This window comes from Polyangium sp. 15x6, assembly GCF_029960785.1.
In the GTDB taxonomy this organism is placed as follows: Bacteria; Myxococcota_A; Polyangia; order Polyangiales; family Polyangiaceae; genus Polyangium.
Genome location: NZ_JASBQE010000049.1, coordinates 1 through 89349, shown reverse-complemented (window position 1 = coordinate 89349; position 89349 = coordinate 1). Strand labels below are relative to the sequence as shown.

Genomic DNA, 89349 nt, shown 5'->3' with positions numbered 1-89349 from the left:
GGTGCGGGCGCAGGCGCGGGCGCGGGATCGGCCGCGGGCGCGGCGGCCGCAACGGCTGCGGGCTCGGCCGCGGGCGCGGGCTCGGCCACGACGGCGGGCGCGGGCGCGGACTTCCACGCGACGGGGATCATCGCGCCGATGTCCCTCGCCTTGCCGGCGAGCAGGACGGTCGCGAACGCCATCGCCGCGGCGAGCGCGGCAAACCCCGCGGTCCTGCGGCGACGGCGCGCGCGCACGGGGGCGCCGAGGGCCAGCATCGCGGCCTCGCGCATCTCGGCGGCGCTCTGGAAACGCAGGCCGGGGTGGCGCGAGAGGGCGCGCATGACGAGCTCGTCGACGGCCTCGGGTAAGCGCTTGCCGGGCGCGCGATCCCGCGGCCGCTCGGGGCTGCCCTTCATCTTCGCGTCGACGATCGCGGCGGCGCTCGCGCCCGTGAAGGGCAGCGAGCCGGTGAGCATCTCGTAGAGCACGCAACCGAGCGCGTAGAGGTCGGCGCGGCCGTCGACGCGGCCGCCCGCGGCCTGCTCGGGCGCCATGTACTCGGGCGTGCCGAAGAGCGTGAAGCCGGCCGCGACCGCGTTGTCGCCGCCCGGCGCGCCGAGGACGGCCTCGCCGATGTCCTCGGGCGTGTGCGCGAGGCCAAAGTCGAGGACCTTCACGGTGCCGCTCTGGGTCAAGAAGACGTTCGCGGGTTTGACGTCGCGGTGGACGATGCCCGCGGTATGCGCGACCTCGAGCGCGCCGAGCGCGCGGATCACGATGCGGAGCGAGCGCTGCCAGTCGACCTCGCGCTCGCGGGAGATCAGGGCTTCGAGCGTCTCGCCTTCGAGGAGCTCCATCACGCAGAAGAGGCGGCCGTCGGCGGCGCGGCCGAAGTCGTAGAGGTCGACGAGCCCCTCGTGCGAGAGGCGCGACATGGCGCGGGCCTCGTGGCGGAAGCGCGCGGCAAACTCGGGCGAGGCGCCGTGCTCGGGGGCGAGGATCTTCACGGCGACGCGGCGGCCGAGATCCACGTGCTCGGCCTCGTGCACGACGCTCGTGGCGCCGCCGCCGAGCTCGCGCACGAGCCTTAGGCGCGTGCCGGGCAAGAGGCCCTCTTCCTCGGGGGGAAGAGCCTGCGGCGCCGCGGGGCGGGCCTTCTCCTCGATCGTGGCCTCGAAGGTCGCGCGCGCGGAGATGACGAGGCGCGCGAACTCGCGGCGGCTCTTCGCGGGCTCGCTCGGGAAGAGCGACTGCATGAGGTACTGCGTCCGCGCGCGCACGCCGCGCTCGCCGCCGGGCAAGGGAGGCGCGGCCCCGAGGAGCTTGGCGAGATCCCGCGCGGCCACGCGCGCGAGGCCGTAGCGCACTTCGCGATCGAAGGCCGTGAGCTTGGCGAGGATCGTGTCGAGCTCGGGCGGCGCGCCGATCTGCGCGGCGATGGGCGGGAGGTTCTGCGCGTTCCGCGCGACGGCGGCCATGTGCACGGCCGCGTCGCCCTGCAAGAAGCGCCGGCCCGCGCAGAGCTCCCAGAGCATCACGCCGAGCGCGTAGACGTCCACGCGCGCGTCGCCGGTGTCGCCGTTCGCGACCTCGGGCGCGACGTAGCCGGGTTTGGCGAAGACGACGCCGCTCACCGTGCGGCAGCGGCGGTTCATGCCGCGCGCGGTGCCGAAGTCGATGATCTTCACGTCGCCGGCGTAGCTGACCATCACGTTCTGCGGGGAGAGATCGCGGTGCACGATCGCGAGCGCGCGGCCCGCGGGATCCTTGCGCTCGTGCACGTGCGCGAGGGCCTCGGCGATCATGGTGGCGACCGCGACGGCCTCGGCCCAGCCGACGCGATATCCAAGCGCATGCGCGCGGCCGCGCACGTCGCCGAGGCTCTTGCCCTCGACGTGCTCGACGACCGCGTACGGCTCGCCGGTCTCGTCGTCGAGCGAGGCCTCGAGGACCTGCGCGACGCCGGAGTGCTGGAGCTGCGCCTGCACGCGGGCCTCGTCGAGGAAGCGCGCGATGAAGCTCGGATCACTCGCGTGATCGCGGCGAATGACCTTCACGACGACGGGCCGCTCGGCGCCCTCGATGCCCATGGTCGACGCGAGATAGACCTCGCCCATGCCCCCGCGCGCGATGCGACGGAGCAAGAGGTACCGGCCAAGGACCCGCGGGAGCTCCTCGCCAGGCCCCGCGCCGGCGCGCTCGTCGTCGTGCGGAGCGGCGAGGTCCGAAGCTCGCGTCGCCTGCGCCGCGCCGTCCACGCCGGCGCGATCCATGTCGAGGGGGGCAGTCGCCATGCCCACACGCTAGGAATGTAAGACAAGGTGGGCCAATAATTCGGCATCTGGAAGGCGCGACGTGCGTGGAGGGCCACAGACAATTGCCGCGAGCCCTCCGGTCGGCTATGGATAGGTCGAATGTTGCGGTTCGCGGTTCTTCGTGCGCTGGCCGTCGCGGCGGTATTCGCCGTGGCGTGGCTCGTGCCGCTCCGCGCATACGCAGCGATCGTACCGGCTTGCGAAGACGATGCGTCGTCGTCGCTCGGGCCTGCGCCGCGTGCAGCGCAGCCGGAGAGCGAGGACGTCGTGGACTGCACCGCGCCCCCCACGTCCATGGTGCCGAGCGACGAGGTCGATCCTCAGATCGCGGCGATGTGTGACGAGCGCGGCGCCACGGCGGTCGCGCCGGGGCGGATCCACCCGATGACCGACGCGCGTATCGACGCGGGGGTCTCGTGTGACGGGACAGACTTCGGTCCGGCCCTCGGTCCCTCCCACGGCGAGCAGAACCCGATCGCGTCGTTCGTCGCGACCGTACCGGACGCCATGCTTTCGGCGTCCTTCGATCTCCGACCGGCGTTCGCCGTCGAGCTCCCGGCGTACCCGCCGGTGGAGGGCGCCCCGCTCCGGGGCGTTCGCCGAGAGATCGATCGGCCTCCTCGCGCCTGACACTTGTCGTCCGTTCATCCCGCGCGGGATCGTGCGCGTGAGGACGGACGAACACCCGAGTGATCCAGCGCGAAGAGGAAAAACTCGCGTATCGGCTTTGCGCCCTTTCCGGTTGAAGGCGGGGGGGCGCCGCCGATCCGCACGTGTCACGGCAGCGTCGATCGAAAGACGACGCTCGAGATCGTGGGTTTTCGCCCCGAAGAACGTTCGTCGGGGCGATCAGGGTGTCGGCTCTCGCAGCGTGATGAGATGCGCCGCGCGGGCAGCACCGTCTCGTAAAGGAAGAGAAGAAACATGAACAAAGGAACCGCCATCGTCGGCTTCCTTCTCTGCTTCATGGCAGGGATGGCGCTGATGTGGGGCATCGATCGCGGCGCCGGCGGCGGCCACACGGCCAGCGCCGAGGCGACGCAGGAGTACGCCGCCGGCGCGACGTGGGATCACAGCGACGCGTCGGTCCCCGTCTCGTCGAAGGATCCGACGTGGGGCAGCCCGAACGCGCCCGTCACGCTGGTGCTCTTCAGCGACTTCGAGTGCCCCTTCTGCAGCAAGGTCGAGACGACGCTGACGCAGCTCCGCGAGCAGTACGGCCCGCAGAAGCTCCGCATCATCTGGAAGTCGAACCCCCTGCCCTTCCACAAGAACGCGCGTCCCGCGTCCGTCGCGGCCGAGACCGTGTTCCGCATCAAGGGGCCCGAGGCCTTCTGGAAGTTCCACGAGCTCGCGTTCCAGAACCAGCGCGCCCTCACGCCCGAGAACTTCGAGCAGTGGGCCGCGCAGGCGGGCGTGGACAAGGCCAAGTACAAGGCCTCCTACGACAAGCAGGAGTTCGCCGCGAAGGTGGACGCCGACCTCGCCGCCGGCAAGGCCGCGGGCGTCTCCGGTACGCCGGCGTCGTTCATCAACGGCATCCTGCTCAGCGGCGCGCAGCCGATCGACAAGTTCAAGCAGGTGATCGACGAGCAGCTCAAGGCCGCCGACGCCGCGATCAAGGCCGGTACGAAGCCGGAGAAGGTCTACGCCAAGCTCTCGCAGGAGAACAAGGCGAAGGCTCCCCCGCCGGCGAACCGCGAGCAGGCGCAGCAAGAGGACAAGACCGTCTGGAAGGTGCCCGTCGGCACGTCGCCCGCGAAGGGCCCCGAGACGGCGCTCGTGACGATCGTCGAGTGGTCCGATTTCCAGTGCCCCTTCTGCAGCCGCGTGGTCCCGACGCTCGACGAGGTCGTCAAGACCTACGGCGACAAGGTCCGCATCGTCTGGAAGGACAACCCGCTGCCGATGCACCCGCGCGCCGAGCCGGCCGCGGAGCTCGCGCGTGAGGCCCGCGCCCAGAAGGGCGAGGCGGGCTTCTGGGCCGCCTACGATCTGCTCTGGAAGAACCAGCAGAAGCTCACCGACGACGATCTCCTCGGCTACGCCAAGGAGCTCGGCCTGAACGTCGACAAGGTGAAGACCGCGATCCTCGACAAGAAGTACGGCGCCGAGATCACGGCCGATCAAGACCTCGCCGACGAGCTCCAAGCGAGCGGCACGCCGCACTTCTTCATCAACGGTCGCCGCCTCGTCGGCGCCCAGCCGATCGAGAAGTTCAAGACGGTCATCGACGAGGAGATCAAGAAGGCGCAGGACCTTCTCGCGAAGGGCGTGGCCGCGAAGGATCTCTACAACGAGATCATCAAGGACGGGAAGACGCCGCCCCCGCCCGAGAAGAAGACGGTCGACGTGGCCCCCGCCGACTCTGCCTGGAAGGGCAGCGACAAGGCGAAGGTCGTGATGCAGATCTTCAGCGACTTCGAGTGCCCCTTCTGCAAGCGCGCAGAGGACACGGTCGCCCAGGTCGAGAAGGCCTACGGCGACAAGGTGAAGATCGTTTGGCGTCACAAGCCGCTGCCGTTCCACAAGAACGCGATGCCCGCAGCTCTCGCGGCCGAGGAGGCCAAGAAGCAGAAGGGCAACGAGGGCTTCTGGAAGATGCACACCGCGCTCTTCAAGGGCGCCGGTACGCCCGACGCGTTCGCCCGTACGACGCTCGAGAAGTACGCGGAAGAGCAGGGCCTCGACCTCGGGAAGTTCAAGTCCGCCCTCGACAGCGAGGCGCACAAGAAGTTCATCGAGAGCGAGAGCGCCGTGGCGGACAAGGCGGGCATCAGCGGCACGCCTGGCTTCCACATCGCAGCCGCGGGCAAGACGGAGGGCTACTTCATCAGCGGTGCCCAGCCGTTCCCGAAGTTCAAGAAGATGATCGATCTCGTCATCAAGGAGTCCGGCGCCGCGAAGAAGTGAGCGACGCTCGTTCCTGACGATCGATGAAACACACCACGAGGGGGCCTCGAGCCCCCTCGTGGCTTTTTGTGGTCTCATCCAGGAGCCGCTTCGCTGGGGCGTTGCCCCAGGCCCCACCGGGGCTATCCGCCCCTGGACCCGGACCAGCGCAAGCGCTGGACCCGGGGTCGATGAACTGCGCTTCGCGCAGTTCATCGAACAGGCCGAGGCAAGACTGCCAAGCACCCTGCCAACCAAGACGGCCGCGCTGCCTTTTCAACTGGCAACGCGGTCCAACCGGCCCGTTGGAAGAACTGCGCGGAGCGCAGTTCTTCCACCAGAGGTCCAGGGCTTGCCCTGGTTCGGGTCGAGGGGCGAACAGCCCCCGCGGGGTCCGGGGCAGCGCCCCGGCGCGGCGGCCCCAGGCGCTCAACCGCGCTTCTTGTGGCGGCCTTCCTGCTCCCACCAGAGGACGTAACGGACCTGCGCGGCTTCGCGTTCGTCCTCGGGGAGATCGTCGTAGTAGCCGAGATCCCTTCCGACGAGCGGCGCGAGCTCCTCTGCGGCGGCGCGGCGGAGCGTCGGTGAGTCCGAGAGGAGCGCGTCGATGAGCCACTCGACGCGGCCTCGCGCGCCGTTCGTGGTCCAGAAGGCGTTCCACTTGCGTACGTCGCGGCCGAAGTCGTGCCGCGTGACGTGCACGAGCGCGCGATGCGCCGCATCCACGAGCTCCGCGGTCGTCTCGCCGAGCGTCGCGATGAGCACCGGGACGGACCTCGGGACAGCAAGCTCGCCGAGGGTCTCGATTGCGAGCAGGCGCCGGCCGACACGCTCGGTCGAGGTCCGCGCGAGACGCTCGAGCGTCGGGAGGATCGGCGCCTCGGTCACGGGGCCTGCTTGGATGAGCATCGCGGCGGCGCGACGCGCGACACGACGAACTGGAGCGGCGTCGTCGAAGAGGCGCACGAAGATGGCGTGCGCGCTCTCCGGATACACGAGCTCGCCGAGCAGGTGCGTCGCCCAGAACCGGACGTCGGGATCGCCGGCGGTGCTGCGCACGGCGAGGAACGGCACGGCAGCACGGCCCATCGCGACGATGAGGCCGAGCAGAGGGCCGCTGCGCGAGGCGAGCGGGAGCTCGGCGCCGCGCGAAAGGACACGCGGGTCGATGCGGAGCGGGCCGGGGAAGCGGGCCATGATGGCCTGCATCGCGGCCTCGCCGAGGCGGACGAGCTCCTTCTGGGCCTCGCCGTCCTCGGCGCCGGATTCGAGGAAGCGCTGCACGAGGGTGATGGGATCGGAGCCAGCGGCGCGAGCGCGGCTCGGGAGCGTGCTGCCCACGGGCGAGACGTTCCAGTCGGCGACGGGCGCGGCGCTGGGTTCGTCCCTGACCGCGCGGTGGACCCGGGCCTCCACCGGCGGGCCGGGGAGCGTCTCCGGCGGCAAGGGCGAGTTCGTCTCCCCGCCCGGGGGCGGGACCCGCACCGGCGGCGCGGGCGCGGCCGGGGTCGCGGGGACCTCGGGCGGGGGCACGAAGGCGTCGGGTGGGGGCGCGGGCGCTGTAGGCACGACGGGGCGCACGGGAGGCACGGGAGGCGTCGGCGGCGCGGCGATGGCGTTGGGCGGCGGCTCGGGGGGCAAGGGCTGGGCGCCGAGGCCCAGGGAGGCCTTGCTGCGGCCGCCGAAGCTCGGCGCGATGGCCCGGCGCGCGGCGCGCGGGGGCTGGGCCGGGACGGGCGCGGGGCCGGCCTCTGGCAGCCGGGAGACGGCCGTGATGGGGGGAGGCGGGGGCGTGGTGGGTCCGAGGCGCACGCGGCCCGTGGCGACGACGCCGAGAGGCGTCCGGCGGCGACGGGACAGGGGACCTCCGCGGCGGCCGGTGAGCTCCCAGGTGCTATCGGAGTCGGGGGAGCGCGGCGCGAGGGGCTCGGCGCGCGGGACGACGGAGTCCGGCGCGGGCGTGGGGCTCTGGAGCGTCTCCGTGACCGCAGGGGCCGAGGGCGGCGGGGCCGCGGGCGCGGGGGCCGGAGGGGCCGTGCGCGGCGGCTCGGGGGCCGGCCGGGGCGCATGGCTCGGCTGGCTCGAGGCGATGCCTGCGAAGGAGATCTCGTCCGCAGGCGGCGCGGCCGGCTTGGAGCTCGCCTGGAGCATGGCCGGCGCCATCGCGGACGCGGACGGCAAGGTGACGGCGATCGACGAGATGGCCGCCGGCGGGGATTTCGGTTCGGCCGCAGGCAGCGCAGGCTCGGCGCCGTCCGCGGGGCGCGCAGGCAACTCGAAGGCGCGCGCGAGCGCGACGAGCCCGACCTGGCGGGCCGCGCCCTGGGCCTGCGGCGGATGCGCGGGCTTTGGGGGGCGCTTCGCCGGGGCAGCGTCGCCCGCAGCGCCGCCGCGCTTCTTGCGCAAGATGGCACGCTCGAGCGCCTCGGCCGTGAGGCCCGCGATGGCGATGACGTCGCCGAGCGCGGAGAGCTCCACATCGGCAGCGCCGTCGTCGCCGTAGAGCAGCGCGACGGTCCGGTTTCGCACGACGATCGGCAGCACGAGCACGGCAGCGGCGCGCGTCCCTGCCTCGGTGCGGCCCGATCGGCCGAGCTCGGAGGCGATCTCGACGTCGAGATCGCCCACGGCGGGCGGCATGATCACGGGCGCCCTGCGCTCGCGGGCGAGAGCGAGCACGCTCGGGCGGCCGAGGGGCACCGAGAACGACATGAGCCGCGCCGCGCCTGCGCCGGGGCCCGAGGCGTCGCGTCCATCCGCGACATCGCCGTGCACGACGAAGAGCGCCGTGTACTCGAAGAACTGGTGGGCGAACGCGAAGAAGATGTCGAGGACCGCGTCGGTCGTCGTCGCCTCGCCGAGCTCCTCTTCCGCCATCGCCGCGGTGAACGGACCCTTCCGGCGCGGACGCGCGGCGCGGCGATCCGGAGCCTCGACGACGCGTGTCTTGCGATCGCCCGTGACCGCGCGGCGCAGCACGCTGGTGCTCGTGCGCGTGCGCGTCGACTCACGTCGCACGGGTCGCTCCGGCCTTCGCGAGACGGGCGCCTCTTCCTCGTCGGCCGCGTCCGCGATCGATGCGGACCCCGGCGGCGCGGCGACGGTCTCGGGCATCTCGTCGCTGGTGAGCGGGCGCCGCGGAGGTGCAGGGACCGCGACGGGCACAGGCACAGGCTTCGGCTCCACGACCGCGACCGTCGGCACGGGTTTGGGGTGGTCCGAGCGAGCCGCGCGCGCCGCGACGGGCGTGGCCGAGAGCCTCGTGCGTGTCGGTGCGATCGGCGGCGCCGCGCCCGCGACGAGCGTGTCCGGCGTCTGCGTCGGCGGCGTCTGCGTCGGCGGCATCGCGACGGGAAGCTCCGGAAGACGCGCGGGCGGCGGACGTGACTCGACGCTCCGCGGCGGCGGCACGACGGTCGGGCTCGGATCGGGGCGGCTCTCGAGCTTGGCGATGAGCCGGAGGAAGCGACGATCGAGCGGGATCTGGTACGCCTCGGCGATCGCCTGACGGATGCGCACGAGCGGCGCGACGCTCTGCCGGATCTCGACGGCGAGCGCGAACGCGAGATCGCCTTCGACGGCCGGCGAGAGCGGCTCGGCGGTGGCGATCGTGAGGACGCGCCGCGTGAGCGCGAGCGGGAAGATGCCGTGTCTGATCGCGAGATCCCCGGGCACGAGGCGCAGCACCGGCGCGGTCGGCAGCGGGAGCTTGCCCGAGGGCGCCTCTTCGAGGCCGAGCACCTCGGCGAGCAGAGGCACGAGCATCTCCTCGCGGGCGCCGCCGACCTCGAGCAGGTTCGTCACGAGATCACCGCCGTGCACGACCTGCCGCGCGATCGCCTCTTCGAGGGAACGCATCGACACGCCACGCTCGGCGAGCGCGGAGCTCAACATCGATGAAGGGGCTCGGTCAGCCAAGGCGTTTCCATCGATGGTAAACGAAGTTCGCCCAGGAGGCACAAGGGCGAAAGGGGATTCGGAGGCGAGAGCTCGGCCCGTCCGAACGAAGCCCCTCCACGCTTCCCGACGCTCTATGGCAACGGCAAGAGCGACACGGGCGGAAGGCGCTCGGGCGCGAGGGTGCCGACCTCACGTCCCGTCACGCGCTCGAAGATGTGGATCGCAGGCGCGCCGTGCGCTTTGTCGCCGAGGAGCACGTGGCGGCCGACCACCGCGAGGCCCCAGTAGTCGTAGTTACCGCCCTGGCCACCTTCCCGCGTATCGGCCAGGACGATCGGCGCGGTTTTTCCGGATGGATCGAACCGCACGAGGCGCGTCGCGTTCTCGAGCCCGGTGCCCGCGACGATCGCGTACGCCTCGTCCGGCGCCGCGAGCTCGACCTCCGCGAGCGAGCCGTCGAACGCACTCTCCTCGGCGATGCCCGTCACCGCGAGGGTGTCGAGATTCACGATCGCGGCCGCGTGGCCCTCGTCGATCGCATAGAAGTCGCCCGGCATCGCGAGCACCACGGTCTTGCCCGCAGGATCCCCGGGCACTGGCTTCATGCGGCCGAAGGGGTTTTTCCCGCCGAGGTCGACGGAGCCGACGATGCTGCGCGAGGCGAGGTCGATCGCCACGAGCGCGCCGTTCTCCGCGGCCTTCCACGTGCGGCGATCGAGGCGCTGCACGGTCGCGAAGACGCGATCGCCGACGACACGCACCGCCTCGACCTCGGGCAGGCCGTCGACGTCCGCGAACATCGAGAGATCGACCGTGCCGCCGAAGCTCCCGTCGGGCTCGATCACCGCGATACCTGGCTGCTCGTACCGTGCGACCCAGAGCCTGCCTTCTGCATCGAGATCCGCGTCGTGCGGGTTGTGCGGCCCGCCCGCTTTGCCGCCCGTCGCGAGCTCGAACGTCGTCTCCGACTCGCCGAACGCGACCCACGTGCGCGTGAGCGCGAGCGAATCCGGATCGACGGCGCGCACGAGCCCCTGATCACGCACGCACACGAACGGTCCGCCGAAGCCGGAAGAGAGCAGCGGATCGACGCCGAGCGCGATATCCGGGATCTCGGTCAGACAGCCGGCCTCGTCGATGAGGCCGAGGCCGCTCGCCTGCAGGTTCGTGGCGAGCATCAAGAGCGCTCCGTCGAGCGCGACGCCGCTGCACGTACGTGCGGCGCCGGCCGGCTCGGAGCAGCCCCCGAGGAGCGTGATCGCAACACCCAGGAAGACGATGTTCACGCGTGCCATGGAAGGCGAGCGGAGCATGCCCGCCCGGTCGTCGCAAGCGGCCGGCTAACCAGACGCGGCGCGCGCCTTCTCGGGCTCGGGCGGGATCTCGGAGGCCTTGCGCAAGGAGATCACGCCCCGGAGCGTGAGCCCCGCGTCGCTCGACTCCACGACGAGCGAGCCGCCGTGCGCTTCGAAGATCGCCCGCGCGATCGGCAGGCCGATCCCGAGCCTGAGCTTGCGCCGGCCGTGCGTCTCGCGCGGCACGATCTCCCGCTCGACGAAGGGCTCGAAGAGGCGCGCGAGCACGTCCTTGGGCACGGCGTCGCCCTCGTCCCGCACCCGCACGATCGGCGCGCCCTCCCGGGTCTCGGCCGTGACGTGCACCGTGCCCGAAGGCGCGCGCAAGGTGGCGAGATCGACGATCGAGGTGAGCGCCGTGGCGAGTATATCCACGTCGCCGACGAGCTCGGCCGCCGCGTCGGCGTCGGTCTGCTCGAGGATGAGACGCACGCCGCGCGTCTTCACCGTGGGCTCGATGCGCGTCATCACCTCGTCGAGCAGATCACCGAAGCGAAGGGGCGCGAGCACGAGCGGCTTTTTGGTGTCGAGCAGCCACACGGCGTCGTCGAACTCCGCGAGCATGCGCGTGAGCCGCTCGCCCGCGCCGCTCACCCGTTCGAGCATCTCGCGCGTCGGAGGCGCGAGATCCCGGCCGAACCGGAGCAAGTAGTGGACGCCGGCGAGCATCGTCGAGAGCTCGCCACGCAGGTCGTGGGCCACTCGGTCGAAGAAAACCTCGTCGACACTCATGAGGCACACCCTAGAGCCCGAAAAGGGGCGCGGTAAGCGTTGAACGAGCACACGACGCACACTGCGTAGCACGCAGGAAACGCCGAGGATCGCGGAGATCGTGAACAGAGCCGCCGGACGGATCCGGCGTCTCGCGAGGACGAAGTTCGCAGAGACCGCGCCGCCGCATTGCGCATCGCGCGCGCTGGTCCAAGACATGGGGAAGCGAAACGTCGCGCCGCGCGCGTTCTCGCGCGAACGGCGATCGGCACGCAATCGGAGGGGGCGGGATGGCGGAGACGATGGGCGGAGCGGGCGAGATGGAGCAGACGAGCGTGTTCCGCCCGCGCGTGCTCATCGTCGACGACGATCCCGACTTCCTCGCGATCGCCGAGGCCTCGCTCGAAGCGCACGGCTTCCAGGTCGAGCGCGCGAAAGGCGGCCTGCGCGGCGTCTTCCTCGCCACGCAGGACGTGCCGGACGCCGTCCTGTGTGATCTGCGCATGCCCGGCATCGACGGGTTCGTCGTCGCCGAAGCGCTGCGCTCCGATCCCGCGACGCAACGGATGGCGCTCTTCGCGTGCACGGGGCGGCGCGATCTCTCCGCGCGCGCCAAGCTCGCGAACAGCGCGTTCGATGCGGTCCTGGTCAAGCCCGTCGACTGGGACGAAGCTGCCCGCCTCCTGCGTGACGCCATCCGCGCGCACGCCCACCCGTGAGCCCACGGACGCTCTCATGTTCCCCCCCCTCTGCGATGAATGTCGTCGGTGCGCGGGCTATCGAGCTCGCGCGCCGAGGACCCGCTTGATCTCGGTCACCAGCGCGTCGGGCAGGCACGGCTTCGTCAGGAACGAGTCGCAGCCTGCCTCCTTGGCGTCCTTCGAGTGACCCGCGAGCGCGTGTCCCGTCAGCGCCACGATCGGGATGCGCTTGGTCCGCTCGTCGTTCTTCAGGCATCGCGTCGCTTCGAGCCCGTCGAGCTCGGGCAGCGATAGATCCATGAGGATCAGATCGGGCAAGAGGGAGAACGCCTGATCCAGCGCCTCTTTCCCGGTTGCAGCCTGCGCCACGCGGAACCCGGAGAACGAAAGAAACTCCGTGAACATCTCGCGGTTGTCGTCGAAGTCGTCGACCACGAGGACGAGCGGCGAGAGGCCGCCGTGTTGTTGCCCGAGCCCAGTTTCGTCTGTCGTCTTCACGACGTAAAACCCCCGGTCATCGATGGAGCGCGCGTCCCCGCCTACCCCTCACCCGCGGCGCAGCGTGCGTCGCGAGCGAGGGTCGATGATAGCCGCAGGCGAGGAACCTCAGGCACGGATTCGTGCCCTTCTTGGGCGGTGGAGACGCGCCTGAGCGGCCTATCGGGAGAAACCCGACGCGGGCTCTTCCGGACATCGCGGCACGGATGGCCGAGTGAGGCGATCTCCGACTGCATCCGCAGCACGATGTCGCGTTACCCTGCGGATCAAAGAGGGCGATCGTGGCCGAAGCGAGGAAACGCAAACAAGCAAGCAAGCCGGCAAATGGGCCGTCGCGAAGCACGACGCGCCCCGCGACGAAGCGCGCTCGCATGCCAGCCGTGCAAACGAAAGACGCGCGTTACGTGGCAGAGCTCGAGCGGCGATGTCGAGAGCTCGAGCGGCGCGCGAAAGCCGCCGAAGCGCAGCGCGCGGAGCTGCTCACCATCGTCTCGCACGACCTGCGCAACCCGCTCGGCGTCGTGATGGTGACGACGACGCTGCTCGCGCGCGAGCTCGGCGGGGATCCAGCGCACGATCGTCAACTCCAGACGATCAAGCGCTCCGCGCTGGAGATGAACCAGATCGTCGAGGACCTCGTCGACGCAGCACACATCGACGCGGGGAAGCTGCCGATCGGACAGGAGGTGCACGACGCGGCGTCGATCGTGGAGGCCGCCGCGCTGGCCGCGGCCCTCTCCACGGCGCAGCGGCCGATCGCGGTCGTGAAAGAGGTCTCGCCGCACCTGCCCGCGCTCTACGTCGATCGTGCCCGCGTGCTGCAGGTCCTCTCGCGGCTCGTCAACAACGCCGCGCGCTTCATGCAGAAGGGCGGATCGATCACGATCCGCGCCGAGCCCGCACCCGCGGGCGCGCGCTTCTCCGTGACCGACACGGGGCCCGGCATCGCCGAGCTCGATCGGGCGATGCTGTTCTCGCGTAGGCCGCCCGAGGGGCGTCGCGCGTGCCAGGGCATGGGCCTCGGCGTCTACGTCGCCAAGGGCATCGTCGAGGCGCACGGCGGGCGCATCGGCGCGCAGAGCGAGGTGGGGCGTGGGAGCACGATCCACTTCACGCTGCCCGCGGCCGACGGCGCAGCGCTCTCGAATCATCACGATCGAAGGGATTGAGCGATCCGCGAGGGGCGCGCGCACGGCGCGCCTTCGCGAGGGACGAGGGGACATCGGGCGGGCGCCGAGAGAGGCGCCCGCTCGATGCGTTTTGTCAGCCGGGGTTCTGCGAGAAGCAGCAGCGGAAGCCGAGGTCGAAGAGCTTGAACGTCTGATCGACCGTGTAGAACTGGAACGAGCACGTCGCGCCGCCGGGGTCGCCGGTGTTGAACGCGCCGCCCATCAGCGGATACGTGTTCGCCGCGCTCTTCGTGATCTCACGGAGGTTGCCCGTGATGTCGTAGAGCTTGCCCGTCGTGGCGTTGTTGCCCTGCAGGTTCAACCAGTCCGCCCAGCAGTTCTGCAGGCTGCTCGAGCCCGTGAAGAGCAGGCCGTCCTGATCCCCCGCGATCGACGAGCTGAAGTCGAACGAGGGTCCGATGTTGCAGAACTTCGTGGCGTCGTAGTTCGACGTGCACGCCGCGCCGCGCGGGTTGTAGCCCCAGGAGCAGCCGAGCGTCGCCTGGCACGAGGTCGTCCAGTCGGCCGTCGAGCAGATGAACCCGCCCATCGCGTTGCACGTCTGCTCGACCTCGGCCGGCGTGACGTTGAACCACGGCAGCTTGTTCGGCACCGAGCACGCGAGCGTCTTGTCGAGCGTCGTGCCCGCAGGCGCGGTCGTGTGGTAGCCGTTGCCGTTGCCGGGCGTGATGACGTTGTTCGGGATATCCGTGACGGCGTTCGGCCGACTCGCCTCGTAGCTGTAGATCCAGAGGCTCGTCGCGATGCGCGTGACCGCGGGTTTGACGTAGTTCGTCGCGTTCGAGCCCTTCGAGACGTACGTCTCGTCGACGAGCCCGTCGCAGTCGTTGTCCACGCCGTCGCACAGCTCGGTGCAGCCGCCGGGCAAGGTCGCGCAGTCGGCCTTGACCGCATTGCACGTCGTCGCGTTCGCGCCGCTGCACACGAACGTGCCGGTCTTGCGGCAGGCGCCGTGTCCGGGCGCCGGCAGGCCGTCGTCGCTCGCGCAGGCCTTGCCGTAGTTCGGCACGTTCTCGTTGAGGATGCCGTCGCAGTCGTTGTCGAGGTTGTCGCAGACCTCGGTGGCGCCCGAGCAGTAGTTCGGGGCCGCGCCGTTGCACACGCCCGCCGGGAACGTGCACTTCCACGCGCCCTGCGTGCATGCGACCGTCACCTGCGACGTGCACTCCGGCCGCGTGGCCGTGACGCTCACGCCGCAGACCTGCACCGGCGTCGGGGCCACGACGCCCTCGTCGATCTGCCCGTCGCAGTCGTCATCCTCGCCGTTGCAGATCTCCTGCGCCTGCTTGTACTGGCAGCTGTACTCGCAGGTCTTGTCGCCGTTGAGATCGTAGTAGCCGTTCTCGCAGCCCTGGAAGGCGCACATGCCCGACGTGCACGACCAGATCGCGTGCACCGCGTTCGCGTAGCAGTTGTTGCCGCACGCGCCGCAGTTCGCGACGTCGGTCTGCAGGTTCGGCTGACCGGTCAGCGTGCCGTCGCAGTTCGAGTCCACGCCGCAGCTATCGACGCTGCTCGACGGTCCGACCGAATTCTGGCACGTCAGCACGCCGCCCACGCACGTCGACGTGCCCGCCTTGCACGGCGACGTCGCGCCCGCGGGGGGCGCAGGCGGCACGTTGCAAGCGCCGAGGTTCAGGTTGTTGTCGACGATGCCGTCGCAGTCGTCGTCGAGGCTGTTGCACGTCTCCGCGCTCGGCCCGATGTAGCCCGTGCACGCGCCGCCGCACGTCTGCGTGCCCTTCACGCACTTGCTCAGGCCGCCGTACACGAGGTTCGGCGGCGCGCCGACGGGCACGCATTGCTGGGTCGGGATGCCCTCGTCGACCTGCCCGTCGCAGTCGTCGTCGATCGAGTTGCAGGTCTCGGCCTTCGGGTCGATGTTCCCGACGCACGTGAGCGCCTGCCCCACGCACTGCAGCGTGCCGAGCTTGCAGGGCGCCGTGCTGCTCTGGCCGCACGCCGAGCCCGTGCCCGCGACGTCGTCGACGAGCCCATTGCAGTCGTCGTCCTGGCCGTTGCACGTCTCGGTCTTCGGCGCGATCTCACCGACGCACGTCTTCTGGCCGCCGGGCTGGCATTGCTCCACGCCCTTCTGGCAGGGACCGACGTCGGTCAAACCGCACGTCGCGCCCACGTCGACGGGCATGTCGTCGATCGCGCCGTTGCAGTTGTCGTCCTGGCCGTTGCAGAGCTCGGCCGAGGGGTTCACCGCGCCGACGCAGACGAGCTGACCGTTCTGGCACTGCTGCTTGCCGAACTGACACGGGAAGATGTTGCTCTGGCCGCAGGAGTTGCCGGCGTCCGTGGGATTGTCGTCGACCTGGCCATCACAATCGTCGTCGAGGCCGTTGCAGATCTCCTGGATCTGCCCCTCGACGACGACGTTCGGCCCGGCGCAGACGACCTTGTTCCCGACGCACGCCGTCTTGCCGGCGGCGGCGAGCAGACCGCAGATGCCGTCCGGATCGCCGAAGCAGTTCTTGCCGATCTGCGGATCCATCGAGAGGTCGTCGGCCTCGTCGATCTTGCCGTCGCAGTCGTTGTCGACGCTGTCACCGCACTTCTCGACGCCGCCGTTCGACGGGGTGCACTGGTACTCGCAGCCCGTCGCGACGGAATTGTCGAGGTCGTAGAAGCCCGGATCGCACTGCTTGATCTTGCACTGCGTGTTCGCCGGGGTGCACGCCTCGCCGGCGCCCGCGGTCGTCGCGCACTCGGACGTACCGTTGACGACGACGCAGTTGTTCCCGCACTTGCCGCAGTCCGTCGTGCTCTTGCAGAGGTCGACGTCCTCGTCCTTCACGCCGTCGCAGTCGTCGTCCTTGTTGTTGCACGACGTGTCGTCCGGCGTGTTCTTGATGCAGTAGTACTCGCAGGCCTTGTCGCCATCGAGGTCGTAGTAGCCCGACACGCACGTGCCCGTGCACTCGCCCGGCACCGTGCCCGGGTTCGGGCTCGGCACGCAGGTGATGCTCGCGGGATCGTTGTTGAGCAGCTTCGTGAAGCAGTTGTTGTTACACGTGCCGCACGTCGTCTTGCTCTCGAGGTTGATGTTCGGGCCGTCGTCGACCGCGCCGTTGCAGTCGTTGTCGAGGCCGTCGCACTTCTCGATGCCGCCGTTCGTCGGGACGCACGGGCCGCCGCCGCCGGCGCCGCCCCCGCCCGGACCGCCGTCGGTGCCGCAGAACGGGAAGCAGTTGTCGCCGCCTTCGCCGCCCTGACCGCCCGATCCGCCGGAGCCCGAGCCGGAGCCCGAGCCCGAGGGTGAGTCGCCGGCGCATTTGTCGAAGCAGAACGCGTCCGTCGTGCACCCCGCGGCCCCGAGCGCGAGCGCCGAGACCACGAGGGCCGAGAGAACCACCTCGAAGGGGTTGGGGGCGTAGCTCGGCTTGGCCGAGCGCAGCCCCAAGCGTCGAAACGCCTTGCCGAGCGAGCTCATCGCGACACCTCCGTAACGCCGCGGCGCCCGGAAGACCGCCTGCGTGCGATGCCAAGCGCGAGCGCAGCGAGCGCCAGCGCAAAGCCACTGTTCCGATCCTGCGCGCCGACGTCGCATGCGCATCCGCCGCCGCCCGTTGCGAGGCCCCAGACGCTGTCGTCCGGAGGCGCGCCGCCCGTGCCCGTGCCCGTCGTCGTCGTCGGGCTGCCACCGCCCGCGGCGCCGCCGCCGCCCGCGCCGCCCGCGCCGCCAGCGCCGCCGCTGCCGCCCTGACCCTGCAAGCAATCGCCGTTCTGGCAGACCTGGCCCATCGGGCAGAGCACGCCTTCGCACGGATCGTTGCCGCAGCTGCCCGTCACCGGGTTGCAGTACGAGCCGTCGGGGCAGTTCGGCGAGGTGCACTTGCTGTCCACGCACGCCGGAGGCGTTTGCGACAGATCGCAGACCTGCGCCCCGACGCACGCCGGATCGCAGCCCGCGATGCACTGGCCGTCCTTGCACACCTCACCCGCGCCGCAGGTCTTGTCCGCGCAGGAGTCGACGCACGTGGTGCCGGTGAACGTATCGTTCGGCTTGCAGACCTGGCCCGTCGGGCAGCTGTCGGGCTTGCAGGGGTTGTCCACGCAAGAGCCGCCGTTGCAGACCTTGCCGCAGCCCACGCAGGGCACGTTGTAGCAGTTGTTCTGCACGCACTTGCCGGCGTTCGGGCCGTAGTTCGTGCAGACCTCGCCCGCGCCGCAGGTCACGCCGTCGCAAGGCTCCTTGCAGCCGGCGATGCCCTTGCAAACGCAGACCGGAGGCACGACGCAGTTCGCGTCCGCAGGCGTGCCCGCGGGCGCGCAGAGCACCGCGCCCGTCGCGTCCTTCACGGTCTTCGTCGTGCAGTCACCGCAGTTGTTCGCGATGCAGAAGTTGCCGAGCGGCTGGCCGGTCTCGCTGGAGATGACCTCCTCGCAAGCCTGGCCCGGCGGGCACGGGAACTCACCGCCCTGGCAGGGCGTCGCGCAGGTGCACGCGCTGCCGCTCTTCACGCACGAGTTGCCGGGCGCGCAGATCGCGGCGCCGTTCGGGTCCTGCTCGTCGATCACGCCGTCGCAATCGTTGTCCTCGCAGTCGCACGCCTCGTCCGTCTGCCCCTGACCGCCGAGGCAAGCGAACATGCCGTTGAGGCACGCCCACTGGCCCAGCTGGCAAGCGCCGGTGTCGACGCCGCAAGCGCCGCCGATCACCTGCGTCGCATCGACCGGGTTCGCCGTGCCGTCGATGCCGTCCGGCGCGGGACCCGTCTCGTCGATCGAGCCGTCGCAGTCGTTGTCCACGCCGTCGCAGATCTCGGGCTGCGGGCCGGTGCCGTTGATGCATGTCTCGCCGCCCATGCCGTCGCACTGCAGGGTGCCCGGCTGGCAGGCGCCCTTGTCGCGCGGGCCCGGGTAGAGCGTCGTGTCGTAGGGCGGCGTGCACGAGCCGCCGACGACGATGCCGTTGTCGACCGTGCCGTCGCAGTCGTCGTCGAGGCCGTTGCACACCTCGGACGACGGGGGCACGTCGCCCACGCAGTCGAGGATGCCGCCGGAGCAGTCGATGACGCCCGGCGAGCACTGGCCCGTGTCGGTGCCGCAGGGGGCGCCTTCACCCATGAACGTGCCGTCGTCGATCGTGCCGTCGCAGTTGTTGTCGAGGCCGTCGCACGCCTCGGCCTGCGGGCCCTTCGCGTTCACGCAGACCCAGCCGAGCGCGCCCTGGCACGAGAGCGAGCCCTTGTTGCAGGGCGGCGCGAGCATGCCGTTGTCGGAGCAGGAAGCGCCGGGCGGCGGGCACCACTGCAGATTCCCGTGCTGGCAGCAGTTGCCCGGCAGAGCCCAGCAGCCGTTCTGTCCGGCGTTGGGCGCGTCGAAGAGCGGCGCGTCGTCGATCGCGCCGTCGCAGTCGTTGTCCACGCCGTCGCAGGTCTCGGGCTGCGCCTGGATGCCGCCCTGGCAAACGATCGCGCCGTTCACGCACGCCGTTTGTCCGAGCGAGCAGGGCGGCTGGTTGACGCCGCAGGGCTTGCCGAGGCCGCCGACGTTGTCGTCGATGAGGCCGTCGCAGTCGTTGTCCTTGCCGTCGCAGATCTCGGTCGAGGGACCGACCTGGCCGATGCACTGCACGCCGTTCACGCCGCACTGCTGCACGCCCGCGACGCACTCGCCCACGTCCGAGCCGCAGGGCCCGCCCGTGCCGGGCACGTCGTCGATCATGCCGTCGCAGTCGTTGTCCGCGCTGTCGCACTGCTCGGTCGAGGGACCGACCGGGCCCTGGCAGGCCCAGGCGCCGTTCGTGCAGACGAGCGTGCCCTTGTTGCACGGCGTCGTCAGCGTGCCGTTGCCGTTGCAGGTGGCGCCGGGGGGCGGGCACCACTGCAGGTTCTTGAAGGCGCAGCAGTTGCCGACGTTCTGCCAGCAGCCGTTCGCCCCGGCGGCTGGGCCGTCGGAGAGCGGCGCCTCGTCCACGATGCCGTTGCAGTTGTTGTCGACGTTGTCGCAGACCTCGGGCTGCGGCCCCGTTCCGCCCTGGCAAACCAGCGCGCCGTTCACGCAGGCGAGCGTGCCGGGCGTGCACGGCGGCAGCGCCTGGCCGCACGAGGTGCCCACGCCCGCCGCTTGCTCGTCCACCTGCCCGTCGCAGTCGTTGTCGATGCCGTCGCAGACCTCGGCCGACGGACCGACGAAGCCCGTGCACGTGCTGCTGCCGCACGGCTTCTGGCCCTGCTTGCACTGGCTCGTGCCGCCGTAGACGAGGCCGCCCGGCGTCCCTGCGGGCACGCACGCGGTCGCCGGCACCGAGTCGTCCACGATGCCGTCGCAGTCGTTGTCGATGCCGTCGCAGGTCTCCGCGATCGGGTTGTTCTGGCAGGCCGCGAGGCCGCCGCCGGCCACGCACTGGCCCGGCTGCGGCACGGGCTGCGCGGGCTTGCATGCCTGCGTGCCCTGGCAGTTCGTCGGGGTCGACTGGCCGCACGGCACGGCGGGGATGTTGTCGTCCGCGATGCCGTCGCAGTCGTTGTCGCAGCCGTCGCAGACCTCGGGCGAGGGCACGCAGTTCGGGCAAACGCCCTCGTCGGTCACGCCGTCGCAATCGTTGTCCTGCCCGTCACAGGTCTCCGTCGCGGGGCACTTCGCGGGGCTGCCGCACTTGTTGAAGCCCTCGTCGACGAGGTTCGTCTTGCCCGGCCCGTTGCCGTCGCAGTTGTTATCGGCCTCGTCGCAGACTTCCTTCGGGTCGTAGCAGAGCCAGTTCGCCGGGGTCGCCTGCTGCGCGTCGGTCGTACACGGCAGGAGCGTCTCGTTGCCGTCGGGATCCCCCGCGGTGATCGACGCGAGGTAGTTGTTGAGGCAGGTCGTGCGCTGCGCGGCAGTCGACCAGGCGCAACACGTCTTGCTCGCCCCCTTGTTGCAGTAGTGCTTGTACCCCTCGTCGGTGCAGCCGTTGCAGTTGTCGTCGCTGTTGTTGCAGACCTCGGGTTTGGCCGCGGAGCCGACGATCTGCGCGAGCGCCTTGGCGAGCGTGACCTCGTCGTTCGCCGAGTACGACGACACGGTGCCGCCGGCGGCCGCGATCGCGTCCGTGTTCGCCTTCGACCCGCCCGCGAAGTTGACGACGTAGACCGGCACCTTCCAGGTCTTGCCGCCGATCGTGACGCCGTTCTGCCAGAGATCCTGCGCGGCCGTCACCGCGGCGGCTTGCGAGTCACAGGTCTCGTCGCCGTCGGTCAAGAGGATGACGTTCACGCTGCGGCAGAGCCGATCCATGGCGTCGAGCGGCGTCGTCCGCGTGTAGGCCAGGCCGGTCTGGCAGTAGTTCGAGTTGCTCCAGTTCAGGTTCCAGCCCGCGCGGAGGTACTGCGTGACCGTGCGGATCGAGCCCGCGATCGGCGTCGCGCCGTCCGCGAAGAGCTCCTTGTTGTCGTTGCAGAGCCCGTCGAACCACTGGAGCAGCTCCGGCACGTTCGACGCGGGCGCGGCGGGCCCCCACCAGGGATCCTGCGGCAGGGGCACGACGACGTTGCCGCCGTTTCGCCACGTACCTTCGGCGAGGTTCGGTAGCGCGGGACCGGTCCCGTTGCCGGTCGTGCAGTTCGGGTTGTTCCCGCAGCGATCCCCGGCGCCGTTCGTGAAGTCCGTGATCGTGCACCCGTAGTTGTCCGGGTTGCAGGTGCCCCCGTTCGGCACGCCGCAGTCGCTCACGCACACGCCGCCCGCGCCGAACGTGCAGTTCGACATGACGCCCGCGTACGTCGACAGACCGAAGTTCACTTCGCCGCCGAACGCCTGCACGGTTTGCCGGAGCGCGCACTTGGCGTCGTTCAGCCGGCTCGGAATCATGCCGCAGGAGTTCAGTTTGTACCCCGCCGCGGCCGAGTTGCACTCGACCGTCGTGGCCGTGGGCGGCGTCGTACACGTCGTCATCGAGCCCGACGTGTCGGCGATCAACATGAAGTACGGCCGCGAGGGCGCGGGCCAATCCGCGGGGTTTTGGGAGAGGCACGCGGCCGCCTCCTGCGCGTCGGCCGGCGCAGCGAATGCAGCGGCCGCCGCGACCCCTGTGAGCGCGGCAAACGAGGTAAGGATCCCTTTCGAGGGCTGCCGGAACAAAGCCATGGGTAGCTCCGAGAGGCGCACCGACGTGCACCCGTTCCACACACGCCTTCCCGCCGAAGATTTCGACGTAGGCGTGCATTGTCGATCAGGATCTCAGAGCGCTCGCCGCACCACAAGCCCCGGAGAAGCCCCCGGCGCGCCCGCAACCTGCCCTCTGCGCCAAGGACTCGGCGCGTCGCACGTGTCGGACGGTCGGCAGCAGCCTCGTTGCCGCGACGTGTCACACGAACGCACCCCGGAAATCAGCCCCGGGGCGCGCGTGAGCCTCGTTTCAGGGCTTGACAGCGAAGAGGAAAGCGTCGTCACCAGCCGCGGACACCGGGCCGAGGCCGAAATCGACCGTGCCCCCGAAGCTGCCGGTGAGCACCACGTTGCCAGACACCGGATCGAAGACGAGCGACTGCGGCGACTGCACGAGCGGCCCGCCATAGCCGCGGCCCCACTCGAGGCAGCCGTCCTTCGCGGCGAAGCGGCCGAGGAACATGTCGAACCCTTCCGCGCTCGGGATGGCCCCGCCGCCGAGATCGATCGAGCCCGTGAACGCGCCCGCGAGGAGCACGTCCCCGTTCGGCGCGAACGCCACGCCGTCGGCGCGCTGGAACGTCTCGTCGCCAAGCCTGAGCGTGTACGTCTGCGCGCCGGCCGCGGTGAGCACCGCGACAAACGCGTCGTCGAGGTCGGGGTTCGCCATGGGCTTGCCGCCGAAATCGAACGTGCCCTGGAACTGCCCGGCCACGGCCACTGCGCCCGTGGGCGAGACCGCGACGGCGTTCGCCGAAGCCTTGCCCGCGCCCGCGCTGAGCTTCGCCCAGATCGGCGCGCCTTGCGGATCGAGCTTCGCGACGAACGCGCTCGGGTTGCCCGCGGCCGTGAGCGCCCCTGTGCCGAAATCGATCGAGCCCGACGCCTCGCCCGCGACGTACACGTTGCCCGAGCCGTCGACGGCGAGGCTCTTCGCCGATTGATCCGCCTCGTTGCCGTACTTCCGACTCCAGAGGTGTTGCCCCGTCGCGTTGAACTTGGCGAGGAACACGTCGAAAGCTGATCCCGCCGCGGTGAGGACGCCGCCGCCGAAATCGACCTGCTGCTGGAAGTAGCCCGAGATGACGACGTTGCCGATGCCGTCGACCGCGAGCGCGCGCGCGTACTGGATGTTCGAATCGCCGAACTTCTTGCTCCACTGGTGGGTGCCGTCCGGCGCGAACTTCACGAGGAAGACGTCCTGGAAGAAGTTCGTGTCGCTCGTGAGGTTCTGGCCGCCGAAGTTGACCGTGCCGATGAAGATGCCCGTGACGTAGACGTTGCCCTCGGCATCGGCGCCGATACCCGTCGCGCTCTGGTTCTGCCCGTCGCCGAAGCGCTTCGCCCAGAGCACCTGGCCATTCGGGGAGAGCTTCGCGATGAACGCGTCCTCCTTGCCGCCGCTCGTGAGCATGGTCCCGCCGAGGTTCATCGCGCCCTGGAAGGCGCCGGCGAGCAAGATGTTGCCCATCTTGTCGGTCGAGACCGACACGCCGCTCTGGGTCTGCGAATCGCCGTAGGCGGCGGCGAACACGGACGTGCCTCCCACGGGGTTCGGCGGGTCGCACGTCGGCCCGGCGTCTCCCGTGTTCCCGCCGGTCCCGGAGGAGCTCGACGAGCTCGACGCGCTCGTCACGAAGTCCTGGAGCCCGTCGCCGCCCTGGCCGCCCGTCGCGCCTGCGCCGCCCGTGCCGGCGCCGGCGCCCCCCGAACCATCGCCGCTCCCGTCCCCGCACGCCGACGCGAGCGCCACGAGGGCGCCTGCGCAGACGAACGAGGCGAGCACGGTGCCCGTGCCGAGGAGCCTACCGGCGCCCGTGGACGCCTTGGGGGTCTTGGGGTGCGCGCGACGTGTCCGCATGAAGCCATTCCTCCCGCGAAAGGAAAATTGCCGAGCTCACGTTGATATCAACGGTCGGCGCGCGCGTGTAGAGGGCGCGAGAGGAAAAGGCGGAGATGTGGGGCTAGCCCCCGAAGAGCTGCTTCGCGATCACGATGCGCTGGATCTGGCTCGTGCCTTCGTAAATCTGCAGGACCTTCGCGTCGCGCATGAGCTTCTCGACGGGGTACTCCTTCACGTACCCGTTGCCGCCGAAGACCTGCACGGCGTCGACGGCCGTCTGCATCGCGCTGTCCGCGCCGTAGGCCTTGGCGAAGCTCGACACGATCGGATCCCGCACGCCGTGGTCGAGGTTCCACGCGGCCTTCTGATAAAGCAGGCGCGTCGCCTCCACGCGGATGGCCATCTCCGCGATCATCCACTGCACGAGCTGGTGGTTCGCGATCGGCGTCCCGAAGGTCTTTCGCTCCTTCGCGTAGGCCACGCACTCGTCGAGGCAGCGGCGCATCAGGCCCGTCGCGCCCGCGCCGATGTCGGGGCGCGTCTGGTTGAACGTCTCCATCGCGAGCTTGAAGCCCTTGCCCTCGGGCGCGAGCAGGTTCGCCTTCGGCACGACCACGTCCTCGAGGAAGATCTGCGCCGTGTCGCTCGCGCGTTGCCCGAGTTTGTCCTCCTTCTTGCCCACGCGGAGCCCGGGCGTGTCGCGATCGACGATGAACGCCGCGATGCCCTTGTGCCGGAGCTCGGGATTGCTCGTCGCGAAGATCACGTAGAACCGCGCGTAGCTCGCGTTCGTGATCCAGCACTTCTGCCCGTTCAACACGTAGTCGTCGCCGTGCTGCGCGAAGCGCGTCTTGATGCCGGCCACGTCGCTTCCCGCGTCGGGCTCGCTCGTCGCGTAGCTCGCCATCACCGGCTCGCTCGTCAGCAGGCCGAGGTATTTTTTCTTTTGCTCCTCGCTCCCGCCAAGCTTGATCGGCGTCAGCGCGAGGCCGTTCGCGAGCAGGCTCGTCTGGATGCCCGTGCACCCGTACGCGAGCTCCTCCGTGATGATCGCGTTCTCGAGCTCGCCCATGCCCGACCCGCCGTACTCGGCCGGGACCGTCGGGTTGACGAGGCCGATCTCCCACGCCTCCTTGAAGACCTCCATCGGGAAGCGGGACTCGTGATCACACGCGGCCGCGATCGGAATGATCCGCTCCTTCGTGAAGCGGCGGGCGGTCTCGATGAGACCCTTGTGCTCTTCGGACAGCGAGAAATCCACCACGGGCTCCTACTCCTTCATCCTGCGCTTGCGCTTCTCGAGCTCCGCGCGCACGGCGCGCGCGCCCAGGGTGTATCCGACCACGAGCCCGAGGAGAAGAACGCTCGGGATGTAGATCACGTGCTGGGGCGTGATCTGACCGAAGTCCGGCACGTCAGTCGCCCCCGCTCTTCGCGCGCGCCTTCTGGAGCGCCGCCTCCAGCGTCTCGACCCGCCGATCGAGCCGACGTTGCCGCCGGAACATCGACGCGACGAACACGAGGACCACGATCCAGATGAACGCGTACGCCTCGACGAGCAGCTTCTCGCCGCTCTGCATCTGGTTGCCGCCCTCGACCGCGCGGAACGTCGTCGAGCGATCGTCGGCCGTCCCCTGCCCCGCCGCGCCGGGCGCTTGCTGTGCTGCTTGATTCGCCGACATCGTCTACTCCTCGCCCACGCCGAGCTCGAGCGCCTCTTCCTCGGCCTCGCTCAGCCGCGACGCCGCGAGCTCGATCCGCACGCGGGTCCAAATCAACACCACCGCGAGCAACGTGAACGTCAAGAACCCGAGCATGAGCGCGAGCTTCATGTCCGGGTGCTTGAGCCCGCCGCCGCCCGACGTGATCACCTTCGGGTGGTTGCCGCCCCACTTCTGCACCGAGTAGTGGATGATCGGCAGGTTTGCCGCGCCGAGCACCCCGAGCGCCGCCGCGAACTTCCGCTCCGAGTCCCCGTCGCCCGCGAACGCCCGCAGGACCACGTACGCCACGTAAATCAGCACCGAGAGCAGCGCCGTCGTGAGCCGCGGATCCCAGGTCCAGTACACGCCCCACGCCTTCGCGCCCCAGAGCGCTCCGGTCACGAGCACGAGCACGCCCATCGCCACGGCGCACTCCGCGCCCGCGCGCGCGAGTGCGTCCCAGCCGCGCGTCCCGCGCGCGAGGTAGCCCGCCGAACCCACGAAACACACCGCGGCCCCGACGTACATCGAGTACGCGATGGGCACGTGGAAGTAGAAGATCTTCTGGACGATGCCCATCGTCGACTCGACGGGCGCCTTGAAGAAGATCACGTGGAGCGTGATCAGGAACGCAGCGGCGCAGAGAGCGAGCACCGTGTAGAAGACAACGTCCCCGCGGGAGCGGGAGCCTGCCGTCTCGACTTTCGTTCCGGCTGCCAGAGCCTCGCTCGTCGCCATGGTGAGCGGCCACGGTAGTGCCAAGGTCGTGGGTGTTCAAGGACCCAAGCCGCCGCGTCGCTTCTCCCCCTCTTGGAAAGTATCCCTCGGCGACGAGCTGATCTAGACTCGCCTCCGAACCACGATCCCCATGGCCCCCATTCGCCCCGAGCAAGCTCCGGCAGATGCACAGGCCGACGTCCCCGCGTTCCGTCCCGGTACCATCGTCGACGGTCGCTACCGCGTCCTCCGGCTCATCGGAGGCGGCGGCAACGGCCTCGTCCACGAGGTCGAGCACGTCCGCACCGGCCAGCGCCTGGCCCTGAAGTCCCTGCTCGATCCGACGACGTACCAGCGCCTCGAACAGGAGGCGCGCGCGACGAGCCTCTTGAAGAGCCCGCGCGCGGTGAAGATCGTCGACATGGGCATGAGCCAGACCGAGGGCCCGTACCTCGTGATGGAGCTGCTCGCCGGCCAGAGCCTGCGCGAGCTCTTGCACGAGGCAGGGCAGCTCCCGCTCGAGCTCACGGTGAACGTCGCGCTGCAGGTCGGCGAGTGCCTCGCCGAGGCACACACGCACGGCATCGTCCACCGCGATCTCAAGCCTGACAACATTCACCTCGGCCCGGGCCCGAGCCCCGGCGTCTACGACGTCAAGCTCCTCGACTTCGGCATCGTCAAGATCGCGAGCGACGCGCCCGTCCCCGGCGGCTCGCTCACGCGCACCGGCTCCACGGTCGGCACGCCGTACTACATGAGCCTCGAGCAGCTCCGGAACCCCTCGGGCGTCGACGGGCGCAGCGATCTCTACTCGCTCGGCGTCGTGCTCTACGAGTGCTTGACCGGCCGCAAGCCGTACGACGCGGACACCATCGGCGACCTCGTCTTCGCGCTCTGCTCGGGCCCGCCGACGGACATCGCGCGCCTCCGTCCCGACCTGCCGCAGCCCGTGTGCAAGGCGATCATGCGCGCGCTCGCGCCGGATCGCGACGATCGGCAAGGCAGCGTGCTCGAGCTCTGCCGCGAGCTCGCGCCCTTCGGCGATCGTTCCCTCTCCGCGTGGATGAACGAGCCACAGCGACCCGCCGCGCCCGAGCCGCCGCGGCCCTCGCATGCGGGTCCTTTCCAGGGCGCGCCGACGCCCTCGGGCGTTCGACCGATCCACAACAGCGAGGCGACGCAAGCGTTCCCGCTTCCCGAAGGCCACGTGCTGCCGCCGATCGACGAGCTCACGCCGTCCTTGCCGTCGAGCCCGGGCCACGCGCCCGACGACGACGCTCCCGGCGAACGGCGCGACACGCCCACGACGTTCTACGTCAAACCCGAGCTGCCCGAGCGCGCGCCCGACAGCGAGAAGACGCGCATGCTCGAGCCGAGCCGCGGGCAGCACCAGTACGCGATTCCGTCGGCAAACCTCGACGATCCGCCGACCGCGCCGGTCAAACCGGAAGACCTCGCGGCCGCGCAGGGCATGTTCGGCCCGGGCAACAAGTACACGAAGACGACGCCGCTCGACACGAGCCAGTTCCCCGAGCTGCAGAACCTGCCGGGTCAGTTTGGCCCTCCAAACCCGGGCGGCTTCGGGGCGCCCCCGGCGCCGCCTCCCGGCATGATGGGCCAGCCTGGGATGCCGCCGGGCATGTTCCGCCCGCCGCCGATGCCGGGCCAGCTCATGACCTCGCAGAGCAACCTGCCGGCCGTGAACATCCCGGGCACGACGGGCCCCTTGCCGATGGGCCCCGGCATGCCTCCCGCGTGGATGGCGCGGCCCGGTCAGCCCACGCAGGCGCCTCCGCCCGCGGGCGGCGGCGGCCTCGCGGCGCTCGCGAACTTCTGGCAAAACGCCCCGCCGCGCACACAGCTCGCCATTGCGGTGGGCAGCGCGAGCGGCCTCGTCGCGCTCCTGCTCATCCTGCTCTGGATCGTCGTGCGATAGACGGGCTCAAAGCCCGTCCGGCGCGATCGCGTCCCAGCCGGTGGCTTTCGCGAGCCGGCTCATCGCGAGATCGAGCTCCATCGTCGCGTTCATCAGGCTGAAGCGGTTCGTCGCGAACGCCTTCGCCGGGTCGAGGACGTCTTTGTCCTCGCGCGTCCCCACGTCGATCCCCTGCTGCACCGTGACCAGCCACTTCCGGGCGTACGACACGGCCTTCGAATACGCGTCCACGCGCTTCTGCCAGTCGACGACCTCGGCGTAGGCCGTCTCCACCTCGACCCCCGCGCCGCCGAGCGCGTACTTTTCCGTCGCGCGCATTTCTTCGAGCTGCGCCTCGGCGAACTGGATGCGGGACGATTGCGGCAGGAAATCGAGCTTCCAGTTGAACACGACGGCCGCGCCGTACCAGAAGAAGTTCGCCGTATCCCCGCCGAACGGGTTGATCTGGTTCGCCACCTCGGGCGCTCGCGCATACCCCGCGTTGAGGCCGAGGCCGATGTCGGGGAAGAGCTGCGCCCGCGCGACCTCGACCTGCGCGCGCCGCGCCTGCACCCCGGCCCGCGCCATCGCGAGCTCCGGCCGGTGCAGCCGCGCCGCCGTCAGGTACCGCGACACGTGCCCGAGCTTGTGCTTCGGCGGCTTGAGCGGCGCGTCGGGGATGTCGAGATCCGCGATCCCCGTGAAGAACCGGAGCCCCGCGAGCGCCACCGTCATGTACCGCGCGGACTCGGACTCGCGCACCTCGAGCTCGGCGGTGTACGTCTGCAGCTTGAAGAGCTCGACCGGATCGCCCTCGTCCTCCTCGATCGACTCCTTCATCTTGCCGATCGCCTTGTCGATCGCGCCGCGCACGTCCTTGAGGAGCAGCGCGCCGTCCCGCGCGAGCTGCAGACCGAAATAGGCCCGGCGCACGTCGAGGCGCACGGCGTCGCGCTCTTTCTCGACGTTCGCCTTGTTCACCTCGACGTTCGCCTCGGCCGCCTCCCACAGGTTCGTGATCTTGCCGAAGGTCCAGAGCGGCACGACCCCGTCGACGCTGGCCCTCCAGGCGAGCCCGAGGCTGCTCGTCAGCGACACGTCCGTGTTCGGGCTGAACACGTTGTTGCCGAGCACGGTCGGCGCGAGGCCGATGCCGCCGCTCATGCGGAATTGGCTGAACGGCGCGCGGTGGGCCTCGTCGAGCTGCGCCCGCACCTGCGCGAGCCGCGCCCGGGCCGCGAGCACGTTCGGGTGGTTTCGCTCGGCGATCTCCAGGATCTGCCCGAGGTCGTAGACGACCCTTTCTTTGGCCTCCGCGGGCGCCGGCAAGGCGGCGACGCCCAGGGAAAGGGCCGCCCCGAGGAGCCATCGCCGGATCGACCGCTGCGCCATGTCCGCGCTCTTTTTCACAGGGGCCCGCTCGCTGCAACCGTGTTCGCGGACATCACCCGTCGTCATCCTCGCCCGCGCCGTCGTCCGAGGCCGCGCGGACCTTTTTCATGAGTCGCCGGAAATTCGAGCGATCCATCCCCGCTTGCCGCGCCGCCTCGCTCACGTTGTTGCCCGTTCGCTTGAGCAGCCGCTCCACGTAGGCGCGCTCGAACGCGAGCGCCGCCTTCTCCTTCGCCTGCGTGAACGGCAGCTCCGACAGCGTATCGCCCAAGAGAACCCGCTGATCCCCCGCCGCCCCATCCTCTTCCACGTGCGCCTCGTCCCGCCCGAACGGCAGATCCGTCGGCAGGATCGAGTCCCCGCGCGCCATCACCACCGCGTGCTCGATCGCGTTCTCGAGCTGCCGCACGTTCCCCGGCCAGGGCTGCTCGCGCAGGAGCCTGAGCGCCTCCACGCCGATCCGCTTGATGTCGCGCCCGCTCCGCCGCGCGTACTTGTGCAAGAAGTGGTACGCGAGCAGCGGGATGTCCTCTTTTCGCTGCCGGAGCGGCGGCAAATGCACGGGGATCACGGCGAGCCGGTAATAGAGGTCCTCCCGGAAACGCCCCGACGCGATCCGCTCCTTCAGGTCCACGTTCGTCGCGGCGATCACGCGCACGTCGACCGTCTTCGGCTGCGTCGCGCCCACGCGCTTGATCTCGCCCTCGGCGAGCGCGCGGAGCAGCTTCGCCTGCGCGCTCAGCGGCAGATCGCCGATCTCGTCGAGGAACACGGTCCCCTTGTCGGCGAGCTCGAAGAGCCCCGGCCGATCCTGCGCGCCGGTGAACGCGCCGCGCACGCTGCCGAAGAGCTCGGTCTCCACGAGCGTCTCGGGGATCGCGCCGCAGTTGATCGCGCGGAGCGGCCTGTCGCTGCGCAGGCTGTGCTGGTGGATCGCGCGCGCGACGAGCTCCTTGCCCGTCCCGTTCTCCCCGAGGATCAGCACCGTCGACGTGGTCGGCGCCGCGCCGAGCGCGATCCGGTAGACGTCCTGCATCCGCGACGAACGGCCGATCAGCTCGCCGAACCGCTCGTGTTCAACGAGGCGTTGCTCGAGCACGCGCGTCCGATCGACGAGCCGCTTGTGCTCCGCGGCCTGCATGAGCGCGAGCGCCACGGTCTCCGTGGGGCCGAACGGCTTCGTCAGGAAGTTGTAGGCGCCTTGCCGCACCGCCGCGACGGCCGTGTCGATGTCGCCGAACGCCGTCATCATGACGACCTCGACCTCGGGGTGCTGCTCCTTGATCCGCGCGAGCACCTCCATGCCGCTCGGACCGGGCATCATCACGTCGAGCAGCACCACGTCGACCGCGCGCGCCGTCGAGAGCAGCGTGAGCGCGGCGGCGCCGTCCTCGGCCGTCATCACGTCGAAGCCCTCGGCGAGCAGCACGCGTGCCAGGCTGCGACGCAGCGCCGGCTCGTCGTCGACCACCATCACGTGCGCCTTCGGCGCCTTGGTCGCCCCTTGCGTCGTCTCGCTCGGCACGTCGCTGCCATGGTCGCGCCCGAATCCCCCGAGTGCAAGTCAGCGCGGCGCGACGCGCGACGGCAGCGGGGGAACGAGGTCGACCGAAACCCAGACGTCCGTGCCCGGCCGCCCCGCGCGACGACTCCCGCCGACCTCGAACGCCACGCACCCGTCCGGATGCCGATACGCGAGCTCGCCGCCCATGCCGAGGAGGGCCCTCGTCCACACATCGGCGTCGGCGCGGATGTTCCCGGTGACGCCGGCGAAAAGCGGCCTCGCATAACCCAGGCCCAGAACGAGCCCGCGCTCGGCCACGACCCCGATCGTGTCGCCGAGCAGGAGCCCGCCGCCGAGCGAACGCGCGAGCGCGCCCGTCCCCGCCGCGCGCCCGTACACGTCGAAGAGGACCGTGGTCTTGTCCTCCAGGGTCACGCGTAGCTCCGCGAGCGCGGACACTCCATCGCCCGCTTCGTCCGGGAGCTCCACGCTCCCCTTGCTCGCGATCGCCTCGACCCGCGCGCTCACGACCCCGTGCGTGCCCTCCGCGCTCGCCCACCCGACCGCGCTCGTGCCCGAGTTCGTCGCGACGAACCCGCCCTTGACCTCGGCCTCGATCGAGCTGCCTAACGCGCTCCCGAGCGAGCTCGACACGGAGAGCGCCGCGAGCCCGAGCACGGGCCCGAGATCCGGCCGTATCGCCTGGAAAAACGCCCCTGCGCCCTGCGCGACCGCGCCGCGCGCTTCGAGCCGCGGCGTGATGCGGTGCACGAGCGGCGCTCGGTCCTTCGCCCCGCCGAACGACCGTTCCAGAGAGACGAACGCCTCGCCCCGCGCCTCGGCCACCGCGTCCCAGGCCATCGGCGCGCCCTCGGGCCCCGCGAACCTCGCCCGCGTCCCGAGCCGCGCCCGCGTGACGAGCGGCCCGAGCCGCGGCGCGACCTCGATCCCCGCCTCGGCGCGCGCATAGGGCGTATTCGTTTGCCCTGAAAGCATCGCCAGCGCCGCGTTCGCCTCCCAGCTCCCGCGTCGCCCCACCGCGCCCGAGGCCCCGGCGAACGCCGTTGGACCCCAAACGATCGGCCCTTCCCCGCGCCGCGCCCTCGCCGTGAGCCCGGTCCCGAGGGTCGCGCCCACGCCGCGCCCCGGCGAGACTTGCATCGTCACGCCGGCCGTCCCCACGTCGAACGGCTGCGCCGCCGCCGTGAGCGAGGGCGTCGCCACGAGCCCACGCGCGCCTCGGATCGCATCCAGATCCCAGGCGATCCGCACGTCCGGCCGCGCGTCCGTCCGGACGAACCCGTGTGTATCCGCGACGAACCGATCCTGCCGGAGCCGATCCCACGTGAACCGCCCCGTCATCGTGGGCCCCTCGATCCGCGCGCCGAGCTCCACGCCTCCCTGCACGTACCCCGACGCGTAGAGCTCGACCGCGCGCAGCTTCCCGTCCGCGCCTCGCCAGGGAAACCGCGCCCCCGCGCCGAGGAGCGCGCCGTCGTCGCCGCGCATCGCGAACCGCGGCGGCAAGAGCCCCACGCGATCGGCGGGCCGAACGAGGAGCCACGGCAGAATGAACACCGGTATGGGCCCCAAGTAGAGCCGCGGCCATCGAAGCTCGAGGTCCCCCTGCCCCGTCGCCCGCGCCCCCGAAATCTCCAGCGAAACGGGCGGATCCTTGCAGGGGCAATGCAAGAGCTTCGCCGTCCCGCGCATCTCGACCGCGTTCGGGCCGAGCGTGATCGCGAGCTTGCGGCTCGTGAGCCGGTAGCGGTCGTACGTCACGACCACGCCGCCTTCGAGCTCGACCTCGCCGCGCTCGGGATCCGCGCGCGCCTCGTCGGCGCGGAACTGGACCTCGCCCTGGACGCCGGGTTTGTCTTGCCCGCGCGCCGGCACCCCAGACATCCACGCGGCGAGCCCGAGCGCCGCGGCGACCACGTGTCGGTTCAGCGCATCGCCCCTTCGGCGGGAGGCTTCTTCGACGCAACGGACGCCGGGAAATCGACCTGCAGCGTCACGCCGCCTTCCGTCTCGACGAGCTTGTAGCTCGGCGTGCTCGGCTGCTTCAGCTCGATCACGAGGTCCACGTCGCCATCGTCGAGCTCGGCGAGCAGCACACGCCCCACGGGCGTCTGGAAAAACATCGTCTCGAGCGGCAGGCGGTTCGTCCGCGTGGGCACCACGACGCCCTTCATGCGGTACGCGATCCGCCCCTCGGCCTTGTGCTCGGTGACGTCGACTTTCTGGCTGATCTCGACCCACACGCGGCTCACACCGCCCGCGAGGATCTGAAAGCTCGGCGAGCTCGCGACGGGCGCCTTCGGATCACGCTTCTTCGCCTTCTTCGTCTTCCGGATCTTCTTCGCGGGCGCGGATGCGCCTGCGGAAGGCGGCGTCTTCGAGGGCGACTCCTCGGCCGAGGCGAACGAGCCGATCAAAAGACCGGCGAGCGCAAGCGGGAGCGAGCGGCGCATCCCACGATTGGAACACGGTCCCGCCGAGGGAGCTAGTTTCCCGTCGGACCGGCGGAAGAGCGAAGCCTGCCAAGCGCACCGTCCCGTGGGTCGACGTCTCTCGCTGCACGGGCGTCATTTTCATTGGTGCACCAACGATGTCGGCTCACCCCCCGAGCATCTCGACTTTTCGCGCCGTGGCGATGCCGCCTCCGGCCTCCGCGCGGGGCGCGGGCCCGGTTCCCTCTGGCGGTGCGCGCCGCGTCCGAATCGAAACTTTACGCTTGAGGGAAAGGCCTCTTGTTTGGTCCAATGCGCGCCGGAAGCAAGGAGCCGAGGGTCGATGACGATGCGACGAGGGCGATGGTGGGTAGCCGGCCTGCTCGTGACGGGCGTTTGGACCAGCACGCCGACCGCGTGGGCGCAGGGCGCTCCGGGCAAGCCGGCGACGCCGGACAAAGGCGCCGCGGCGCCCGCGACCCCGACGCCGGCTCCGTCGCCGGCGGACGCCGACAAGGAGTCCACGCGCCTGTTCGAGGACGCGAAGAAGGCGCACAAGGCCTTCCAGTGGGACAAGGCGCGCGACGCGGCGCTCGCCGCGTTCAAGCTGAAGCCCGATCCGGCCTACGGCCTGATCCTCGGCCAGTCGGAGCTGCAGACGGGCAAGCCGCGTGACGCGGCCGAGCACCTCGAGCTCTACGTGCGCGAGGCGAAGTCGGCGACGGCGATCGAGAAGCAGGCGGCGCAGAAGCTGCTCGACGAGGCGAAGCTCAAGCTCGGGACGCTCGTCATCAACGTGAACGTCGAGGGCGCGGACGTGGTCGTCGACGGGCGCGCGGTGGGTCGCTCGCCGCTCGCGGCGCCGATCTTCGTCGATCCGGGCAGCCACGAGATCGAGGTGAAGAAGTTCGGCTTCGACCCGGGCAAGGAGCTGCTCGCGGTGGCGCCGGCGACCGAGAGCGAGATGGAGTTCGCGCTGGCGCCGCTCGCCGCGGAGCCGAAGGCGGAGCCGGAGAAGAAGCAGAAAGAGGAGCCGAAGCCGCCGCCGCTGCCCTCGCCGAAGTGGCGCACGTACGGGATGATCGGCGGCGCAGGGCTCACGGTGCTCGGGCTCGGGCTCGGCGTGGGCCTGACGGTGATGGCGAACGGCAAGAGCGACGAGGCGGATCAGCAGCTCGACGTCCTGCGTCAGACGACGCCGACGACCTCGGGGCTGTGCGGTTCGGGCGGGTTCGCGCCGAACGCGGCGGCGTGCGCGAAGCTCAAGGACACGCTGTCGTCGCAGGACGCGGCCGCGAACGGCGCGATGGCGGGGTACATCATTGGCGGCGTGGCGGCGATCGGCACGCTGGGATTGTTTTTGCTGCCGCGCACGCCGTTCGGCCGGAAGCTCATGGGCGTGAACGTCGTCCCGGTTTTCGGCGCGGGCCAGACGGGCGGCATGGTGGTCGGCTCGTTCTGAGCGACTGGAGGACCGGGACATGCGGCGAACGAATCGCGCGACGTGGATCTTGCTCTTGCCGATGGCGATGATCGGCCTTCTGCAGGGCCCTGGCTGCTCGAACGAGGCGGAGGACATCGACCGCAACGGCGAGAACACGGCGCTGAAGGGCGAATGCAAGCTCGCGGCGGACGACGGCGACCCGTGCACGGTGGAGGGCTGCGAAGGCCAGCCGAACGCGCACGTGAAGGTGGCGGGCCTGCCGTGCGGCGTGAACAACGCGCTGAAATGCAACGCGAACGGCCAATGCACGGGCTGCACGAGCCCGGAGCAATGCGGGGAACCGTCGGACTGCGCGCCGTTCGCCTGCAACAGCGGCGTCTGCACCCTGACCTTCACACCGTCCGGCACGCCGGTTCCCGCGCAGGTCCCGGGGGATTGCAAGGAGATCCAGTGCGACGGCAACGGCGAGGAGACGACGGCGAACGACGATAGCGATGTGCCGTCGACGCAATGTCAGCTCTCGTCGTGCGTGGGCGGGACGCCGATGAGCATGCCTGCGGCGCAGGGGACGCCTTGCAGCCTGGGGGGTGGGAAGAGCTGCGACGGCGAGGGGAATTGCGTCGAGTGTAATACGGATGCGGATTGTGGGCCGAGTGGGCTCTTCTGCGATCCGATCTCGAATACTTGCTTCAGTTGCACCGATGGCGTTCAGAACGGGGACGAGTCGGATCTGGATTGCGGGGGAGAACGATGCCTCCCGTGCAAGCAAGGGCAGAAGTGCAATACGCTGAAAGATTGCACTGGGGCTTTCGTTTGTGCCGATGGTGTTTGTTGTGACAATGCATGCGATTCGGCATGCGAGGCATGCAACCTTCCCAACTCTGTCGGCACCTGTAACTTCGTCGAGAAATACGGTGATGACCAGAGCTACGGCAATGGGCAAAGCTGCCTCAACGCAAACAACTTGGCGTGCACGGGCGGTGGCGGCTGCAAGGGCGCGCTAGGCACCTCTTGCACGGGGCCGACGAATTGCGCGAGCGGCCAATGCGCGGATCCTGACGGCAACGGCCAGAAGACGTGCGTAAAAGCGCTCGGCGACGCATGCAATCAGCCCGCGGAATGCGCGAGCAACAACTGCTCGAACGGGCTCTGCGCGCCGTGAAATAACGACTCCCTGAGAGGAGCATTCCATGCGCGGTATCCGACTTTCGCTGGCACTTCTCCTCGCCGGCACGATTGTCGGATGTGGTCTCGCCCTCGGACTCGACGACTACCAACCCGACTGCGAAGCCTCGAACTGCATCCAGTGCACGGATCCCACCACTTGCGGCGCCCCTGATCCTTGCGCGCCCTGGACCTGCGAAACCGGCTATTGCAAGAAGGCCCCGGTTCCAGCACGAACCCCCTGCTCCCCGGGTATATGTGATGGGGAAGGGCGATGCGTGGACTGCGTCGTCACGGAAGATTGCCCCTTCTGGGAGTTTTGCGGCACCTGGGCGTGCGAGAGCAAGACCTGCGTCCTCCATCCTGACCCCGCAGGCACCGTCCCTCCCCAGATCGAAGGCGACTGCAAGGCCACGCAGTGTGATGGGAGTGGTCAGTTCCTTACCACCATTGATGATACGGATGCTCCGCCAACGACTGATTGTCAGATCGGTACATGCCTAAACGGCAAACCGAACCTGCAGCCGGTCCCTCAAAGCACGTTATGCAACGAGGACGGCGGCAAAGTCTGCAACGGTAAGGGAGAGTGCGTCGAATGCACGATGCATAGCCAATGCGGCAAGTACCCGAACTTCTGTGATGTGCCGACTGGTAAGTGCTTCAACTGCTTTGATGGCGTCAAAAACGGCGACGAGACGGATGTCGACTGCGGCGGGAATCACTGTCAGAAATGCTTGAACGGCAAGACGTGCCTCATCCAGTGGGACTGCGCCACCTCCAATTGCGCCGATGGGTTTTGCTGCGACGAGCCTTGCGATGGTCTCTGCTGGGCATGCAACATTGCCCCTGACATTGGCAACTGTAGGCCCGTGACTAAATATGAAGAAGATGTAACTCCCGACGGCTCTCAATCCTGCCTCCACGCTGACGGCAAAACCTGCAACGCTGGTGCAGTCTGTGACGGTGCCCTCGGCTCACCTTGCACAGCGTCCGTCGAGTGTGCGAGCAACAAATGCCGCGACAACAACGGCGACGGTCAGATGGAATGCGTCAAAGACGCCGGCGACCCCTGCACCATCGCCGCCGAGTGTTACAGCTTCATCTGCTCGAATGGCCTCTGCGCCCCCTGATCACTCCGGATCACACGCCCCCTCGCAGTACGCCTTGATCACCCCTGTCCGGAAAAACTCGTTGCTCTGCGAATAAGCCGCATCGAGCGCCCTCACCTTCCCGTGCGGGTCATCCTCCCCCTTCGGCGGCGTATTCGTCTTCGGCGCCTCGGGCAAACCGAACTCGTACTCCACGATCGCCGCCCCTGACAGCGGCGCCGGCGCCTCGTCCACGCCCCAGATCGTCCGGTTCACCGGCGCCAGGTTCTTCGCGCCCACCGTACGCGCCAGAATGTGCGCTCCGAGCGGCGACACCTGGTAGTCCCCGATCGCCACGTGAATCAAAAGATCATGCGCCGGCGTCCCCGGCAGCATGTTCTCCCGGATGTACGGCGCGTAGCCGTTCGGCTCCGTTCGATCCCACAACATCTGCATCAGCCCTTCCACGAGCTGGATGTTCCGGCCCGTCCCGTACGCGCCCTTCAGGAACAGGAAAAACGGCCCGAAATCGGTGCTCCGATCCAGGAGCATCGTGTAGGGCATTCCCGGCACGCTCACGAGCCCGCGCGTCACGTCCGTCGAGAGCGCCATGTACGTCGTCCCGAAGATCCCGCCCTGGCTATCGCCCCGGTAGAATCGCTGCGTCGGGTCGATCACGCTCTCGCCGTTCACCTGCAAGAGCGGCTCCTTCACGAAGCGGCCCGACATCATGCGCATCGCCAAAAGGCTGTTCAGAATGCCCTGGTGCTGCCGGTCCACGCTCTTCCGGAACGCCCCCGCGTCCGTCACCAGCGCGTCCGTGATGCTCGGGACGTCCTCGCTCGCCATGCCCACGAGATCCACCGAGAAGGCCACGTATCCATGACGATTCGCGAGCTCCCCGAGGTACCCGTCGCCCCCCTCGAACTTCGAGCCGAGCAGCCCGTGACCATTCTGGATGAGCGCGAGTTTCTGCCCCTGCTTCGCCGCGTGCGGCACGTGCACCACGAACTCGTATTCGGCGAAGCCGTTCTGCTTCGGCAAACCATCGTCCCCGAACACGAGCGAAGACCCCGGCCCCGGCGCGTCCAGGTATAGCGGCACATTCATCTTCCCGACGAGCCGCCGCCAGATCCGCGGGTTTTCCTCCTCCGTGAACTCCTCCATGCTCAGCGTGTACTCCGGCCCCTCCGCGCCCACCTTCATGAGCGCGTCGTCCCGCATCGCCACGAGCGCCGCCGTGTTGTTTTCGCGGCTCGCCGTGGTGAAATCCCACGCAATCTGAAGATCCTTCCGCGGGATCCCCGCTTTCTCCAGCCGCGCGAAGATATCGCCGTAAAGCTCGCGCCGCCTCTCGACCGAAGCATCACACGACGCCGTCCCGTCCCGCAGCGCCAGAAACGCCGGCGACGGCGTTATGGGTTTGCCGCCCGCGTCCACCACGTTCCGGATCGCCACGATGTACCGCCGCGCGTCCGCGAGACGCACGACCGGCCGCACGAGCAGCGCTCGCTCCTCGTCCGCCTCCGTCCCGACGCTCTGATCGAGCTCCGAGAAATGCGGCACCCGCTCGCCCGTCTCCGCATCCAGAATCACGGTCGGCGACGTATCCGACAGCGAAAGCTCGATCGAATCCTGCGTCGGCAATCCCGTGATCGTCGCGCCCGGCAGGTGCGTCAGCGCCGGCTGCCCCGGGGAAAACCCGTCGCTCGGCGCCCACCACTCCGGATCCAGCGGCCCGTGGCCCGCCGCGACCGGGAGGGTCGTCGCGCCGAACGCCACGCGTTTCCCCGTCGGCTTGCTCGTGTCGTCCTCGAGCCACACGTTCGAGGGAAACGGATAGCCGCATTGCGTCGGAACCAGCGGATCACAATCGGCCCCGAGCAGCTTCGGCGCGCCTGCGGGAGGCGCGATCGTCGGACAATCGAGCGGATCCTCGGCGTTCGAGGAACATGCGGCCGAGCCGAGCCCGAGGCACGACACGATCGCGGCCCGGACGAGGAGGGAGAGCGAGCGCTTCATCGGCCCTACTCTATCAGGAAATCAGGGCGTCCTTCCATTTCCTCGCCGCCCGCCCCGCGGAGCGGCCGTGCTTTCCGTGCGCTCATCCTGTAGAATTGTCGTCGTATGAAGGAAAAGGAGCCGCCCGTACCCAAGGAGCGCGCCGAGACCACGCGGCAGGCGCTGCTCGAAGCATTGCGGTCCGGCCGATCCACGGCGCGCGCGCTCGCCATCACGCTCGGGCTCCGCGAGAAGGACGTGCTCGCCCACCTCGAACACGTGGCCCGCTCGCTCGCCGGGCAAGGCGGCGCCCTCGGCGTGAGCCCCGCGACCTGCCTCGGCTGCGGATACGTCTTCGAGGATCGCCGCGCGTTCGGCCGCCCGAGCCGCTGCCCGCGCTGCAAAGGCGAGCGGATCGAAGCGCCCAAATTCTTCGTCGAGCCCTGAATCAGACGATCACGCCGTCGAGCTTCGCGCCCGGGAAACGCGCGCCCACGAGCTTCGCGCCCGTGAAATCCGCGCCTCGCAGATCACAGCTCTCGAAATCGGCGCGCGACAGATCCGCGTCGCGGAAGCTCGCGCCCGTGAAGTCCGTGCGCGAGAAATCCGAGCCGACGAGCGTCGCGCCGTCGAAACGCGCGCCGGCCATGAACGAGTCGGTGTAATTGCCGTGCGAGAGATCCGCGCCGGAGAAATCGACCTTCTCCGCGATCATGCTGCAGCCGCTCGCCCAGGGCAGGTGCGCTTTTTTGGCGTCGAAATCGGGCGGGAGCCGATGGCGTTGCAAGCTCGCCTGGTCCTCCCGCTTCCCTCCCGACCCGCCGGAATACACGGCCATGACCAGGCCACTCGCCTCCAGCGAATGGAACACGCCGCCCGCGCCGCCGGCATCCAGGAATTTCTTGTGCTTGGCGACGATCTTCTTCCATTGTGGCGGCGTCATCGGCGAGCTCGACTCCGCGAGGCTCCGCATGAGGCCACGCTCGAGGTTTTCCGCGAGCGCGCCGGGCTGGTCGGAGAGCGCGAACAGCCGCGCAAGATCGGCCGCTTCCCTGCGCGGCGGAGCCTTCGCCGGCTTCGCTTCTTTTGCCTCGGCCTTCGCGGCCGGCGCCGCCTTCCCCTGTTTCAATGCGACGAGCGCGTCCTCCCCGAGCACCTTCACGCCGAGCTGCTCGGCCTTCGCCAGCTTGCTCCCGGCCTTGGCCCCCGCAATCAGGTAATCGGTCTTCTTCCCGACCGAATCCGAAAGCACCGCCCCGTGCGCCGCGAGCAGCTTCTCCGCCTCCGCGCGCATCATCGTCCCCAGCGTGCCCGTGAGCACGACGGTCTTGCCCTGGAAATCGACGACCTCCCCGCCCGACGCCTCGCCGCTCCCCGGCTGCAGCCGGACCGGCTCGATATGGGCGAAATGCGGTAGATCCGCATTGAGCGGCGTCGTCTGCGTCGCCGCGGCGAGGTCCTCGGCCCGCGCGATCGAGAGCCCCATCGCCGTCGCGACGAACACGTCCCCCTCGTGGGAAAGACACACGTAGGGGTGCCACATCTTCTCCTCGCGGAGCGCCTCGCAGGTATTCTCGAAAACGAAGCAACGAGGCGGCGCGCCCTCCTCGATCCGGAGGACGTGCGCCGACTTCGTGACGAGGACCGCAGCGCCGTTTTTCGTGACAATCCCCTCCCAAACCCCCTCGGGGGCCAGGTTTTGCGCGATCGGGCAAGGCGTCGCGCTCGGGGTGGTCGCGGCGACGCGGACGACGGGCCCGAGCGTGGGAATGACCCAGGCAGAGCCGTCCGGGAGCGGAATCACATGCGTGATGCTGCCAATGCCCTGCCGGCCGCCCATCTTGTCGAGGGTTCCATCCGGACGAACCCTCCACACGTATCGGATGCTCGTCGCCCATATCGTGCCATCCTCACCGGCATGCACGGTTCGGATATCCGCGTCCTCGAGGTCCGGATGGACGAGCGACCACGAACCTCCCGCCTCCGCGCGGACGAAAAGCCCGTCCTTTCCTCCGGCGAAGACCCGCCCATCCGGCCCGATCGCCACGCCCACCGCGCTCTTGATCCCGTGCTTGGCGCCGAAACGTGTCACCTCGCCCGAGCGCTCGCGCAGGAGCAATCCCTTGGCCGTGCCGATCCACACGTTTCCCGCGCCATCCAAGGCGATCGATTTCGCGACGGCGCCCCCGCTCACCGCGCCGACCTCGAACACCGGCGTGACCTCGCCGTTCCGCGAAACCGCGGCGAGGAGCAGCGGGGTCAGCACGTACACGCCTCCCTCAGCGCGGGGCACGATGCCGATCGCGGACTCCAGCGACGTTCCCAGCACGAACGAGCGGCGAACCGGGAACACCTGCGCGAGCCGCGGCCGTTTCGTCCTCGGATCGTCTTCGCATTCCCTCCAGGTCGGCCCTCCCCACGCGCGCGACGCGAAATAACCGAGCTTCGAGATGTTCGGCGCATACCGTTTCGGCAAGAACGCGACGAACTCCGCCGTATCCCCCATCGGATTGCGATTGCGCCCGGCGCCGCGCTGCTTCACCAGCACGTCCATGACGAGGACGGGGAGCTTCTTCTTCTTGTCGAACTCGAACTTCATCGTCCAGACGGTCTTGTTCTCGCGGGTGATAGGCGTGTCCTGGTAGCCGAAGCTATCGCCGGCAGGCGCATCACATTGCAGGACAGCCTCGTCGAAGAGCCGGACCACGAAGCCATGATCCCACGAGATCGGCGCATCCGGATGGATGCTCTTCACATGAAATCGCGCCTCGACGAAGGGCCCCTCCTCGTCGAAGAAGCGCGCCGCCGTCTCGATGTTCGGCCCGAGCGCGAGGGCGCGCCGCTCGGCCTCGTCGCGCGTCCACTCCCGGTACGATCGAATGCTCACATCGTAGAGATCGCTGCCCACGAAAATCCGTTCGCCCGGCGCGCGCGCGGCGTCAAGCTGTATACTCGGCCCATCGTGCGACGCTCCTTCCTCCTCGCCGCGATCACGACCGCCGCCACGGCCTGCGCCACGCCCACTCCCCCCGAGCCACGCGTGGCGGCGCCGGCGGCGGCCACGAACGCCTCCGCTGATCCCGGCCCCGAGACCACACCTGCGCCCGAAGCTGCGGACGCCGCCTGCCCGCCCGGCAAGGCCGAGGACGAGCCCGCCTGCGTGTACGCCGCGATCGTGAAGAGAATCCCCCGGCGGCTCGATATCGATCGGGCGATCGAGCCCTACGCCGGCAACATCATGGAGGTCAAGAAGGCGTACGACGACGATTACGCGGTCATCCACGCGCTCGGCGGCGAATTCGAATCCCTCGCCGCGCGCGCCGAGCCCCGCGTGGTTTCGATCCGCGCGCGCATCCAGCAAGCCGCCCTCCACGACGTCCTGCGGCAGCGCCTTGCGGGCGCCGAGCCGCCCCGCGTAAAACTCTACACCGACAAGGAGGAAGCTTTGCTCGACAAGGCCGCGGCGAGCGGAAACCCGAACCTCGTCGCCACGTCGCAGGAGCTCCGCCAAAGACGCGAGGAGATGTTCCAATCCGCGCGGGAAAACTGGCTCCAGGCGGCCGAGGGCCCCCTGGTTCGCCATTACGCCGACGCTTTGCTCCGGGCGCGGGCGTGGAACATCCAAGCACCCGAGGTCGACCGCGCCCGGTCGCGGTTCCGCCACTGGTCCGAGCTCCTCGGCGACGCCAAAGTCAAGGCGTACACCGAGGGGCTCGTCGATCCCGCGAACGGAAAACCGTTCGTGTACACGCCCGGGGCCCTCGAAAACCCCTGACGCATGTTCACATCTCGAGCGTGAAGCCCACGGTCCAGGTCGAGGTGCCGACCTTCATTTGATTCCCGCCGAGGCCGAGGTTCTGGTTCGTCCACTCGCCGAAGAGGTGCACGTGGTTGACGCCCGACTCCTGATCGAGCGCGGCCATCGATCGGCGGCCGAGCCAGTCGAGCGCGAGCATGCCGCCGAGCGCCCAGTGCACGCCGTAGCTCAATCCGCGGCCCTTGACCGCGTCGTCGCCGGTCCCGACCTCGGCCGTTTGATCCCCGACGTCGACCCACCAGAGGCCCGCGCCGAAGCCGATCTTGCCATAAGGAATGATCGGAAACCCGGTGCGGCGGAAGAGCTCGTCGAAGCGGAGCACGGCCGAGACGTGCATCGGGAGAATGGTGAGCGAAGTCTCGCCGACGCGCTGCTCGTCGTAGGGCATCCCAGCGGGCGCATCGTACGTCCCCTCGCGGAAGGCCCTGCCCGACGCCGAGGTGTATCCCAGGCCGAAGCCCGGTCCGAACGATCCGACCCAGGGAATGCGCAGCGCTTGCCAGTCGAACTCGGCGCCGAAGTGGAACCGGCCCTTGTCGCCGAAGAACTTGCTGTACGGGCCATTCCCGCCGAACTCGTCGTCGACGGCCGGATAATAAGGGCCGAAGCGGAGCTCGAGCGCGAACCGCTGGGGGCTGCCCTGCTGCACGCTCGCGCGCTCGCTTTGCCGCCAGTTCGAGTCGCGGATCCGCCTCGTCGTTTGCGCCTCCGCGCCTTCGGCGGCGAGCAGCGCGGCGATGGCGACGAGCGCCGAAGCGACGATCTTCGTCCGCATCACGACGCCCCCTCGCTGCCCGCGCCACGCCCGCCTCTTTGCGTTCTTTTGCGCCGCCGCAACCCGAACGCGACCGCGGAGAGGGCAAGCGTCCCCCCGAAGAACCCCGCGGCCGGGGAGCTGGGCAAAGCCGAGACGGAGCAGAAGCCGCCGCCCTTGCCACCGAGCTCATTGTAGATCTCGAAGAAATCGTCGACCGGGACGGGCGCGATGCATCGCGTCTCGGACAGCGGTCCCACATTGCCGCGGGTATCCGTGGCCGCCACGGCGACGGCATACGTGACGCCGTTCTCCAGACCCGAAACGGTATTCGTGATGCCGCAAGGCTCCCAGTCGACATCGGGGCGCTGACCCGCCACGAACGGGCTCACGCACGTCTCGCCGCCGCTGCCTCCGGCGCCGCCGCCTCCGCCCGCGCCTCCGCTCCCGCCCGCGCCTCCGCTCCCGCCGGTGCCGTTCACGGTCTCCCCGCCGGGAAAGAGGGTGTTTCCCTTGGCGCAATACACCGCGATGCCCGCGTAATCGGTGTCCGAGGGACGCGTGTAGCTGAGCTCGAAGCCCGCGTCCCCTTGCGTGAGCTCGAGGTCTATCGGCGCGCCGGGCCCCCAGAGGTCGATCTTCGCGCTCGACCATTGCACTTGGCTGACCACGGATCCGCTGCCGAAGAGCATGAAAAACAGGGTCAGCGTCTTCTCCGCGCCCGAGACGTTCGTCTCCGCGCAGGCCTGCATGTCGGGGTCCTTGTCGACGGCCACCATCTCCTGCGCCGTCAGCACGACCTCCCCGTATCCATTCGGGGGGTTCGCCTGCGGGAGATTCGGCGGCTTCAACTGAAAACATTGCGCCGTCGGGCCCGTTCGTTGCATCGGGTCCGTGCAATCGATCCCGGCCGTCGTCGAGCCCCAGAGCTCGAACGAATACGCGCTCGTGAACCCCGTGAACTGGAGCCGGAACGTGAACGTCTCCTCGGGGTTCAGGCACTCCTTTCGGTTGATGTCCCACTGCATCGTGGGGCGCGTCGACGCAGGGCTCCGGATGACGGGCTGCGTCGACTGGAGCGCCACCGTCTGCGCCTCCGCCGCTCCGCTCGTGAGCCACCCCGCCGCGACCAAGAGCGCCGCCCACGCCGAGCGAAACACGCGCCGCCTCCCGTCCAAAAGACCCGACGAAGCTGTATCCATCCTGCGTGTTTGAGCACAGCTCGTGCCACGGAGCAAACCCTGCCGCGCGCAGGCGATTCCATCCGGACGTAGCCCTCCGCGTGACGAGTTGGCCGGACGGATGCGCCGCGCGTGACAAGTTGACAACGCGCGCGAGCGCCTGTGGCGGATGCCGCGGGGGACGTGTAGGGTCGCGGCCGCGAGGAGGCTCGATTCCATGACCGTCTCAGCGATCTTCGATCCCGCGCGCTGGCGCGAGGTGCCGGGTTTTTCGTTCACGGACATCACCTACCACCGCGCCGTGGACCAGGGCACCGTTCGTATCGCTTTCCACCGGCCCGAGGTGCGCAACGCGTTTCGGCCGAAGACGGTGGACGAGCTCTACACGGCGCTCGAGCACGCGCGAACTACGTCGGACGTGGGCTGCGTGCTCATCACGGGCAACGGCCCCTCGCCGAAGGACGGCGGCTGGGCCTTCTGCTCGGGCGGCGATCAGCGAATTCGCGGCAAGGACGGGTACAAATACGAGGGGAGCGACGCCGGCGAGGTGGACGCGGCGCGCCTCGGGCGGCTGCACATCCTGGAGGTGCAGCGTCTCATTCGTTTCATGCCGAAGGTCGTGATCGCCGTCGTGCCGGGCTGGGCCGTGGGCGGCGGGCACAGCCTGCACGTCGTCTGCGACATGACGCTCGCGAGCCGAGAGCACGCGCGGTTCAAGCAGACGGATCCCGACGTGGCGAGCTTCGACAGCGGCTACGGATCGGCGCTGCTCGCGCGTCAGGTCGGGCAGAAGAAGGCGCGGGAGATCTTCTTCCTCGGCCTCGATTACACGGCGGAAGAGGCCGCGGCGATGGGGATGGTGAACGCCGTCGTGCCGCACGAGGATCTGGAGAAGGTGGCGCTCGAATGGGGCGCGCTCATCAACGGCAAGAGCCCGACCGCGATGCGAATGCTGAAATACGGCTTCAACCTCCCGGACGAGGGCCTCGTAGGCCAGCAACTCTTCGCCGGCGAGGCAACGCGGCTCGCCTACGGCACCGAGGAAGCCGAAGAGGGCCGCGACGCGTTCCTGGAAAAACGCAAACCCGATTACAAGAAATTCCCCTGGCATTATTGACGGCGCGCGTCACGGCGCGTTCGTCCTGAAAAACACGTCCGTGGTGGTCGAGGTCGCGCTCGCCCGGCCGCCCTGAACACGAACGGCCGGGCTCGGGCATCCCCCGACATCGGGAGCCGGGCGCCCACCATGGCCTACCAAGGCGACCGTCTCGTTACGGTATACTACCCTTTCACGCCACGTGGCCGAACCCCCCGCCCCGACCGCATCCCCGTCCTTGCCGCACGAAGGCCCGAGCCAGGGGCCGATGGCGACGAACCGGGACAAAGCGCGCCACGCCGCCGCGTCGTCGCTCCTCGGCATCGCCCTCAGCCGGGCCGAGGTCGAGCGCGTCGCGCTTCTGTCTACGCTGCTCTTCCTGTCCGCGCTCTTGCTCGTCGTCGGCCGCACCGCGCGCGACGCGCTCTTTTTGACGCGTTTTCCCGTCACGTGGATCGCGCCGATGTGGATGGCGTACGGCGTGGTCTCGGCCGTCGTGGCCTTCGGCTACGAGCGCGGCCTCCGGAAGCTGCCGCGCGCGCGCTTCGGCGCGGTGTTCGCGCTCGGCGCGGCCGCGAGTTACGTCCTGCTCCGCGTGCTCATCGGCGAGGACATCGGGCCCGCGTACCTGATCTTCGCGATCTGGGCCGATGTCATCGCGAACCTGACCGGCATGCTCGCCTGGAGCATCGCGCAGGACCTCTACGACGCGCGCAGCGCCCGGCGCATCTTCGGGCTGATCGGCGCGGGGCACATCGCAGGCACGGTGGTCTCGGGCCTCGGCGCGGGCGCGATCGCGCCCATCATCGGCGCGGAGAACCTCATCTTCGTGCTCGTCGCGGCCCTGCTCGGCGTGGCCCTCCTCTGCCGCATCGTCGCGCGCCGGCACGGCACGGCCTCGCGGAGCCGCGCCGACGATCGACCGAACGCGCAAAAGCAAGAGCAGACGCCGCTCTTCAACTCGCGGTACGTCGGCGCCCTGGCCGTGACGATCCTGGTCGTCTACACGATCCTCACGGTCGGCGATTACCAGTTCAAGGCGATCGCCCGCACGTCGTACCCGGATCGCGACTCGCTCGCGCGGTTCATGGGCACGTTTTACGGCGCGATCGGGATCGTCGGGCTCTTCGTCCAGCTCGTGGTCACGCCGCGAATGCTCGATCGCGCGGGCGTGCTCGGCGGCGCGGTCACGATGCCCATCGCGTTCCTCGCGAGCACGGCGCTGCTCCTCGCCTTCCCCTCGATGCCGATCGCGGCGGTGCTCAAGGCGAGCGACAACGCGCTGCAGTTCTCGATCTTCGACGTGACGCTGCAGATCCTGTTCTTCCCGTTCCCCGCGGCGCTCCGGGATCGGGTGCGAACGCTCGCGTCCGCGATCATGAAGCCTCTCGGCTGCGGCGTCGGCGCGGCGCTGCTGCTCGCGTTCAGCCCCTCGGCGAGCGAAGCGCAGCCGGGAGCTTCGCTCATCACGGCCGCGTCGAAGCTCGGCTACGTGACGTTGCCGCTGGGCCTCACGATCCTGCCGCTCCTGCTCGTCGTGCGGCGCGGCTACGTGGAGGCGATGCAGGGGACGCTCCTCCGCGGCAAGCTCACGCCGGAGATGCCCCAGCGCGGCGGCAGGGCCGTGGCCGCGCTCGCGGGGGCGCTGTCGAGCCTCGATGCGCCGCAGGTGCTCTTCGCCCTCGATCGGCTGCGGCAGCTCGATCCGGCGCGCGTCCGCGAGGCGCTGCCCGCACTCACGCGTCACGTCTCGTCGCGCGTGCGGGCCGCGGCGCTCCGCACATCACGCGCCGTGGGGCACCCCGACGCCGCGACGCTGGCCCGCGAGCGGCTCGAAGATACCGATCCCGAGGTCCGAGGCATCGCGGTCGAGCTCTTGGCGAACGCGCTCGGCGAGGACGCACACGAGGAGCTTTGCGCGCTCGCGGCGCGCGGGGGCGACGAGGCCGTGCGGGCCGCGTCGATCGCGGCGCTGCTCCGGCACGGCGGGCTCGGCGGGATGCTGGAAGGCGCGCCGAGGCTGCGAGATTTGCTCGACAGCGAGGACCCCGCCGAGCGCGTGACGGCCGCGCGGGTGCTTGGTTTGGTAGGACAACCGCAGCTCGAACGCGCGGTCGCGCGGCTGCTCGCCGACACGGATCCGGCCGTCCGGAAGGCTGCGCTCTCGGCCTCCGCGACGGTGGCCGCGCCGAAGCTCTTGCCGATCCTCTGCGAAGCGCTCGCCGATCACACGCTCGGAAAGGCCGCGTCGAACGCCATCGTGGCGCTCGGCGATCGCGCGATCCCGCGGCTCGTGTCGACGCTCTCGGATCCGCATGCGGACGCGACCGTGCGCCTCGCGATCCCACGGCTCCTGTCGCGGATCGGCACGAGCGCCACGCTCGCCGCGCTGCTCGATCGGGTGGACGAACCGGACGACCGGGTAAGGCAGAAGGTGCTCGCCTCTGCCTCGCGGCTGCGCCTCGCCCTCGGCGCGCCGCCTGCGCCGCTCGAGCCCATCCGCGAGCGCATCGAGCGCGAAGCACAAGCACACGAGCGCGAGCGGGACGCCTACCTCCTCGTGCGCCCTCGCCTCGCGCGCCCGCTGCTCGACGCGCACGTCGAGCGCCGCCTGCGCAAGGGCCTCATCCGCATCCTGCGCCTCTGCGAGCTCGTCTACCCGCGCGACGTCGTGGCCGGCGTGCGAACGCACGTCTTCGGCAAGGACCGCTCGCTCCGGGCGAACGCCTTCGAGGTGCTCGAATCGCTGCTCGATCGCCGGCGCGGCGCGCGGCTCGTCGCGCTGTTCGAGCGGTACCTGGAGCTCGCCGAGGGCCTGCCACGCGGCGCCGCGGCACCGAGCACGGACGACGTCGTGACCTTCGTGCGCTCCGAGCTCCAGTCGAACGACCCGTACCGCGCCGCGCTCGTGCTCGACGCGGTCGCGGCGCACCGGATCGAGGCGTGCGCGAAGGACGCGCTCGTCGCGCTCGACGCGCCCGATCCGCTCGTGCGCGAGGCCGCGGCGATCGCGGTGGTCGAGACGCGCGCCGAGGGCGCGGAGGAAAAACTCCGGGCCCTCTCGACGGATCCGGATCGCGTGGTCGCGCGGTGGGCTGCGTACTTCGCGAGGACGGGGCGGAGCGGGATCGACGCGGGAGACGGCATGTACACGACGATCGAGAAAGTTCTCTTTTTGCAGCGTGTCCCGATCCTCTCGAAGATCTCGGGCGAGGAGCTCGTGGGCCTCGCGCGGACCTCGGAGGTGCTCGGCCTGCCGCGCGGCGAGGTGATCTTCCGGCAAGGCGATTCGGGCGCCGCGCTCTACTTCATCATCTCGGGCTCGGTGAGCCTGCGCGTCGAGGGCAAGGAGGTCGTGCGGCTCGGGGCGAACGAGGTCTTCGGCGAGACATCGATCATCGATCGCGAGCCCCGCGCGGCGACGGCGGTGAGCCTCGAACCCGTGGAGCTCCTGCGCGTGTCGGGCGAGGACTTCAGCGCCGCGGTGCACGACACGGCCGAGATCGCGATGGGCGTCTTGCGCGTGGTGAGCGGCCGGCTGCGCGAGGCGGATCGCCGGCTCTCGATGGCGGAAGCCGAGCTCGCGCGGCTGCGCAGGAGCTCGAGCCCGACGGGAGAAAAAGCGCCTCCGGAAGGCGACACGGCGGCGGCGCGTCGGAGCTGGGACGACGACGAGTGAAACGTCAGGGGCGCTGCGGAGTTCGCAGATCCCCCTCGATTTGACGGAGCAGCGCGGCCTCGCGGGCGCGGTTCGGGTGGCGCTCGACGAACGGCGCGAGGCTCGCCCGTGCCTCTTCGAGCCGCCCTTGCCGGCCGAGGAAAACCGCGAGGTTGAAGACGGCCTTCGTCGAGTCCGGATCGAGCTCCACGGCCTTGCGGAAGTGCTCTTCGGCCTCGCGCACGCGCCCCGCGTCGAGCATCGCCACCCCGAGCTGCGCGTGCGGCTCGGACCACGTCGGCAGGATCTCGGAGGCGCGCTCGAACGACGCGATCGACGCGGCCGACTTGCCCTCGTTGAGCAGCGCGGAGCCGTAGTTGTGATGCGCCCGCGCCGACCTCGGCACGACCTCGATCGCCGACGCGAACAACGTGCGATCGTTCTTCCAGTCCCCGGCGCGGCTCCATGCGAGCGCCAGATTGCCGAGCATCACGGGCGCGAGCACGAGCACGAACGAGCGCACCTGCGCCGGCTCCGCCTTCGGCTGCTTCTGCGCTGCGCGCTTCTTCCCCTTCCCCGCGGATGCTGCGGGGAGAGCGAGCCCCCCCGGCGTTCGCTCCAGCATCCACTCGCCGATCCGCGCGATCACGAGCGCGAAGCCCGCGGCCGGCAGATAAAGCAGACGCTCGGCGAAGATCGTCGGGAGCACGAAGGGGAGCTGGCTCATGACGATCCACGGCACGAGTACCATCACGGCCGCGAGCGCGAGGAGCGGCTCTCGCCGGCGCAGGCGGATCGCCAGCACGACGATGCCCACGAGCGCGAGCGCCCCGACGAGGACAGGCAGCGCGAACGGGCTGTGCTCGGGCAGGATCGCTGCGTACGAGTAGTCCGCCGACAAACCGACGGGCAGGACGATCTTGCCGAGCGCCAGGGCAAACAGCCGCAGCGAGGTCCAGATCCGCGGCCCCCATCCCTCGGCGAGCAGCGGGTTTGCCTGGAGGTCGCGAGAAACCTCGGCGAGCGGCGACCCGAAGGCCACGGAGCGCAAGGCGATCACGAGGACCGCCGCAGCGACGAGGGAGCCGTAGCGCGCCGAAAGGATCCGCGGCGCGCGCCCCGGCGGTGAGAGGAGCCGATCGGCGAGAAAGAGGAACAGCGGAAAGACGATCGCGGACTCCTTGGAGGCGAGCGCTCCCGCGAACGCGAGGGCCGCCCACATCGCGCTTCGAGGCTCCTCTGCTTCGTCCGCGCGCCCCGCGACGAACCACGCGAGCCATGAAAGTCCTGCCGCCATCACGTCCGCGCGCCCCACGAGCCCCACCACGGCCTCCGTGTGGATCCCGAGCACGCCGAACACCATCGCAGCGACGACGGCGAACGTGGTCCGCCCCGTGTGCCTCGCAAGCGCGAGCGCGAGCACGACCGACGTCGCCGCGTGCAAGAGGAGGTTCGTCTCGTGAAACCAGCCCGTGATGTGCTTGTTCAGCCAGAACGAGAGCACGACGAGCGGCCGCCACGTCCCCGGCCCCTCGCCCGGCGGGCGCCCCCAGAAATCCGAGCCGAGCAGCGCCCCGAGATCGAGGTCGCCCTGCACGACCGGGTTCTCCAGGATCGCCCCGCGATCATCGAAGACGAAGCCCGCGCCGAGCGCGCGTGCATGCCCGAAGAAAGCAGCCGCCGCGACGAGCGCGAGCGCGCCGCGGGAGAGAACAGCCTTCGCTCGGGCCATGGTCCTACTTGATGATGCGCGCCTGGACCGTGCCCGCACGAAGATCGTCACGCAGGACGAGCTCGTAGCGGTTCGAGTCGAGGCTGCCCGACCGCAGCACGAAGATGATCGCCTGCGCACGCCGATCGCTCAGATCCGTGCTCACGCCCTTCGTGCCGAGCGAGACGCTGACCTGCTCGATCTTCGGGTTCGCGCGCATCGTCGCCGCGATCTCCTCGAGCGCCGCCTGCCCCTCGGGCGTGAGCTGATCGCCCGTGCTGAACTTGATCGGCGGTTTGATCTCGAACGACTCACCCTTGAGCCGCGCGTACTTGGGGCAGCCCTCGGGCGCGGGGCCCGGCTCGGTCGGGCACTTGTCCACGGGCTCCGGGAGCTGATCGTTGTCGACGTCCGGACAACCGTTCGCCTCTGCGCTCGCGTGCTTGACGCCCGGGCTCTGCGGGCAAGCGTCCTCTTCGTCGCGAACGCCGTCGCCGTCCTTGTCGGTCGACGGGCAACCACGCTCCTTCGGATCCGCGTTGTCGGGCCCGGCCTCGTCCGGGCAGGCGTCTTCGGCGTCGGTGATCTTGTCGAGGTCGCGATCCGGCGGTGGCTTGGGCGGGATCGGCGCCGGCCGGCCGCCGCCGACGTACGCGAGGCTCAAGACGCCGCGAAAGCCCGGCGCGCCCGCGGCGCCTCCGAACCCGGGCCCGCCGCTCACGCCGATCTGCATCCCGCCGAACGCCATGCGCACCGACGCGAGCGGCTCGATCTGCAGATCGATCGAGCTCGGAGGATCCTTGCCCGCGGCCACGGACGCGTGGGTCTGGTTGAACATCGCGAAGCTCGGCTCGAGCCCGACCCACAGGAACGACGCGGCGCGGAACTGCGCGGCGCACGCGAGCGCGATCCGCTCGCCGTCGGAGCCAGCCACGTCGATGAAAAACAGGGGCGACACGAACGCCGTGCAGCCCCACCGCAGCCGGTCCTTCTCGCTCGCGATACCGAGATCCACCTCTGCGCGAAGCCGCTTGTCCGAGAGGAACGACGCGGTCGATCCGACCGGCGCCCAGAACCTCCCGCCCGCGACGAACGTGAACGCCTTCTTATCGACCGGACGGAAATGGAGACCTGCGCGGAGATCCCCGACGCCGAACGTCTCGGACTGACGGATGAGGACGCCGTACTTGTCGAACGGCTCGTCGCCGTCGACGAAGAGCCCGACGGGGAGCGCGAGGTCGACCGTGAGCCAGGGCAGCGGCGTGATCGAGCCGCCGACGTGCGCGAGCAGCGCGTTTTTGACCGGCGTCGCCGCGACGGTCTCGCCGCCCTGACCGTCGACGGTGACGGCCTTGAGCACTCCCATGCCGTAGTCGAACGACAGGCCGAACGCGAACTCGATGGTGTTCGGGCCCTTCTCGTGAGGCCCGAGCGCACGAAGGAAGGGGCTCTCCGGCGAGGCCGGCTGGAGCTGGTCGATGCGGATGCCCTCGTCGAGACGAGCCTTGTTTTCCTGGGCCGATGAGGAGCCCGCGAGGGAAAAGCCCATCGCGAACGCGAAGAGCCCTGCCCATCCTTGCCGTGCACGCACGGGGCCACCTTACATGCACTGCAGGGCCCGTTGGAACTGGGACCTGCATCGGAACGAAGATCCTGCGCAAGCACGTTCGCGCCCCGACTTCCGAGCGCCCTGCATGCCGGGATCACGAGGCGCAGAAACGATCCCGCCCCTCGCCCGTCCAAGGGATCACGAGACGGAACGACGTTTGCAAGACCGTAGCGACGAGCGCTTCCGCTCTGGCAACTGCTTCGACGAGGTCCCATCATCATGAACGCCATGCGCTTTGCCGAGACGTCGCCCCGCAACGATCGCCCCGCGCCCCGGCCCGCCTTGCCAGGGCGTCGCTTCACTTCCATCGCACTGTCGCTCCTCGCGGCAGCACTTTCGTTCACACCTCTGGCAGTCCACGCGGATACACCCGCGGGCCTGCCCCAGGGCTGGACGAGCGACGCGCCCGAGGAGACCGCCGCCGCCCCGAACGCCGCTGGCTTCCAGCCCACGCAAGCCGTGGACGCGCAGGTCAGCGTGACGGTGTCGGCCGACGAATACGTCGACACGGATCCGGCCGCGCTGAGCGATTTCCGCGAGCCGCTCGCGGGCTACGGCACGTGGGTCGACGATTCGACGTACGGCACGGTCTGGGTGCCGAGCGCGAGCGTCGTCGGCGCGGACTTCGCGCCGTATCAGACGGCGGGCCACTGGGAGCTCGACGCCGACAGCAACTGGATGTGGGTCAGCGATTACGACTGGGGCTACATCCCGTTCCATTACGGTCGCTGGACCTGGATCGGCGGCCGCGGCTGGGGCTGGATCCCGGGCCGCGTGTATGCGCCCGCGTGGGTCACGTGGCGCATGACGGATTATGGCTACGTCGGCTGGGCTCCCATGGCGCCGACCTGGTACTGGTTCGGCGGCTCCGCGGTGAACGTGTGGGTGACGCCGTCGTCGGCGTTCGTGTTCTGCCCGTCGAGCTACGTCTTCCACCGCCACGTGCACACGTACGTCGTGCGGGATCGCGACGTCGTTCGCCGCATCGGCGCGCATTCGCGCCCGTATCGCCCGGCCCAACCCTCGGCGGGCGGCGGCGGCGGCGCGAACGCGCGTTCGTCGTATCGACCGGCCTCGCCCTCGCTCGCCGAGGCGAAGATCCCCTCCGGGGCTGCCCCGGAAAAACGCTCGGCCCCCGACGCGCGCGCGGTCGCTTATTCGCGCCGCAGCACGACGGCGCAGGCGAAGACGATGCCGGCGCCGTCGCGCGGGCTCGTCGCTGCGCCGTCCGTTTCCAGGGCTCACGGCGCGCATGCCGAGGGTCGCGGCGTGCAGGTCGATCGCAGCCCGCGCGGCGAGGTCAGCCCGCGTGAGGTGCGCGGCGGCCGCGCCGAGGTGTCCACGCCGAGCGCCTCGCCCTCGCGCCCCGCGGTCTCGCCGTCGCGGCCGTCCGTCTCCTCGCCGAAGCCCTCGCGACCCGCGACCGAGTCGCGCCCGTCGACCGAGTCGCGTCCCTCGGCCTCGCCCTCGCGGCCTTCGGTCTCGCCGTCGCGTCCCTCGGTCTCGCCGTCGCGGCCTTCGGCCTCGCCGTCGCGGCCCTCGATCTCGCCGTCGCGTTCGTCGTCGCCGTCGCGCTCGTCGTCGCCGTCGCGTTCGGTCTCGCCGTCGCCGCGACGCGGGCGCTAACCCCGCGGATTTTGGCCCGTCTCTTGCGAAACCGCCGAACAGGAGCAAGCCCGATGCCTTCTTTTCTACGTAACGTGAAGCTTGGTTCACTGACGGTGTGGCCGGCCGTTCTCGGCCTCGCCGCCTGCGTCGGCCTGGGAAGCACCACGACGGGATGCATCATCGTCGACGACGACGACGACGATACGGTGATCGTCGACAACGGCCCGCGACCTTCGGAGGTGCCGATGGAGATGAGCATCGAGACCGATGTCCAGCTCGACGCGATCCCGGGCGACGGCGTGGGGGTGTTCGTCGAGTACTACTCGAGCGGCGTGTACCGGGTCTGGACGACCTGCGACACGAGCTTCTCCGGCGCGGTTTGCCCGATCGACATCTTCATGTCGGTCGACACGAGCTCGACGATCGACGCCATCACGACGGACGATCTCGAAGGCGCCGATCACGTGAACATCAATGAAGCCGCGGGGACGGTCGACATGCACGTCGATACGGGCGTGGACTACGACGCGATCGAGATCAGCACGACGCCCGGCGCGATCCTCCGCCTCGAGGTCCTCATCGACGGCGTGCCGCAGCCGCGCTTCGTGTACTGGTTCGGCAACGGCGTCCTGCACGACGGCGCCCCGACGAGCCCGGTCGACTTCGTCCCGACCGTGCCGTGAACGAAAAAGGCCCGGCCGACACCACGTCGACCGGGCCTCTCCTTTCCCCGCCCCGCGCCTTCTACTTGCCCTTCTTCGGCGCCGGCTTGTCCGTAGCCTTCGCGGCCGGTTGGTCCGCGGGCTTCGCCGCCGCGTTCGCCGGCTTGCCCTCCGGATCCCAGAGCTCGGGCTCGCCGAGGCCGAGCGTCGCGAGCTGCGGGCCGACCGCCTCGCGCGGGCCCACCACGATCACCGTCGCTGCCCCCGGATCCACGTGCGTCTTCGCGAGCGCCGTGACGTCCGTGAGCGTCGCGCTCTGCCGCGCGCGGGTCGCCTCGCTGTCGTGCGCCGGCGAGAGCCCGAGCCGCGCCAACGTCGCGAGCCTGCGCGCCGTGCCGCTCACAGTCTCGTAGGTCTGCATGAGGTCGGCGCGATCCTGCGCCTTCGCCTTCTCCAGCTCCTCCGCCGTCGGCCCAGAAGCCGCCATCTTCGACAGCTCGCTCAGCATCTCCTTCAGCGCGACGCCCGTCGCGGGCGTCTCGACCGAGGCGATGGCCCAGAACCCGCCCTTGTTGCGGCTCTCCTGGAACGTCGAGCCCGCGCCGTATGCCCAGTGATGCTCCTCGCGCAGGTTCATGTTGAGCCGCGACGTGAACGAGCCGCCGAGCGCCGTGTTGATGAGCTCGAGCCGCGGGAGCGCGGGATCGTTCGCGGCCACGCCGTCGCGCACGACCGCGATGACGGACTGCGGCGCGCCGGGCCGATCGACGAGCACGAGCTTCGGGCGCGCCGAGGCCGGGCGCGGGCCCGGCAAGTCCGCCTGCTTCGGTGCGGCCTTCGCAGGCGGCGCTTTCCACGCGCCAAGCTGCGCGTCGACGATGTCCGTGACCTCCTTGCGGGAGATGTCGCCTGCCACGACGAGCACCGCGCGATCCGGGCGGAAGCTCTCCGTGTAGAAGCGCTTCACGGTGGGCAGATCGAGCTTCGTCGCCGCTTCGAGCGAGCCGTCTGCGGGGTGCCCATAGGGCGTGTCCGGGCCGAAGAGCACCGCGGCGTTGAGCACGCGCGAGACGCTCATCGGCTCGTCGGACCGCTTCTTCAGGTTGTTCTGCCAGAGCTCCGAGACGCGCTTCCACTCCTTCGCGTCGAAGTGCGGACGCGCGACGACATCGGAGAAGATGCCGAACGCCGCGTTGAAGTTGTTCTTCAGCACGGTGAGGGAGAGGATGCTCGCGTCGGCGCTCGTACCGAGCGCGAGCGTCGCGCCGAGGTCGTTGATGCCGCTCGACACCTCGACGGCGCTGCGCTTGCCGGCGCCCTCGTCGAGCATGTCGGTCGTGATGTGCATCAGGCCGGGCAGCTTCGCCGGATCGGCCGAGGACCCGCCGCGCACGACGAGCACCGCCGACACGAGCGGCAAGCCGTGCTTCTCCACGAGCCAGACGGAGAGGCCGTTCTTGGTCGTGAACGTCTCGACGGTGGGAGGTGTGAACGGACGGCTTGGCGGGAGCTCCGGCTTCGGGCCGAGCAGGTCCACCGCGGGCGCCGCGGGCTTCGTCTCGGCGACGGGCGGGGTCGTTTCCTTCGTCGTCGGATCGGCCGGCTGGACCTGCGGCTCGGCGCCGCACGCGGCGAGCGCCGCCACCGCGGCGAGCGAAAGGAAGGCCGACTTCTTGGCAAACCTCACGGGGCACCTCCGGCGCCATTCGTCTTCTTTTCGGGCTCCACGTGGATGATCACGCGGCCGTTCGGGTCGAGGTGGCCCTTCACGATCCGCTGGAGCGACTCCGGCGTGACGCCGCGGTAGCGGGCGAGATCCTTCTCGGCGAAGCCCGGATCCCCGACGTACGTCTCGTACTGGTTCAGCATGGAAGCGCGCGCGGTGACCGACTGCAGCCGCGAGACGAAGCCCGTCTCGAACTGGTTTTTTGCGCGCGCGATCTCCGCCGCGCTCACGGCCTCGTTCGCGATCTTCTTCATCTCCTCGTCGATCGCGGCTTCGAGCTGGGCGAGGGTCACGCCGGGGCGCGCGATGGCCTCGACGAGGAAGTACGAGCCGAGATCTCCGGACGCCTGGTAGGCAGAGACCTCCTGCGCGATCGCCTTGTCGTAGACGAGCGCCTTGTAGAGCCGGCTCGCCTTGCCGTCGGTGAGGATCACGCTGAGCAGGTCGAGCTCCGCGTCGCCGGGCGCGTAACGCGCGGGGCTGTGCCACGCCATCACGACCTTACCGAGCTCCACCTTGTCCGTGAGCGTGTCGCGCACGACCTTGTCGAGCTTCACGGGCTTCGCCGGCGGCGCCGCGGGCAAGGGCGAGGACGGGATCGAGCCGAACCACTTCTCGATGAGCGGCTTGATCTCGGCCGGCGAGAAGTCCCCCGCGACCACGAGCGAGGCGTTGTTCGGGACGTACCAGCGCTTGAAGAAGCCCTTCACGTCGTTCACGGTCGCGGCCTGCAGGTCCTCGTGCGAGCCGATCACCGGGTGGTGGTAGGGATGATCCGCGGGGAAGAGCAGCTCGGGGAGCCGCAGATCGACCTTGCCGTACGGCTCGTTCTCCGTGCGCTGGCGTCGCTCGTTGCGCACGACCTCGCGCTGGACGTCGAGTTTTTCCTTCGTCATCTCGTCGGCGAGCGAGGAGAAGCGATCGGCCTCGAGCCAGAGCAAGAGCTTCAGCGTGTGCGCGGGGCCGACGTCGAAGTAGTCCGTGCGGTCCTCGCTGGTCCACGCGTTGTTCCAGCCGCCCTCGGACTCCATCCACGTGTCGAACATCTTGGGCGGCGCGCGGCGCGTGCCCATGAACATGAGGTGCTCGAAGAGGTGCGCGAAGCCCGTGCGCTTCGGCTCCTCGAAGCGCGAGCCCACCTTCACCATCGTGTTCACCACGACGAGCGGCAGCGCGTGATCCTCGTGCAGGATCACCGTGAGGCCGTTCGGCAGCGTGTACTTCTCGAACGGGACATTGATCTCGGCCTTCTGCTCGGCGCGAGCGGTCGCGACGAACGAGGGCGCGGCGAGCGGCGCGGCGAACGCGAGCGCAGAGGCGAGGAGCACCGCGGCTCGCGCGCGGCGCCTTCGAAGGGGAGGACGGATCGATCGCATGGCCGCAGAGCGTGCCCCGTCGGCCCGCGATTGCAAGCGGCGAGCGCAGCCGGAGGTGCGGAGAGAAGAACCTAGCGACGGCTCCGCGAGGGGGCCTTCGCGGGCGAAGTCGCCGGCGTGCGCTCGTCCGACGACGAGGAGCGGTCCGCGTTTCGATTCGCGACGACCGCGATGCTCACGACGAGGGCGACCAGGAAGAGGACGAAGAAGAAGATCTTCCAGAACGAATACGGCGCCTTGCCGATCACCTCGCCGGTCTGTCCGTTCACGAGGAACTGGTAGGGCTTGTCCTGGTACCGATAGGCCGCGATCCACACCGGCAAGAGCACGTGCTTGAAGGTCACGTGCGAGAAGTGGTTGTCGACCTGCAGGTTGCGCTGCTCGTCCCCCGGGACGTCACTCCTGCAGCGGCTCCGCTGGGTGGAGGCCATGATGGTTTGCCCCGTGTCCCACGCGGGCATGAGATCGATCGCGTAGGACTCGGCGCGCCAGCCGGCGAGGAACTCGGGCCGATAGGGCGTGAGCTCGCTGGTGTTGAACGTGCGGAAGCTATCCCCGAGGTTCTCGGGCAGGCCCTTCGAGGCGCACACGATCACGTCGTCGAAGGCGTCGGTGCGACGGCCACGCGCGGGCTCCCAGCGGGTCTTCTGCACCTGCCGCGTCTGCCGGTTGCCCTGCTCGTCGGTGTACGTTTCGGTTTCGTAATAATGGTAGCCGGCCTCGGCGGTCCACGACGAGTCGACGCGCGCGTCGAACGTCCAGTAAGGGACGTACACGCCGGCAAACCCCTCGACCTTGGCCATCTTCTTGAGGTCGTTCGGGCGGAACCAGAGCGAGCCGAGCCACTCCTCGAAGCGATGGTTCGCGTTGTTCTTGTCGATCTTGAAAGGGACGACGGACTCGGGCCGGATCGCCGTGCCCGCGGACTCCTGCGCGAGGACCTGGTGGGATCGGCAAAACGTGCACGTCGCGGTCTGCTCGCCCGGCGGGACGTTGACCGTCGCGCCGCACTCGCGACAGCTCACCTGCGCGACCGGCGTGCCGTAGCCACGCGCGGCGAGGCGCATGCCCTCTTCGATCGGGATCTCGCGGACGAGGCCCCCGGGCGCCTGGGGGATGGCCTGCTGAAAGCCGCAATAAGGGCACTTCATGGCCTGCGCGCCGGCGTCGTAGCCGAGCCTCGCGCCGCACTGGCCGCACGGGAACGTGTCGCCGGAAGGCCCCGGATCGAATGCGCTCGTCACCTATCGTCCTCCGGCTTCGATGTTACAGGGAAGCGCGAGGCGAAGGCCACGCGCGCGAGCTTCACGTCACGTGGCCTCGACGTCGGCCTCGGGCGTGGGGGCGTGCGAGGGCAGATCGAGGAGGCTTGCTTCACGCTTCTTGCCGATCTCACCCGCGCGCGCGAGGGCCATGCGGAAGAGGACGGGGCCGACCATCTCGTTGATGACGATCGTGCCGAGGATGAGCGTCGATGCGGCCGGGCCCCACGGCTTGAACGAGGTCGCGACGAGGTTCGCGAGGCCGATCGCGACGCCGGCCTGCGGGAACATGCCGAAGGGGATGCGGCCCGCGACCTCGGGATCGACCTTCGCGACGCGAGCGCCGAAGCGCGCGCCGGCGTAGATGCCCGCCGCGCGGGTGAGCGCCGCCATGGCCGCGTAGGGCGCGACCGTGAAGAAGGCGTGCAGGTGCACTTCGGCGCCGACGACCGCGAAGAAGACGGCGAAGGTGGGCATCGCCGCGACCTCGGTCTCGTGGATGACCTCGTGGCCGCTGACGGGGCTGATGTTCTCGAGGAAGAGGCCCGCGGAGAGGCCGACGAGCAGGGGGTCGAGGTGAAGCGCGCCGCCAATCTCGGCGACGACGAAGAGGACGGCGAAGACGAAGAGGCCGACGCGCTGGTTGACACGGCGAATGTAGAGCGCCGAGACGAGGCCGACGGCGATGCCGGTCGCGATGGAGCCGAAGATGTGCACCGCGAGGGCGCCGAAGATCGAGTGCCCGCCCGCGCCGCTCGCCGCGGCCTCGGGCGGGAACACGGCGCGCGCCACGGACTCGGTGAAGGAGAAGGCGACGACGACCGCGAGATCCGCGAGCACCACGATCGAGAGGCACATCTCGCTGAGCGGGCCGACCGCGCGCGTCTCCTTGAGGATGCCCATCACGACGGCCGGCGAGAGCGCGCAAAGAACGGTGGCGCAGATGAGCGCGACCGCGAGGCGCTGCGCCGAGGTCATGTCCGCGGTGAACTCGATGCGCCCGAGGACGAACGAGAACAAGCCGAAGAGCAGGACGAACTCGGTGAGGAGGCCGAAGATCGAGACGAGGCCGATGCTGCGGATCTTCGGGCGGAGGCGCGCGAAGTTGAGCTCGCATCCGGCGTTCAGCGCGATGAGCCCGACCGCGACCTTCTTCACGAGCGTGAGGTCGCCGAGCATGGACGGCGTGATGAGGCGGAGCACCTCGGGGCCGAAGAGCGCGCCGCAGAGGATGAAGCCCGTGAGGTGCGGGAGGCGCAGATCGTGGAAGATGTGCCCCGTCTGCATCGCCGCGATCAACAAGAAGCCGAACGCGAGCGCCGCGCCCGAGCCCGTGATCGTGGCGTCGGCGGGCAAGAAGGAGCGCGCGGCGAAGGAGATGCCGGCGACGAGCGCGAGGACGAGCGCCGCGCGGATCACGCGTTGCCCTCCGGGGTCGTCGTGACGACCGGAGCTTCGTCGATCTGGGGCCTCGGCGCCTCCGGGGCCGGCACGCGGGTGGGCGGGATCGGGGTGAGATCCACGCCGATGCGCCGGCGCCGCCACTCGAGGATCCGCACCACGACCTCGGTGAGCACGCCGCCGATGATGACGGCGTCGATCGCCCAGCGGACGCGCTCGGGTCCGTAGCCGTGATACAGCGTCGCCGCGCTGACCATGAGGACGATGGAGCTCGGGCTCTGCGGCGCGAGCGCGAGCGCGAGCATGCCCGCGCTCGGCAGCTCCTTCGGGCCCACGCGCTTCGACCAGATCGCGCCGAGGCGTTTGCCCGCGACGCGCGCGAGGACGAACGCGGTCGCGAGGAGCCAGCCCTGCCACTCGAGCGGCCGCCACGTCGCGCCGACGACGAGGAGGAAGATCAGGTAGATCGGGCGCTCGACGTCGAGCAGCGTCTTCTTCAAGCCTTCGAGGTCGCGGATCGGGAGGTTCGCGAGCAAGGCGCCCGCGATCGCGCAGACGACGGGGACGCTGAGCGCGAGGTAGCCAGCGACGCCCGCCGAGAGCGCGACCGCGCCGAGCAGGAGCGCGAGTTCCTCGGCCGCGTTGCGCGCGCCGCGCAAGAGTACGTACGTGAGGATGCCGAGCACGCCGCCGAGGCCGAGCGTCACGAGGAGCCACGCCGACGGCGGCAGGGACCAGCGCGTCGTGTCGTTCTCCGGGCGGAAGAGGATCGCGACGACACCGAGGAGCGCGAGGCCCGTGACCTCGTCGAGGCTCGTGACCTCGTCGATCATGCGCGCGGCCTTGCGACCGACGCGGCGCTCCCAGAGCTCCATGCTGATCGGCGCGCTCGGCGCGGCGCAGGCCGCGAGCACGAGGGCGTCACGCGCGAAGGCGTTTCGCTCCCACGGCACGCCCATGCCGAGCAGCGCCATGGCGCAGAGGCCCGCGGTCGTGAGCATCGGGACGACCGACTCGAGCACGATGACGGGGCCGAGCGACGCAGGCAGCGCGTCGAGCTTGCGCACGTCGAAGTGCAAGCCCACGACGAACCCGACCCAGCCGAGGCCAAACTCGAACGCGGGCTTGAGGTCGAGGAGAACCTGCGGCGTCAAGATGCCCACGCTGTCGAGCGAGAAGACCGCGCCCATCACGAGGAACGGCACGCCCGCGGAGATGAGGACGGTGACGCCGAAGCGCTGCTCGAGCGCCTTCACCTTCGGCTGCGCGAGGAGCACGGCCAGCGCGAGCGCGCTCGCGAGGCCGATGACGATTCGCAGCCGATCGGGGTGCATTCCACCGCCGAGTATCAGCCGAGATCAGCCGCGATGCCTGCGGAAAGCGCGCCCGCGCCCCCGAATCGTGCGCGGTCGCGCGCCGCGCCTCACGACCACGCACGCCTTTCCGGTCGTGCGTGATCCTCCGTCAGGAGCGCGTGGTGCGCGGCGCCGGCGTTCGTGATCGACCGCGGCTCGTCGAAGGCGCGCGGGACGGCGCCTCTTGGCTCGAAGGCATCGGCGTGACGGAGCGCGCGCGCAGAAGATTGCCGTCGCACTCGACCTCGACGCCGAGCGCGCGACAGCGGCGAACGACACGCTCGAGATCGACGTCGGGCGCGAGAAGCAAGCCAGACGGCGGGGACGGATCGATGAAGAGCTCGGAGGCCGGGCGCCGCGTGCGCAAGAGCTCGCGGATCTCCGCGTCCTCGACCCACAAGAAGCCCGCGGCCGGGACGAAGCTCGCGCGGCCGATCACCACGCTCGCCTGGATGAGCATCTGCGAGATGCCCTCGGGGAGCTTCGCGACGGCCTCGATGCGCGCGCGCAGCGCGTCGCTCTCGAGCCCCGCGGAGAGGGCGCGCGCGATCGACGAGGGCGCGAGGAGGAGGTCGACCTTGTCGCCGATGCGCGTGATCTCGGCGAACGGGACGAGCGCGAGCACGTGCGCGACGCGCGCCGAGGGGGCGATCTGGAGGATCTGCGTCTCGACGAAATGGCTCGGGGACGGATCGAAGCTCGGCGAGGTGCCCGCGAGCATGGCGCGGCCGCGCGGCGTGAGGCGCAAGGCGGGGCCGTCGTCGAGATCGTCGCCGCCGAGGTCGATGATGCCGAGCGCCGGCAAGGACTCGAGCGCGATGCGGCGGGTGATCTCGAGGACCTCGGGCGCCTCGTTCGAGGTGCGATCGCCCCAGCGGCGCAGGAGCCGCTCGACGCCGCCGATACGATCGTCCGCGGCGAGGTAGCCGCGGAGCGAGGCCCACGGCACCCAGCGTCCTTCGCCGAGCTCTTGCAGCGCGTCGATGACCATCTCGCGCAGCGCGCCGATCGGGCTCGATTCGCGGCCCTCCGAGGCCGCGCGTAACACCTCGCGCTCGGGGCGCGCTTCGTCCCACGCGCCGCCGCGGCGCCACGTATCGAAGAGGACGCGGCCGAGCTCGTGCACGGCGAGGGATCCCGGCGGCGTGGCCGCGGAGGCAGCGGACGGCTCCCACAAACCGATGGCGCGCGAGACCGCGGCCGAGAGCGCGACCATCTCCACGTCGCGGCCGAAGCGCTGGGCGAGACGAACGAGGAGCGAGCGAGGCGTGCCCACGCCGGGACGAACGTCGCTGCCCGGCTCGCGCACGGCGTACGCCAGGCCGAGCGCGAGCATGCCCGGATCGGGGGCGAAGCGGGCGCGGCGCGGGGCGTGATCTTCTTCGAGGACGAACGATCGGATCTGCGCGCGGCGCGCCTCGCGGGCCTTGCGGCGCTCGGCGCCGACGATGTTCGCGATCTCGGTCGGAATGACGTGGCGGTTCGGGTGGATCGGGATCAGGAAGGCGCGGCGCTCGAGCGCGAAGCCCGCGCCTCGCCGGCTGGCGGTGATGCCCGTGGCGCCGCGCAGGCGCATGGGCTCACGCTCGAGATCGAGCAGCTCCTGCGTGTCGACCTCACCGCCGACGGCCTCGATCGCTTCGAGCAAGCGGCGCTCGACCGGCGCGAGCCGCTCGACCTCCGACTGCAAGCGCGACGTGTCGCAGAGCGTCTCCCACGCGGCTTCGAGCGAGAGCGCGATCGGCGGCGTGGCCGGGCGGCCGAGATAGTGCGCGGCCACGGCGCTGACCGTTTCGAACGACGCCTGCGAGAGGAGCGCGCGGAGGGCGCGCGGGTCCTCGCTCTCCCAGGACTTGAGCTGCACGAGGAACGCGGTTGGCAGGACGAGCTCGATGCCTTCGTCGATCTTGCGCGCGTACACCACGCCACGCGCGACGAGCGGCTCGAGCCCCGAGGGCAGCGTCGGCACGACGAGCGCGCCGCCGGCCTCGGCGATCCGGTGCAAGAGCTCCCGGCTCGATGCCTGCAGGCGCGACGGATCACGCACGTCGGGGATGCCGACGAGCGCGCGGGCGACCTGCGACGGAGCGTCGATGCGCTTCTGCGTATCGATGCGTATGCCGAGGCGCCGGATGAGAGCCGCGAGCTCGGAGTCGGGGAGCGCGCGGAGGATGTGATCGAGCCGGCGGGGCGATCCGCTTCCGGTCTCGTCGGACGCGGGCTCGGGGTCCAAGGCGCGCGAGGCGCGTTGTCCCTTCGAGGCACCACGTTCAGGTTCCAGAGCGGCTTCGCCGTGTCGTCCGCCGATGGAGGTCATGACATCACCGACATGGGAGGAGGGTTTTCGGATGCATCGACTCGCTTCACGTCCAACGAACGACACTACACGACGAAGTGAACACCGACACCCCCCAATCGGCGCATTTCTGCGTGTCTTCGCGCCGTTTTCGTGCGCATCTCGCGCCGACCTGCATGGGCTCCGCTGCTACCACGACTGGATTTCGACATGGGTTTTTCCGGGAATTTTTCGAGCGTGATCGAAGGCGTCGGGGAACTCCCGACGCGCGCAGGAGATGCCGGACAAGCGATGCGGGACTACGATGGATTCCTGGAGGACAAGCGTGATCCTGCGTGACCCGGTGCATGGGCTCGTCGCGTTCGAAAGTGAAGAAGACTCGATCGTGCCGCGACTCCTCGGCGCACGAGAGATGCAACGGCTCCGGCGCATCCGCCAGCTCGGGCTCACCTCGCTCGCGTATCCGGGCGCGGAGCACACGCGCTTCTCGCACGCGATCGGCGCCGCGCACGTGATGAAGCTCCTGCTCGTGCGGCTCAGGCAGATCGATCGAGAGCTGCCGTTCTGGCAACGCGTGACGAGCGAACGCGCGCGCGATGCCATCGCGGCGGCGCTGCTCCACGACGTCGGGCACGGACCGCTCTCGCATCTCTTCGAGGCTGCGATGCCAGGCGCCGTCGAGCACGAGACCTGGACCGCCCGAATCCTGCTCGACCCGGCATGCGAGCTGCACCAGATCCTCGCCGAGGACGACCCGAGCCTGCCGCGACGCGTGGCCGATCTCGTCGCGGGCAAGCACGAGCTGCCCTATCTCGCGCGCGCGGTCAGCGGCACCTTCGACGTCGATCGCTGCGACTATCTCTTGCGCGACGCACACGCGACAGGCGTGCGCTACGGCGACTACGACCTGCCATGGCTGCTCCGCAGCCTCCGCTTCAGCGAGCCGAGCGGCCCACCCGGCCACCACGCGCCCTCGCTCGCCATCGACGGGCAGAAGGGCATCGTCGCGATCGAGTCGTTCCTGCTCGCGCGCTACTTCATGTTCCAGCAGGTCTACTTTCACAAAGCCACGCGCGCGGCGGAGTGGATGATCGGCGCGATCCTCCGTCGTGCCCTCGCGCTCGTCGTGGATGGCACGCGCTTGCCCGTCCTGCCACCCGCGATCGCCGCCGTCGCCGCCGGGGACGTACCCACGCTCGAGCAGTACCTCGATCTCGACGACCAGGTCCTGCTCGGCGCCATCCACGCGTGGGAGGAGGCGAAGGACCCGACGCTGAGTGATCTCTGCCGGAGGCTCCGCGCGCGCTCGCTCTTCAAGACGATCGAGCTCTCGCCGGAGGCGCACGGGGAGGACGAGGGATCCACGAGCCACGCGTTCGGCGCGATCGACGACGAGGCGCGAACGAAGGCGCTCGCCACCGCGCGCGCGATCGCCGAGGAACGGGGGCTCGATCCGGACCTCTACGTGGGCCTCGACGTCGCGACGGACACGCCGTATGCCGAGGACGACTCGCTGCACGTGGTCTTCCCCAAAGGCAGACCCCGTCCCCCGTCGGAGGTTTCGTTCTTGCTCGATCGTCTGCGCAACGAGACGCTCACCCGCTGCCGGTTGATCTTCGCCCCGGAGCTGCGCGACGCGATGCGGGAGGCGTTCGTCCGTTGAACCGCGCGCGCGTCTCTTCGGCGCGCGGCGCGGGCCTCGCCGCGCTGCTCATGCTCGCATGCTCGGCCGCGCCCGCGCGCGCCGAGGACGACGGGCCCGACGGCGTGTACGGGCGCCTCGACGGCGACCTCGACATGCGCATCGGCGCCGGCGCTGCCTTCGCCCGCGGAGGCCCCGCGCTCGCCGCGCACGCGTCCCTTCTGTACCTCTCGTCGGCGGGCCTGTACGTGCACTACACGGACGCCCTCGGCACGGACGGCCCAGCGGTCACGCGATCGATCGCGGCTGGCGTGGTGCTCGAGCCGCTCTACCTCGGCCGCTTCGCGACGAACCTGGAGCACGGGCCCGCGCGCCTCGACCTCATCCTCGACTCGTTCGCCCTCGGCATGGGCGCCTTCTGGGAAGCGCCGCGCGGAGGCACGTTCGGCTCCGAGCCGGGGTTCGAGTTCTCCATGGGGATCGGCATCCCGTTTTTCGCCACCGCGACGGGGCCGGTGCTCGGCGTGCGGGGCGCGCTCCGCGTCCGGCCAACCGCGTTCGCCGACGCGGGGCCTTTCCGCCTGATCGACCAGGGCGCGCAGCTCTCGGTCACGCTCGCCTGGCGGCACATCGTGCCCGTTCACCTCGTGGACGCGGCCGATCGGCTCGCGCGATGAGCGCCGCCGAGGAGGCCCTGCGGCGCATCCTCGCCGAGGTCTTCCTCGAAAGCCTGGCCGCGCTCGACCCCGCGCGCCTCGTCGCCGAGGCCTTGCCCCCGCGGCCTCCCGAGGGCGCGCGAGTACGGCTCTTCGCCGCGGGCAAAGCGGCCGGCGCGATGGCGCGGGGCGCCCTTTCCCGCTGGGGCGATTGCATCGAAGCCTCGCTCGTCGTGACCGTCGACGGCGCGCCCATCGACTTTCGTGGGCTCGAGCTCCGCGGCTCGCCCGTCGTCCTCCACGCCGCGCACCCTGTCCCCGACGAACGCAGCGTCGCAGCCGCCCACGCGGCCCTCGCGCACGTCGATGGCCTCGGCCCCGACGATCGCGTCCTCGCGTTGATCTCGGGCGGCAGCTCCGCGCTCCTCGTGTTGCCTCCGCCCGGGCTCGACCTCGAGGACGAACGCCGCGTCGTCCGCGCGCTCCTCGAAGGCGGCGCGCCCATCCACGACGTGAACCTCGTCCGCCGCCACCTCTCGCGCATCAAGGGCGGACGCCTCGCCGCCGCGGCCGCGCCCGCGCTCGTGGAGACGCTCGCCCTCTCCGACGTCGTCGGCGGAGCGCTCCACGACATCGGCTCCGGCCCCACGGTCCCCGATCCCACGACCGCGACCGAAGCGCGCGCCGCGCTCGCCCGATACGCGCCGGCGGAGCTCGCCGCGCGCCTCGCGCCCTACCTCGACGACACCACGGAAAAACCCTTTCCCACGCGCACCGAAGCCCGCTTGCTCGCCGGCCCCGAGGACTTCGCCCGCGCGGCCGCCGCGAACCTCTCCGCTCGGGGTTTTTCCGTCCGGATCGAGCCACCCGAAGGCGGGGACGCGCGTGACGTCGTGGAGAAGCGCCTCGCGCAGGCCGCGGCCCTCGCCCCGGGCAACGCGATCGTCGTCGCCTGCGAGCCGACGCTCGCCTTACCAGCCGTGCGTGGACGCGGCGGACGCGCGGGCTGGGTCGCGCTGGCCGCTCTGAAAAAACTCCCGCCGGGCGTCGCGCTCCTCTGCGGCGCCTCGGACGGCACCGACGGAAGCTCGTCGGCCGCGGGCGCGGTCGTGAGCTCCGGCGCGGCGGGTGACTTCGATGCAGCGCGAATCGACGCCGCCCTCGCCGGCTACGACGATGCAGCGATCCACCGCGCCCTCGGCACGGCGATCGAAACGGGCCCGACGGGGCAGAACCTCACGGATCTGCACATCCTGGCGCGGGGTTTTTCGGAAAGCTGAGAGAGCGCGTTTTACGGCTCGGGCGGGACGACACCCGCCTGGGTATCGCCCATCGCGTCGCGGACGGCATTCGCGAGCGCGCAGCTCAAGGCCTGGCGCTTCTGGGCGTTCACGACACGCTCGTCGAGCTGCGCGCCGGCCATCTTGAGCTCCACCTCGGGCGAACGGCGGATGCGGAGGACCAGCTTGTTGTCCGAAAGCCGCCAGATGCCGACGCGCGACGCGTGGGGCACGGCGCGCAGGGCCTCGGACTTCGACATGCCCGCGGGGACCTGAAAGTTCGGCGGCGTCTCGTCGAGGACGACGGCGAAGTACTGCGCGCGGGTGAGCAGATCGACCGCGATCGGAATGTCGTCGCGGACCGCGTCCTCGAAAAAGCTCGTGAGCGCGCGCAACTTCAGCTCACCCGATGCTTCCTGCGCCTCCCGCACCCAGTCCTCGGAGAGGATACGCATCGCTCGGTACGCGACGCGCAGGTTGTACGGTTGCGCGGGCGGCGCGCAGCGATCGAGCTCGTTGCAGATCTCGCCGAAGGCGCAGTCGCGGGTGAGCTTGCACTCCTTGCCGGAGAGCTGGTTCTTGTTGTCCGCCGTGAACAGGCAGGCGGTGAACCCATCCCGCAACGAATCGTTCGCGGCTTTGCGGATGGCCTCGGCGCTCGTGGCCTGGTCGGCGTCGAGGCGGAGGTAGATGCCGGGTTTGTCGCGGAAGTTCCAGGCCTTGAGGATCTCCGTCTCGACGACGTCCGAGGACGGCTCCTTCGCGAGGTCGACCGTCCAGCGCTCGATCCGGTCACGCAGGGGAAACCAGCGAGGGCCGAGCTCGGCGACGACGGCGCGTTGTTTGGCGAGGATGCCGCTTCGTTCGCTCTCGAGGCGGCCTTGGGCCCACTTCCACTGGAAGATGACCGTGACGGCCATCACGAGGCCGATCCAGGCCCAGACTTTGGGGGCGGGCCACCGCATACGGCCCGCCCCGCGATCCTGCTTGGACTGGTTCAGCGAGGGCAGGCCGCGGGGTCGTTCATCCGCGCTGGGCGGCATGGGGGTAGCTTTCAGCCGCTCTTGGGGAGCTTGGCGACCATGAAGCTGACGTTCGGGTAACCGGCGAACGCAGCGGTCTGGAAGACGCTCTTCACGACGATCGCGGGCACGTTCGAGTCGACCTGGAGGATGCAGACGCCGGGGAACGGCTTGTTCGGCTGCACCTGCTTCCAGAGCTCGCGCTTGTTCTTCAGGAGGTTGAAGAGCTCGTCGATCTTCTGCATACGGCCGAGCTCCTCGATCGCGCGCGTCGAGCCGGCGAGCGTGCCGTCGACGAGGATCTGGTTGCCGTTCACGGCGACCATCGGCGCGTCGATGATGTCCTCGACGTTCTCGGCCTTCGGCAGCTTGACGTTCTTGTCGACCGTGATCTCACCGGACGCCGAGAAGGACATCAGGAGGAAGATGACGGTGGTGATCAAGAAGTCGATGAAGCTGACCAGGTTCAGCGCGGCGTTGCCGCTCCGCCTGCCGTGTCCCGCTACCTTGTTCCACACGAACTTCAGCGGGATGTGGTGCATCAACCGCCGGCCAGGCTGGTGGATGACGTGCGCGTGCGGGTTGTGATGTTTCGCCGGAGGTTTGGCGTGGCCACCCATCTCAGGTCTCCCTTGCTCAGCGGACGGAGAACGTCATGTTGAAGACCGGCAGATCCTTGTCCCCCTCGGGGAGCTTCACCTTGCGCTTCGTCGCGTAAAGCGCGTCGAGCACCGCGACGACCTCCTTGAAGGGCGTGCGGTTGTCGGTGTGCATGATCGCCTGATCGAGCTTCTTGTCGCTCGGATCGCGATGGCTGCCGTTGCTGTTCCACTCGGCCTCGATCTTCTTCGCGAGGTCCGAATACCGGATCACGGCGCTGTCACTCGGCGGCGGCTTGGGGACACGCACCTCGCTCACGACGGTCGCGCCCTGCTTCCACACGAGCGCGAAATCGCTCTCGCCGATGTGCAGATTCAGCACCTTCTCGGGCGTCTGCGGCGTGAGTTCCTTGTCGGGGTTCGGCGGCCCAGGCACCTGCGCGTCCGCGTTCATGCGCGAGTTCGTGACCCACACAGCCGTGATCAAGAGGAACGCGATCGTGCACATCAACAGGTCGATGAACGGGACCATGTTGATTTCCGCGTTCGTCGCTTTCTTTTTGCCGCCCTCGCTGCCTACGTCTACGCCACCCATGGGCTGCCTCCTGCGATGCTCGCTCTCGCGAGCGTACTGCGATGGGGACGCATGACGCGCCCCCTACACGCTACCGTTGCCCGCCCTCGTGGGCAGGGTATTGCCCTTTGTACGACAACGGATCTGGGTGAAAGTTTCTCCCGAGATCACGGCGGGGGCGGCGCGGGCGCAGGCGCCGCCCCGGAGGTGGATTTCAGGCAGCCGCCTGGCCCACGGCCGCGACGTTCACCTTCTGGCGGTTCGTCACGACGAGGTTCAGCACCATGACCGACGCCTCGTTGATGTCGTCCTCGAGGTGCTGCGTCTTGCCGTTGAGAATGGCGAAGCCGATGAGGGCGATGATCGCGACGGCGAGGCCGAACGCCGTGCAGTTCATGGCCTCCGAGATGCCTGCCGCGAGAACGCGCGCCTTCTGGCTCGGATCGATCGACTCACCGGAGACGGAGCCGAATGCCATGATGAGACCCGTCACGGTGCCGAGGAGGCCCGAGAGCATCGCGAGGTTCGCGAGGAGGCCGAGGTACGCGGTGTTCTTGCTGAGGCGCGGAAGCTCGCGGAGCGCGGCCTCGTCCATCGCAGCCTGAACTTCCTCGTCCGGACGGTTCACCTTCACGAGGCCAGCCTGCACGATGCGGGCGAGCGGCGCGTTGGCGGCGGAGCACATCTTGACGGCCTTGGCCACGTCACCCGCGAGGATGCACTTCTGCATCGTGGCGAGGAAGACGTCCTTGTTGATCGACGCGCCGAACAGATAGATGGAGCGCTCCACGATGATGCCGATCGTGAGGATCGACCAGAACAAGATGGGCCACATGCCCCATCCACCTTCTTTGAAGTGCTCGTACGCTGCGTGCATTTGTCAGGTCCTCCAGCTTGCCTCGCGTCCGCTCGGGCCGAGGTGTCGCACTCTACATGAAAGCCATTCCGGATCGAATGCGGCAGTTACTGCGACGGTCTTCGTGCGATCGCGCTGGCCGTCGCGGCCTCGCGCCCCGCGCCCCGCTCGTTGCTCTCCGCGTGAATTCCGCTTCGTTGCATCGCTGGGGGGGTACGACTTCGGCCAAGCATCCAAGCGAACCAGGACGCTAGCCGAGCCGCACGCCCCAACGCAAGTAGGGTGTTTGGCTTCGTTCCGTCTCGGGTGTCTTCGTCAGCGGCGATCCCGGATGGAGCACGAGATCCCGTGATCGCGCACGAGCTCGCGTGTTCCGGGGCCAGTCTACCCGCCCGCATCCGAACGGGGCAAATGGCCGGTATCCGAGGATCATCGTCTCCGTCGACCCAGCGCGATTCGGCCCTCGTTGAAGCTTCATCGCCCAGGCGACCGGCATCTTCGCGATTCAGACCCTCTCTCGTCAAGCAACATTTGGTCGAGATCGCGCGAGCTACACGGTAAACACTGCACGTTCGCCACGAACTTGGAAGGATCCAGCCTCATCGGACGAAGCCCAACCAGCACACGTCACCGTTCCGCGGGGGCACCGCTCACACGCGCCGTCTGTCGCTTGCCTGAGAGATCGAGCGACGGCTATAGTCGCGCCCCAACGCGACTTTTGCGCGTGGGGCATAACCACGGCGCGTGGCGCTCTTGGTGACTTGGTAGGGAGAGAAAGGGACTGCGAGGATGCGTCACCTGTTCATGTTGGCGTCCGAAGGAGGAGAGGTCGGGATGTGGGGGGCCATCAAGGAGAACCCCACCTTCCTCGTGATGAACCTCGTCGTCTCGGCGATCGTGGTGACGGTCATCATCGAGCGCGCCTACTTCCAGCTCGATCGCTACCGCGTGAACTCCAAGGAGTTCTTCGCCCAGATCAAGAAGCTCGTGGTCGCAGGCAACATCGACCGCGCCATCAAGCTCTGCGACGCCGGCGATTACCCGATCCTGCAGCTCGTCAAGGCCGGCCTCACCCAGGCGAGCAAGGGCGCCGACGAGATCGACGCCGCCCTCAGCGAGAAGCTCTCCGAGCTCAAGCCCGCCGTCGAGAAGCGCGTCGCGCTCCTCTGGTCCCTCGCGAACATCGCCACCCTGATCGGCCTCATCGGCACCGTCAGCGGTCTCATCAAGACCTTCGCCTCGATCTCGGCCCCCGGCCTCTCCGCCGCCGTCAAGCAGCAGATGCTCTCGAACGGCATCGCCGAGGCCATGTACAACACCGCGTTCGGCCTCGGCATCGCCGTGCTCTGCATGATCGCGCACGTCCTGCTCCACACGCGGTCGAAGAACATCCAGCACGATCTGGAGTCGACCACCGAGCGCGTCTTCAACCTGCTGACGATCGCCAAGCCGAACTTCTAGAGCGTCGCCCATGGCCGAGACCCACGACGCTCCGCTCAGCGCCTCGCAAAAATCGCGCATCCGGCGGCTTTCCCAGCCGAAAGATCCGGAGCCGGGCGAGGAGGCGGGTGAGCTCAACATCGTGCCCTTCCTCGACATCATCACGAACGTGATGATGTTCGTGCTCGCCAGCGTCTCGGTCACCTTCATCGCCTCGATCGACACGACCCCACCCGCGATCGGCGGCAAAGGTCGGAGCGACGTGGCGACGAAGGCGCTGAACCTCTCGGCGTTCATCACGACGCAGGGCATCTCGCTCAAGACCTCGAGCGGCAACGTCGCCCCGGGCTGCCAGGGCATCGGCGCCGGCATCACGATCCCGATGCGCGAGGCCAGCGTGCACGACTTCGCCGCCGTCACGAGCTGCGCGAAGCGGCTCAAGAACGCGGCCCCCGAGTTCAAGGAGGAGACCCAGGTGACGATCACCGCGAACCCGGGCGTCGAGTACGGGACGATCATCGACACGATGGACGCGCTCCGAAAAGACGGCGAAGAGGAGCTCTTCTCGGACGTGCACTTCGGGGTGGCGCGATGAACACCGAAGAGACCTTCGAGCCCGAGCCCGGGCAAGACAGCGGCCCGAACGCGCCCCGTCCCGCCCCGCGCCCGCGTCCCGCGCAGGCCCAGAAGGGCAGCATCGTCAAGTACAAGGCAGCCCTTCGGAAGGCGAAGCGCAAGAACGCGCGCGAGCCCGAGATCGACTTCCTCAACATCACGGCGATGCTCGACCTGATGACCATCATCCTGGTCTTCTTGCTGAAGAGCCTCGCCTCGTCGGCCGGCGCGATCCCGCAGTCCGACGACCTGCGCCTGCCGCAGTCCGTGATGGTCGGCGAGCCGAGCGACGAGGGCGTGCTCGTGGTCGTCTCGAAGACGCAGATCCTGGTCGGCGAAGAGTCCACGCCCGTCGTGACGCTGCCGAGCCGCGAGCAGCTCGCGCAGTCGGGCATCGAAGCCAAGCACAAGCGCAGCGGCCCGAACGACCTCTACATCGTGCCGCTCGCGAACTCGCTGCAGCACGCGCGCGAGATCGACAAGGCCGTCCGCGCGGCGAAGGGCCTCGACCCGTCCACGTCCGAGGCGCGCATCGTCGCCGACAAGACCACGCCCTACCGGCTGCTCATCGAGGTGCTCTACACCCTCGGCCAGAGCGAGTTCGGCAAGTACCACCTCATGATCCTGAGCGGGAAGAAGTAAGGCCCGCGGCCGCAAGACGCGGCGCGGGCCCCTTCCCTGCCCTCCCCCGAGGGCCGCGTTCAATCCACCGCGAAGAGCTCCTCCACGTCGGCCTTCGTGAGCTTCTTCGCGCCGCCCTGATCCTCGCTGAGGACCGAGGCCACGAGCTCGCGCTTCTTCGCCTTGAGCTGCAGGATCTTCTCCTCGATCGTCCCCTCCGCGACGAGGCGGTATGCCGTCACGACGCGGGTTTGTCCGATGCGGTGGGCGCGATCCGTCGCCTGCTGCTCCACGGCCGGGTTCCACCACGGATCGAAGTGGATGACCGTGTCCGCCGCCGTCAGGTTGAGGCCCGTCCCGCCGGCCTTCAGGCTGATCAGGAAGACCGGCACCGTCGGATCGTTCTGGAAGCGCTCCACGCGCTCCGCGCGGTCCTTCGTCGAGCCGTCGAGGTACTCGTAGGGCACGCCGTCCTCCTTCATCGCTCGCTCGATGATCTTCAGCATCATCACGAACTGGCTGAAGACGAGCACCTTGTGGCCGCCCTCGACTGCGTTCGCGATGAGCTCGCGCAAGGCCACGAGCTTGCCCGAGTCCTCGTCCGAGAACTCGCGCGGCAGGCCGAGCAGCCGCGGATCGCAGGCCGCCTGGCGCAGCCGCGTGAGGCCCGCGAGGATCTGCAGCTGGCTCTTGGCGATGCCGACGCGCTCCACCTCGCCGAGCACCTGGGCTCGCACCTCGCGCGCCACCTGCATGTAGATCGACCGCTGATCGCCCGTGAGATCGCAGATCTGATCCGTCTCGATCTTCTCGGGCAGGTCTTTGGCGACCTCCTGCTTCGTGCGGCGCAGGATGAACGGGTGGATGATCGAGCGCAGGCGCTGGGCGGTCTTGTAGTCGCCGGCCTCGATCGGGCGCGCCAGGCGCGCCTCGAACTTGTCGAGCGAGCCGAGCAGGCCCGGCGAGACGAAGTCGAAGATCGACCAGATCTCGGAGAGCCGGTTCTCGATCGGCGTACCCGTGAGCGCGAGCCTCCGACGCGCCTTGAGGCGCTTCGCGGCGGCCGCGGTCGCGGAGAGCGGGTTCTTGATGTGCTGCGCCTCGTCGAGGATCGCGTAGGTGAGGTCGAGCTTCGCGAGGAACTCCTCGTCGCGACGGAGCAGCGCGTAGCTCGTGATGATGACCTCGGCCTCCTGGACCTCCTCGATCTGGTCTTTGCGATCCGCGCCGTGCCAGAGCGCCACCCGGAGCGTCGGCGCGAACCGGACGAGCTCGCGCTCCCAGTTCGTCACGACGCTCGTCGGGGCCACGATCAGCGCTTTGACGTGCTTCTCCTCCTGCTTGACGCTGAGGAGCAGGGCGATCGTCTGCACCGTCTTGCCGAGGCCCATGTCGTCCGCGAGCACGCCGCCGGAGCCGATGTCGTGGATGAACTTGAGCCACGAGAGGCCGGCCTCCTGGTAGGGGCGCAGCGTCGCCTTGAGCGCGCGGGGCTTCTTCGCGCTCTCGATCTCCTCGATGCTGGAGAGCTTGTGGAAGAGCTCGCGCGCGCCCTGGGCCACGCTCGAGCCGCCCACCTGCGAGAGCAGCTCCTGGATGCGGCCCGCGTGCGCGAGCGGGAGCTTTCCGCTGCGGCCGGCCGCGGTCATGAGCTCGATCTCGCGGTCGAGCATGGCGCGGATCGTGTCCGGATCGAGCGGCGCGAACGAGCCGTCCTCGAGGCGGACGTAGCGCTTGCCCTCGGTGAGACAGCGGCGGAGCTCGTCGCGATCGACGGCCACGCCCTCGCTCTCGAACGTGAGCTTGACGTTCAGCCAGTCCATGCCGCTCGTGACCTTGGCGAAGACGCCGAGCGGCTTGTGCCGGACCTGCGTGTCGACGAGATCCTCGGGGACGAAGAGGTCCCAGTCCTCGGGCAGCTCCGCGAGTCCGTCGCTCCAGAAGCGGATGGCCGCGTCGCCGTTCGCCACGAACTCCTGGCCCGTCTCGTCGGGCTTGAGGCCGAGGCCGAGCAAGCGCGCCGCCGCCTCCTGCTGCGCCGCGATGTCGACGCGCACGCACCGCGCGCGCTTCATGCCCTCCTCGGGCGGCTGGATGAGCACGGGCGGCGAGATGCCGTCGGCGCGGACCTGCACTTCCTCCTCGCCGTACGCGGCGTAGAGCTGCACGTGCGCCTCGACGAGCGAGCCGCCGGCGCGCATGCGGAACGTCGGCGGCAGATCCACGACGTCGGCGATCTGCGCGAGGTCCGGCAGCTCCGCGCCGACCTCCAGCGCGACCTTCGGCAAGCCCTGCATGATCAGGCGCACGAGGTCGCGCATCGGCTCGCCGATCGTGGGCGAGCGCAGGAGCCTGCGCATCGCGGCGGGCGAGACGCGTTTGTCGAGGCGCCGCGCGATGCCCTCCTGCGTGTCGACGTGCCAGCCGGGCCAGCCCTCGAACCAGCCGCCCTGGAGCAGCGAGAAGCGGCGCTTGTCGGTCGGGCGCTCGAAGCTCGCCTTCACGATGATCGTGTCGCCGCCGACGGTCTCGAGGTCGAAGCGCGGGCGCAGCGGCTCCTCGGCGAAGCGCAGCTGCATGAGCGCGGGCTCGAGCAGCACGCGCTGGCCTTCGAGCAAGGGCAGGAGCTCGGCCACGTCCTCGCCGCGCACGTCGACCGCGGGATGCCGCGGGTTGCCGCTCTCGAAGCGGGCGAGGAGGCGCAGGGCGTCGCGATCGGGCGTCGGGTAGAGCGCCTGCCAGGCGAGCGCCGTCGAGGGCAGGATCGGCACGCGCGCGTCGGCGTCGAGCACCGTGACCGTGAGCGCGCCCTGGCGGACGTGCAGGCGGAACTCCACGCGCCGCGAGCCGCCGAGCCCCTCGGGGGGCAGCCACGCGCCGATGCCGGTTTGTTTCGCCGTCGCGTCTTGCTGCGGCGCTGTGATCACGGACGAGCCGGGCGGTCCCATCGCGGCCATCGAGGTCCTCTCGCTTGCGCCCATGTGCCCCATCGGGGCGCCCGGGCCGGGGCTACCGAGCGGCGGCTGCGAGCCGCGCGGTCGATCGCGCCTTCGCACGCGCTTCAAAGCATCGCCGCCGGCGTGCGCCGTCTGCGGCAACATCGGGGCGGGCACGGGGCCCTGCCTCGGCTGCGAGCCGCGGGCCTGATCCCGCAGCGTGATGAGCAGGGCGGCGACGTGCTTGCAGTGCTGGCCCCCCTTCGAGAACGTCGGGCACGAGCAGTACGACTTGATGCCGTCCGGCGTGAGCTCGACCTTCACCGGGTACGGCTCGGAGTCGCTCGCGCGGACGACGCCGCTCGCGCTCATCTCCTGGACGTCGATGTCCTCGACGACACGCCTTCGGAAGTATTCGAGGCCGCGTAGGAACGTGCGAGCGCCGAGCAAGCGGCGCAGCCCGCGGTCGCTCAAGGTGGAGAGTGCGTCGGTGATCGGAGGCGGCACGTTGAATGGGGGGGGTTTGTCCCGCGGCGAGCGGGCGCGTCGATCGGATGGTTTGGCGCCCTTCTGGCGCGGGCTAGACGAAGAACGGCAAAAAGACGAGCGTGACCACGGGAAGCATTTTCACGAGCACGTGGATCGCGGGCCCGGCCGCGTCCTTCAGCGGATCGCCGACCGTGTCACCCGAGGCCGCCGCGAGGTACGTCGGGTTGTCGACCCGCGCGCCGGTCTCGTCGACGAGGTACCGCCCGCCGTGCGCCCCGGTCACGATGTACTTCTTCGCGTTGTCCCAAGCGCCCCCCGCATTGCCGAGCAGGAGCGCGCCCAGGACGCCTGCGATCGTCGCGGCCAGGATCAAGGCAGCGACCGCGTCGGCAACGGCTAGAGGATTATCTTCCGTTCCGGCGAAGCGCAAGCCCAGTCCCACCGCGATCGGCACCGAGGCGGCGACCAGGGCCGGCGTGATCGCATGGCCGAGCGCGGCGCGGCTGCCGAGCTCCACGCACGCGTCCAGGTCGGGCGCCGCGAGCCCGCCCCGCGCGGCGGGCGCCGCGGACTGGCTCGACCGCGAGGCCCGCGGATGCGGCGGGGTCCAGGCCGTGCTCGTCCCGAGCGACGAGGGCGCGTTGATCTGCCGGCGCGCCTCGTCGAGCACGCGCCTGGCCGCGCGCGATACGCCGCCAATGCACCGCGAGGCGAACCAGACGACCAGGACGATGCCGACGGCCGCGCCGAGGTACACCTCCGGCCGGCCCACCGCGAGCGCGTTCGCCGCCGTCGCCGCCGGTTTTCCCGCAGGCAGGCGCCGCTTGGCCTCGTCCAGCCAGACCGACACGAGCATGGAGGTGGCGAGGAGCGCGGCCGCGCCCGCGTGGGCCCTGGTAAAAGCCTTCGCCGTGTTGCCGACGGCGTCGAGGACCACGGTCCGGCCGCGAACATCCGGGCGCTCGCGGCCGATCGTCATCTCCACGATCCCGCCCGCGCTGTCGATGATCGGCGCGAAGCCGGCCATCGCGAGCGCATAAGCCGCGGTGCCGAGCAGGCCCATCGTGGCCACGGCGATGCCGAGCGCGCCGCCGCCGTCGAGGCCGGTGCGGGCGCCGAGCACGTGCGCCGACGCCACGGCGGCGCCGAGGATCACGAGCGGAGCGAGCGCGCCCTCGAGGCCCACCGAGGCCCCGCGGAGGAGCGCGAGCGGCGGGCCGACGCGCGCGGCCTCGGCGATCTCGCGGACGGGGCGGTAACGGCTCTCCGTGTAGTACTGGGCCACGAAGAGGAGGAGGATGCCGGCGGCCATGCCCACGGCGGCCGCGCCGAAGAGCGGGAGCCAGTGCTTGCCGAGCAGCCACTTCGCCGCGCCCGCCGTGCCCACCGCGCCGAGCAGCGCCGTGACGAAGAGGCCCCGGGCGAGCGCGTTCATCGGGTCTTCGCGGTCGTCCGTGCGCACGACCATCACCCCGAACATCGCGGCGAGGACGCCGAAGGCGCGCGTGACCACGGGGAAGAGCATGATCGAGAGGACGCTCGGGATGCCCTCGTTGCCGCGAAAGACGGCGGCCGCGATCAGCATCGCGCCGAGGTTCTCCGCCACGGTGGACGCGAACGCGGACGCGGCCTTGCTCGCGCCCTCGCCCGCGCAGTCGCCCGCGAGATCCGCGATCGTGGCCGGGTTGCGGGCATCGTCCTCGGGCAATCCGAGCTCCTTGCCAGCAAGATCGGCGCCCATGTCCGCGCTCTTGGCGAAGGCGCCGCCGCCGAGCTCGGCAATGAGCGCGGCGAACGCGCCGCCGAGCGCATAACCAGCGATGACGAGCGGGATCGAGGGAGCGAGCTTCAGCGCAGCGCCGGGCTCGGCCGAGAAGCCGCCCTTGGTCGCGAAGACGATGGCGAAGAGGCCAACGAGCCCGATGAGCCCGAGCGAGACGGAAAAGAGTCCCGAGACAGCGCCGCCGCGAATGGCGATCTGCAGCGCATGGTCGAGCGAACGGCGGGCGCCGCTGGCCGCGCGCACGTTCGCGCGCGCGGCCGTCCAGGCAGCGACCTGCGCAGCCGCGACGGCCGAGCCGACGCCGAGGGCAAAGGAGAGCGTGAGCCAAGCCCCGAGCTCGAGCGGCGGAAACGCCTGGGCCTCGGGCTTCTGCCGAGCAAGGCCATACGCGAGGAAGATGCCGCCGCCAGGGACGGCCGAGACAGCGAGGATGGTGCCCCGCAGCCGCTTCGTGAAGAACACGGCAGCCGCGCGAATCCGAGCCGCGACGCGCGGCATGTCCCCCTCCCCCGTGGGGCAACCGAGCACCCAGCGCGCGAGGTAGCCCGCGAACCCGATGCCGAGCAGGCTGATGCCGAGGATGAGCGCGAGCTCGGTCATGAGGAGGTCATCGCGGCCATTCGCCCGTGGGTTCGTCGACACGAACCCCATCCCGCTGGGAAGGCGAGCCGCGGGAGGTCCACTACCGCGATGCGCGTGTCAGGGCAAGCCCGTCGCGTGTCGGGTGGTGGCGTAGCGCCGGGGTTTCACCCCGGACCCGACCAGGGGTTGTCCACCCCTGGACCCGGACCAGCGCAAGCGCTGGACTCGGGGTCGATGAACTGCGCGATGCGCAGTTCATCGAACGAGCCGGGGTTCAAGAGCGGCAGCCAAGACAGCAGCGCTGACGTTTCAACCGGCAAGGCGATCCTACCGGCCTGTGGGAAGAACTGCGCTTCGCGCAGTTCTTCCCCCTGAGGTCCAGGGCTGCGCCCTGGTTCGGGTCCAGGGGCGAACAGCCCCTGGTCGGGCCCGGGGTGAAACCCCGGCGCGGCGCTGTGGACCCCCCTCTCAGGGGTTCTTCTGCGCGTTGGAAGCTTTTTCCACGTCGCGGCCCGTCGCATGTTCGAGCCGCGTGCGGGCCACGAGGATCCCGACGCGCGCGTCCACGCGCCGCAAGCGCGCGCGCGTCAGCTCGGCCTCGGCGTCGACGAGCGCCACGCCCGTCGCACGACCCGCACGGAAGAGCTCGTTCTGCACACGCACCCCTTCCTCTGCCGCAGCGAGCCCCCGATCGGCCGCGTCGATGTTTGCCTCGGCGCGCTTGAGCTCCGCGTACGCCGACGCGACCTCGACCTTGAGCCCCTGGAGCAGCTGCTCCTTCTGCGCGGCGATCTGCTCCACGCGCGACTGCGCCTCGGTCACGGCGGGGATCGTCGTGAGCGTGTCGTTGATCGTCCAGGAGAGCCGCACGCCCGCGTTCCACGTGAACCGGAACTCGTCGGTCTGCGGGAAGACGCGCTGGTTCGGGTTCTGGTACTGCCCCTCGGCGAACCCGTCGATGCGCGGGAAGTAACCCGCGCGTGTCAGCGAGACTTGCTTCTTCAGCGAGTGCTCCGTCTCGTCGAGCGCGCGGATCTCCAGCCGCCGCGCGAGCGCCTCGTCCTGCAGCGCCGTGAGCTGCACCGTGCTCGGCTCCGCCGACGCATGCAGCACGTCCACGCCGATCGTAAGCGGCTTGCCGGCCGGGAGCATGAGCGAGACGCGGATCTGCTCCTCGGCGAGCGCCGCGAGCGCGTCCGCGTCGGCCTGCACCTGCTGCGCAGACGCGACCTGCGCTTCGAGGCGCAGCACGTCGGCCTTCGAGATGAGCCCCGCCTGGAACGTGAGGTTCGCGTCCTTGAGATGCGCCTCGGCCTGCGCCACGGCCTCCTTCGCGACGACGGCGCTGCCCTTGGCGCGGACCCAGTTGAAGAACGCGACCTTCGCGTCCGCGGCGATCGTCAACCCCTCGGCCTCGAGCTCGATCCGCTTCGCGCTCTCGGCGTGCGAGGCGGACGCGTAGCCCTGCGAGATGCGCAGCACGTAGTCCGAGATCGGCACCGAGATCGACGCCGTGAGCGAGTACGAGTTCAGGAGGACGGGGAACGAAAAGGCCGGCGTCTGCACCGCGGTGATCGGCGTGCCCGCGATGTCCGTGACGCAGTTGCCCGAGAGCGGGGGCGGGCACGGCTGCGACACGAGCGGCCCTTGCTGCACGGGGATCACCTGCGGGTTCGCCGGGTCCAGATTCGTGCCGACGTAGGAGGTCGACGGCGCGCCGAGCACGTTCTGGACCCGGGAGAGGCGCGTGTAGCCCGCGGCGACGGTGACACGCGGCAGGTAGTTGAGGAGCGCCTGATCGACACGCGCGGCGGCGGCGCGGAGCTCGGCCTGCTTGACGCGGAGCGACGGACGGGTGCGAAGCGCGATGCGCGCCGCCTCGTCCGGGGTCAAGCCTCCGGGCTGGGGCGCGAGGGCCTCGGCGATACGATCCGTGGCGGGGGGAGGCGGCGCGGGCGCGGCCGCGGGGGCGGCGGGCGCGGGTTGCGCGAGGGCCGCGGCGGGCGCGCCGAGCAGCAGGGCGAGCGTGCACGCCGTCAAGGCGCGGTGGGCTCTGCGGGGCGAGGACGAAGACACAAGGCGGGAGACAGAGGACGTCATGTTGACCCGCCGGTCACTTATGGGCGCTCGCCTCTCCCGTCAAGCATCCTTGCACGACTTTACATGGGCGGCATCACGCCGGGGTCACGTGGATTCGTGACCCCCGGGTCGTGACGTTTCTTCAGCGCATGTACGCCGGCGTGGCCACGGCGCTGCGGCACTGCCAGTTGAAGCTCCGCATGTGCGGCGCGCGACCGTGCCGCTGGAGCTTCGCCACGAGATCGCCGACGGCGTTCGCCAGCGAGCCATCGTGCGAGTAGTGGTAGGCCATGGCCATGACGTACGCGGCTTCACCCCAGTGCTCGTCGTCCGGGTCTTCCTCGCCCCGGCCCGTTCCGCCTTCGCCCATGAAGTAGTAGGGCTTGCCGGAGCTGTCCATCCCTTCGCGCGCGATGGCGCGGCCGAGCTTCACGATCGACGCGTGCACCTGGTTCTCGCGCTGGCCACCGCGCTCGCTCGCGTAGAGATCGAGACCGTCGGCGAGGATGGCGCTCATCCAGGGGCTGCAACCGAAGTAGCCGTACCCCTCGCCGTGCGCGCCGGCGTGGTGCGCGAAGCAGCGGGCATTCGAATCGCCGTAGCCCTGCGGATACGTCGCCTGGATGTCGAGGTACGCGTCGACCGCGTCATCGGCGAGCTCCTGGAAATGGGCGCTCCGATCGTCGGAGACCATCATCGCGTAGGTCATGTCGAGCAGGTAGAAGCCCGCATGGCGCTCGGTCCAGAGGCCCGTGTCCCTCCCCTTGTACCGGGGTTTCCAGATGGAGGCCATTCGATCGGCCACGCTCTCCGCGGCCTCGCGGAAGCGATCGTCGCCCGTCAGGAGGTAATGGATCGCGAGGTTCTGGCTGTAATGGTACTTGGGATCGTTCGCCTTTCTGGGAATGCCGATCTCCAGGTTCCTCCCGCTGCCGGAGATGCCCGCGCGGTAAAGCGCGGTCTCGGCGTAGGCCGTGCGGAGCGTCCCGACGTCGCCCCGCCGCGCATACCCCCGATAAAACGTGGTGCCGCGATCGTAGAGCCAGACCGCGGGATCGCTCTTCTTCGGGAGGAACGCGTCGACGTCGTGCCGATCGTAATCGCAGACCTTCGCCCAGCCGTCGTACGGCGAGCCCGCGGTCTCGGATTCCGGGGCGATCGTGCCCATCACGCCGCTCTTCGCGAGCCGCTGGGGCGAGAGGAGCGCATACACGCGCGGCCCTTTCGTCCCGTCCGCGTCCCAGAGCGTCTGCTGCACGGGGACCATCGAGAGCGCGCCTGCTCTCGACCGCTCGCCCACGATCACGCGCAGCTCCGTCTCGCCGGACACGGCCACGTCGACCTGGACTTGCACGCTCCGGAGGCTCCCGTCGGGGTGACGGGCGAGCCCGCGGCGCGCGAGGGGCAGGTCGCGGCCCTCGTGGACCACGCGAACCATGGATTCCTCGAAAAGCTCGCCGGGGGCGAGGGGAATCGCGAAATTGACGCGCTGGCTACCGGTGCCACCCTGCGACGGCACGAGGCGCACCGACTCGGCGCGCGGCGACGAGAGCGCGCTCTCGGCTTCATCGCTCTCCGCGGTCTCCTCGGTGGTCGTGACGGCGTCTTCCGCGACCTCCTCGTCGCTCGCCTCGCTTTCGGCCGTATCGCTCACGGCGTCCACGTCGCTCTCGGCGGCCTCGATCTCGTCATCCTGGACGACGTCTTCGGAGGCGACACACGAGGCCGTGGAGGCGGCGAGGAGGAGGGCGAGAAGCGAAATACAAGAATTGGAATGATAACGGTGCATGGGTGCGCCTTTCAAAGGAGGTGTGCGAATGGCCGAGCCGGGCCGACGCGGTCGCCGCGAGGACGAGGGCCAAACGAAGGATGCCGGTGCGCGCTGGAAGGGCCGAATGAGGCCGGCGCGTCAATCGGTGTCGGTCACGGGCAATTGAATGACAGGCAGCCGGGACGTCGTCGAGATATTTAATGGGAACGGCAGGACGCTGCGGGGCTGCGCATTACCAACCTCCAGCTTTATTTTGGAGAGCGGCCCCACCGGAGCGACGTGGTTTGCCGGCATTCGCGGCATTCGTGGCTGACAGGCGTGCCCGGCGCGCGCGGGATCCGTGCGAAAACTGCGCGGAATCCCACCGGACGCGCGCCAAGGCCCCCTCCGCCCGCCCGGCGCTCTGCTTGGCGCCCTTCCCAAGACACTCCCGGACGCGCCCACCTCTCTTTGGTGCCCCTCCAAAGACCCCTTCCGACGCGCCCACCTCTCTTTGGCGCCCCTCCAAAGACACCTCCGGACGCGCCGACCCCTCTTCGGCGCTCCGCCGAAGACACCTCCGGACGCGCCCACCTCTCTTTGGCGCTCCGCCAAAACACTTCCGGCACACGCCGACCCCTCTTCGGCGCATTCGCGTCCCTCGATTCCGCCTCCGACATATCGCGCGATTCTGTTTGCGTTTTCGCTCACCAGACGACATCGAGAAGCGAAGCCTTGGAGGTATCGATGCCCGTCCAGTCCCACCGGCGCCCGGAGCTACGTACATCCGTCGTGAAGTTGCTCGAAACCCTGGTCCCCGCCGTGCGGGACGGAGGCGAGGTGCCGCTCCTCTCGATCGTGGAGAGCGTCGCGGGCGATCGATTGAAGCCCGAGGTCCGAAAGCAGCTCGAGGCCCGGGGCAACGCCGTCTTCCACCGCGAGGGCGAGGCGACGCGTTTCCTCAACGAAGGCCCGGCGCTGCGCATCCCCCTCAAGCGATTCGATCTGCGCATCGCGCCCCGCCTCTCCGGTGATGCCCGCCTCGTCGCGGGCGGCGCCGCCCTGAGCTTCCGCGGCGCCGAGACGCTGAGCGCGAGCAAGTTCCTGTTCTCCGTGCGCCTCGAAGGCATCGAAGCCACCGACCAGCGGATCTACGTCGACATGGAGGGCGACTCCTTCGACCAGGTCTTCGAGCTGGTGTGACATCCGCGTCATAGCGGCGCCGGCTGGCACACCATTTCCCGCCCAGCGCGAACCCTCCTTCACGGGCGCACGCGACGCCCCCCGGAGTGCAACCCCGCACCCCGATTGAGATTCCGTTTCTTCCACGCGCAGTTGGAGCGTGAACTGGAAGTGGCGAGAATTCGACAAGGCTTGGCTTCTTATTTGCCAAGCGGAGCGCGGAGGCCTCATGCGAACCCATCTTCGACGCCCTCTCGCCTTGCTCCTCGTCTCCCTCGCCGGCGCCAGCATCGCCGCCGGATGCTCAGGCATCGACGACACCTTCATCCCCAACAAGGACATCGCCGTCGCCGCCGTCTCGCCGCCTGCCATCTCCGGTGGCACCCTCGCCATCGCAGATGACGGCAAGACCGCCGTCGCCGCCGACCCGGACCGCGACATGGTCTGGATCGTCGACCTCGAAGCCCGCGCGCTGAAAGCCAAGGTCACGCTGGAAGAGGGCGACGAGCCCGGGCGCGTGGCGATCGACGCCAAGGGCCGCGCCCACGTGGCCCTCCGCTCGGGCGGCGCCGTGGCGTCGATCGACGTGGCCGGCGGCGGCAAGCTGATCGAACGTCGTCAGGTCTGCGCGACGCCGCGCGGCATCGCCTACGAGGCCGAGAACGACCGCCTCCACGTGGCCTGTCAGTCGGGTGAGCTCGTGACGCTGCCCGCGGGCGGCGGCGCGGCGACGCGCGTGCTGAAGCTCGAGCGCGATCTGCGCGACGTGGTGGTGCAAGGCGACAAGCTGCTCGTGAGCCGCTTCCGCTCGGCCGAGGTGCTCGTCGTGGGCATGGACGGCAAGGTCTGGCAGCGCGAGGCGCCGGCCAAGGTGACGGGCTTCGATCCGTTCACCGGCGGGGAGTCGCACTTCGAGCCGGCCGTGGCGTGGCGCATGGTGTCGCGGCCGAGCGGCGGCGCGATCATGGTGCACCAGCGCGGGACGTCGAACGCGGTGGTGATCGAGCAGCCCGGCGGCTACGGCAGCGGCGGCGGCTGCGACGGGAGCATCGTGCAGACGACGGTGACCGAGGTGGAGCCCGGCAACGAGACGGTGCCCATCGTGATCCCGACCCTGGCCGGCGCGTCGCTCTCCGGCTCGGCCCTGCCCGTCGACATCGCGGTCTCCCCGAACCAGAGCGAGGTGACGATCGTCGCCGCCGGCAACAACGCGATCCTGCGGACGACGCGGAGCTCGATCGCGGAGAACCAGTCGACGGGCTGCGATCCGTCGTTCGCCGAGCAGGTGCCCGGCCAGCCGATCGCGGCGCAGTACTGGGGCGGCGGGGAGCTCGCCGTGCAGCTGCGCGAGCCCGCGGCGATCTACCTGCCGAACACGCAGCAGACGATCGAGCTGCCCGGCGAGAGCCGCCGCGACACGGGCCACGACGTGTTCCACCAGAGCGCGACGGGCTTCAACTCGCTCGCGTGCGCGTCGTGCCACCCGGAGGCGATGGATGACGCCCGGACCTGGAACTTCAACCCGATCGGTCCGCGCCGGACGCAGTCGATCCGCGGCGGCATCCTGGCGACGGCGCCGCTCCACTGGGACGGCGACATGGAAGACCTCGGCCACATCATGAGCGAGGTGTTCGTGAACCGCATGGGCGGCCAGCCGCTCGGCCCGCGTCAATCGCGTCTCGTCGGTCGCTGGATCGACGCGCAGCCGGTGCTGCCGAAGGCCGAGATCGCGGACGCGACGGCGGTGGAGCGCGGCAAGGAGCTCTACTTCGACGCGAAGGTCGGCTGCGGGACCTGCCACAACGGCGCGAAGCTGACGAACAACGACTGGGCCGACGTGGGCACGGGCAAGGCGTTCCAGGTGCCGACGCTGATGGGCATCGCGGACCGCGCGCCCTTCATGCACGACGGCTGCGCCACGACGCTGCGCGACCGCTTCAACCCGGCCTGCGGCGGCGGTGACAAGCACGGCGTGACGTCGCACCTGACGCCGGCGCAGGTCGACGACCTCGTGGCCTACCTCGAGACGCTCTGAGAACGGTGGGGGCGCGGCCCCCACGTCTCACGCCCACGAAGCTCCGGATCCGGAGCGCCTCCCGTCCCCTCCCCGCTCACGACAAACCCCTCGGAACACCGCGACGAACGTCTTTCCGGCGCTCGTCGCGGCGCGCGTTCGTCCTCGCCGCAAATGAAAACGATTTTCATTGTCATTATCATATCAGGGCGGTAGCCTGAGTTTCCATGAGCCGCTACACAGGTCCCCGCGTTCGCGTGATGCGCGCCCTCGGCTGCGATCTTCCGGGGTTTTCGCGCAAAAAGATTGATCGACGTCCGTACCCGCCAGGTCAGCACGGGCAGGCGCGGCACAAACTCTCCGAGTACAAGCTCCGCCTGATCGAGAAGCAGAAGCTTCGGTTCGGGTACGGCGTCTCCGAGGTCCAGCTCCGGCGCTTCATGGTCGAAGCCGGGCGAAGCCAGGGCGCCCCCGGTGACAAGCTCGTCGAGCTGCTCGAGCGGCGTCTCGACAACGTCGTGTTCCGCGCAGGTTTCGCGCGCACGATCCCGGCTGCGCGGCAGCTCGTCAGCCATGGCTTCGTGCACGTGAACGGGCGACGTGTCGACATCGCGTCGTTCCGGGTCGACCAGGGACACAAGATTTCCCTCGTGCCCAGGGTCTGGAAGAACCCGCACGTGCTCGCCGCGATCGCAGACGAGACGATGGAGCGCGCCTCGTGGCTCAACGTCGACAAGGCCGCGTTCCACGCCACCGTGACGGCGCTGCCGGACGCCTCCTCGGCGTTGTTCCCCGTCGATGTGCAGCGGGTCGTCGAGTTCTATTCGCTCCGTCTCTGACGCGGGGCGTTGCCCCGCACCCCAGCAGGAGGCTGTCCGCCCCCTGCACCCCGGACCAGGCACGGCCTGGACCGAAAGCGAAAAAACCGCGCGATGCGCGGTTTTTCCGACGGGCCCGTGGCAAGACCACGATCCTCCTCGCCAGCCAAGACAGCAACGCTGCCCCACGTGCTGGGGACGTTCTCCCTGTCGACAGCGCGCATCGCGCGCTGTCGCCCCACGTCCAGGGCTTGCCCTGGTCCGGGTCCAGGGGTGGACAACCCCTGGTCGGGGTCCGGGGTGAAACCCCGGCGCGACGCCCCCCGAAACGCAAGTTTCTTGCGCATCCCGTCGGATCCTCGTCAGGAGCCGCGCGATTGGGTATCCTCCCGAGGCGTGAACGTCGAACAACGAATCGCGGCGCTGGAAGCGCTCCTCGACAAGGTCCAGAAGAACGCCGCGTTGCCCCGGCCCGAGCGTGCCGGGATCGGCGCGCTCGCGGTGAAGCCGGGGGACGACGTGGTCGGCGCCCCGATCCCCACGCTCGCCGAGGCCGCGACGCCGATCGTCACGAAGAAGCCCGACATCAGCGAAGACCTCTGGGACGAGGCGCCCGCGAAGGAAGCGCCCGCGAAGGCCGTGGCCATCGCATCTCCGCTGCCCGGCCTCAAGGAGGGCACGCCGAGGACGCCCCCGGCCAAACCCGCGCCCGTCACCACGGCTGCCAAGCCTCCCGCTGTGCCGGGTCCGAAGCCGCTCACGCCCGTCACCACGGCCGCCAAGCCTGCCGCCGTCGCGCCGGCCGCCACGAAACCCGCGGCCATCCCCGGCCCGAAGCCGCTCACGCCCGTCACCACGGGCGCGAAGCCGGCCGCGACGACGCCTGCCGCGACGCCCGCCGCCAAGACCGGACTCGGGGCCGCGATGCCGAAGCTCACGACGCCGGCCGCGACGCCCATCGCCACGAAGCCGGCCGCGAAGCCGGTCGACGAGCTAAAGAGGACGCTGCCCGGTGTCGGCGACGGCGAAGAGGTCGGCGACTCCCGTCCCCCGCCGCTCCAGGACACCGACGCGATCACCGCGCCGCTCGCGCTCGCGCCGGAGCAGATCGAGGCCCTCATCGGGACCGACGCTGCGAAGAAGCCGGAGACGACGAGCACCGGTTTGCCCTCGGCGATCGAGGAGGACGGCGACGGCGACGACGCCGAGCCGACGAAGCTGTTCGAGCCCGCCTCGACGTCGAAGCCGAGCGCCGCGCTCGTCGCAGCGCTCGTGAGGCCGCCCGAGCCGGAAAAGAAGCCCGAGCCCGAGAAGGAGCCGGAGCCCGTCCTCGAAGCGAAGCCCGAGCCCGAGAAGAAGCCCGAGCTCGAGGCCGTCGTCGAGGTCGAGGCTGCCGCGCCCGAGAAGGAGCCCGAGTCCGAGAAGAAGCCCGCTTCGGTCAGGAAGCCCGAGCCCGAGGCCGTCGTCGAGATCGAGGCCGCCGCGCCCGAGAAGAAGCCCGAGTCCGAGAAGAAGCCCGCGCCGGCCAAGAAGCCCGAGGTCGAGACCGAGGAGGCCTCGATCGAGCTCGGCGCCGCGGAGCTCGAGCCGAAGCCGGAGCCGGAAAAGAAGCCGGCCGCGAAGCCGCCGCTGCCGACGAAGAAGCCCGAGGTCGAGAAGAAGCCCGTCGCCGTGACCAAGCCGCCGGTGGAGAAGAAGCCGGTCGTCGTGGCGAAGGAGCCGGAAGAGACGAAGCCGGAGCCGGAGCCGAAGAAGGGTTTGCCCGGGTGGCTGCTCGTCGCCGCGGCGCTCTTGCTCATCGGCGCGGGTGCGTTCGTCGCGATGCAGAAGGGCTGGATCGGCGGCTTGCCCGGCGGGACGCAGCCCGGAAACACGGGCGGCGCCGTGACGCCGACGCCCACGCCCACGGAGACGGTGAAGGCTGCGCCGACGCCGGCCACCGCGGAGACGGCGCCGGCGCCGTCGGACAGCGCCCTGGCCGCTCCGCCCGCGAGCGCGTCGGCCGCGCCCGCGGGCAGCGCTTCGGCCGCG

59 protein-coding genes and 2 pseudogenes are annotated in these 89349 nt (G+C 69.7%); 24 read left to right on the top strand and 37 right to left on the bottom strand.

What is annotated here, in order from left to right; translation table 11 throughout:
- Positions 1 to 2276: serine/threonine-protein kinase (locus tag QHF83_RS30710; protein WP_282421540.1), on the bottom strand; the 2276-nt coding region annotated here is incomplete at its 3' end.
- A 120-nt stretch (positions 2277 to 2396) separates the two neighbouring features.
- Between QHF83_RS30710 and QHF83_RS30705 the strand changes: the two genes are divergently transcribed.
- Both QHF83_RS30705 and QHF83_RS30700 read left to right on the top strand, forming a co-directional pair.
- Positions 2397 to 2927 carry a hypothetical protein gene (locus QHF83_RS30705; RefSeq protein ID WP_282421539.1) on the top strand — a complete coding sequence of 177 codons (531 nt, stop codon included), beginning with the start codon at positions 2397 to 2399 and terminating at the stop codon, positions 2925 to 2927.
- 294 nt (positions 2928 to 3221) lie between these two features.
- The gene (locus tag QHF83_RS30700) at positions 3222 to 5210 is read left to right on the top strand and encodes a thioredoxin domain-containing protein (RefSeq protein ID WP_282421538.1); all 1989 of its coding nucleotides are present in this window, start codon (positions 3222 to 3224) and stop codon (positions 5208 to 5210) included.
- A 408-nt stretch (positions 5211 to 5618) separates the two neighbouring features.
- On the opposite strand, the gene QHF83_RS30695 is transcribed toward QHF83_RS30700, so the two are convergent.
- From QHF83_RS30695 to QHF83_RS30685, 3 genes are all read right to left on the bottom strand, one after another.
- A complete protein-coding gene (locus QHF83_RS30695) occupies positions 5619 to 9083 on the bottom strand; it encodes a hypothetical protein (RefSeq protein WP_282421537.1) in 3465 nt (1154 codons plus the stop codon).
- A gap of 137 nt (positions 9084 to 9220) precedes the next feature.
- Positions 9221 to 10384, bottom strand: coding sequence for a hypothetical protein (locus QHF83_RS30690; RefSeq protein ID WP_282421536.1), 1164 nt, complete (start codon positions 10382 to 10384; stop codon positions 9221 to 9223).
- 45 nt (positions 10385 to 10429) lie between these two features.
- A complete protein-coding gene (locus tag QHF83_RS30685) occupies positions 10430 to 11176 on the bottom strand; it encodes a HAMP domain-containing sensor histidine kinase (RefSeq protein ID WP_282421535.1) in 747 nt (248 codons plus the stop codon).
- Between the two features lie 269 nt (positions 11177 to 11445).
- Here QHF83_RS30685 and QHF83_RS30680 point away from each other — a divergent pair, with 269 nt between their 5' ends.
- Positions 11446 to 11874 carry a response regulator gene (locus QHF83_RS30680; protein WP_272423970.1) on the top strand — a complete coding sequence of 143 codons (429 nt, stop codon included), beginning with the start codon at positions 11446 to 11448 and terminating at the stop codon, positions 11872 to 11874.
- Between the two features lie 57 nt (positions 11875 to 11931).
- Here QHF83_RS30680 and QHF83_RS30675 read toward each other — a convergent pair whose 3' ends face one another.
- Entirely contained in the window at positions 11932 to 12354 is a 423-nt protein-coding gene (locus QHF83_RS30675; protein WP_282421534.1) for a response regulator, read from the bottom strand.
- 380 nt (positions 12355 to 12734) lie between these two features.
- On the opposite strand from QHF83_RS30675, the gene QHF83_RS30670 reads away from it, so the two are divergent.
- On the top strand, positions 12735 to 13523 hold the full coding sequence (locus tag QHF83_RS30670; RefSeq protein ID WP_282421533.1) for a HAMP domain-containing sensor histidine kinase: 789 nt from the start codon (positions 12735 to 12737) through the stop codon (positions 13521 to 13523).
- 94 nt (positions 13524 to 13617) lie between these two features.
- Here QHF83_RS30670 and QHF83_RS30665 read toward each other — a convergent pair whose 3' ends face one another.
- The 7 genes from QHF83_RS30665 to QHF83_RS30635 form a co-directional block, all read right to left on the bottom strand.
- A complete protein-coding gene (locus QHF83_RS30665) occupies positions 13618 to 16986 on the bottom strand; it encodes a MopE-related protein (protein WP_282421532.1) in 3369 nt (1122 codons plus the stop codon).
- Positions 16983 to 21623: a MopE-related protein gene (locus tag QHF83_RS30660; RefSeq protein WP_282421531.1), complete on the bottom strand. Its 4641-nt coding sequence runs from the start codon at positions 21621 to 21623 to the stop codon at positions 16983 to 16985. The genes QHF83_RS30665 and QHF83_RS30660 overlap by 4 nt, the downstream gene beginning before the upstream one ends.
- Positions 21624 to 21894: 271 nt before the next feature.
- Positions 21895 to 23505 carry an SBBP repeat-containing protein gene (locus tag QHF83_RS30655; RefSeq protein ID WP_282421530.1) on the bottom strand — a complete coding sequence of 537 codons (1611 nt, stop codon included), beginning with the start codon at positions 23503 to 23505 and terminating at the stop codon, positions 21895 to 21897.
- Between the two features lie 103 nt (positions 23506 to 23608).
- Entirely contained in the window at positions 23609 to 24751 is a 1143-nt protein-coding gene (locus QHF83_RS30650) for an acyl-CoA dehydrogenase family protein (protein ID WP_348980480.1), read from the bottom strand.
- A gap of 6 nt (positions 24752 to 24757) precedes the next feature.
- Complete coding sequence (locus QHF83_RS30645) at positions 24758 to 24901, bottom strand: hypothetical protein (RefSeq protein WP_170228964.1); 144 nt, start codon at positions 24899 to 24901, stop codon at positions 24758 to 24760.
- A 1-nt stretch (position 24902) separates the two neighbouring features.
- Positions 24903 to 25169, bottom strand: a complete 267-nt coding sequence (locus tag QHF83_RS30640; RefSeq protein WP_282421528.1) for a CcmD family protein — start codon at positions 25167 to 25169, stop codon at positions 24903 to 24905.
- Between the two features lie 3 nt (positions 25170 to 25172).
- On the bottom strand, positions 25173 to 25928 hold the full coding sequence (locus QHF83_RS30635) for a cytochrome c biogenesis protein (RefSeq protein WP_282421527.1): 756 nt from the start codon (positions 25926 to 25928) through the stop codon (positions 25173 to 25175).
- A 130-nt stretch (positions 25929 to 26058) separates the two neighbouring features.
- Here QHF83_RS30635 and QHF83_RS30630 point away from each other — a divergent pair, with 130 nt between their 5' ends.
- Complete coding sequence (locus QHF83_RS30630) at positions 26059 to 27843, top strand: serine/threonine-protein kinase (protein ID WP_282421526.1); 1785 nt, start codon at positions 26059 to 26061, stop codon at positions 27841 to 27843.
- Positions 27844 to 27849: 6 nt separating this feature from the next.
- Here QHF83_RS30630 and QHF83_RS30625 read toward each other — a convergent pair whose 3' ends face one another.
- The 4 genes from QHF83_RS30625 to QHF83_RS30610 are packed head-to-tail and all read right to left on the bottom strand — an operon-like array spanning position 27850 to position 33192.
- Positions 27850 to 29214 carry a TolC family protein gene (locus tag QHF83_RS30625; protein ID WP_282421525.1) on the bottom strand — a complete coding sequence of 455 codons (1365 nt, stop codon included), beginning with the start codon at positions 29212 to 29214 and terminating at the stop codon, positions 27850 to 27852.
- Between the two features lie 52 nt (positions 29215 to 29266).
- A complete protein-coding gene (locus QHF83_RS30620) occupies positions 29267 to 30739 on the bottom strand; it encodes a sigma-54 dependent transcriptional regulator (protein WP_282421524.1) in 1473 nt (490 codons plus the stop codon).
- Positions 30740 to 30778: 39 nt separating this feature from the next.
- On the bottom strand, positions 30779 to 32656 hold the full coding sequence (locus QHF83_RS30615; RefSeq protein ID WP_282421523.1) for a hypothetical protein: 1878 nt from the start codon (positions 32654 to 32656) through the stop codon (positions 30779 to 30781).
- An 8-nt stretch (positions 32657 to 32664) separates the two neighbouring features.
- The gene (locus QHF83_RS30610; RefSeq protein ID WP_282421522.1) at positions 32665 to 33192 is read right to left on the bottom strand and encodes a hypothetical protein; all 528 of its coding nucleotides are present in this window, start codon (positions 33190 to 33192) and stop codon (positions 32665 to 32667) included.
- Between the two features lie 322 nt (positions 33193 to 33514).
- Here QHF83_RS30610 and QHF83_RS30605 point away from each other — a divergent pair, with 322 nt between their 5' ends.
- From QHF83_RS30605 to QHF83_RS30595, 3 genes are all read left to right on the top strand, one after another.
- Entirely contained in the window at positions 33515 to 34633 is a 1119-nt protein-coding gene (locus tag QHF83_RS30605; protein ID WP_282421521.1) for a PEGA domain-containing protein, read from the top strand.
- A gap of 19 nt (positions 34634 to 34652) precedes the next feature.
- On the top strand, positions 34653 to 35777 hold the full coding sequence (locus QHF83_RS30600; RefSeq protein ID WP_282421520.1) for a hypothetical protein: 1125 nt from the start codon (positions 34653 to 34655) through the stop codon (positions 35775 to 35777).
- A 280-nt stretch (positions 35778 to 36057) separates the two neighbouring features.
- Positions 36058 to 36909 (top strand): hypothetical protein, encoded by an 852-nt coding sequence (locus tag QHF83_RS30595; RefSeq protein ID WP_282421519.1) that lies wholly within the window; start codon positions 36058 to 36060, stop codon positions 36907 to 36909.
- On the opposite strand, the gene QHF83_RS30590 is transcribed toward QHF83_RS30595, so the two are convergent.
- Entirely contained in the window at positions 36910 to 38889 is a 1980-nt protein-coding gene (locus tag QHF83_RS30590) for a hypothetical protein (RefSeq protein ID WP_282421518.1), read from the bottom strand.
- A gap of 105 nt (positions 38890 to 38994) precedes the next feature.
- Between QHF83_RS30590 and QHF83_RS30585 the strand changes: the two genes are divergently transcribed.
- On the top strand, positions 38995 to 39315 hold the full coding sequence (locus QHF83_RS30585) for a transcriptional regulator (protein WP_282421517.1): 321 nt from the start codon (positions 38995 to 38997) through the stop codon (positions 39313 to 39315).
- Between the two features lies 1 nt (position 39316).
- Here QHF83_RS30585 and QHF83_RS53530 read toward each other — a convergent pair whose 3' ends face one another.
- Both QHF83_RS53530 and QHF83_RS53525 read right to left on the bottom strand, forming a co-directional pair.
- On the bottom strand, positions 39317 to 39583 hold the full coding sequence (locus tag QHF83_RS53530; RefSeq protein ID WP_348980481.1) for a pentapeptide repeat-containing protein: 267 nt from the start codon (positions 39581 to 39583) through the stop codon (positions 39317 to 39319).
- 381 nt (positions 39584 to 39964) lie between these two features.
- Positions 39965 to 40201: pseudogene (locus QHF83_RS53525) on the bottom strand (BRCT domain-containing protein); the annotation flags it as partial.
- A gap of 1629 nt (positions 40202 to 41830) precedes the next feature.
- Here QHF83_RS53525 and QHF83_RS30575 point away from each other — a divergent pair.
- Positions 41831 to 42643 (top strand): hypothetical protein, encoded by an 813-nt coding sequence (locus QHF83_RS30575; RefSeq protein ID WP_282421515.1) that lies wholly within the window; start codon positions 41831 to 41833, stop codon positions 42641 to 42643.
- A 7-nt stretch (positions 42644 to 42650) separates the two neighbouring features.
- On the opposite strand, the gene QHF83_RS30570 is transcribed toward QHF83_RS30575, so the two are convergent.
- Together QHF83_RS30570 and QHF83_RS30565 are read right to left on the bottom strand one after the other, a co-directional pair.
- Complete coding sequence (locus QHF83_RS30570; protein WP_282421514.1) at positions 42651 to 43460, bottom strand: MXAN_2562 family outer membrane beta-barrel protein; 810 nt, start codon at positions 43458 to 43460, stop codon at positions 42651 to 42653.
- Positions 43460 to 44599 carry a hypothetical protein gene (locus QHF83_RS30565; RefSeq protein WP_282421513.1) on the bottom strand — a complete coding sequence of 380 codons (1140 nt, stop codon included), beginning with the start codon at positions 44597 to 44599 and terminating at the stop codon, positions 43460 to 43462. The genes QHF83_RS30570 and QHF83_RS30565 overlap by 1 nt, the downstream gene beginning before the upstream one ends.
- Before the next feature lie 238 nt (positions 44600 to 44837).
- Between QHF83_RS30565 and QHF83_RS30560 the strand changes: the two genes are divergently transcribed.
- Both QHF83_RS30560 and QHF83_RS30555 read left to right on the top strand, forming a co-directional pair.
- The gene (locus tag QHF83_RS30560) at positions 44838 to 45737 is read left to right on the top strand and encodes a 1,4-dihydroxy-2-naphthoyl-CoA synthase (protein ID WP_282421512.1); all 900 of its coding nucleotides are present in this window, start codon (positions 44838 to 44840) and stop codon (positions 45735 to 45737) included.
- 247 nt (positions 45738 to 45984) lie between these two features.
- The gene (locus QHF83_RS30555) at positions 45985 to 49395 is read left to right on the top strand and encodes an Npt1/Npt2 family nucleotide transporter (protein WP_282421511.1); all 3411 of its coding nucleotides are present in this window, start codon (positions 45985 to 45987) and stop codon (positions 49393 to 49395) included.
- A 4-nt stretch (positions 49396 to 49399) separates the two neighbouring features.
- Here the strand turns inward: QHF83_RS30555 and QHF83_RS30550 are convergent, their stop codons facing one another.
- Both QHF83_RS30550 and QHF83_RS30545 read right to left on the bottom strand, forming a co-directional pair.
- Positions 49400 to 51106: a tetratricopeptide repeat protein gene (locus QHF83_RS30550; RefSeq protein WP_282421510.1), complete on the bottom strand. Its 1707-nt coding sequence runs from the start codon at positions 51104 to 51106 to the stop codon at positions 49400 to 49402.
- Between the two features lie 4 nt (positions 51107 to 51110).
- Positions 51111 to 52676 carry a hypothetical protein gene (locus QHF83_RS30545; RefSeq protein WP_282421509.1) on the bottom strand — a complete coding sequence of 522 codons (1566 nt, stop codon included), beginning with the start codon at positions 52674 to 52676 and terminating at the stop codon, positions 51111 to 51113.
- Positions 52677 to 52913: 237 nt separating this feature from the next.
- Here QHF83_RS30545 and QHF83_RS30540 point away from each other — a divergent pair, with 237 nt between their 5' ends.
- Positions 52914 to 54320, top strand: coding sequence for a DUF6600 domain-containing protein (locus tag QHF83_RS30540; protein ID WP_282421508.1), 1407 nt, complete (start codon positions 52914 to 52916; stop codon positions 54318 to 54320).
- 74 nt (positions 54321 to 54394) lie between these two features.
- Positions 54395 to 54985, top strand: a complete 591-nt coding sequence (locus QHF83_RS30535; RefSeq protein WP_282421507.1) for a hypothetical protein — start codon at positions 54395 to 54397, stop codon at positions 54983 to 54985.
- Between the two features lie 61 nt (positions 54986 to 55046).
- Here QHF83_RS30535 and QHF83_RS30530 read toward each other — a convergent pair whose 3' ends face one another.
- The 6 genes from QHF83_RS30530 to QHF83_RS30505 all read right to left on the bottom strand — a co-directional run bounded on the left by QHF83_RS30530 (position 55047) and on the right by QHF83_RS30505 (position 64317).
- A complete protein-coding gene (locus QHF83_RS30530) occupies positions 55047 to 56651 on the bottom strand; it encodes a pitrilysin family protein (protein ID WP_282421506.1) in 1605 nt (534 codons plus the stop codon).
- Positions 56648 to 58066, bottom strand: a complete 1419-nt coding sequence (locus QHF83_RS30525; RefSeq protein WP_282421505.1) for a pitrilysin family protein — start codon at positions 58064 to 58066, stop codon at positions 56648 to 56650. The genes QHF83_RS30530 and QHF83_RS30525 overlap by 4 nt, the downstream gene beginning before the upstream one ends.
- 71 nt (positions 58067 to 58137) lie before the next feature.
- The gene (locus tag QHF83_RS30520; protein WP_282421504.1) at positions 58138 to 59310 is read right to left on the bottom strand and encodes a hypothetical protein; all 1173 of its coding nucleotides are present in this window, start codon (positions 59308 to 59310) and stop codon (positions 58138 to 58140) included.
- 66 nt (positions 59311 to 59376) lie between these two features.
- Positions 59377 to 60747 (bottom strand): cation:proton antiporter, encoded by a 1371-nt coding sequence (locus QHF83_RS30515; protein WP_282421503.1) that lies wholly within the window; start codon positions 60745 to 60747, stop codon positions 59377 to 59379.
- Positions 60744 to 62063, bottom strand: coding sequence for a hypothetical protein (locus QHF83_RS30510; RefSeq protein ID WP_282421502.1), 1320 nt, complete (start codon positions 62061 to 62063; stop codon positions 60744 to 60746). The genes QHF83_RS30515 and QHF83_RS30510 overlap by 4 nt, the downstream gene beginning before the upstream one ends.
- Positions 62064 to 62193: 130 nt before the next feature.
- On the bottom strand, positions 62194 to 64317 hold the full coding sequence (locus QHF83_RS30505; protein ID WP_282421501.1) for a hypothetical protein: 2124 nt from the start codon (positions 64315 to 64317) through the stop codon (positions 62194 to 62196).
- Positions 64318 to 64705: 388 nt separating this feature from the next.
- Here QHF83_RS30505 and QHF83_RS30500 point away from each other — a divergent pair, with 388 nt between their 5' ends.
- From QHF83_RS30500 to QHF83_RS30490, 3 genes are read left to right on the top strand one after another with little or no spacing between them, the layout of a single operon-like run.
- A complete protein-coding gene (locus tag QHF83_RS30500) occupies positions 64706 to 66043 on the top strand; it encodes an HD domain-containing protein (RefSeq protein WP_282421500.1) in 1338 nt (445 codons plus the stop codon).
- On the top strand, positions 66040 to 66699 hold the full coding sequence (locus tag QHF83_RS30495; RefSeq protein ID WP_282421499.1) for a hypothetical protein: 660 nt from the start codon (positions 66040 to 66042) through the stop codon (positions 66697 to 66699). Before QHF83_RS30500 ends, QHF83_RS30495 begins: the two co-directional genes overlap by 4 nt.
- On the top strand, positions 66696 to 67958 hold the full coding sequence (locus tag QHF83_RS30490) for a DUF4147 domain-containing protein (protein WP_282421498.1): 1263 nt from the start codon (positions 66696 to 66698) through the stop codon (positions 67956 to 67958). Before QHF83_RS30495 ends, QHF83_RS30490 begins: the two co-directional genes overlap by 4 nt.
- Positions 67959 to 67969: 11 nt before the next feature.
- On the opposite strand, the gene QHF83_RS30485 is transcribed toward QHF83_RS30490, so the two are convergent.
- The 4 genes from QHF83_RS30485 to QHF83_RS30470 all read right to left on the bottom strand — a co-directional run bounded on the left by QHF83_RS30485 (position 67970) and on the right by QHF83_RS30470 (position 70988).
- Positions 67970 to 68923 (bottom strand): hypothetical protein, encoded by a 954-nt coding sequence (locus QHF83_RS30485; RefSeq protein ID WP_282421497.1) that lies wholly within the window; start codon positions 68921 to 68923, stop codon positions 67970 to 67972.
- Positions 68924 to 69012: 89 nt separating this feature from the next.
- Positions 69013 to 69600: a biopolymer transporter ExbD gene (locus QHF83_RS30480; RefSeq protein ID WP_282421496.1), complete on the bottom strand. Its 588-nt coding sequence runs from the start codon at positions 69598 to 69600 to the stop codon at positions 69013 to 69015.
- A gap of 16 nt (positions 69601 to 69616) precedes the next feature.
- Positions 69617 to 70174 (bottom strand): biopolymer transporter ExbD, encoded by a 558-nt coding sequence (locus QHF83_RS30475; RefSeq protein ID WP_282421495.1) that lies wholly within the window; start codon positions 70172 to 70174, stop codon positions 69617 to 69619.
- Between the two features lie 193 nt (positions 70175 to 70367).
- On the bottom strand, positions 70368 to 70988 hold the full coding sequence (locus QHF83_RS30470) for a MotA/TolQ/ExbB proton channel family protein (protein WP_272458863.1): 621 nt from the start codon (positions 70986 to 70988) through the stop codon (positions 70368 to 70370).
- Positions 70989 to 71843: 855 nt separating this feature from the next.
- Here QHF83_RS30470 and QHF83_RS30465 point away from each other — a divergent pair.
- Genes QHF83_RS30465 through QHF83_RS30455 form a run of 3 tightly spaced genes read left to right on the top strand, consistent with a single transcriptional unit; the run spans position 71844 to position 73706 of the window.
- Positions 71844 to 72470 carry a MotA/TolQ/ExbB proton channel family protein gene (locus QHF83_RS30465; RefSeq protein ID WP_272427733.1) on the top strand — a complete coding sequence of 209 codons (627 nt, stop codon included), beginning with the start codon at positions 71844 to 71846 and terminating at the stop codon, positions 72468 to 72470.
- 10 nt (positions 72471 to 72480) lie between these two features.
- On the top strand, positions 72481 to 73044 hold the full coding sequence (locus tag QHF83_RS30460; protein ID WP_282421494.1) for a biopolymer transporter ExbD: 564 nt from the start codon (positions 72481 to 72483) through the stop codon (positions 73042 to 73044).
- The gene (locus tag QHF83_RS30455) at positions 73041 to 73706 is read left to right on the top strand and encodes a biopolymer transporter ExbD (protein ID WP_282421493.1); all 666 of its coding nucleotides are present in this window, start codon (positions 73041 to 73043) and stop codon (positions 73704 to 73706) included. Before QHF83_RS30460 ends, QHF83_RS30455 begins: the two co-directional genes overlap by 4 nt.
- A 59-nt stretch (positions 73707 to 73765) precedes the next feature.
- On the opposite strand, the gene QHF83_RS30450 is transcribed toward QHF83_RS30455, so the two are convergent.
- The 4 genes from QHF83_RS30450 to QHF83_RS30435 form a co-directional block, all read right to left on the bottom strand.
- Complete coding sequence (locus tag QHF83_RS30450) at positions 73766 to 77095, bottom strand: SNF2-related protein (RefSeq protein ID WP_282421492.1); 3330 nt, start codon at positions 77093 to 77095, stop codon at positions 73766 to 73768.
- 106 nt (positions 77096 to 77201) lie between these two features.
- On the bottom strand, positions 77202 to 79493 hold the full coding sequence (locus QHF83_RS30445) for a sodium/proton-translocating pyrophosphatase (RefSeq protein ID WP_282421491.1): 2292 nt from the start codon (positions 79491 to 79493) through the stop codon (positions 77202 to 77204).
- A gap of 450 nt (positions 79494 to 79943) precedes the next feature.
- A complete protein-coding gene (locus tag QHF83_RS30440; RefSeq protein WP_282421490.1) occupies positions 79944 to 81515 on the bottom strand; it encodes a TolC family protein in 1572 nt (523 codons plus the stop codon).
- Between the two features lie 181 nt (positions 81516 to 81696).
- Positions 81697 to 83343 carry a hypothetical protein gene (locus tag QHF83_RS30435; RefSeq protein ID WP_282421489.1) on the bottom strand — a complete coding sequence of 549 codons (1647 nt, stop codon included), beginning with the start codon at positions 83341 to 83343 and terminating at the stop codon, positions 81697 to 81699.
- A 753-nt stretch (positions 83344 to 84096) separates the two neighbouring features.
- On the opposite strand from QHF83_RS30435, the gene QHF83_RS30430 reads away from it, so the two are divergent.
- The 4 genes and pseudogenes from QHF83_RS30430 to QHF83_RS30415 form a co-directional block, all read left to right on the top strand.
- Positions 84097 to 84507, top strand: coding sequence for a hypothetical protein (locus QHF83_RS30430; RefSeq protein ID WP_282421488.1), 411 nt, complete (start codon positions 84097 to 84099; stop codon positions 84505 to 84507).
- Positions 84508 to 84715: 208 nt separating this feature from the next.
- Entirely contained in the window at positions 84716 to 86521 is a 1806-nt protein-coding gene (locus tag QHF83_RS30425; RefSeq protein ID WP_282421487.1) for a c-type cytochrome, read from the top strand.
- Positions 86522 to 86727: 206 nt separating this feature from the next.
- Entirely contained in the window at positions 86728 to 87339 is a 612-nt protein-coding gene (rpsD, locus tag QHF83_RS30420; protein WP_282421486.1) for a 30S ribosomal protein S4, read from the top strand.
- A 375-nt stretch (positions 87340 to 87714) separates the two neighbouring features.
- Positions 87715 to 89349: pseudogene (locus QHF83_RS30415) on the top strand (hypothetical protein); the annotation flags it as partial.

What these genes read in the sequence shown, in the direction of transcription:
- QHF83_RS30705 (WP_282421539.1), top strand. Translation starts at nt 2,397, where the DNA reads ATGTTGCGGTTCGCGGTTCTTCGTGCGCTGGCCGTCGCGGCGGTATTC.
- QHF83_RS30700 (WP_282421538.1), top strand. Translation starts at nt 3,222, where the DNA reads ATGAACAAAGGAACCGCCATCGTCGGCTTCCTTCTCTGCTTCATGGCA.
- QHF83_RS30695 (WP_282421537.1), bottom strand. Translation starts at nt 9,083, where the DNA reads ATGTTGAGCTCCGCGCTCGCCGAGCGTGGCGTGTCGATGCGTTCCCTC.
- QHF83_RS30690 (WP_282421536.1), bottom strand. Translation starts at nt 10,384, where the DNA reads ATGGCACGCGTGAACATCGTCTTCCTGGGTGTTGCGATCACGCTCCTC.
- QHF83_RS30685 (WP_282421535.1), bottom strand. Translation starts at nt 11,176, where the DNA reads ATGAGTGTCGACGAGGTTTTCTTCGACCGAGTGGCCCACGACCTGCGT.
- QHF83_RS30680 (WP_272423970.1), top strand. Translation starts at nt 11,446, where the DNA reads ATGGCGGAGACGATGGGCGGAGCGGGCGAGATGGAGCAGACGAGCGTG.
- QHF83_RS30665 (WP_282421532.1), bottom strand. Translation starts at nt 16,986, where the DNA reads ATGAGCTCGCTCGGCAAGGCGTTTCGACGCTTGGGGCTGCGCTCGGCC.
- QHF83_RS30660 (WP_282421531.1), bottom strand. Translation starts at nt 21,623, where the DNA reads ATGGCTTTGTTCCGGCAGCCCTCGAAAGGGATCCTTACCTCGTTTGCC.
- QHF83_RS30655 (WP_282421530.1), bottom strand. Translation starts at nt 23,505, where the DNA reads ATGCGGACACGTCGCGCGCACCCCAAGACCCCCAAGGCGTCCACGGGC.
- QHF83_RS30640 (WP_282421528.1), bottom strand. Translation starts at nt 25,169, where the DNA reads ATGTCGGCGAATCAAGCAGCACAGCAAGCGCCCGGCGCGGCGGGGCAG.
- QHF83_RS30635 (WP_282421527.1), bottom strand. Translation starts at nt 25,928, where the DNA reads ATGGCGACGAGCGAGGCTCTGGCAGCCGGAACGAAAGTCGAGACGGCA.
- QHF83_RS30630 (WP_282421526.1), top strand. Translation starts at nt 26,059, where the DNA reads ATGGCCCCCATTCGCCCCGAGCAAGCTCCGGCAGATGCACAGGCCGAC.
- QHF83_RS30625 (WP_282421525.1), bottom strand. Translation starts at nt 29,214, where the DNA reads ATGGCGCAGCGGTCGATCCGGCGATGGCTCCTCGGGGCGGCCCTTTCC.
- QHF83_RS30610 (WP_282421522.1), bottom strand. Translation starts at nt 33,192, where the DNA reads ATGCGCCGCTCGCTCCCGCTTGCGCTCGCCGGTCTTTTGATCGGCTCG.
- QHF83_RS30605 (WP_282421521.1), top strand. Translation starts at nt 33,515, where the DNA reads ATGACGATGCGACGAGGGCGATGGTGGGTAGCCGGCCTGCTCGTGACG.
- QHF83_RS30600 (WP_282421520.1), top strand. Translation starts at nt 34,653, where the DNA reads ATGCGGCGAACGAATCGCGCGACGTGGATCTTGCTCTTGCCGATGGCG.
- QHF83_RS30590 (WP_282421518.1), bottom strand. Translation starts at nt 38,889, where the DNA reads ATGAAGCGCTCGCTCTCCCTCCTCGTCCGGGCCGCGATCGTGTCGTGC.
- QHF83_RS30585 (WP_282421517.1), top strand. Translation starts at nt 38,995, where the DNA reads ATGAAGGAAAAGGAGCCGCCCGTACCCAAGGAGCGCGCCGAGACCACG.
- QHF83_RS53530 (WP_348980481.1), bottom strand. Translation starts at nt 39,583, where the DNA reads ATGATCGCGGAGAAGGTCGATTTCTCCGGCGCGGATCTCTCGCACGGC.
- QHF83_RS30570 (WP_282421514.1), bottom strand. Translation starts at nt 43,460, where the DNA reads ATGCGGACGAAGATCGTCGCTTCGGCGCTCGTCGCCATCGCCGCGCTG.
- QHF83_RS30560 (WP_282421512.1), top strand. Translation starts at nt 44,838, where the DNA reads ATGACCGTCTCAGCGATCTTCGATCCCGCGCGCTGGCGCGAGGTGCCG.
- QHF83_RS30555 (WP_282421511.1), top strand. Translation starts at nt 45,985, where the DNA reads ATGGCGACGAACCGGGACAAAGCGCGCCACGCCGCCGCGTCGTCGCTC.
- QHF83_RS30550 (WP_282421510.1), bottom strand. Translation starts at nt 51,106, where the DNA reads ATGGCCCGAGCGAAGGCTGTTCTCTCCCGCGGCGCGCTCGCGCTCGTC.
- QHF83_RS30540 (WP_282421508.1), top strand. Translation starts at nt 52,914, where the DNA reads ATGAACGCCATGCGCTTTGCCGAGACGTCGCCCCGCAACGATCGCCCC.
- QHF83_RS30525 (WP_282421505.1), bottom strand. Translation starts at nt 58,066, where the DNA reads ATGCGATCGATCCGTCCTCCCCTTCGAAGGCGCCGCGCGCGAGCCGCG.
- QHF83_RS30510 (WP_282421502.1), bottom strand. Translation starts at nt 62,063, where the DNA reads ATGCACCCCGATCGGCTGCGAATCGTCATCGGCCTCGCGAGCGCGCTC.
- QHF83_RS30490 (WP_282421498.1), top strand. Translation starts at nt 66,696, where the DNA reads ATGAGCGCCGCCGAGGAGGCCCTGCGGCGCATCCTCGCCGAGGTCTTC.
- QHF83_RS30485 (WP_282421497.1), bottom strand. Translation starts at nt 68,923, where the DNA reads ATGCGGTGGCCCGCCCCCAAAGTCTGGGCCTGGATCGGCCTCGTGATG.
- QHF83_RS30480 (WP_282421496.1), bottom strand. Translation starts at nt 69,600, where the DNA reads ATGGGTGGCCACGCCAAACCTCCGGCGAAACATCACAACCCGCACGCG.
- QHF83_RS30475 (WP_282421495.1), bottom strand. Translation starts at nt 70,174, where the DNA reads ATGGGTGGCGTAGACGTAGGCAGCGAGGGCGGCAAAAAGAAAGCGACG.
- QHF83_RS30470 (WP_272458863.1), bottom strand. Translation starts at nt 70,988, where the DNA reads ATGTGGCCCATCTTGTTCTGGTCGATCCTCACGATCGGCATCATCGTG.
- QHF83_RS30465 (WP_272427733.1), top strand. Translation starts at nt 71,844, where the DNA reads ATGTGGGGGGCCATCAAGGAGAACCCCACCTTCCTCGTGATGAACCTC.
- QHF83_RS30460 (WP_282421494.1), top strand. Translation starts at nt 72,481, where the DNA reads ATGGCCGAGACCCACGACGCTCCGCTCAGCGCCTCGCAAAAATCGCGC.
- QHF83_RS30455 (WP_282421493.1), top strand. Translation starts at nt 73,041, where the DNA reads ATGAACACCGAAGAGACCTTCGAGCCCGAGCCCGGGCAAGACAGCGGC.
- QHF83_RS30445 (WP_282421491.1), bottom strand. Translation starts at nt 79,493, where the DNA reads ATGACCGAGCTCGCGCTCATCCTCGGCATCAGCCTGCTCGGCATCGGG.
- QHF83_RS30435 (WP_282421489.1), bottom strand. Translation starts at nt 83,343, where the DNA reads ATGCACCGTTATCATTCCAATTCTTGTATTTCGCTTCTCGCCCTCCTC.
- QHF83_RS30425 (WP_282421487.1), top strand. Translation starts at nt 84,716, where the DNA reads ATGCGAACCCATCTTCGACGCCCTCTCGCCTTGCTCCTCGTCTCCCTC.
- rpsD (WP_282421486.1), top strand. Translation starts at nt 86,728, where the DNA reads ATGAGCCGCTACACAGGTCCCCGCGTTCGCGTGATGCGCGCCCTCGGC.